The sequence below is a fragment of the Streptomyces asoensis genome (genome assembly GCF_013085465.1).
Lineage (GTDB): Bacteria > Actinomycetota > Actinomycetes > Streptomycetales > Streptomycetaceae > Streptomyces > Streptomyces cacaoi_A.
Genome location: NZ_CP049838.1, coordinates 8,238,896 through 8,352,953 on the forward strand (window position 1 = coordinate 8,238,896; position 114,058 = coordinate 8,352,953).

The following is a 114,058-nucleotide window of genomic DNA, read 5'->3' on the forward strand; positions in this document are numbered from 1 at the left end:
ACGGCGAACACCCCGCTCGGCATGCGCCGGAACTCCTCTTCCCAGAAGCGCAGGTTCCGCGTCCGGACAGCCCGCATGCGCTCCGATCGTTCCAGTCGTGCCTGGTCGACGGGGTGGTGGACCACGGGAGGCAGCTCCGGCCGGTCACCGCGCGCGATCGCGTCGAGGATGGTCCGCAGATCCCGCTCGAGGATGTCCATCGACCAGGCGTCGACGGCGATATGGGCCATCACCAGAGTCAACTGCTTCCGCCCGTCGCTCTGTTGTGTGACGGCGGCCCTGAGGGGCCACTCCTCCTCGATGCGGAACGGTGCCCGCAGGGAGTCGTCCGGCGCCCGGAGCCGTACCCGCTCCGGGCGCCACACGTGCTGTACCGCGTGACCGCGCTCGTCCCTGGCGAAGGTGGTGCGCAGAACCTCGTGACGGGCGACGAGGAGGGCGACAGCCTCCTCGATCCGCCGCTCGCCGACGGAGTCGGGAAGGTCCACGTCGACGCGAGGACCCGGGAACGGCTCCCACCCCTCGCACACGGTGTGCATCCACTCCACCTGGCACAGCCCCGACTGCAAAGGGCCGGAGCGCTCGAGCACGAACATGACGCATCTCCTGATCTCTTCGCCGTCCGGCCCTGACAGGCGATCAGTTGGCCAGCAGCCGGCTCAACCGGCGCCGGGCGAGCATGAATCCGGCCACGGACATGGCCAGCAGATAGCAGACGTGGCCCGCCGTCCCCGGGGTGAGGCGGCCGGCGGACAGGTCCCGCAGCAGTTCGACTCCCTGGTAGAGGGGGGTGAGCCGTACGATCACCTGTCCCCAGCCCGGGTAGGCCTCGATGGGAAAGACCGTTCCCGAGCACATGGTCATCACGAACATCCAGATGCTGACCTGCTCGAAGTCCTCCCACCGGCGCATGAACGTGGTCGCGGCCATGCTGACGGCCGCGAAGGCGAGGCTGATCAGTGCGGCACCGGGCAGCGCCAGAAGAATCCACCACGAGGGTGCCAGGCCGAAGGCCGCCATGGAGACCAGGAACGCCGACGAGTAGATCCCGCCGCACAGCAGCGCCCAGGCGGTCTCGCCCGCGGCCAGTTCACCGACCGTCAGCGGAGTGGCCAGATAGCCCTCGTAGAGCCGCTGGCTGAGTTTGGCGTAGAAGGAGTAGGTGGTCTCGTTGACCACGCCGGAGACCGCTGCCGTGGCCAGCATGGCCGGGGCGACGAACTGCTCGTAGCTCATGATCCGGCCGTCGACGGTGACCTCGCCGATCAGCCGGCCCATGCCCATGCCGAGGGCGAGGAGCAGGATCACCGGCTCCAGAAGCGTGGAGACGAAGTTGGGCCAGGCACGGCGGTTCAGCATCAGCCCCCGCAACACGAAGGTGCTGGAGCGGTGGAACTTCGCGCCCGCTGTCGCGGAGCTCGGCATGGGCGGCAACCTCCAGTTCTGGACGGATGCGGTCAGTCGGCGAGGTGGCGTCGGAACACCAGCAGCGTCAGGGCGAAGCCGGCCGCCGCCCACAGCACAAGGACCGCCAGGTGGCCGGCGAGGGACAGCGGCGCCGGGCCGGAGCCGGTCGTGAACTCGCCGGCGATGCCGCGGCAGAGCTCGACTCCGTGCCACAGGGGAGAGATCCGAACCAGTGGCTGTACGGCGGCCGGAAGGTCTCCGACCGGGAAGAACACCCCGGAGAACATCGACAGCGGCAGTACCACCAGCCGGGACACGGTCATGAGGTTGGCCGAACTGGTGAGCCGGCCGGTGAAGGCGAAGAGGGGTGCCGCCGCCGCCAGCGCCAGCAGCATGGCCACCGGCACCAGCAGCAGGCACAGCCAGCTGTCGAACACACCGAGCAGTGCGGCCACCGCGCAGAAGACCACGGCCGACACGGCCGCCCGGATGGTGATGAAGAGCAGGTGGCCCGCCAGTACCTGACCCAGGCTGAGGGGAGCCGTGAGCATCCGCTGGTAGCGGTTGGTCAGCCGGATCGCGGCGTAGAGGGGGAAGCCCGTCTCCTCCGCGGCCGTCTGGAAGGCGACGACGGCCAGGAGACCGGGCGCCAGGAACCGGACGAAGGTGAGGCCCTCGACCTCCTGTTCCACATAGCCGCCCGCTCCGATCCCGACGACGCCCAGGTACAGCAGCGGCATGAGGAAGCCGGTGAAGATGCCGGCACGCCAGGTCCTGCGGTAGAGCGTGAGGTGGAAACGCGCGACACGCAGTGTTCCGTTCAGCATCGCCGCTACTCCACGAGTGAGCGCCCGGTCAGGCGCAGGAAGACGTCTTCCAGGGTGCACCTGCGCTCGAGTGTCCCGCTCGGCCGCAGGCCTGCGCGGTGGACCGTGGCCACCGTCTCCTCGGCGTTCTTCACGTAGAGAAGCACCCGGCTCCCCAGGACCTCGACCCGCTCCGCCAGCGACCCGAGCGCCGGCAGGTGTGAGGTGTCGAAGCCGTCGTCGTAGCGCAGTTCGACGACCTCGGGCGTCCCATGGGTCCGCAGCAGCTGCCCGGGTGTGCCGATGGCCACGATCCGTCCCCGGTCCACGATCATGATGCGGTCGCTCAGCTGCTCGGCCTCGTCCATGTAGTGGGTGGTGAGCACCACGGTCGCGCCGTTGCGCTTCAGCTCCCGCAGCCGGTCCCACAACAGATGGCGGGCCTGGGGGTCCAGCCCGGTGGTGGGCTCGTCCAGCAGGACGATGTCCGGCTCGTTCACCAGAGCACGGGCGATGGCCAGTCGGCGCATCATCCCGCCCGACAGCGAATCGATGAGGTCTTTCGCCCGGTCGGTGAGCCGGACGAACTCCAGGAGTTCCATGGAGCGATTCCGGGCGGCTCTCCGGCTCATCCCGAAGAGCCGGGCATACGTCGTCAGGTTCTCCAGCACCGTCAGTTCGCGGTCGAGACTGTCCTTCTGCGGTACGACGCCCAACCGTGCCCGGATCGCGGGGCCGTCCTTCACGGGATTCATACCGAGGATGCGCAGGCTTCCACCGCTGGGTGTGGAAGTGCCGCAGAGCATACGCATCGTGGAACTTTTTCCCGCGCCGTTGGGCCCCAGCAGCGAGAAGACCTCGCCGGCCCGGACTTCGAAGTGGATGTCGTCGACCGCCAGGGAATCGCCATAACGCTTCACCAGGCCCTGGGCGGATATCAGTGCGTCCCCGGTCCCCATCACACTCCGCCCCTCATTCCGGATGCCGATCGGAGACTCTAACAGCAGTCATGAGCTCTGTCGTTGTCGAATTTATTCGACGATGGACGTCGGTTTTGACTGCTCTGCGCGGTGGCACAATAGTCCGTTCACTTTCTGGTCAAGTCGCATGTGGGACAGGCGGATTGGGGGATTGCACCCTTGCCGCCCGGGCATGTCGCTGATTAGCATGTCGGCATGTTTTTATCGCGGTTGGGAAGGCCACCCCGCATTGCTATGTTCAATGCGGCGGCGCCTGGCCACATTTATACGAGCCTGGAAGTCATCAGGGAGCTCGTCACCCGTGGCCATCGAGTTACCTATGCCATACCCGAAAAGTACGCGGACCTCGTCCTCTCGGTGGGGGCGGAACCCCGGCCGTACCGCTGCGTATTGGGTATGGACACGGGGGACTGGCTGAACAAGGGGCCGGTCGGCTGTATGGAGGCCGGTCTTGCGGACAGCATGCAGGCCCTCCCGCAGCTCGCCTCCGCCTACGCGGACGACCGGCCGGACCTCGTTCTGTACGACTGGCTCACCCCCTACGCGCGCATCCTCGCCCGCCAGTGGGGTGTGCCCGCCGTGATGCTTGCCCAGATGTCGGACTGGGAACCCACGGAGGAAGAGCGGGCCGAGGCCGCCCGGAACTCCCGGCCCGACCCCCGTCACGAGGCCCATGAACGGCGCTATCGCGACTGGCTGGACCGGCACGGTTTCTCCGACATGGACGTCTACACGTTCGCGAACCGGCCGGACCGCTCCCTCGGGCTCATCCCCCGGTTCCTCCAGCCGCACGCCGACAGGATCGACCCCGCCGTTCACACGTTCGTCGGGGCGTGCCTGGGAGACCGGTCCCACCAAGGGCGGTGGCAGCGTCCGCCAGGGGTCGCCGCGACCGACCGGCTGCTGCTCATCACCCTCGGCACCTCGTACTCGGACGAACCCGGCTTCTTCGACAACTGCGTCGAGGCGTTCGGGAACCTGCCCGGCTGGCACGTGGTGCTGCATGTCTGGCGGGACGCCGACCGGGCCGCTCTGGACAAGGTGCCGGCCAACTTCGAGGTGCACGGCCGGATCCCCCAGCTGGCCATCCTGCGCCAGGCGGACGCCTTCATCAGCCGGGGCGGCATGGGGGCCGTCCTGGAGGCGCTGAGCTGCGAGGTGCCCATGGTCACCATCCCCAGGGGCGCCGACCAGTTCCTCAACTCCCAGACCCTGCGGGAACTCGGCGTCGCCCGCGAGATCGCCGCCGAGGAGGTGACCGGCGAGGCGCTGCGCACGGCGGTGACCGGGCTGGTCGAGGACCCCGAGGTCGCCGATCGCCTGGGCCGGCTCAGGGAGCGGATGGCCCAGGAGGGCGGGGCGCGTCGGGCCGTCGATCTCATCGAGGCCGAACTGCGCTGAAGCGGGACGGCGAGCCGGGAGGCCACGAGTGAGTACGTCATCCCCCGATGTCACCGTCATCCTCCCCTGCGCGGGCTACGGGGTACGCTTCGGCGCTCCGTACTCCAAGGAGTTGCACAGCCTGGCGCCCGGTGTCTGCGTGATCGACCGGAGCCTGGAGGCGGTCGTGGAGCTCGCCAGGTCCGGGCTGAGGGTCCGGCTGGTCGTGGTCTTCAGGACACACAAGCTGGATGTCGTCGGTCATCTCGCGAGCTATGCCCGAGACTTCAGCATGGTCTTCGTGTACCAGGACGATTCCCTGGAGGACAACCTCAGCGGGGCCATACGCACCGCCCTGCCGCTCGCCGAGGGGCGGGTCGCCCTGGTCCTGCCGGACATCACACTGGTGGGCCCCGGCAGTGAGCGGAGCCTGGTGGAGGCGGTGGGCAGGACGGAGCCGTCCGGCTGGTGCGTGGTGGCTTCCAGGGGGCACGACCCGGACGCCCTGCGCGAGCTGGGAGCGCTGAGGCTCGGTGTGCGCGAGACGGGCACCAGGGTGCTCGCGGCGGAGGAGAAACCCCTGTGCCCCGACGGCTTCAACGCCGCGTGGGCCATGGTCGTCGCGAGCCCTCGACAGGCCCACCGGCTCCCGGAGATCGCCCTCAAGGGGGCGGACAGCCCGCTGGTCGGGGCGAGCGCCGTCGAGGTGGCCGGGTTCGTCAACTTCAACACGGCCGGAACGCCGGGATAGGCCGCGCGGGCCGAGATCGGCTCTCCGAAGCGGTGCCCGGCCCGTGACGGCGAGCCCCGGCGACGACGGACTCCGGTCTCCCGGCGGTCACTCCGGCTGCCAGCCCAGGGCCCGGGAGATCCCGCGGGCCGCGATACGTACGGCCGGTGCCAGCACCGGTACCTGCGCGTCGGCGTGCGGGACGACGACCGACACGGCGGCCGTCACCGCACCGCCCGGCCCGCGCACCGGGGCGGCCACCGACAGGGCGTCGTCGGTGACCTGACGGCTGCTCACCGCGACGCCCGCCCGCCGGACTTCGGCCAGTACCCGGCGCAACCGCACCGGATCGGTGATGGTGTGGGCGGTGTAGGAGGCCAACGGCCCGGCGCAGTAGGTCTCTTGGAGCTCGAAGTCGCTGTGCGCCAGCAGCGCGAGCCCCACGCCGGTGACGTGCAACGGCCAACGGGCGCCCACCCGGATGTGCACACCGACCGCCGAACGCCCCGACAGCCACTCGGTGTAGACGACCTCGGACCCGTCCCGCACCGCCAACTGCACGTTCTCGTGCGTGGCTTCGTACAGGTCCTCCAGGAACGGCAGCGCGACCTGTCGCAGTGCCAGGCCGCGCGGCGCCAGTGCCGCGACCTCCCACAGCCGCAGCCCCACGTGGTACACGCCGGACGGATCCCGCTCCAGGGCGCCCCACTCGGTCAGCGCGCTCACCAGCCGGTGCGCGGTGGTGAGGGTCAGGCCGGCGCGGCGACTGATGTCGGTCAGGGACAGCGCGGGGTGCGTGTGGTCGAACGCGGCGAGCACGGCCAGCAGCCGGCCGGGCGCGGAGCGGGCGGTCACGGCGAGGACGCCCTGGTCCATCGGGTACTCCTCACGGCATCAGGCGAGTCCGTCCTCGGCGATCCGCCGCAGCAGGGTGTGCAGCGTCTCGCGTTCGGCCGGGTCGAGGGGGTCCAGCAGTTCGTTCGTCACCCGCAGGCCCGCCTCGTCGGTGCCGCGCAGGAACGCGCGGCCGTCCTCGGTGAGGGCGACGATCCGGCTGCGGCGGTCGTCCGGTGCCGGGCGGCGCTCGGCGAAGCCCAGCTTCTCCAGGTCGTCGACCAGGCCGACGATCGCGCTGGGGTCATAGCCGAGCCGTGCGCTCAGCTCCCGCTGGAGGACGCCCTCGGAGGTGGCGAGGAAGCGCAGCACCGCGTAGTGGCGCAGCCGCACCCCCGACTCCTGGAGGAACGTGTTGAACAGCTGACCCGAGCGCAGTCCCAGGCGGTACAGCAGGTAACCCGTGTCCGCGTGCAGCCCGCGCATCCACGGCTCGTCCGCGTCGATCGGGGCGGCGTTACTTGCGTTGTCCTGGCGGGCGATGGCGGGCTCCCTGGGCTCGGTCCCCTTCCGGGGTGGTTCGACGTACAGATTCCAGCATGACGCACCCGTAGGACGACAACAACTATTGACGACAACAATTATTGCTCTTAGCTTCGATCTCGTAGTCAGCACCCCGCGCACCCCCCGCGCACCCCATGTGAAGGGACACCGTCGTGCCCAGCATCGATCTCACCGGCAAGGTCGCCGTCGTCACCGGCAGCGGCCGGGGCCTCGGCCTCGCCTACGCCCATGCCCTGGCCGCCCGCGGCGCGTCCGTGGTCGTCAACGACGTCGACGAGGCCGTGGCCGAGCAGGCCGTGAAGTCCCTCGTCGAGGCCGGCGGCACGGCGGTCGCCGAGGTGGTCCCGGTCGGTACGACGGAGGCCGCCGACCGGCTGGTGAACCGTGCCGTGGAGGAGTTCGGCCGGCTCGACATCCTGGTCACCAACGCGGGCATCCTGCGCGACAAGGTGCTGTGGAAGATGACCGACGACGACTTCGACGCGGTGATCGCCACCCACCTCAAGGGCACCTTCACCTGCGCCCGAGCCGCCGCCGTACGGATGCGCGAGCAGGGCGAGGGCGGCACGCTGATCCTGGTCGGCTCCCCGGCCGGCCAGCGGGGCAACTTCGGCCAGACGAACTACGCGGCCGCCAAGGCCGGCATCGCCGCCTTCGCCCGCACCTGGTCCATGGAGCTGGGGCGCGCGGGCATCACCGTCAACGTGATCGTCCCGGTCGCCGCGACCGCGATGACCGAGACCATCCCCGCCTTCGCCCCCTACGTCGAGGCCCTGAAGAACGGCGAGCCGTTCCCGGACTTCCTGCGCAAGGGCGAGGGCTTCGGCACCCCCGAGGACTGCGCGGCCCTGGTGCCCTTCCTGGCCTCCGAGGCCGCCCGGGGCATCACCGGCCAGGCCATCGGCGTCGGCGGCGACAAGGTGGCACTCTGGTCGCATCCGCAGGAGATCCGCGCGGCCTACGCCGACGGCGGCTGGACGCCCGAGACCCTGGCCGACGTCTTCCCCACCTCGGTCGGTGCCGAGCTCCAGACGGTCGGCATCCCGGCCCCCAAGTTCCCGGAGGCGTGATGAGCCCCTCCACGACCCCCGCCGCGACCCCCTCCATGAACGTCGACGAACTGGTCGCGATCGACGTCCACACCCACGCCGAGGTGTCCTCCAAGGGCCACTCCTCGCTGGACGACGACCTGCACGACGCCTCCTCCGCCTACTTCAAGGTCGAGGGCAAGCGGAAGCCCACCCTGGAGGAGACGGCCCGCTACTACCGGGAGCGGAAGATGGCCGCCGTGATCTTCACGGTGGACGCCGAGTCGGCGACCGGCACGGCGCCGGTCCCGAACGAGGAGGTCGCCGAGGCCGCCGCCGCCAACGCCGACGTTCTCATCCCGTTCGCCTCCATCGACCCCTTCCGGGGGAAAGCGGGCGTGAAGCAGGCCCGGCGCCTGGTCGAGGAGTACGGGGTGAAGGGCTTCAAGTTCCACCCCAGCATCCAGGGCTTCTTCCCCAACGACCGATCGGTGGCGTACGACCTGTACGAGGTGATCGAGGAGACGGGGACCATCGCCCTGTTCCACACCGGTCAGACGGGCATCGGCGCGGGAGTGCCGGGCGGCGGCGGGATCAGGCTCAAGTACTCCAACCCGCTGCACGTGGACGACGTGGCGGCCGACTTCCCGCACCTCAAGATCATCCTGGCGCATCCGTCGTTTCCCTGGCAGGACGAGGCTCTCGCCGTCGCCACGCACAAGCCGGGCGTGCACATCGACCTGTCCGGCTGGTCGCCGAAGTACTTCCCGCCGCAGCTCGTGCAGTACGCCAACACGCTGCTGAAGGACAAGGTCCTCTTCGGCTCCGACTTCCCCGTCCTCACCCCCGACCGCTGGCTCGCCGACTTCGACAAGCTGACGATCAAGGACGAGGTGAAGCCGAAGATCCTCAAGGAGAACGCCGCCCGTCTGCTCGGGCTGACCACACCGTAAGGGGCGTGGAAGATGCGCAACGAGGGATTGGGGTCGTGGCCCGCACGCCGGGCCCGTAAGACCCCGCACCGCACCGCGCTGGTCCACGGTGAGCAGTCGACGGACTATCGCACACTGTATACACGCACCACGCGCCTGGCCCACGCCCTGCGCGCCCGGGGTGTGCGGCGCGGCGACCGCATCGCCTACCTGGGCCCGAACCACCCCTCCTACCTGGAGACCCTGTTCGCCGCCGGCACCCTCGGCGCGGTGTTCGTCCCCCTCAACACCCGCCTCGCCGGCCCAGAGATCGCCTACCAGCTCGCCGACTCCGGCGCCAAGGCCCTCGTCTACGGCCCTACGCACGCCGGCCTGGTCGCCGGACTGCCCGGGAACACGGACGTCCGGACGTACCTCGAGGTCGGCGCCGAATACGAGGGGGAGCTGGCCGCCGCCTCCGACGAGCCGATCGACACGCCGGTCACCCCCGACGACACCTGCATCATCATGTACACCTCGGGCACGACCGGCCGCCCCAAGGGCGCCATGCTCACGCACGGCAACCTCACCTGGAACGCGGTCAACGTCCTCGTCGACACCGATCTGACCGCCGACGAACGCGCCCTGGTCTCCGCGCCGTTGTTCCACACGGCCGGCCTGAACATGCTCACCCTGCCGGTGCTTCTCAAGGGCGGCTGCTGCGTCCTGGTCGACGCCTTCGACCCGGAGGCCACCTTCGGCCTGATCGAGCGGCATCGGATCACCTTCATGTTCGGGGTGCCGACGATGTTCGAGCAGATCGCCCGGCACCCGCGCTGGGCGGCCGCGGATCTGTCCAGTCTGCGGATCCTGACCTGCGGCGGCTCCCCGGTGTCGACGCCGCTGATCGCCGCCTACCAGGAACGCGGGCTCACCTTCCTCCAGGGCTACGGCATGACCGAGGCGTCCCCCGGCACGCTGTTCCTGGACGCCGAGCACGCGGTCAGCAAGGCGGGCTCGGCCGGCGTCCCGCACTTCTTCAGCGACGTACGCGTGCTGCGCCCCGACCTCACACCCGTCGAGGTCGGCGAGACCGGCGAGGTCGTCGTCCGCGGGCCCCACGTCATGCCCGGCTACTGGGGCCTGCCCGAGGAGACGGCCGCCTCCTTCGCCGACGGCTGGTTCCGCAGCGGGGACGCGGCCCGGGTCGACGAAGACGGTTACGTGCATATCGTCGACCGCATCAAGGACATGATCATCTCCGGTGGGGAGAACATCTACCCCGCCGAGATCGAGGATCTGCTGCTCGCCCACCCCGACATCGTGGAGTGCGCGGTCATCGGCGTGTCCGACGACAAGTGGGGCGAGGTGCCGCGCGCGGTCGTCGTGCCCCGCGAGGGCGCTTCGCTCGACCCCGACGAGGTGCTGGCCTCGCTGTCCGGGCGGCTCGCCAAGTACAAGATCCCCAAGTCGGTGGTGGTGGCGGACGAACTCCCGCGCACCGCCTCCGGAAAGCTCCTGAAGTCCCGGGTGCGCTCCCGGTTCGGCACCGACTCCTGAACAACTCTCCTGTGAACTCTCCTGTGAGGAACGGAATATGAGCATCACCGTCAACGGTCTCGACGAACTGAAGAAGCTGGCCGGCAGCGATCTGGGCACCAGCGAGTGGATCGAGGTCACCCAGGAGCGCATCGACACGTTCGCCGACGCGACCGGGGACCACCAGTGGATCCATGTGGATCCCGAGCGGGCGGCCACCGGGCCCTTCGGAGCGCCGATCGCCCATGGGTACCTGACACTCTCGCTGTTCATCCCGCTCTTCACCGAGCTGCTGGACGTCCAGGGCGTCACGACCAAGGTCAACTACGGGCTGAACAAGGTCCGTTTCCCCTCGCCGGTCAAGGTCGGCTCGCGTATCCGCCTGGTGGCCAAGCTGACCGAGGTCGAGGACGTGCCGGGCGGGGCCCAGATCACCGTCGACGGGGCGATCGAGATCGAGGGGGGCGCGAAGCCTGCGGCGGTGCTTCAGAGCCTGTCGCGTTTCTATGCGTGAGGTGTTCCCCGTAGCGCCGTAGGGCTGACGTCGTGGGGGCTGACGTGTGGGGAACCGCGGGCCGGCTGTGGCCGGTCGCGCGGTTCCCCACGTCCCTGAAAGACCTTCAGCCGACGACGTCCACGAAGATCGGGTTGGAGTAGAACCAGGTGTCGGCCCACGGGTCGCCGTTGCCCGGCTCGTGGGGGATCGGGCCGTGCGGGTCCACGGAAGCGCCAAGGTAACCGGTTCCGTTCCGGTTGCCGTCGCTGCCGCGCAGCCGGAGGTAGCAGGACTCGTCGCCCACCGATACCGGGACGCGCAGGGTGTAGGTCCCCTTGCGGCCGCTCACGTCCGTCGTGCGGACGACCTTCGTGTCGGGAGCCCGCCAGGTGTCGCGGTCGGACACCGCACCGCGCACCGCGCCCCGGATCACGTCCACGTGTGCCAACTGCGGCAGGATTCCCTGGGGGTTGGGGCGGGAGGCACTGGTGACGGTGATCTCCAGTGTGAGCTTCTCGCCCTTGCGTACCCGGAGCCGGCCGCCGAGCGTGACGCCCCGCCCGTTGCTGTGCTCCCGCCGCAGCCGGACCTCCAGGCCGTCGAGCAGATGCCCGTGGTCCAGCCAGACCCGGCCCTCGCGCAGGCCCGTCATCACCGCGCGGTAGCCGTAGCGGGTCACGCCGACGTGGGTGCGGCTGAACTGCCCCGGCCAGAAGTCGCTGCCGGCCTGCGGGGTGTCGGTGTTCACCGGATCGGGCAGCCTGCCGGTGTTGTCGAAGTTCTGTCCGGCGGGCCAGTCGCCGTTCTTCCAGGTGTCGAAGACGGTGCGATGGTTGTCGGAGTTGGTGGTGACCGAGAACAGCCTGCCCTCGGCCAGCATCGAGTCCCACAGGCCGCCGACGGTCGCGGTGGCCCAGTCGAAGCCGCCGTACGTGAGGTAGGCGTCCGCCGGGTAGCCCGCCCAGGACTGGGCGGACGGCTTGTTCTCGTACTCGCCGCGGATGGACGTGGCACCGCGCCAGCCGGGGATCGCCGCGCCCTGGGCGCCCGGCGCCCCCTCCATGCCGATCATGATCTCGGGGGCCGCGTCGCGCCAGCCCCGCATCTCGTGCGGGGAGTCGATGCCGAGGCGCAGCGGGTGGTTGGCGAGGACGAGGACGTCGTCGACGTAGCCGGTGCGGCGCTGCTCGGCCAGCCATCTGACGGCCTTGACGGCGTGCGCCTCGTTGCGGGCGGTGTCGGCCGCGCCGGCGGCGCCCTCGGTGTAGCCCAGCAGCTTGCCGTCGTAGGCGAGCTCGAACCGCGTGAGCAGGTCGACCTCGTGCGGGCCGGGGGCGGCGAACACCGTGCAGTGCTCGGCGGCCGGGATGTACCACTCCAGGCCCTGGAAGATCAGCTGGCGCGGGTTCGCGGCGCGGGCCTTGAGGATCTCCTTGTGCTCCAGTGCGGCGCCGTAGGAGGCGTGTCCGAAGTTGGAGTGCTCGTTGAACACCATCCAGTCGAGGCCGTACCGGGCGGCGGCCCGGGCCTGCTGGGAGAAGGTGTACTTCGCGTCATGGCTGTAGACGGAGTGGACGTGGTGGTCGCCCACCAGGTAGGCGAGGCGCGGGTCCTCACCGCCGTACCCCCGGCCGGTGGTGGCGACGGCCGGGGTGGCCGCACCGCCGAGGGCGAACGCGGCGCCGAAAAGGCCGGCGCGGCGCAGAAGTCCGCGCCGCGACACGCCCTGGGCGTCGAGAGCGGCGGGTGAGACGGACGGATCGGCCCAGGCGGGCAGCTGCTGCTCGGTCACGGTGGTCCTCGGCAAGGGGTTCAGTGGTTCATGAAGGAGGTGACGGGCAGCGCCCGTGAGACGATCCGGACGTCGCCGAGGCGGCCGTGCAGGATCTGGTCGATCTGTCCGCCGTACTCGTAGCCGCCGAGCAGCCACGGCAGCCCGACGGAGGTGACGCCGACGGCCTCCGCCTTCGGGTTGCGCACGGTCGGGCAGCCCTCGACGTACAGCGTGGTGTGCCTGCCGTCGTTGACGACCGCGAGGTGCCACCAGGTCTCCAGCGGGGTCTCCTGACCCCAGTTGGTGGCGATGCCCTCCTGGTTCAGCGGACGCATCGCCCACTGCGGTTCCCGGTCGTTGGACAGGGAGAGGGTGGCGAGCGGTTCGTCGGGGTCGTCGCCGGTCCTGCCCGCGGCGCCGCCCGTTCCGGTTCGGCTGACCAGTCCCGACCAGGCATGGTGCGACGGGTCCCAGTCGGCGGGGAGACGGTAGAACGCCTCGATGGTGTAACCGCTCTTGAAAATCGCCGAGTTGAGCGGGGCGCCGTCGACCGTGCGCAGATAGGCGCCCTTCAGCGGGGACTTGAATCCCCGGAACTCCAGGCTGCCGTGCCCGGGTTGGTCGGGGTGGTGGTCGGACGACCAGGTCAGGGCACCGTCGCCCACCGTGACGAGGGCGAGGTCGTTGCCGCGCCCGGACAGGTCACGGACGGTGCCGCCGACCGCCGCACCGTCGTCGTGGCCGTCGAACCGCCAGTAGGCGACCGTGTCGCGCACCAGCATTTTCGACACGGGACGGGCAGGACGCGCGGGCACCGGATCGAAGCCCGCGAAGCGCTCGGCGAAGTCGATGGCGACCGTGAACCGGTCGGCGTCGCCGCTCAGTTCGATCTCCTGCCGCTCCAGCTCGTTGAGCCCCTTCGCGGCCCGGCCGAGGATCCACGGGGAGACCGTCTCCACGTCGATGACGCTGCGGTCGAGATCGAAGCGGTAGAGGCGGATCATCGCCGCGCCGCCGAAGTACCGGTTCTGATAGTTCGTCAGGTGCAGCTCGACATCATGTCCGGCCGCGTTCTTGCGCGTCGCCCGACCGGCGGGCCAGTAGTGCCCGTTGAGGGTGAGGAAGATCTGGTCGTGGTCCTCGATCAGCCGGTCCCACAGCTGCTGGCCGTACGCCGACAGGGAGTCGTCCTCGGCGACCAGCTCGTGTGTCGTCAGGACGACCGGTGTCCTCGGGTGGCTGGCGAGGACGTCGGCGGCCCAGGCGTAGCCCTTCTCCGACAGTCGCCAGTCCAGCGCCAGTACCATCCACTCCAGGCCGCCCGCCCGGAACAGGTGGAAGGTGTTGTAGCCGTCGGGGGAGGCCCCGCCGAACGTGGACTTCCCCTGGAACCGCCGCGGACCGAAGGCCTCCAGGTACGGGGTCGTGCCGCGCTGGTCGGTCGTCGACGACTGCACGTCGTGGTTGCCGGCCAGCACGCTGTAGCCGACCCCGCGCCGGTCGAGCAGCCCGAACGCCTCGCTGATCGCGGTGACTTCGTCCTTCGCCCCGTTCTGGGTGAGGTCGCCGAGGTGGGACAGGAACACGAGGTTCTCGTGCTTTGCCTGATCGAGGAGGTACCGCAGGGACGCCTCGACCGGCTCCTTGTCGATGCTCGGGCCGTCGAAGAGGTACTGCGTGTCGGGCATGACGGCGAGGGTGAAACGACGGCTCTCAGGGTCCGGGCGCCACTTGGCGGAGGCCGCCTCGGCGGTGGCCGGCAGCGCGAGGCCGGCCGTGGCGGCCGCGCCGAGCAGTGCGGTGGCCCGGAGGAATCCGCGTCTTCCGGCACCGGCCTGCGCGGCTTCGCCCGGTTCGTGGGCATGCGAAGTACACACGTGTGCTCCGTAGGTAAGTCCGTTGCTGGGAACGGGGGTTCAAAGGGCGCGCAGGGTCCAGCTCCAGCGGTGGACGCCCGGTGCGACGAGATAGGAGGGGAAGGTGTCGGGGCCGCACGACGCCGTGCCGAGGCCGCGGTGCGCCGCGTCGAGGTGCACCACGCAGCCGGCGCGCGGGACGAGTTCGTCGTGGTGGGTGACGGCCGTCAGGTCCTCGGCGCGGTAGCGCGTGACGGAGACCTGGCGCGGCTCGTCCAGCGTGACGGCGATGCCCGTGGCGTCCGGCGCTGAGAGCGTGAAGCGCCGTACGCCGTGCCGGCCGCCGCTCTCCTGCGGACGCAGGTACGGAGTGAACAACTCGTCGACCTGGCAGTGGTGATGGCCCACCGGCGCGCCTGCGCTCCGGTCGGGGTACGACTCCCAGGGGCCCTGTCCGAACCAGTCCAGCCCATCAAGTCCCGCCACCGTCTCGAAGACCGAGCCGACGCGCGCCACGTCGTCGAACTCCGCGGGCAGCTCGGCCTGTTCGTCGATCCGGATGCCGCCCTCGACCGGCGTGAACACCTGCCGGTGTCGGACGACGCCGGTGGTGCCGGCGTACTCGGCGAGCACGGTCACCCCGTCGCCCTCCTGGCGCACGGACACCAGCCTGCGCACGAGGGAGTCCAGGCCCCACGTCCGCCAGCGCAGCGCCATGCCGCCCAGCTCGTCATTGTCGGTGGGCGCCCGCCACAGCGACAACGCGGGCGCGGAGGTCAGCAGGGGATGGACGAGGAGTCCGTCGGCGTCGATCTCGACGCGGCCGGTACCCACCGGGTCCTCGACCGGCACCGGTGCCCGCAACCGCACTTGCGGCGTACAGACCCGAGTGCCCCGCGGAGCCCACGGCAGATCCTGTGCCGTCGTCACCCGCAGGGTCAGCCAGGCCTCGCCGCCGTCGTCCGGCAACGCGAACGGCAGCGGCACCACGGCCGTCCCGCCCGGTCGCAGGTCGGGCAGCTCGGCCGACGCGGTGAGCGTCCCGCCGTGGGCGAGCGACAGCTCCCACTCGCCCGCGAGCCACTCCAGGCCCCGGAAGTGCTGGTGGTTGGAGACCGTCACCCCCTCCGGCCGGACGCCGTGGAGCCGTACCGGTGCGGAGAGTTCCCGGTGCTCGTACATCACCGGTTTCGGGGTGCGGTCCGGGAAGACGACGCCGTCCGCGATGAACGCGCCGTCGTGGTCCTTCTCGCCGAAGTCGCCGCCGTACGCCCAGCGGTATCCGGGCGCGGCGACAGCGTTGTCATAGAGCCCGGCGCCCCCACGCCCGACCGGTCTTCCGTCGTTCACACGCTGGAGAATGCCGTGGTCCCAGAACTCCCAGATGAACCCGCCCTGAAGTCCCGGGGTGGCCTCGATGGCAGCCCAGTGGTCGGCCAGCGTGCCGTTGCTGTTGCCCATCGCGTGGGAGTACTCGCACTGGATGAGCGGCTTGGTCTGCTGCCCGGACAGCGCGTGCGCCACGCAGTCCTCCAGGGGTGCGTACATCGGGCAGGCGATGTCGGAGGCGACCTCCGGATCGGCCCAGCCGCGCTTGGCGGCCCCCTCGTACTGCAACGGCCTGCTCGGGTCGTGCCGGCGCACCCAGCCCGCGGCCGCGTCGTGGTTGGCGCCGTAGTCGGACTCGTTGCCCAGCGACCAGATGATGACCGACGGGTGGTTCTTGTCCCGCAGCACCATCCGCGAGACCCGGTCCACGAAGGCGTTCAGATAGCGCGGGTCGTCGGCGATCTCGTGCGCGTGGTCGTGGGACTCGATGTCCGCCTCGTCGACGACGTAGAAACCGATTTCGTCGGCGAGGTCGTACAGCGTGGGGTCGTTCGGATAGTGCGCGGTGCGGACCGCGTTGAAGCCGAAACGCTTCAGCAGTACCAGGTCGGCGCGCATGTCGTCGTACGACACGGTCCGCCCCGTCAGGGGGTGGAAGTCGTGCCGGTTCACCCCCCGGATGAAGACCCGCTCGCCGTTGACCAGCAGATCCCGGCCGACGATCCGCACGTCACGGAAGCCGACCCGGTGGCGGGAGGTGTCGGTGACGGTGCCGTCGGCGCGGTGCAGCCGGACCGTGAGGTCGTACAGCTCGGGCGTCTCGGCCGTCCAGGTACGCACCTCGGGCACCCGCGCGCGCAGCCGGGCCTCGCCGAGGAAGGCGGAGACGCGCTCGTCCTCCGCGTTGGCCAGGTCGAACTCCGTGTCCTGCCCCAGTGGCAGCCCGTCCAGTTCCCCACTGACGTACCAGCCCGCGGGCAGCGCTCCGCCCGAGTCCCGTACCTGGCAGTCGACCCGCAGCTCGCCGTCCCGCGCCGCCCGCACGGTCACGTCGGCCAGCCGCAGCGGGTCGGTGGCGTACAGCAGCACCGAGCGGGTGATCCCGGCATGCCACCACTGGTCCTGGTCCTCGATATGCGAGGCGTCCGACCACTTGACGACCGTCAGCCGCAGCACGGACCGGCCGCCGGGGCGTACGACGCCCGACAGATCGAACTCGGCCGCCAGATGCGAGTCCTTGGAGATGCCGACGGGCCGCCCGTCCACATGCACCAGCAGCACGCTCTCGGCGGCCCCGACCTGGAGCACGATGCGGCGCCCGGCCCACTCGGCGGGGACGTCGATCTCCCGCTCGTACACACCCGTCGGATTGTCGGCGGGCGACAGTGGAGGGAATTCTGTATACGGCATACGGACGTTCAGATACTGCGGAAGGTCGGCTGTGCCCTCGATGGTCTGCATGGTCCATACGCCGGGCACGGATGCCGTCGACCAGGGACCGCCGACCGGCGCGTCCGGAGCGGACAGCAACTGGAACCGCCAGTCGCCGTCCAGGGAGTTTGCTCCGGAGCGCCGGTCGACGGCGTTCATGGGCAGCCGTCCCCACGAGGTCACCTCGGGTGCCTCCCAGGGGCGGAGCGTCAGCAGCGGATCCGTCACTTGATCGCTCCCTTCGCGAGGTCGCCGATCATCTGGCGGGCGCCGATCGCGAAGACGATGAGGAGAGGGACCAGGGCGAGCAGCGCGCCGGTCATGACCATGCCGTAGTCCGTGGTGCCGTGCGTGCCGTTGAGCTGGGACAGCGCGACCTGGAGGGTCACGTTGTCCGGGTTGGTGAGGGCGATCAGGGGCCAGGCGTAGTCGTTCCACTGGCCCATGAAGGTGAAGATGCCGAGGAAGGCCAGGCCGGGCCGGACCACCGGGAGGGCCACGTGCCAGTACTGGCGCAGGAAGTTCGCGCCGTCGATGCGGGAGGCGTCGAGGAGTTCGTCGTGGATCGCGCCCTTCATGTACTGGCGCATCCAGAAGATGCCGAACGCGTTGGCGGCGGCCGGCACGATCAGCGCCGTCATCGAGCCGATCCAGCCGAGCTTCGCCATGATGACGAACTGGGGGATGGCCTGGAGCTGCGCCGGGACCATGAAGATGAACATGAGCAACACGAACAGCAACCGCTTGCCCGGAAATTCGAACTTGGCGAAGACGAAGGCGGCCAGCGAGTCGAAGAACAGGACCAGGAAGGTCACCGATCCCGCCACCAGCAGCGAGTTGAACATCGAGCCGAAGAAGTCGATGTTGTCGAAAAGGCTGCGGACGTTTTCCAGGAAGTGCGTGCCCGGCAGCAGCTTGGGCGGGTAGGAGAAGATCTCCGACGAGGTGTGCGTCGACATGATCACGGCCCAGTAGAACGGGAAGGCCGAGAGCAGGACGCCGACGACGAGGGCTGCGTGCAGCCCGATCCCTCTGCGGCGGGACCCGTCGATCCTCTTGGTGCGCCGTGTTTCTTGGGTGGATGCCATGGTGTGCGGGCCTCCCTATTCTTCGCCCCGGCGCTGCACCAGGCGCCAGTTGATGATCGAGAAGAGGACGACGACGAGGAAGATGCCCCACGCCACGGCGGCGCCGTAGCCGAAGTCGTTGTTGTCGAAGGTCTGCTGGAAGAAGTAGAGGACCATCGTCCGGCCGGCGTGGCCGGGACCGCCCGAGAACGTCGAGTCGTTCGAGGTGTTCTGGAGCAGTACCTGGGGTTCGGAGAAACTCTGGAGACCGGTGACCGTGGACACGACGAGCACGAACAGCAGCACCGGCCGCATCATCGGCAGCGTGATCCGGAAGAAGGTCTGCACCGGCCCCGCGCCGTCCATGCGCGCCGCCTCGTACAGCTCGCTCGGGACGGTCTGGAGGCCGGCGAGGAAGATGATCGCGTTGTAACCGGTCCACTGCCAGGTCATCAGCGTCGCGATGGCGATCTTGATGCCCCACGGGGTGTTCAGCCAGGCGATCTGATCGAAACCGATTGCCTGGAGGAACGCGTTCACCAGACCGAAGTTGGTGGAGAAGACCGAGCCGAAGATGATCGCGATCGCCACGACCGAGGTGACGTTCGGCAGGAAGTAGGCGACGCGGTAAAGGTTCTTGAAACGGACCGCCGAGTTGAGCATCACGGCCGTCACCATCGCCAGGAAGATCATGGGGAAGGTGGCCAGCGCCCAGATGACGATCGTGGTCCCGATCGAGCTCCAGAACTCGGAGTCGCTCAGCAGGTACTGGTACTGCGACAGTCCCGCCCACTCCATCGGGCCGAGGCCGTCCCAGCGGTGGAACGAGAGGTAGAGCGAGAAGCCGACGGGGATCAGGCCGAAGCAGAGGAAGAGCAGGTAGAAGGGGGAGATCGCGGCGTAGAGGTGCCAGTACTTCCTGAAGCCCGTCCGGGGCCGGGTGACGGGGACGTCCGCCACGACCGCCGACGGCTTCTCCAGCGTGCGGAGAGTGGCCATCAGTAGCTCACCCCCAGGTGCTTCGCGATGCGCCGGCATTTGCTCATGGCGTCACTCCAGGCCTGCTTCGGGTCCTTGCCGAGGACGCCGACGTTCTTGATCTCGTCCTTGATGGGCTGCCCGAGGGCGATGTCGAACGGGCTGTTGTAGGCGACCACGATCTTCTGTGCGGCCGGACCGAAGACGTCCATCGTGACCTGGCCGCCGAAGAAGTCGTCGGGCTCGCGCAACTGCTTCAGGCCGTAGGAGGCGGGGGTGGAGGGGAAGAGTCCCGCGTCGACGAAACCCTGCGCCTGGTTGGCCGAGTCGAGCATCCAGCTGATGATCTGGAACGCCCGTTCGGGTTCCCGGCAGGCCTTGGTGACCGACAGGAACGAGCCGCCGTTGTTGGAGGGCCGCACGGGCATGTCCGCGATCCGCCACCTGCCCTCGGTCTTGGGCACACCGTTCTTGAGGTCGCTGATGGCCCAGGAGGCGCCCAGCTGGCTCGGCAGCTTGCCGTCCTCCACCGCCGAGAGCTGGTCCGGAGTGCCGGTGACGAGGTTGGAGACGATTCTGCGCTGCTTGGCCTCGACGGCGAGCGCCCAGGCGTCGCGTATGTGTGCCTGGTCGCCGATGAAGTGGCGGTCCTTGTCGACGTACCGCTTGCTGCCCTGCTGTACCACGTTGTCGTAGACGCTGTTGATGTCGGTGAGCAGGGAGGTTCCCGGGATCCGCTTCCTGAGCCGCTCGCCGGCCGCGAAGAACTTCTCCCAGGTGTTGAGCTCCTTCGACACGTCGGCGGGCTCGTAGGGCAGGCCCGCCTTCCGGAAGACGGCGTACTGGTAGAAGTGCGCCACCGGCCCGCAGTCGATCGGGAAGCCGATCATCGTGCCGTCGTCCGCGATGCCCTGCTGCCACTTCCAGGGCAGGTACTGGGACTCGTACTTGTCCGCGCCGAGTGTGCGCAGGTCCACGAACTGGTCGGCGTTGGGCAGGTAGGACGCCATGTCCTCGCCCTTCAGGCCCGCGATGTCGGGGACGTGGGCGCGGCCGGCCATCGTGGTGATCAGCTTCGACCGGTAGTAGCCGCCGATCTTGATGGCCTGGAGGTCGACCGAGCTGTCGTAGCGGGCCCTGGCGTTCTTGACGACCGTGTCGCCCAGACCTCCGTCCCAGTACCACAGGACCATGTTCCGGCCGGTCGAACCGGTCGGAACGGCACAGCCGGACGCCAGGCCGCCGAGCGCCGTGGCGGCCGAACCGGCCAGGCCCGCACGGAGCAGGCCTCTACGTGAGAGCCGCACAGCTCCCACCGCCTTTCGGATCTGTTCGCGTCTTCGCAGACGGGGTGCAATTCGAGGGGCATGCGTGGGGTTGTCTTCTGGACACGGGCGCGGTCAGGGCCGCGGGGCGGGCGGCGTGACCGGCGCGTACCGCACGGGCGGGCCCACGTCCGCCGGGATGCGGTCGGTGAGGAAGCCGTACGCCCGTTTGAGCTCGGGGTCCCGCAGCGAGCGCCACCAGCGGTCGACGCCGTACCAGCCGGGGGCCGCCAGGGCCCCGCCGTGGTGCTGTACCGAGAGCCCGGCGGCGAGGACGGCGAACCGCAGCCGTTCCACCAGCGGCCAGCCGCCGAGCGAGGCCGCCACGAAGCTCGCGCCGAACACGTCACCGGCTCCCGTCGCGTCCAGGACATCGATGTCAAGGGCGGGGGCCTCCGCGTACTCCCCGGTCGCCTGATCGACCGCGATCGCGCCGTCGGCGCCTCGGGTGACCACCGCCACCGGCACCAGCTCCGCGAGGGTGCCGAGCGCGGCGATCGCGCTGTCGGTGCGGGTGTACGCCATCGCCTCGGTCTCGTTGGGCAGGAAGGCGTGGCACAGGGCGAGCTGGTCGAGCAGGTCCGTGGACCACTGCTGGGTGGGATCCCAGCCGACGTCGGCGTAGATCCGGGTGCCGTTCGCGGCCGCCTTGGCGAGCCAGGCGCGTGGTTCGGCCTCGAGGTGCACGAGGGCCGTGCGCGCCTCGGGCGGGTCGGCCATCAGTACGTCCTGCGAGTACGGCGGCTCCTGGCCGTGAGTGACGAGGGCCCGGTCGTGGCCGTGCGCGAGGGCGACGGTGACGGGTGTGTGCCAGCCGTCCGCCACCCGGGACAGGGCGAGGTCGACGCCCTCCTGGCCGGCCAGGACCTGGTGGCAGTGGGCGCCGTAGAAGTCGTCGCCGAAGACCGTGGCCAGCGAGGTCCTGAGGCCGAAGCGGGACGCGGCCACCGCGAGGTTGGCGATGCCGCCGGGGCCGCAGCCCATGCCGGTCGTCCAGATCTCCTCGCCCGGCGTCGGCGGCCCGCCGAGCCCCGTGAGGACGAGGTCGTAGAAGAGCAGCCCGGTGAGCAGTACCTCGGGCCGGTCGTCGTCCACCGCACATCCTCCTCGTCGGGGGAGCTCGTCCCGTCGGGGGAGCTCGTCAAATCTCTTCAATTCGGTGACCGGAATCGTGCGCCCCTCGGCGACATTGGTCAATACCTCAGCAGAAGTGAGCATAGATTTGATTGAAGATGACGAGTAGTGTTCACGCCGTGCTGGCAGAACGACGACATCAACTCATCCTGCGGGCCCTGCGCTCCGGTGGCCCCGCGGCCGTGACCGATCTCTCCGAGCAGCTGGGTGTGAGCCCCGCCACGATCAGGCGTGACCTGGTGAAACTCGAGGAGGACGGCCTGCTCACCCGGGTGCACGGCGGCGCCGTCGCGGAGGAGGGCGACCAGCCCTTCGCCGAGGTCGCCGAGGTGCGGGTGGGCGAGAAGGACGCCATAGCCGCCCATGCGGCGGCGATGGTCGCCGACGGTCAGTCGGTCCTCCTCGACATCGGCACCACCGCCTACCGCCTGGCCCGGCAGCTGCACGGCCGCCGGCTGACGGTCATCACCAGCAACCTCGTGGTCTACGAGGAGCTCGCCGACGACGAGGGCATCGAGCTGGTGCTGCTCGGCGGCATGGTCCGCCGCGAGTACCGCTCCCTGGTCGGTTTCCTCACCGAGGACAACCTGCGCCAGCTGCATGCCGACTGGCTGTTCCTCGGGACCAGTGGAGTGCGCCCGGGCGGGCAGGTGATGGACACGACGGTCGTCGAGGTACCGGTGAAGCGGGCCATGATCAAGGCCGGTGACAAGGTCGTCCTGCTCGCCGACTCGGCGAAGTTCCCGGGTACGGGCATGGCGAAGGTCTGCGGTCCCGAGGACCTGGACGTGGTGGTGACGAACACGCCGGTCGATCCGGCGACCCGGTCCTCCTTCGAGGAGGCGGGCGTCGAGGTGGTCGTGGCAGGAAAGGTGCAAGCGTGAAACTGACGATTCTGGGCGGCGGCGGGTTCCGGGTGCCGCTCGTGTACGGGGCGCTCCTGACGGACCGCGCCGAGGGCCGGGTCACGGAAGTCGTTCTGCACGATCTGGACGACAGTCGACTGTATGCAGTCGCCCGTGTACTGAATGAGCAGGCGGCCGTCGTCCCCGACGCGCCCCGGGTGACCGCCACCACCGACCTCGACGAGGCCCTGCGCGGCGCCGACTTCATCTTCTCCGCGATCCGCGTCGGCGGCCTCGAAGGCCGCGCGAACGACGAGCGGGTGGCCCTGGCCGAGGGCGTCCTCGGCCAGGAGACGGTCGGCGCCGGAGGCATCGCCTACGGTCTGCGGACGGTCCCCGTCGCCGTCGACATCGCCCGGCGGGTGGCCCGTCTGGCCCCCGACGCCTGGGTCATCAACTTCACCAACCCGGCGGGCCTGGTCACCGAGGCCATGTCCCGTCACCTCGGCGACCGGGTGATCGGCATCTGCGACTCGCCGGTCGGGCTCGGCCGCCGGATCGCCCGCGTGCTCGGCGCGGACCCGAAGGAGGCGTGGATCGACTACGTCGGTCTCAACCACCTCGGCTGGGTCCGCGGACTGCGGGTCGCCGGTCGCGACGAGCTCCCGCGGCTGCTCGCCGACGCCGACCTGCTCGGTTCCTTCGAGGAGGGCAAGCTGTTCGGTGTCGACTGGCTCCAGTCGCTCGGCGCGATCCCCAACGAGTATCTGCACTACTACTACTTCAACCGGGAAGCCGTACGGGCCTACCAGCAGGTCGAGAAGACCCGCGGTGCCTTCCTGGCCGACCAGCAGGCCCGCTTCTACGAGGAGATGAAGCGCCCCGACGCGGCGGCCCTGACCGCCTGGGACCGCACCCGTGCCGAACGCGAGGCCACCTACATGGCCGAGAACCGGGAGACGGCCGGCGCCGGCGAGCGCGAGGCCGACGATCTCTCCGGCGGCTACGAGAAGGTGGCCCTCGCCCTGATGCGGGCCATCGCCCGGGACGAGCGCACCACGCTGATCCTCAACGTCCGCAACCAGGGCACCCTCTCGGTGCTCGACGCGGACGCCGTCATCGAGGTGCCCTGTCTCGTCGACGCCAACGGCGCGCATCCGGTGACCGTGGCCCCGCTGCCCGACCACGCCACCGGGCTGGTCTGCGCGGTGAAGGGCGTCGAGCGCGAGGTGCTGGCCGCCGCCGAGTCCGGCTCCCGCACGACGGCCGTCAAGGCGTTCGCGCTGCATCCGCTGGTCGACTCGGTGAACGTGGCCCGCAAGCTGGTCGAGGGCTACACCGACGTCCATCCCGGGCTGGCGTACCTTAGGTGAGCCCCGGAGGGAAAGCGCTTTCCCCGCGCTTCTCTCCGCCCGGCTCGTCCCGCGGCCCCACGGCCTCCCCGCCCCTCGTGGTCCCTCTCTGGAGATTCCCCATGCATGACGAACGCCGCCGCATCGAGGAGCGCGTCGAGCGCGTCCACAACCAGCGCATCAAGCCCGCGATCTACGCTGCCCGCGTGCCCTTCGAGGTCGAGGCCTGGCAGGCACCGGGGGAGCCCGTCCCCTTCGCGGAGGCCGCGGCCGCCGCCTACGAGCCCTTCGCGATGGACACCCCGTGGGGCCCGCCCTGGGGCACCACCTGGTTCCGGATGCGCGGGGAGGTGCCCGCGGAGTGGGCCGGCAAGCGCGTCGAGGCCGTCATCGACCTCGGCTTCGTGGGCGACTGGCCCGGCAACCAGGCCGAGGCCCTCGTCCACCTCGCCGACGGGACGCCGCTGAAGGCGGTCAACCCGCTCAACCAGTACGTGCCGATCGGCAACCCGGCGACGGGCGGGGAGACCATCGACTACCTGGTCGAGGCGGCCTCCAACCCGGACATCCTGGCGAACGACTTCGCGGGCCCGACCCTGCTGGGCGATGTACTGACGGCAGGCGACCGTCCACTGTATACATTCCGCCGTGCCGACATCGCCGTCCTCGACGAGGAGGTCTGGCACCTCGACCTCGACCTCCAGGTGCTGCGCGAACTCATGGTCCACCTCGGCGAGCACGAGCCGCGCCGGCACGAGATCATGCACGCCCTGGACCGCGCCATGGACGCCCTCGACCTGGACGACGTCTCCGGCAGCGCCGCGGCCGTCCGCGAGGTCCTCGCGCCGGTGCTGGCCAGCCCCGCCCACGCCAGCGCCCACACCATCTCCGGCGTCGGTCACGCGCACATCGACTCCGCCTGGCTGTGGCCGATCCGCGAGACGAAGCGCAAGACCTCCCGCACCTTCTCCAACGTCACCTCGCTCGCCGAGGAGTACGACGACTTCATCTTCGCCTGCTCGCAGGCCCAGCAGTACGAGTGGGTGCGCGACAACTACCCGCAGGTGTGGGCGCGCATCCAGGAGTCGGTGAAGAAGGGGCAGTGGGCGCCGGTCGGCGGCATGTGGGTCGAGTCCGACGGAAACCTGCCCGGCGGCGAGGCGATCGCCCGCCAACTGGTCCACGGCAAGCGGTTCTTCATCGAGCACTTCGGCATCGAGACCAAGGGCGTCTGGCTGCCGGACTCCTTCGGCTACAACGCCGCCTACCCGCAGCTCGCCAAGCTCGCCGGGAACGACTGGTTCCTCACCCAGAAGATCTCCTGGAACCAGACGAACAAGTTCCCCCACCACACCTTCTGGTGGGAGGGCATCGACGGCACCCGCATCTTCACGCACTTCCCGCCCGTCGACACCTACAACGCGCGGTTCAGCGGCGAGGAGATGGACCGCGCGGTGCGCAACTACTCGGAGAAGGGCGCCGGTACGCGTTCCCTCGCCCCCTTCGGCTGGGGCGACGGCGGTGGCGGCCCCACCCGCGAGATCATGGAGCGGGCGCGCCGGCTGGCCGACCTGGAAGGCTCGCCGAAGGTCGTCGTCGAGCACCCCGACGCGTTCTTCGCGAAGGCCCGCGAGGAGTACCCGGACGCGCCCGTCTGGGTCGGCGAGCTCTACCTGGAGCTGCACCGGGCCACGTACACCACCCAGGCCCGCACCAAGCAGGGCAACCGGCGCAGTGAACACAAGCTGCGCGAGGCGGAGTTGTGGGCGACGACGGCCGCACTGCACGCGCCGGGCTACGCCTACCCGTACGAGAAGCTCGACCGGCTCTGGAAGACGGTGCTGCTCCACCAGTTCCACGACATCCTGCCGGGCTCCTCGATCGCCTGGGTGCACCGCGAGGCGGAGGCCGAGTACGCGCGGGTCGCCGAGGAGCTGGAGGTGCTGACGGCCGAGGCGGTCGCGGCGCTGGGCGGCGGACCGGACGAGCGGCAGCCGGGCGGCTCGCTCCGGGTGTTCAACACCAGCCCGTACGGCCGTGCCGAGGTGGTCCGCACGCCCGAGGGCGCGCCGGCGTACGTCGAGGTGCCCGCCGGCGGCAGCGCGCCGCTGGCCGACGCGCGCCCCGCGCAGCCGGTGACGGTCTCCGGGTGTGTCCTCGACAACGGGCTGGTTCGTGTACAGGTCGCGGAAGACGGCACACTGTCTTCTGTCTACGATCTGCGGGCCGACCGTGAGGTCCTCGCCGACCAGGGCAACCTGCTCCGCCTGCACACCGACCTCCCGAACTACTGGGACGCCTGGGACATCGACAAGCACTACCAGAACCGGTACACCGACCTGCTGGAGCCGGACGCGGTGACGGTCGTCGAGGAGGACCCGCTCGTCGGCGCGATCCGGGTCACGCGCTCCTTCGGCAAGGGCTCGACGATCACCCAGACCATCACGCTCCGTGCCGGCAGCCCCCGCGTCGACTTCGAGACCGACATCGACTGGCACGAGGCGGAGAAGATCCTCAAGGCGGCCTTCCCGGTGGACATCCGGGCGCCGCACTCCTCCGCCGAGATCCAGTTCGGCCACATCCAGCGCCCCACCCACACCAACACCAGCTGGGAGGCGGCCCGCTTCGAGGTCTCCGGCCACCGCTGGGTGCACATCGGCGAGCCCGGCTACGGCGTCGCGGTCATCAACGACTCCACCTACGGCCACGACGTCTCCCGCACGGTCCGCGAGGACGGCGGTACGACCACCACCGTCCGCCTCAGCCTGGTCCGCGCCCCGCGGGTCCCTGACCCCGAGGCGGACCAGGGACGGCACCGCTTCAGCTACGCGCTGCTCCCCGGCGCGAGCATCGAGGACGCGGTCGCCGAGGGCTACTCCCTCAACCTCCCGCTGCGCGTGGCCGACGCGGCGGACGCCACCCCCGAGCCCGTCGTCTCGGTGGACGGCGAGGGAGTCACCGTCGAGGCGGTGAAGCTCGCCGACGACGAGTCCGGGGATGTCGTCGTCCGGCTCTACGAGTCCCGCGGGGGCCGCTCCACCGGCACCCTGCGCACGGGCTTCCCGCTCGCGGGCGCCCAGGTGACCGACCTGCTCGAGCGGCCGCTGGAGCCCGCGGTCGTCGGCGAGGACGGCGCGGTGGCCGTCGTACTGCGGCCGTTCCAGATTCTGACGCTCCGTCTGGAACGCGCCGTCACCGGCCGCTAGCGGCGGCCCCGGGGCGGGCGCGACTCGGTGCGCGCCCGCCCCTGCCCTGAAGTGCCCTGCTCTGCGGAGGAGTTCAGCTGTGCCCATGCAACCCTGGTTCACCGACGCCAAGTTGGGGATCTTCGTCCACTGGGGCATCTACGCCGTCGACGGCGTCCAGGAGTCCTGGTCGTTCTACGACGACATCGTGCCCCACGACCGGTACATGTCCCAGCTCGATCGCTTCACCGGCGCCCACTACGATCCGCGGGCCTGGGCCGACCTGTTCGCCCGCGCCGGCGCCGGTTACGCCGTCCTCACCAGCCGCCACCACGACGGCGTCGCCCTGTGGGACACGGCGTACGGGGATCTGAATCTGGGCCGCGACCATCTCACCGGCTACGCCGACGCCCTGCGCGAGAAGGGCCTCAAGGTCGGTCTGTACTACTCGCACTCCGACTGGAACCACCCGGACTACGCCAGCACCCGCAAGCCGGGCCGCCCGCCGGAGATGGAGGACAACCGCTACTCCGAGTGCTCCGCCGAGGACGAGGACCTCGAGGCCTGGGAGCGGTTCCTCGCCTACCGGGACGGTCAGATCCGCGAGTTGGCCTCCCGCTACCGGCCCGACCTGATGTGGTTCGACGGCGAGTGGGACCGCAGCGAGGAGCAGTGGCGCATCAAGGAACTCGCCGCGCTGATCCGCTCCTACTCCCCGGACGTCGTCTTCAACGCCCGCATGCTCAGCGAGGGCGACTACGCCACCCCCGAACAGGGCGCCCCCATCGAACCCCCCGCCGGGCCGTGGGAGTTGTGCCTCACCATCAACGACTCGTGGGGCTACCAGCACCACGACCACAACCACAAGTCGCTCACCCAGCTGGTCCGCTACTTCGCCGAGACCATCGGTGGCGGCGGCAATCTGCTGCTCGACGTCGGCCCGATGGAGGACGGCACCATCCCGCAGCCCCAGGTCGAGCGCCTCGAAGGCCTGGGGGAGTGGATCCGCAAGCATGCGGAGGCCGTGTACGGGACGGTGCGGGGGCTCCCGGCCGGACACCACTACGGGCCCAGCACCCTCTCCGCCGACCGCCGCACCCTCTACCTCACCCTGTTCGACATCCCGCGTTCCGAGATCGGCGTCCGGGGACTGGTCACGCCGGTCCGCAAGGTCACCGTCCTCGGCACCGGAACGGAACTCGCCCACCGTGTCGTCGGTGGACTGCACGAGGCGGTCGGTGTGCTGTGGATCGACCCGCCGGCCGGCTCCGACCTGGACCCGCACGCCACGGTCCTCGCCCTGGAACTGGACGGCGAACTGGAGTTGTACCGGGGGTCGGGACGCTTCTGAGGCACCCCGCCGGCCGCGCCTGGCCCGGGTCGCGTGAGCCGGGGGCCGTCGAGTCGGCCGTACGACCGGCGGGGCACAGCGATTCGGGCCGGTCGGTCGCTCCCCGTGACAGCGGCCGACCGACCCGATCCCCCGTACCGCCGGGAATCCCCCGTCGATTCCCGGACTTCCCCCGTTGATCCCTGTGCTTCCCCCTGGAGCCCCGTGCTTCCCCGGTTGCTCCCCCGTGGGGCCCTTCACTCTTAAGAGCGAGCCCCCCGGATCCTGATACACCCTTCGCCGAAAAAGTCCCCCGGTCGCCGAAAAAGCCCCCGGACCGTGGTCCGGGGGACTTTCGCTCGCGTCGGGGATGCTCAGCCGGTGAAGCCGGCCGTGATCGAGGTGAACTGCCAGGTGCTCTGGCTGATGCCGGAGCAGTTGCTCACCACGCCACCGCCCGGGCAGGGCCGGTCGCGGTTGACGGCCCAGTAGGCGAGCCGGGCGATGTGGTGGGAGTTGGCCCAGTCGCGGATCGAAGTCCAGATCGCCGGAGTCGTGTTCTCCTGCTGGTCCGACAGGCCGTTCATGCCGGAGATCCCGATGTGGGCGTAGGCGGTGGCGTCGTCCCAGCCGAAGGTGGACTTCAGCTTGTTCTTCAGCCCCTCCGTGGCGTTCACGGTGTTGCCGTACATGTCCGAACCGCCGCCGAAGTCGAACGGCATGATGGTGAAGACGTCGATGTCGGCGGCGAGCGACTTGGCCTGCTCGATGAGACGGTTGCCGTAGTAGGTCGGCCCGGTCGTCGACGTCCCGAAGGTGACGATGGTCTTCAGACCGGGGTTGTTGGCCTTGACCGTCTTCAGGGCGGTGAGGATCCGCGCCTGCACGGCCTCGTTCTCGAACTCGTCGGTGTTCTCGATGTCCATGTCGATCGCCTTGAGGGAGTAGGCGTCGATCACCTTCTGGAGCGCGGCCGCCAGCGCGCTCGCCGAGGAGCAGTTGGCGCCGAGCTTGCTGCCCTGCCAGCCGCCGAACGAGGGCACGATGTCACCGCCCGCCGAGCGGACCTGGTTGATGACGCTCTGGTCGACCCCGCCGGTCAGCGGCCGGTTGCTGTCCCACATCGGGCTGCACCCGCCGCCGTCCAGCATGAACGCCATCGTGAACCACTTGATGCCGGTCGAGCTCATCACCGTGGACACGCTCGGCGGGTCGCCCCAGCCCTCGAACAGGTAGGGCGCGGCCTGCTTGAACCCGGTCCCGCCACCGCCGCCCGCGTTCGTCGTGACACTCACGGAGTTGGAGGCCCCGGAGGTGTTCCCGGCCGCGTCCCGTGCCCTCACGGTGAAGGTGTACCCGGTGCTCGCGGACAGCCCGCTGACCGTGGCGGACGTACCGGAGACGGTGAGCACCTTGGCGGACCCGCTGTACACGTCGTAACCCGTGACGCCGACGTTGTCGGTGGCGGCGTTCCAGGACAGCGACACGCTGGAGGACGTCCTGCCGGTCGAGGTCAGCCCGCCCGGCGCGGTCGGCGCCTGGGTGTCCGAGCCGCCTCCGCCGCCCGGCCCGTCCAGGCTGACGTCGTCGGCGTAGTAGGTGCCCTGGGCGTACCAGCCGTGGACGTAGATCGTGGCGCTGGTCTGCGAGGCCCCGGTGGTGAAGGACACCGACAGCCGGCTGTACGCCGACGGCGACGACGTCCAGGTGGAGGCGCCGCCGTCGACGCCGAGGTAGACGTAGGAGCCGCGTACCCAGCCGGTGAGCGCGTACGTGGTGTTCGGCTGGACCGGGACGGTCTGGCTGCACTTGGCGATGTCACTCGAACTCACCGCCCCCGCGAGGGCCTTGGAGCCGCTGTGGGTGGGCGAGGAGACGACGGAGCCGAGGTTGCCGGTGCAGGACCAGGGCGAGAGGGCGCCCGACTCGAGACCGGGGTTGGTCAGGATGTTGGCCGCCTGAGCGGTGCCCGGCAGGGCCACGGCCCCGGCGAGGGCGAGACCGGCGGTGCCGAGCAGGGCGAGGAATCGACGCCATGGGCGTCCGAGGGGTCTGGTGCGCACGCGATCTCCCTGAAGGAATGGGGGTGTTCGGGAGTGCAGGGGAGTGCAAGGGGTGCGCAACAAAGTTGGTATGGACCAATCCGCCTGTCAAGGTGAGAGACGGAATTGGTCCATACCGGTGAGGGAAATGTCCTTCCTGGTCTTTCCTAGAGCGGCAGCGCCTGCGCGGCGCCCGCCGTGGTCACCTCGACGGAGCCGGCGGGCGCGGGCACGGCCGACAGCAGCGGCTCGGCGGCCTCCTCCACCCGCTGGTGCGGCAGCGTGACCGCGCGCAGCGGACGCGGCCCCGACACCACCGTGTAGTCCTGCCCCAGGAACGGCGGCACGATCTCGCCCGGGTCCTCACCGAGCGCCAACTGCACCGCTGCCCAAGGGGCGTTGACACCGCACAGCGACAGCTGGTGAAGTCCGCCGGCCGGGCGGGTGTTGACGTCCATCAGGACCGGCCGGTCGCCGAACATCCGGAACTGGATGTTGGACAGGTAGTGCAGCCCGAAGCCCTCGGCGATGAGGCGGGCCGGCTCCAGCCACTGCTCGTGCAGGGTGAACCCCCGGCGGCGGCCGTTCTTCGTCCGGCCGATGGCCATCCGCAGGATGTTGTCCGGGCCGGTGAGGCAGTCCACGGACACCTCCGGCTGCTCCAGGCGCGGCATGACCAGCCAGTCGATCTGCTCTTCGCCCTGCTCCTCGGCCCGCGTCAGCGCCTCGACCACCATGTCGAGTTGGACGTACGGGCTCGGGAAGCCGCTGAGGTGCATCAGCGAGAAGGGGGTACGGGTGATCACCCGGAAGCCCACCCCGCCCGCGCCGGACGCCGGCTTGAAGCACGCCCGGTGCCCGGCCCCCTCCAACTCCTCGACGGCGGCCACGAGTTCGTCAGCCGTCCGGACCCGGAACCACGGCGGCACGGGCACGCCGATCGCCTGCACGGCCTCGTACGCGATCACCTTGTCGTGGAAGACGGCGACGGCCTCCGGCGGCGGCGCCAGCAGGGCCGTGCCGACCGCGTCGAAGTCGGCCCGGTGCGCCACGACGGCCGCCTGGTGCAGCCGGGGCACGAACACGTCGATGCTGCGGCGCTTGCACTGCGCGAGGGCGTACTCGACGTACGCGGCCGGGGAGAGGCCCTCCGGCTCCAGCTCGGCGGTGTCGGCGGCGGCCAGTACGGGGGAGTCGGCGTCACCGTGCGTGGCGTGGATCTCGACCGCGCGATCGCTGGGATTTCGTCGCAGCTGATCCGTGAAGAACACGTTCTCCGCGTACGTGCGGTTGAGCCAGACGCGTACGCGAGAGACCATGCAGGCCGCCTTTCACGGTTCGCGGGCAGGGCAAAGCGGGCCCGGCCCGGGCAGGGGGATTGGTGGGTCACCAAACCGCCCTGCGGAAGGGACGTCCATGGCGGTGGTGTTGGGGCGATCATACGGGTTCCCGGGGGTGCGGCGTGCAACGCCCGTGTTACGGATTTTCCGATCTTGTTCACGTGCGGCGCGTGTTCGGGTAGAAGCGCGCTACGGCGCAGGTGGGGCGGTGTCCGAGCCCGGCGGGAGACCCGGTCCGACCTTGTACCGCAGACGTGAATGTGTTCTCGTGGTGGCACTGGTGTATTCGTGAGAATGCGGAGAGTGGGCTTGTGAGCGGGGGCGGAAGGTGACGTCTACGGCCGGTGGCGCCGGACAACTGCTGGCCATCAGCGATCTGCACATCGGATATCCGGAGAACCGCGCCCTGGTCGAGGCCATGGCCCCGGAGTCGGACGAGGACTGGCTGCTCGTCGCCGGCGACGTCTCGGAGAACGTGGCCGACATCCGCTGGGCGCTCAAGACCCTCGCCGGCCGTTTCCGCAGGGTCGTCTGGGTCCCCGGCAACCACGAGCTGTGGACCCATCCCACGGACCCGGTCACCCTGCGCGGAGTCGCCCGCTACGAGCACCTCGTCGAGGTCTGCCGCGACCTGGGTGTCACCACACCCGAGGACCCCTACCCGGTCTGGGAGGGCCCCGGCGGCCCGGTCGTGGTCGCGCCGCTGTTCCTGTTGTACGACTACTCGTTCCTCCCGGCCGGCTGCGCCACCAAGGAGGAGGGCCTGGCGTACGCGGAGGGCACCGGCATCGTGTGCAACGACGAGTACCTGCTGCACCCCGACCCGTATCCGACCCGCGAGGCCTGGTGCCGGGCCCGCGTCGCCGAGACCGAACGGCGGCTCGCCGAGATCCCCGACGACCTGCCCGTCGTCCCCGTCAACCACTACCCCCTGCACCGGCACCCGATGGACGTGCTGTGGCACCCCGAGTTCGCCATGTGGTGCGGCACCGGGCTCACGGCGGACTGGCACCGCAGATTCCGGATCGAGACCATGGTCTACGGCCATCTCCACATCCCGCGGACCACCTGGCACGAGGGCGTCCGCTTCGAGGAGGTGTCGGTGGGCTACCCCCGGGAATGGCGCAAGCGGGCGCAGCCGCCGGGCCGGCTGCGCCGCATCCTGCCCAGGGAGGCCGGGGCCGAGTGATCGAGGAACTGTTGCCGGAGTCGGTGGTGGCGGTGGAGGCCTTCGGCGAGGAGGGCGTCCGCGAGTTCGGGAACGCGCCCCTGTACCCGCAGGAGGAGGCGCTGGTGGCACGGGCGGTCGCCAAGCGCCGCCGCGAGTTCACCGTCGTACGCTCCTGTGCCCGGCGCGCCATGGAGAAGCTCGGCGTGCCCGCCCAGCCCGTGCTGCCCGGCGAGCGCGGCGCCCCGCAGTGGCCGGACGGCCTGACGGGCAGCATGACCCACTGCGAGGGCTACTGCGCGGCCGCCCTGGTCCGGGCCGCCGACCTGGCCTCCCTCGGCATCGACGCCGAACCCCACGAGCCCCTTCCCGAGGGCGTCCTGCCCGCCGTCGCCCTGCCCGCCGAGGTGGAGCGGCTCGGCAGGCTGGCCGCGGAGCGTCCCGAGGTGCACTGGGACCGGCTGCTGTTCAGTGCCAAGGAATCCGTCTACAAGGCGTGGTTCCCCCTCACCCGCAAGTGGCTGGACTTCAGCGAGGCGGACATCGACCTCACCCCCGCCACCGCCACCGGTCCTGCCGGGGGCTCGGACGGCGTCTTCCGCGCCCGGCTGCTCGTCCCCGGACCGGTCGTCGGCGGCCACCGGCTCGGGCACTTCGACGGCCGCTGGAGCGTCCGGCGGGGGCTGGTGGCCACGGCCGTCACCGTGCACCACGGCTGAGGCGGCGACCGCACCGCCCGGGGATCACTGGCCCGGGCACCAGTGGTGCAGCAGCCGGAAGAACTCCTCCTCGTTGCCCGCCAGGCCCGCGGCGGCCAGGGCCTGTTCCGCCTCGGCCAGGACGGCGGGCGGGACCACCGGGGGCAGCCGGTCCTGCGGCGGACCGGGGGCGCCGACGCCCTCGCCGTCCCCCTCGTCGCCGAAGGCGGCACGTACGGTGTGCAGCAGCCTCAGGTAGGCCTGTACGGCGGTGCGCTCGCGGTCGGTCAGTACAGCAGTGGGCATCGGTCGGCTCTCCCCGTGTCGGCGTCGTGTCCCCCGCGCCCGACGGCGCGTACGCCCCCGTGCGGCGGCGCATCCCCCAGCTTGCCGCCCACCACTGACAATCCGGCCTGACCCGACCTCGGTTCGCCCGCTTAGCGGAGGCGAAACCTCCTTGAAATCCCCTGGCCGAAAGGGGTTCTACGCTGAGGTGAAGGGCTTTCGGCGGACCGCCGGCGGCCAGGGGAACAGGAGGCGAGCGGGTGGTCGATGTCCCGCAGTGGCGCCCGGCGCGCGGCACCCGTCTGCGCACGGTGGGCGACGGAGAACTGGAGCTGCGTCACCGGGTCGTGCACGGCTACCGTCGTGCCTTCCGCATGGCCGGCGAGGGCCCGGCGCTGGTCCTCATCCACGGCATCGGCGACTCCTCGCAGACCTGGGCCGAACTGATCCCCGACCTCGCCCGCACCCACACCGTCATCGCCCCCGACCTCCTCGGCCACGGCGCCTCCGACAAGCCCCGTGCCGACTACTCGGTGGCCGCGTACGCCAACGGTCTGCGCGATCTGCTGAGTACGCTCGGCATCGAGTCGGCGACCCTGGTCGGGCACTCGCTGGGCGGGGGAGTGGCGATGCAGTTCGCCTACCAGTTCCCCGAGCGCACCGAACGGCTGATCCTCGTCAGCGCGGGCGGAGTCGGCCGCGAGGTCAACCCCGCCCTGCGGCTGGTCTCGCTGCCGGGCGCCCATCTGGCGCTGTCCGCGCTCCGGTTGCCGGGAGCGCGCTTCCAGGTCGGCCTCGCCGTCGGTCTGATGAAGCTGCTGGACACCGATCTCGGCCAGGACGCCCCCGATCTGCTCCACCTCGTCGACGCCCTGCCGGACGAGACCGCGCGCAACGCCTTCATCCGCACCCTGCGCGCCGTCGTCGACTGGCGCGGCCAGGTCGTGACCATGCTCGACCGCTGCTATCTGACGGCCGGCATGCCGACGATGCTGCTGTGGGGCGACCGGGACAGCGTGGTGCCCGTGCGGCACGCGTACGGCGCCCACGAGGCGATGCCCGGCAGCCGGCTGGAGATCTTCGAGGGGGCCGGACACTTTCCGTTCCACAGCGACCCCGCCCGGTTCCGCGCGCTCGTCGAGGAGTTCACGCGTACCACCGCCCCGGCCGACTGGAGCCGCGACCACTGGCGCCGGCTCCTGCGCGAGGGCGGGCCCGGCACGGGGGCGACGGGTGCGCAGGACGGCACGGAACGGGACCTGCGCGGGGCGAGCGAGCGCAGCGCGACCTGACGGCCGTACGAACAGGCCCGGAAGGCGGTGGTCGGCCGGGAACGCGGTCCTACGGCCCCAGATAGCCCAGCGACGCCTCGATGCGGCCGGCCAGGTGGTCCCGCTGGCCCCGTTCCCGCGGCGACGAACCCGGCAGCCAGGTCCGGCACTTGCTGGCCAGCAGCAGGCCGAAGCTCTCGGCCTCCCTCTCGTCGGTCAGGTCGAAACGGGTGCGCGCGGCGACGCTGCGCACCGTCGCCTGGAGATCCGCCCCGTCGCTGAGTAAACGGGCCGCGACCGCGGCGCCCTCGACGTGGTGGCCGCAGTGGCCCGCCTTCATGTGCCACAGCTCGTGGCCCAGGATCACCAACTGGTGCTCAGGCGCGGTGCGTTCCTCGATGACGACGAGGTCCTGGTCGGCCATGTCGAGCCACAGCCCGCTGGCCGTGTCTGCCGGGAAGGAGGCCATGCGGAAGTGCACGGGGCGGCCGCGCCGTCTGCTCATCCCGTCGCACAGGGCGGTGTACAGGTCGGCCGGCACGGCGGGCGCCGGCAGGGTCAGTTCCGCGACCAACTCGCCGCTGAGACGGCGCATTTCCCTGGCGATGCTCACAGTTCTCCCCCGGATCACGACTCGGGCCGCTTCACGCTCTCCAGAAGCATGTCCAGCCACTCGGCGACCTTGTCGCGGTGCTGGTCGGTGGGCAGCTGGGCGGCCCGCCACGCGATCCCGCGCACGCCGTGGTCCTGGAGCAGCCGCTCCAGGGGGTCCTCGGCGGCCGCGGCCGCCTCCCGCGCGGCGAGCTTCTGGAGCAGCTCCTGCTCGATGTGCTGGAGGGCTCCCGCGAGCGCCTCCGGGTCCTCGGCCGTGAGGAAGCCGGCGTGCACCCGGAAGAAGCGCTGGAGGGCGTCGCAGTGCTCCATCGTGGGCCGTCGGTCGCCGTTGATGAGGGCGCCCGCCTGCTGGCGCGACATGCCGGCGCCGTCGGCGATCTCCTGCTGGGTGTGCTTACGGCCGTTCGGCTTGAGCCGGGTGCGGCGCAGCAGGTCCAGGCGCTGGAGGAAGCGGGCCTGCACATCGGGCTCACCGGCGGGCCGGCCGCTCAGCAGGGCCTTGACCACCGACTCCGGGACACCGGAGGCGACGGACAGCCGCCCGGTGCCGAAGACCTCCGCGTGCGGCACGCCGAGCCGGTCGGCGAGCGCGGCGACACGGGCGACGACGGCCGACATCAGCACCGTCGCCGCGGCGCCCGGAACCTCGAAGCCATCCTCCGACACCGACAGGTCTCCTAGGTCTCTCACGTCCCTCTCACAGGCACACGATCACCAAAACGGACGGTCGCCGTGAACTGCGTGGAGAGTAGCCGGTCTTTCGAACTCACATCCAGGTCTCGCCACAACTGTGGCCAATTTCAGCCGTCAACCAGCACGGAATGCCACGATAGTTGACACCGCTCGCGTCGGGGCAGCAGGATCGGGGCGCCGCGTGAAGGCCGCATAGGCAAGAGGGGTGACCTCCCGATGGCATATCAGGCAGGAGGGCAGCGGTCCGCACCGCGGCCCGTCCCCGAGAGTCTCGAGGCCCAGGCGTACCTGCACGACTACGCCACATACCTGGAGGCCGTCCCTTTCCCGTCCGTCGTCCTCGACCACCGCTGGGACGTCGTTCTCTCCAACGACGCTTTCGCGTCACTTTTCCGGGAGGTGGGCCCGCATCCGACGGCCCTGCCCGGCGACAACTTCCTCCGTTTCGTCCTCTTCCATCCCGACGCCCCCTCGGTCCTCGGTGACCACGAGGCCGGCTGGTGCCTGCCGATGCTCGCCCGGTTCGCCGCGGCCGTGGAGCGGCACGGTCACGACCACGGGCTCCAGGCGATCCGCCGCGACATCGCCCAGGATCCGATCATGGAGGCCGCCTACCGCCACGGGCTGCCGCACTGGATCCGCGCGGTCGGCGAGGAGGCCGTCGAGCACGACGGGGCGGTCCGGCCCCTTCTGCATCCCGACCCGCGCTGGGGCGCCACGGAGTGCCGCATCGTCGGCGACACCCCCAGGACTCTGCACGACATGGGATACACCCGGCTGACGATGGTGCTGCGGTCCACCCGCCCGGCCCCCGTGCCCCGCAGGACACGCGGCGCGCGCCGTACCGCGAGCCACCTCAGCGTGGTCCCGGCCCCCGAGGCCTGACCGGGCACCGTCGGCGTTCAGGTCGCCGACGGCGCCCTGGTCGGCACCGCGCGCACGTTCAGTGCGGTGGAACAACGTCCGACTTCGTGAGGCGGTCCACGGGAGTGCCGCGCTTCGCCGCCTGGATCTGCTCGTACACATGGGTCCGCAGTTCCGCGAAGCGCGGGGCCACCCGCGTGTGCAACTGGTCGCGCTCCGCCGGGAGATCGACCTTCAGCTGTTCCCGGACGACCGTCGGCGAGGCGGACAGGACGACGACCCGCTCGCCGAGGTAGACGGCCTCGTCGATGTCGTGCGTGACGAACAGGATGGTGATCCCGCGCTCCCGCCAGAGTCCCCGGACCAGGTCCTCCAGGTCGGCGCGGGTCTGCGCGTCCACGGCGGCGAACGGCTCGTCCATCAGCAGGACCCGGGGCTCGTAGGCGAGCGCCCGGGCGATCGCCACCCGCTGCTGCATCCCGCCCGACAGCTGCCACGGGTACGCGGAGAGCGCGTCCTCCAGGCCGACCGAGCGCAGGGCGTCCGCGACCAGCTCCCGCCGTCGGCCTTTGGGCAACCCCTTCTGCTTCAGCGGCAGTTCGACGTTCTCGCCGACCCGCATCCACGGGAAGAGGCTCCGCCCGTACTCCTGGAAGACGAACGCCATGTCCGGCGGCGGCCCGGTCACCCTGCGTCCCTCCAGGAGCACTTCGCCGGAGGTCGGTGTGAGCAGCCCGGCCATGCACTTCAGCAGGGTCGTCTTGCCGCAGCCCGACGGGCCGACGAGACACACGAGTTCACCCGCCTCGACGGTGAAGGTGAGGTCGCGCACCGCCTCGACCCGGCGCCCGGACCCCTCGTAGACCTTCCGCAGGCCGGACACTGCAAGACGCGGGTGCATGGAACGCCCTTTCGCGAGGGTCACGGGGACCGCCGGGTGGATGCGCGCAGACCGTGGTACCAGCCGAGCACCCGACGCTCGACGACCTGGAAGAGCACCGACAGGACGAAGCCCAGGAGACCGAGCACCAGGATCGCGGTCCACATGTCGGGGATGGCGAAACCCCGTTGGAACTGCACGATGGTGAAGCCGAGCCCGTTGCTCGCGGCGAACATCTCGCTGATGACCATCAGGATGATGCCGATCGACAGCGCCTGGCGCAGTCCCGCGAAGATCTGCGGGCTCGCCGACGGCAGCACCACGCTGCGCAACCGGGCGACACCCGAGATGCCGTACGCCCGCGCCGTCTCCGCCATCACCGGGTCCACCGCCCGTACGCCCTCAACCGTGTTGAGCAGGACCGGCCACACACATCCGCTCGCGATCACGACGACCTTCATGGTGTCGCCGATGCCCGCGAACAGCATGATGACCGGCACCAGGACGGGCGGCGGCACCGCCCGCAGGAACTCCAGGACCGGCTCGCACACCGCCCGCACCCGGCGGTAGGAGCCGATGACGGTGCCGAGCGCGATCCCGACGACGGCCGCCGTCGCGTAACCGCCGAGGAGCCGCAGCACGCTCGGCCGCACATCCGCGCGCAGCCGCTCTCCCGTCCACACGTCGGGGAAGGCCTCCAGGATCGTCCGCAGCGGCGGCCAGTACACGTTCGTACTGCCGTCGGACGCCACCCACCACGCGGTGACCAGCACGGCCGGCAGAGCGAGCGTGAAGAGCAGCCGCAGCAGGACACGCCGCCAGACTCCCGACCCCGCTCGGACAGGGGATGTGCCGGTCACAGCGCCACCTCCCCGCGCACCGACTGGTGCCAGGCCAGCGCGCGCCGCTCCACCGTCCGGGCGCCCACGTTGATCAGCAGCCCCAGCACCCCGGTGACCACGATCAGGGCGTACATCTCGGGCACCGCCTGCGAGGTCTGCGCGACCGCGATCCGCGCGCCCAACCCCGGTGCCCCGATGACCAGTTCGGCGGTGATGACGAGGATCAGCGCGACGGCCGCGGCGAGCCGCACGCCGGTCATGACGTACGGCAGCGCGGTCGGCCACAGCACATGCCGGACCCGCGCCCAGGTGCCGAGCCCGTAGGAGCGCGCGGTCTCCTCGGCGACCGGGTCGACGTCCTGCACGCCGTACAGGACCTGGATCAGGATCTGCCAGAAGGAGGCGTAGACGACCAGCAGCAGGACCGAGCGCAGTTCGGTGCCGTACAGCAGCACGGCGAGGGGGATCAGGGCGACCGACGGGATCGGGCGCAGGAACTCGATGGTCGAGGCCGTCGCCTCGCGCAGGTGCGGGACGACCGAGACGATCACGCCGACCACGATCCCGGCGCCCACCGCGATCGCCAGACCGAGGGCCCAGCCGGTGAGGGTGTCGCCGAGCGCCGTCCAGAAGGCGGAGTCGGCGAGTTCGTCGCCCAGCGCGTCGGCGATGCGGCTGGTCGGCGGGAAGTAGGCCTCCTTGACCAGCCCGAGCCGCGGCACCGCCTCGCCCAGGGCGAGGAAGGCCGCGAGTCCGGCCGTACCGAGTGCGAGGTTCGCGCCTCTCACGGCAGCAGCTTCTCCAGGTCCGGGGTCGACTTGAAGAGCTTGTCCTGCTCGCCCAGCTTCTCCAGCGCCTCGATCGACGAACGGTCGGCCTCGGCGGGCCACTTGGGCAGCGTCACCTGTGCCAGCACCGACGTCGGGATCTTGGTGTAGGTGGTGACGATCCCGCGGACCTCGTCCGGGTGCGCGTCGGCGTAGGCGAGGGACTCCGCGGTGGCCTCCTGGAACTTCTTCACCACGTCCGGGTTCTTCTGCGCGTACTGCGTGGAGGTGAAGTACATGGCGACGGTGAGGTTCGGCGCCACGTCCACCAGCGGCGAGGCGATCTCCACACCGCCCTGGCTCTTGACGGTCGCCAGGGCCGGTTCGACGACCATCGCCGCGTCGATCTGCCCGCTGTCCAGGGCGGCGGGCATCTGGTCGAAGGCAAGCTCGACGAACTTCACCCGGTCCGGGTCGCCGCCCGCCTTGCGCACCGACTCGCGCACCGCGGTCTCGTTGATGTTCTTCAGGGTGTTGATGGCGACCTTCTTGCCCTCGAGGTCCTTCGCGGACGTGAGCGGGCTGCCCTTCTTCACCGTGATCGCGCCGAAGTCCTTGCCCTGCACGCCCGTTGAGGCGATACCGTTCGAAACGGCCTGCACGGGCACGCTGTTGGACTGCGCGACCATCAGGGAGGTCATGTTGCTGAAGCCGAACTGGAACTGGCCGCTGACGACTCCGGGCACGATCGCCGCGCCGCCCTGCGCGGTGGTGATCGACAGCTTCAGGCCGTGCTTCTCGTAGAAGCCCTGCTTCACGCCCAGATAGACGGGCGCCACGTCGACGATGGGGATGAGTCCGAGTTTGACGGTCGTGGTGCCTGTGGACGACGAACTCCCGGTGGACGTACCGGAGTCGTCGGACGAGCCACAGGCCGCCGTGACGAGCAGGAAGGTGCCGGCCGCGAGACCGGCGAGCAGACGACGCAAGGCTCCTCCTGTGCAGACAACGGTGTTCCGACAGGCTGTGCGCACACCGCACAGTAGTGCTCAACTGGCGTGCAGGGAACGTAGAGCCCGCCGTCCGACGGGGTCAATGGTTTTGGCTGACGAAATTGTTGACAGTCGGGCGCCGGCGGCCCGCCCCTCGGATCACAGGTCCAGGACGAGTTTCCTTCCCCGGCAGCGGGACACGCAGATCATCATCGTCTCCCCGGCCTCCCGCTCCTGCGGACCGAGCACGGAGTCCCGGTGCTCCGGCGTGCCCTCGAGCACGTCGGTCTCACAGGTGCCGCAGGTGCCCTCCGTGCAGGAGTAGAGGACTTCGACCCCCGCCGCGCGCACGGTGTCCAGCACGGACACGCCCGCCGCGACGGTCAGCGTCCGGCCGCTCTGCGCGAGCTCGACCTCGAACTCGCCGTCCTCACCCGCCGGTTGCTTCCTCGCCTGGAACCGCTCGACCTGGAGCGCGCCGGCCGGACAGCGCTCCTCCACGGCGTCCAGCAGCGGACCCGGGCCGCAGCAGTAGACGAGGGTGCCCTCGGGCAGCGCGTCGAGCACGGAACCGAGGTCGAGCAGACCCGTCTCGTCCTGCGGGGCGACGGTGACCCGGTCGCCGTACCGCGCCAACTCCCCGGCGAACGCCATGGATTCGCGGGTGCGGCCGCCGTAGAGAAGGGTCCACTCGGCGCCCGCCGCCTCGGCCGCCGCCAGCATCGGCAGGATGGGGGTGATCCCGATGCCGCCCGCGACGAAGCGGTAGCGGGCCGCCGGGCGCAGCGCGAAGTGGTTGCGCGGACCGCGCACCCGTACCTTGTCGCCCGGCCTCAACTGCTCGTGCACATACGCGGATCCGCCCCGCCCGGCCGGCTCGCGCAGCACCGCGATCCGCCACGCGGAACGGTCGGCCGGATCGCCGCACAGCGAGTACTGGCGCTCCAGCTCCGGGCCGAGGACGAGGTCCACATGGGCGCCCGGCTCCCAGGCCGGAAGCGGTTCGCCCAGCGGGTGGCGCAGGGTGAGGGCGAGCACCCCGTCGGCGGCGAACTCGCGCCCCGCGACGACCAGTTCGGCTTCGTACACGCTCATGAGTCGCTTCCTCGCGGCTGGTGTCCTTCGGGGTGGCCGAGCATCCACTCCCACATCTCGATCGGATCCTGCGAGGTGTGCTCGGCGCCGCAGTGACAGGTGCCGTGCAGCACGTCGGTGCCCGGCAGCCAGTCGATGCGGTAGATCTCGCCGGTGGGACCGGTGCTCACAGGGCCTTCTCCACGGGCTTGTCGCCCTCCTCCACCAGCCGGGCGAGGATACGGCGCGCGGCCAGGCCGCCGGTGTCGATGTTGATGCTCAGCTCCTGGTAGCCGGCGCGTTCCGAACCGAGCGTCCGCTGAAGGAGGTTGAGCGCGTCGACGTCCTGCATGACCACCGTGTGGTTGTTGCCGCGCAGGAACGCGGTGACCTCGTCGTCGTCCGTCGCCCAGTCCCGCGAGACCATCCAGAAGTCGTACACCTTGCCGTCGGCGGACGGCGTGATCGCGTAGGTGATCTCGGTGTGGAAGCCGTTCGGGTCGCTGCCGTCCGCCTCGGGCAGGACGCCCACCGGCGCGATACGGCTGTGCAGCAGGTACAGACAGGGCGCGTGGTACTCGATGTCCTGCCAGCGGGTGATCCGGCCCTCGATGCCGGTCGAACGGGCGTAGAACGGCGGGCACTCGGCGTCGTCCATGTGCCGGCTCACCCGCACGATCCCCGCGCCCTCGTCGACCTCGGTGGTGATCGGCGTCTCGGCGACCTCGGGGGTGCCGATGTAGCCGCCGTGCAGATACGTCTCGTGGGAGAGGTCGAGGAGGTTGTCGACGAGCAGCCCGTAGTCCGCGTCGATGGGCTCCATGCCCTGGACGGTGGTCCAGCCGGGGGCGTCGAGGTGCCGGGCGCGCGGGATGGTCTGCGGGTCGGCGAGCGCCGGGTCGCCGATCCACACCCACACCAGGGAGTCCTGCTCGACGACCGGGTAGGCGGTGACCCGGGCGGTGCGCGGGATGCGTTTCTGCCCCGGCACGTACACACAGGCGCCGGTCGTGTCGTAGGTGAAGCCGTGGTAGCCGCACACGATGCGGTCGCCGTCCAGCCGGCTCTCCGAGAGCGGGAAGCGGCGGTGCACACAGCGGTCGTGCAGCGCGACGGGCGTCCCGTCCTCCTCGGTCCGATAGAAGACGAGCGGCTCACCCAGAATCGTCCGGCCGAGCAACTCCTCGCGCCCTACCTCGGTGCTGTAGGCGGCGACATACCACTGGTTCCTGGCAAAAGCAGTCATGTGCGGCATGAGCGGGTCCCGTCATCCTCGACGTCGTGTCGGAAACACCATGACGATGTCGCCTTCACCCCGGCAATAGGACTTCCGTGGGACGGAAACCCTCTGGTCAGCCGCTTGCCGCCTGCCACGTGGTATTCAGTTCACTTCACCTCGCCGGCCGAGACCGGAACAGGTGCCTTTCCGGCTCCACGCTCGCGGGGTCGAATCGGGGTCGAATCGAGCATGCTGACCCTTCCACGGGTCGACGCGCCCTCGTGCTCGTGTGTGCGGCCTCCTTCGGAGGCAGGCGTCTCCACCGCTGCTGGGCCGGAGGGGAAGTAGTGCCCGTGACAGTCGCCACCCGTGATCCACCTCGGGAATCCGGGTCTTCCGGAGCCCAGTTCCGGAGCGTCTGAACTGCCAGCTCCGATTGGCGGAGCTGTTGTTCCCGTCGTTCGCGGACGTCGCTGTGCTGTCGGTGGACGTGAGCATCGCGACAGTGCGTGTCGACACGGAAGGCACTGCGTTGTTCTGCGGTTGAACGTCCGCCGGTTCGCTGGGGAACGGATCGGGACATCTTCGAAGTCCCGTACGGCATCGAGGGCAGCGACGTCGGCGACCGATGGTTCGCCCGCCAAGAGCTCACCCCGCACTCCCCGTTCGGCTGGGGGGCTCTCGTACACGACCTTCGCGTTCGGCGGTCTCACCGTCACCGCCGACGGCGCGGCCCTGCGGGTGCAAGGAGTCGTCACGGACACTGGACCCGCGCCGGGGCGGCCGTGCCGCAGGTCTACGTCGGCCGCGCTGGCCAGGACGGCGTCGTCCCGCGTCTGGCCGCGTTCGACCGGGTGCACCTCGAAGCCGGCCGGAGCCGCTCGGTTGAGCTACACCTGGAACCCCGCGCACTCGCCCGATGGGACGACATAAGGGCGCCTTCCGCATCGCGGGCGGCGACTACGAGGTCGCAGTTCGCCACCATGCAGCACGCGGCCGCCGGCCACGGCTGGACGCCCTTCGTGTCCATGCAGGACCAGTACGGCCTGCTGGCGCGGGAGGAGGAGCGGGAGATGTTCGGCCTGCTCGCCCACTTGGGCGTCGGCTCCATCCCCTGGAGTCCCCTGGCCGGCGGCCGCGTCGCCCGCCCGTGGGGCCAGGGCACCACCGCACGGGCCAAGGCGGCTCCCGACACCGACTACGCCGGCCGCCCCCTGTTCGTCGACACCGACGAAGCCATCGTCGACGCCGTCCAGAAGATCGCCGACGCGCGCGGTGTTCCGATGGCCCAGGTCGCGCTGGCGTGGGTACTGAGGAACCCCGTCGTGTCCGCGCCCATCGTCGGCGCCACCAAGATCCACCACCTCACCGACGCCGTCGCCGCACTCGACCTCACGCCCACCGCGGACGAGATCGCCGCACTGGAAGATTCCTGCACCCCACGCCTGCCGACCTTCTTCTGATCGGTCGGCCAAAGGGCCCGGCGCTTCTCCCTGCGGGCCCTCCAGAACGTCCGGTACTGGTCCGGCGAGGGCTTGTTGCGCGTCGCTGCCTCGGCCGGGGTGAAGCGGGGCAGGATGTCCTCGGTCAGGGCCGGCAATGCCTGGCCGAAGCGCCGCCACCACATCTCGGGGTCCGTCGCCTCCCGGCGGGCGGCCAGTTCGTCCGGCAGGGCCGGCTGGGCGGGCAGGTGCTCGCGGGTGGACAGGACGCTGCGGCAGGCGAAGCACAGCAGGAACGAGGCCACGCACCGGCCCCGGGTGTATGGGCTGGGGTGGTGGTCCGTGCAGCTGGTGAAGGAGGGCGTCTCACCAGCCACTGTCACCGCCCTGTCCGGCGCGGGCCGGCCGAAAGGGGGGCCTGCCACTACCCCGCACACGGATGCCCCGCTGTCGACGTCCCGCACCCGCCGACGGCCATGCTCCGGCGCTCAAACCGCCCAGTCTGACAGGGCCGCGTCGCGTGGGACGGGTGGGAGAGGCACAACGCGGCCTGCCACACGGCTAGGAGCTGTCCGGTCGATCATGTGACTTGGAGTGTCATGAGCTATGATTATCGTCGTGATGACGATAAAAGACAGTGCGAACGCGGCCGAGGTCCGGGCGGCGCTGGGTCTGGGCGAGGAACACCGCGAGTGGACGGAGGCGCTGGAGCGCACCCCCGTCGGCGCCGCTGTGGCCGAAATCCCCACAGGGCAGCAACTGGCCTCCCTGCTCACGCAGTTGAAGGTGCCGGCCGAGGACCAGGCGGAGGTGGCCGAGGCGGCGGAGAAGGCCACCGAGCCCGGCACGCCCTGGTTCTGGCTCCTGGAACGCACGGTCGCGGCCCTGCGCGCCGGGATGGGCCTGGACACCCCCATGCCGTCGCGCCCCCTTCTCACCGGCCACGGCCCGACCGGCCGATGGCTCACGGTGCTGGCCTGCCTTGCCGCTGTACCGGATGTCCGCGCCCTGCACGCGACGATGGAGGTGCCGGACGAGGTCTCGTGGGCGAGCCTGGGGATCCTCGGGGAGAAGGTGGCCGTGCGGCGAAGGACGCTGGAGGCAGAGGGAGCTGAGGTCGAGCCTCCCTTCCCGTTCGACGACTACGTCCTGCCGGTGTTCCAGGGCCGCCGCTACCGCCTCGACGGCCTCGACTGCCGAGCGTCGAACGTCTCCATCGAGGTACGGCTGCCCTACGGCACCGAGCCGTTCGCGATTCCCGCCGACAGGGCCTGGGCTCACGAGATCCACTACTTCTTCTGCCGCCTCCCGCGGCGGTACGCGGACGGGGTTCGCTTCGGCTACGACGCCATCCCCTGCTACGTCGGCAGCTGGGTCAACGACCCTGCTGTGGCAGATTTCTTCCCCCAGGACCACGAGATCCGCCGCTTCACCAGCAAGTACCAGTACATCAACCACAACGGCCCCGGCCCGGCAGACAAGACGGGCCTCACACCCGGCGACCGGGATGCACTGGAACACGCCTTCGGGCAATCGCCTGCGGATCGCCCTACAGCCCTCTGCCTGACCCCCACCACCCCCGTGCAGCGAGCAGTCCTGGAACACCTGCAAGCCGGCAACCACTGGTCTTTGGACTACAGCGGGCAAGCCATCTGGGACTACTCGCCGTCTCCCCGCAGGACGGCATGAGCTGAGCGGCAGTCGGGGCGGAGCGCACCGACCGCGCAGGACGCAGTGTCAGCGGCTCTCTCCCCTTCGTATCCCCGGGTGACCATTGGCGGGCCGCCCTGCCCACGCACGCCACCAGCGGGCGACTCAGGCGCTCCGGGGCCGCCGTGCGCTCGTCTTCTTCGCCGCGCTCAGCTGGTCACAGCCACTCGTTGAGGACTGCGACCAGCACGGTCGCCAGCGGACCGCGAGCTTGTCATACCGCATGGCTACAGCCCGGTGGCGCTTGAGGCGGTTGCGGACGCGGTAGATCCGCGGAACGTGCCACCCTTCCTTCGACGTCTTGATGAGGACATGCTGAGTGGAGGGGGGCAGAATGATCGAGACCGTGTTGCGCAGTGAGGACTTACCGGTCACTGATCGGTTCGAGTGGTGGCGGGAGCTGACGTCACACACGCTCATGCCCACGGAGATCACCAGCGACCATGCCGATGACTTCCGGGCCTGCATCCGGCAGCTGGATCTTGGAGCCGTTCAGGTGTCGGTGCTGTCCTCCGTCATTGCGCTCGCGTCGCACGCCGGCGTTGGTGCGTCGGTCCGACCCTGAGCTGTACCACCTGGCCCTGACGCTGAGCGGTCGGCAGAGCATCTCCCACGGCAGGCGTGACGCGTTGGTGGGGGTCGGAGACCTGTTGTTGTACGACACGTCGCATCCGTGTGACGCCTCGGCCTTCCCGGATGACGGCGGCGCGGTCGAGGGGATCGTCGTGAACGTGCCCCGTGCGGCGATTCCTTTCTCCGCGGCGAAGGTGGACCGCCTCTTCGGATTGCCACTGCCGGGCAGTACCGGCATGGGGGCCCTCCTGTCACAGTTCTTGACCCGACTGGAACCCGAGTCCGACTCCTGCCGGGCGCAGGACGCCATACGTCTGGGCGGCGTCACGGCGGACCTGATCACCGCGTTCCTCGCGCACCACGCGGACACCGAAGACGGCGTTCCACCCGAGAGTCGCCAGCAGGCGCTGACGGCCGGCATTCACTCCTTCATCGAACGCAACCTGGGCGACCCCGAGTTGTCGCCCGCCGCAGTCGCCGCCTGTCACCACATCTCCGTGCGGTATCTGCACCGGCTGTTCCAGCCGCAGGGTGTCACCGTAAGCGCGTGGATCCGGCAGCGGCGCCTGGAGCGCTGCCGCCGGGACCTCGCCGATCTCCGACTGTCCGACAAGTCCATCGGCTTCCTGACCGCACGCTGGGGCTTTGTCCATGCCTCCGAATTCACCCGCGCATTCCGCAGGGCATACGGAATCCCGCCGAGCGCCTACCGGCAAGAGGCGCTCCACGGCGAACAGTGCACCGACCGCCAACAACGCGCACCCAGCGGACCGGACGATCTCGAGCCCAGATAGCAGAAAAGTACCGTTGACCTGGCAGGCCTGCATGAATTCGATTGTGCGGTCCTGCGTTTTGCGGGTGGTTGGTTCGGAAAAATCGGGGCGCCTGTGGGGCGTTTGGGCGGGGCTGCGGGAGCTGGGGCACCCCTCTGGGGAGAGGACTGGCGGGGCAATGATCTGGACGGCGTTTTCGACGGAGCACCTGTCGGGGACCGAGCGTTTCGACTACTGGTACTCGATCGTCTCCCAGGCCCACTTCCGCACCACGATGGCCAGCGATCACCTGGATGACTTCCTCGCCAGCTCCCATGCGCTGCACCTTGGCGACATCCAGACCTTCGCGCAAAGCTACCCGCCCATGCATGCGCGCCGGACCCCGGCGATGATCCGGCAGAGCGATCCGGAGGTGTTCCAGCTGTGGCTCACCGTCCGTGGGGAGGCCGGGTTCAGCCAATCGGGTCGGCACGTCGACGTCGGCGAGGGCGATCTGGTGCTCTACGACTCCTCTCGGCCCTGCCAGGCCTGGACCGCCGCCCATGACCACCCGGAGGTCTCCTCGCTGATCGTGCAGATACCCCGGGCCAGACTGCCCCTGCATTCCAACAGCCTCGACCGGCTCACCCTGACCCGCATTCAGGGGCAGACGGGCATCGGCGCGCTGTTCCGCCACTACCTCACCGATCTGATGAACCACGCGCCGCAGTACGAGGAGTGCGACGCGCTCCGCCTCGCCAACGTCACCCTGGACCTGCTGAGCGCCATGCTCGCCCAGGCCGCCCGGACCGAGGACCTCCTGCCGCCCGAAACGCAGCAAACCGTCCTGCGCACCCGGGTCGACGCGTTCATCCAGCAACACCTCGCGGATCCTGGCCTCACACCGGCTGCCATCGCAGCCGCCCACCAGATCTCCGTCCGCTACCTCCACCGGCTCTACCAGGGCCAGGTGACGACGATCGCCGACGGCATACGCCGCAGCAGACTGCAACGCATCCACCGCGACCTGGCGGACCCCCGCCTCAACGCCCGGTCCATCAGCGCGATCGCCGCACGCTGGGGCTTGCTGGAACCGACATCCTTCAGCCGCGCCTTCAAGACGCTGTACGGCATCACACCGCGTGACCACCGGCAGCAGAGCCAGCACCGCGGAATGCCGACAGTGCGCTGAGTGCCAACAGCCGGTCACGGAATGCCAACAACCCTATGAACATGTCAAGCAACATGTGCATTCACCGCTCCCCGTTCACTCACGGGGAGACAGTCACGGATCTCAGGGGATGACCATGACACGACGCTTTTCGTTCAGCGGGGCCCGTAGGAAGCTGGCGGTCGCGGCTGCCGCCGCCGGTATCGTGGTGGCCTTCTCCGGCCAGGCGCAGGCGGCCACTTACTACCAGCAGACGTCCGACGGCTGTGCGTCCGTGTACGGCGACTACAACTGGTGGCAGGTCGGAACGGCCGGCGGTTACGAGGTCTTCGACACGAGCTGGGACTTCACGATCTGGGACAACTGCTCCGACAACAAGGGCGCAGGGCTCTACACCACGTACTACAAGTGGGAGAACGGATCCTGGAACTGGCACAGCTACACCAAGCTCGGTTCGGACAGCAACGGTGCCAACGACACTCCCGGCTACGCCAAATCGCAGGGGTACAGCGTCCGCGACGTGCGGCTGTGGGTCTGCTTCGTCGGTGACGCGTCGTCGTGTGTGATGGTTTGACAGGTTAGAGGAGCGGGCTACGGCCAGGGCGTGTTCGCGCAGCGGGACGTCCTGCCGTTCCCGCGTCGCGGCGACGTGGTTGAGGAGACCGGGCGATGGCGCGGTCGCCGTCGCCCGCGTCGCTGGTGAGAGCCGGTCAGCGGCGTAGGCGATGTCGGCGGCGGGGGTCGAGCGGACGTATGGACGGCTGATGTTTTCTGGTCAGACAGTTACAGTCAGGACCCCGCTCACAGGGGCTGTGTCGTGACACGGGCTTCCTCCCTGGCCGGCCCGGGAAGCAGACCCTCTGCATGAAGCCGGACTGCGCCGATGTACTCGACGAGGCCCGCTGCCCGCTGCCACGCCGCGTGTTGTGCCTCGAGGGCACGCGGTACTCAACTCCTGGCCTGCTGCCGCCCCGAACCGCAGCGGCAAACCGCCGCCCGCAGGACTGCCGGACACTCTGCCCGGTCGCCCGGATCCGGTCATTCGGATGGAAGATTGCCAAGACGCTCGGCCATGCTCAGCTCGAACTCCTTGTCCTTACCGAAGCCGGCGGTGTTCAGCTTCGTGAGCATGGCCTGCGCTTCGGGCCAGGTGTCCACCCCGGCGAGCACATGGTTCGAGACCCAGAGATCCCCTTCCGAGGGGACGCCGGCGCGCGCGTTGACCAGCTTCTTGCCGGTCTCCAGCGCACGCTTCTCGAAACGGCTCACGCGCTCGGCGAAGGCGTCGACGTACGCGTCGAGTTCACCGTCGGGAACAGATCGGTTGACCCAGCCGTATCGCTCGGCGATGTCCGCGTCGAAGTCGTCCGCGCCGAGGACGATCTCGAGGGTCCTGGAGCGTCCCACGAGGGCGGCGAGCCATTCGACGCCGCCGCCGCCCGGGATGGAGGAGCCGGCGACCTCAATCAATGAGAACACCGCCCGTTCCCTCGATGCGAAGCGCATGTCGCAGGCAAGGGCGAATTCGAACCCTTGCGCCCGGGCGCGGCCGCGCACCTTTGCCACGCTGAGCACGGAGGACTGTGCGAGTCGGGTCACGAAGGTCGGCCAGTGGTCGAACGACGCGCCACCCGGTTGGTCCGCTGCCCCATGACCGCGCTCAACGTCGTGGTGGTTGACGAAGAAGTCCTCGTCTCCGCTCTCGAAAACGACGATCTTGAGATCGGTGTCGTGCTCGATCTCGTCCATCAGGACGTTCAGTTCCGCGAACATCTCCGGGTCGAAGAGGTTGAACGGGGGGTTGTGAATGACGATCCGCCAGTAGGCAGGCGATTGGCGGATGACGCTGAGTCGATCGGTGACGGTCATGGTGTGTACTCCGTTCAGAGGATTGTTGCGGGCAGGACGAGGCGAGCAGGCCGACAGAATGGGAGTGCCTGGGGGGAGGCAGCGGAGGCCGCTGCCTTCCGGGGCTGATCGGGCTGGTGTCCTGGGGGGGGGCAGGACGAGCGGATGCGGTCTTGCGGGCGGCCCCGGCGGCTGTATGCGCGCGTCCGACGTCATCCGGACGCTGGGTGCAGGTGGCGGGCGCGGAGCGTCGCGAACGGGCACCGAGTGCAGGACGGATTCATGTCCTGCGTCTGCCGGGGAGGCCGGCTGGAGTGCCGATTCAGGCGGCGGCCTTCGACAGTGCCTCGAACTCGTCGTCGGTGAGCTCGACGCTCGCGCCGGCGAGGTTGTCCTCCAGGTGCGCGACGCTCGACGTGCCCGGGATGGGGAGCATGACGGGGGAGCGCTTGAGGAGCCAGGCGAGGGCGAGTTGCGACGGTGAGGCGTCGTGCTGCTGGGCGAGTTCGGTGAGCGGGCTGCCTTCGCCGGTGAGCTGTCCGGTGGCGAGCGGGAACCAGGGGATGAAGCCGATGCCCTGCTCGGTCGACCAGTCGAGCAGTTCTTCCGAGGAGCGGTCGGTGAGGTTGTAGAGGTTCTGCACGGAGACGATCGGCGCGATCGCCTGCGCCGCCTTGACCTCGGCCACGGTGACCTCGCTGAGGCCGATGTGTCGGATCTTGCCTTCGTCCTGGAGCTTCTTGAGTTCGCCGATCTGGTCCTCGAGCGGGGTGCCGGGGTCGATGCGGTGGAGCTGGAACAGGTCGATGCGGTCCACCCCGAGGCGGCGCAGGCTCATCTCGGCCTGCTGGCGGAGGTAGGCGGGGCGGCCGACGGGCGTCCAGAGATCGGGACCCTGGCGGGTGAGGCCGGCCTTCGTCGCGATGACGATGTCGTCGCCGTAGGGGTGCAGGGCTTCGCGCAGGAGGGGCTCGGTGACATCGGGGCCGTAGCTGTCGGCGGTGTCGAAGAAGTTCACGCCGAGCTCGACGGCCCGCTTGAGCACACGGACGGCTTCGTCGTGGTCCTTCGGCTCGCCCCAGACGCCCCTGCCGGTCAGCTGCATCGTGCCGTAGCCGAGGCGGTTGATCTCGAGGTCGCCGCCGAGGCGGAAGGTGCCGGAGGCGGCTGCGGGGCGGGTGTCGGTCGTCTTGCTCATGGGGGTGGTCCCTTCGGATCGGATATCCGGACAGGTCGCGTACCCGTTCGTGGCCGGGGCACGATGACCTGACCGTGTGGCATGACCCCACGATGCAAGGTTGACATTTATGTCAGGGTCAAGCCGGGTCGGGGTGACCCGCCTCTCGGCAGGGCACGTGCGGCTCCCGTTTGTCCTTCTATCAGTGTCAACGTTTGACCCTGGGGTCACGACGACAGCACGGCACCCCGACCACGCGGTCCAGCTTCCCCGGCCTCCCATGACGCCGCGACCGTGAGCGGGGCCGGGTGAACCAGACGTGAAGGACCTGGCCCGCCTGTACGCCGCGTTCGCCCGCGACAAGGCCAACGGCACCACCGAGGCGACCACGTTCGCCGACGCCGTACGTCAGCACCACCTCATCGACCGGATCCAGCGGTCGTCCGAGGAGTTCTCGGCATGAGAGACGGGTGGCACCGCATCGACCGGACGGGCTGATCGCGATCGGCCGGGTCCGTTCCGACGACTGGCTGGCTGGATGGCTACGCGGCGCCGGTGGTGCTCCGTGCCGACGTCGCTTCGCTGACGGCGCCGATGTAGCTGTCGATGGCGTCCCGGTTCCGGGTGAGGCAGTCGATGCGGTGTGTCATCCGGTCGCGCTCGACGGCGAGGAGTTCGAGCAGTTCCGGTTCGGCGTCATCGACGACGATCTTCAGAGGGCTGCCGAGGCACGGCAGCATCTGCTTGATGATCCGGGTGGGAATGCCGCTGTCGATCAGCCCGCGGATCTGGGTGACCCGGCCCACCAGGTAGTCGTCGTACTCGCGGTATCCGTTGGGCAGCCGCCGCGGTTCGATCAGCCCCTGCGCCTCGTAGTAGCGCAGTGACCGCGCGGGGGTGTCCGTCAGCTTCGCCAGCTCTCCGATGCGCATGTGGCCGTCCTCACTTCCCGTCTGCGGCTCCGGGTTTGACCTTGACATCAATGTCAACCATGCACCGTAAGGTTATGACTCGAGTACAACAGGCGCCCGCCCCCACTGGCCAGTCGCGTCGCCTTCCGCTCAGCGGGCTGCTCGCCCTGGCGGCCGGCGGCTTCATCACCATCATGCTGGAGACGATGCCCGCGGGAATCCTGCCGGCGATCAGCGGCGACCTCGGGATATCCGAGTCGGCCGCGGGCCAGACAGTGACCGTCTTCGCGATCGGATCCATCGTCGGCGCCATCCCGCTGATCAGCGCGACGATGGGGTGGCCGCGCAGGCGGCTCCTGCTCCTGGCGCTGGCCGGATATGCCGTGACCAGCGTCGTCACCGGCCTGTCCGGCAGCTTCGTCCTCACCCTCGCGGCCCGGTTCGTCGCCGGACTGTTCGCGGGCGTGCTGTGGGCGATCATCGCGCCCTACGCCCGGCGCATGGCGGCACCGCACCAGCAGGGCAAGGCCCTGACCATCGCACTGGCGGGCACCCCGATCGCGCTCGCGATCGGCACCCCCCTCGGAACGCTCCTGGCCGGCCTGATCGGATGGCGCGCCACCTTCGGAGTGATGACGCTGCTCGCCGCTCTGGTGACCGTCTGGGTGCTCGCGGCCGTGCCGCACTTCCCCGGACAGGCCAAGGGGGAGCGCACGCCCGTCGGCCGGGTCTTCGCGATCCCCGGCGTGGTCCCGGTCCTCGCCGTCGTCTTCCTGTATGTGATGGCGCACAACGTGCTCTACACCTACATCGCCTCCTTCCTCGCCCCCGTCGGCCTGGACGGCAGCGTCAGCGCCGTGCTGCTCGTCTTCGGCGTCGCCTCTCTGGCCGGCATCTGGATCACAGGCGTCCTCATCGACCGCCACCTGCGGCTTCTCATGATCGGCAGTACCGGGCTCTTCGCGCTGGCGGTGCTCGCACTCGGCCTGCTGGCCTCCCTTCCCGCCGTCGTCCTCCTCAGCGCCGCGCTGTGGGGACTCGCCTTCGGCGGAGCCGCGAGCCTGCTACAGACCGCCGCCTCCAACGCGGCCGGTGACGCCGTGGACGCCGTCCAGCCGGTCATCGTGACGGTCTGGAACATCGGCATCGCCGGTGGCGGTGTCGTGGGCGGACTCCTCCTCGGCGGCTCCGGAGCCGCGTCCCTGGCCTGGGGAACCCTCGTGCTCCTGGCCGTCGCGCTCGTCATCACCGTCACCGGACGGCGCCACGCCTTCCCCGCCCACCGCGGCTGACCCGAGGCCACGCCGCGCACGCAGCCCACCACAGACCCGAAGGAGACTCCGCAATGTCCGCATCCACGCGTTACTGGGAACTCGACGTTTCCTCTGACTGCCCCCGCTCGCCTCTGTGACCCGTCCTAGCAGGTCACAGCCTCATCGCCCCCACACAAGCGCAGGTCAGAAAGGTGCGCTAGCTGGTCGCATCGTCGGGGCGGGCGTCACGGGGGCGCAATACGGCTTCCGTCTCGCGGAGGGGGCTTGGTGAACAGCCTGGTCAGGACGTGGGTTCTTCGCCGTCGAACTCAGCACCGCGTGGCCTGAGCACTCGTGGGGCTGCGTCGCACGGTCGACGTTGCTCATGCGGGGCACAACCCTTTGTCGACGTCGCGAGTCTCCGCCGGTGATCACGTTGTTGTGATCGCACCGACGAGGAGACCATCATCACCGCCATACGAAAGACCTTGACCGCCACCGCAGTTGTCGGCGCCGTCCTGGCGGGTTCGGCCGCCTGCGGCACCGTGGAGCAGCTCACCGCCGGTAAGAAGCTCGACGAGGCCTTCGAGAAGCTCGCGAGCGAGAAGTCGATCTCCTTCGAACTCGATCTCGACACGGACCCCCAGAGTCTGAAGGCGCTGGACGCCTCGACGGATCCGGAGCCCGGTGAGGAGCTGCCCGACGAGGTCGCCGACCTGTTCAGTGGCGCCAAGATCAGTGTCACCGTGCAGTCGAAGAAGCCGATCGGGGAGTCCGGAGAGAAGGACTACGTCGGGATGGCGCTGAAGATCAGCACCAAGGACGGCGACCTCACCGAGTACCGGGTCGTCGGCGACTACACCTATGTCCGCTCCGACGTGAACGCCCTCGGCAAGGCAATGGGCTTCCCTGTGCCGTCGATGAAGGACCTGCCCCCGGAGGCGAGCGGGCTCAAGAAGGTGCTTGACGGTGAGTGGGTGAAGGTCAACACCAAGGAGATGGAGCAGACCGCGGCCGAGATGGGAGCGGAGCCCGGTGCGACGCCCGCGCCGGAGCCCACCCTCGACGCCAAGGCGCAGAAGCAACTGCTGGAGGCGCTGCGCGAGACCATCGCCCGCGAGGTCGACTTCAAGACCGCCGGTGGCAAGGACGGTTCCGAGCACATCACCGCCACCGCTCCGTTCCGTACGCTGGTCACGAAGTTCCTCGGCGAGATCCGTCCGCTCGCGAAGAACTTGCCGCCGGGCATGGAACTGCCCACGGACGAGGACCTCAAGGACGCCCCGAACGCCAAGGTCACGGCGGACTTCACGCTCAAGAACGGCGAGCTGACCCAGGTCTCCGTCGACCTTGCCAAGCTGGCCGAGAACGCCAAGGTGAAGAAGCTGGGCCTGGTGGTGCGGATGAGCGAGGGCCAGAAGCCCACGGCCCCGGCCGGCGCCACCGAACTGAACATGGACGAGATCCTGGGCGGGTTCGGCGCCGCGATGATGGATGAGGAGGGCTTCACCGAGGACGCGGCATAGCCGCGCCAGGCCACGCCGCGCCAGGCCACGCCAGGCCACACACGCACGGCGGCGAGCATGCCCAAGTTGCCTTCGTGGTGATCCGGTCGTGGGCCCGACACCCCGCCACCTCGACACGGCAGTATCGGGGCAGGGCCGGTGCCGGGAGTTCTCGCGCTCGCTGACCCGCGTGCGTGGTCGTCGACGCCGACGGCCCGGCTCCGGAACCACCCCACCCTGGTGCCGGCGGCCGAGGGCCGAATGGCTGGCACGGATGCGACAAGGCCGGTTCGTCTGCCACACCATCGAGGAGAAGAAGGCCGCAGGGGCGACACCGGGGCGTGCTGCGCACCGCGGCCACCACCAGGTGACCGACACCCTCCGGAGGCGGATGTGACAGTGAACCGGCTGGGCCTGGTCGTGCACGGCGGACGTCCGGAAGCCGTGGCGGCGGCCGGTCTCGTCCGTGGGTGGTGCGCGGAACACGCCGTGCGATGCGCGGACATCGACGTGTGGCACGACGGCGGGCGGCGCGGCGCCCTTGAGGAGGTCGAGGCCGCGGGCCACCCCGACCTGGTGGTGACCCTGGGTGGCGACGGCACCTTCCTGCGCGGCGCCCGCCTGGCCGCCGAGAACGACGCCCTGGTCCTGGGGGTCGACCTGGGCCGGGTGGGCTTTCTGACGGAGGTGTCGGCGTCCGCGGTGCGCTCGGCGCTGGACGCGGTGCGGGAGGGCCGGTTCGAGGTCGACAGCCGCATGCTGCTCGCCCTGCGCGCCTCACGTCGGCTGGAGGTGCCGGCGGGCATGGAATCGCTCATCGAGTACGGCCGGGGGCCGCTCCTGCCGCCTCCGCAGGTGCGGCCCGACTGCGAGGTCGACAAGGACTGGGGCATCCCGCTGGACGTCACCGCGCTCAATGACATCGTGGTGGAGAAGCTGGTCAGGGACCGCCAGGTGTCGGTCGGGGTCTATGTCTCCGGGCGGCTCCTGGCCTCCTACTCGGCCGACGCGCTGCTCGTCGCCACGCCGACCGGCTCGACCGCCTACAGCTTCGCCGCCGGCGGGCCCGTCGTCTCGCCCCGGGCGCAGGCCCTCGTCTTCACGCCGGTCGCCCCGCACATGGCCTTCGACCGCTCGGTCGTCACAGCCCCCGACGAGCCGGTCGGTCTGCGCCTGCTGGAACGTTCGGGGCCGGCCGCGGTCAGCATCGACGGCCAGCTGCGCGGTGTGCTCGAACCGGGGGACTGGATCGGCGTGTACGCCGCCCCGCGCCGCCTGCGGGCCGTCCGGCTGGGCCCGATGGACTTCTACGGCCGACTGCGCGAGCGGATGAACCTGACCGACGCCCCGGCCGCGGTGGCGGACGGTTCCCCCGCCCCGCTGTGGTCGTTCACGACGCCACCACCCGGAGACCTCGCCCATCTGACCTTGCTGACGGCCCCGGGCGGTACCTGACCGGGGCCGGTCGTCATTCGGATCCTGATCCGGGCCCGGCCGGTTGTTCGGTGGCGGGAAGGGAATTCCAGCCGGCCTCGGGATCGAGTGGCAGTTCCGGGCGGTCGCGCTTGAACGCCTCGGCCTGTTCCTCGAGCTTCGGCAGGGCGTGGTCGGGCGCGCCGAAGCCGCGGAACAGGGTCGCGCAGTATTCACGGGACAGGAACGCCGCGTCCCACTGCCCGTCCGTGCGCACCCATTGATACGTGTGGTTGTGCAGATTGAGGAACTGGAGGGTGGCCAGCCGCGGCGGCATCGCGCGGAAGGTGCCCTGGTCGACGGCCTCCGCGAGCAGCCCCGAGATCACCTGTTCGAAGTCGGAACGCTGGCCCAGCAGGGTCTTCAGCTCCGCGCCGCTCAGACTGCGGTAGTCGTGCTCGTAGACCCAGATGTGGTCGAGTCTGCGGAAGATGATCGTGAGCAGCGATTCGGACAGCAGGCGCAGCCGCAGCAGGGGATCCGTGTCGAGGTCCGCGATCTGGCGGGCGCGGGAGAGCAGCGGCCCCATCACCCGCGCCTGGATCTCGACGAGCAGGTTCTCCTTGGAGCCGATGTAGTAGTACAGGGCTCCCTTGGCGAGGCCGACCGCCCGGCCCAGGTCGTTGATGGACGTCGCCGCGTACCCCTGCTGGGCGAACAGCGACGCCGCGATGTCGATGATCTTCTGGCGTCTGACCTCGAAACCCGGTCCATGGCCCGGCGGTCGTGGCATCGCTTCTCTCCCCGCTTGACGTGACGACGTCGATCAAGGGCGACCCCCGGGACCACGTCGGACGGCTTTTTCGGCAGATCCGGGGGAAGCGGGCTCCGGGGCATCGCACGGTTTGCTAGACCAGACGGTACGTCAAAGGGACGGACCCGGGTGCCGCGGTCACGGCTCCCCGGCGGCGCGACCGGGTCCGGGCGGTTCCGGACGCCGTCGGCCGGGAGACACTCGTCCTGTGACGAGCTGTCTCCAGTGAGGAGTGACGCATGACCACGGTAGGTATCGCCACCGGCGCGGGTCGCGGGACGGGAGAGGCGTGCGCGAGGCGTCTTGCCGACATGGTGGACGTGCTGTTGCTCGCCGACCGGAACGAGGCGGCGGCGGCCGCGGTCGCGAAGGACCTGGCAGGCCGGGGCGTGAGGGCTGTCGTCGAGCCGTTCGAAGCGGACGTCACCGACAGGGAGGGCCTTGCCCGGCTGGCCGAGCGGGTCGGGGAGCTCGGCACGCTCCGGGCGGTCGCGCACGCCGACGGCGTCGAGGCGGGGGAGGCCGGCTGGCGCCGGATCCTCGAGGTCGACTTCGTCGGGACGGCGCTGGTCGCCGAGGCGCTCCGTCCGTTGGCCACCGCCGGTACGGCGTTCGTGTACTGCGCCTCGGTGTCCCCGCTGATCGCTCACATCGACCCCGACCCGGTGGTCGCGGCCGTCCTGGACGATCCGCTCCAGGAGGGATTCCTCGACGGGATCCGCGAGGCGATCGGCCCGGCCGTCGAGGATCCCGCGTGGGCGTACCCGTGGGCCACCTACGGTGTGCACCGCTTCGCCCGCGCCGAGGCGGTGCGGCTCGGGCCGGTGGGCGCGCGCGTGTGCTCCCTGTCGCCCGGTGCCATCGACACCCCGGGGACCCGGCTGGAGGCGGCGCGGCACGAGTCGGTACGGCAGCTCATCGGGCGCACGCCGCTGGGCCGCACCGGCCGGTACGACGAGGTCGCCGCCGTCGCCGCGTTCCTGGTGTCGGACGAGGCGAGCTTCGTCAACGGCGTCGACATCGTCGTCGACGGCGGTCTGTGCGCGGCGGTGCAGGACGAGTGACGCCGGGCGGCGCGCCACCGCGGCTCAGGAGGACGTCGCCTTGAGGTTTCCGAGGTAGGCCGGGCGCTCTGCCGTGCGGTGGGTCAGGCGGCGGGCCCGGATCTGGGCCGGCAGGGCGTCGGGCGGGAGCGCCTCGCGGCTTGCGGCGGTCGTCGGTCTCGTCGGCTCGCCCGCTCTGCCGTGCCGTGGGTCAGGGGGGCGGGCGCGGGCCCGGATCTGGGCCGGCAGGGCGTCGGGCGGGAGCGCCTCGCGGCTTGCGGCGGTCGTCGGTCTCGTCGGCTCGCCCGCTCTGCCGTGCCGTGGGTCAGGGGGGCGGGCGCGGGCCCGGATCTGGGCCGGCAGGGCGTCGGGCGGGAGCGCCTCGCGGCTCGCGGCCGTCGTCGGTCTCGTCGGTCTCCGCGATCTCGTCGATCAGCCCCCATCGCAGGGCGGTGGTGGCGTCGAGTCGGGCGCCGCTCAGCATCATCCACGCCGCCCGCCACCGGCCGATCCGCCGGGGCACGCTCACCGTGCCGCCGGCGCCGGGCACCAGACCCATCGCGACCTCGGGCAGCTGGAAGAACGCCCCCGGTGAGGAGACCAGACGCCCCGCGAAGGCCGCCATCTCCAGACCCGCGCCCACCGCCGCGCCCTGAACGCGGACCGTCACCCGGTCCCGCATCCGGTCGATCAGCCGCCAGGGCGCCCGGTCCAGCCGTACCAGACAGGCCGCGACCAGGTCCGTGGCCGTCCCGAACTCGGACAGGTCGCCGCCACTGGAGAACACCGTCCCGGCACCGGCCAGTTCGACCCGGTCGACCGTGCCGTCGAGCAGGGCGAGTTCCAGGGCCTCGAACAGCTCCTCGCGCATCCGGAAGCTGAACGCGTTGCGCCGGCGCGGGCGGTCGAGCAGGACGGACAGCCGGTCGTTCTCCCGCCGGACGCGGACCAGTGGGCCCTCCTCCGGAGCAGCCCCGGGTGTACCGCGGTCGGCGAGCCAGGACGCGAACTCCGTTCCGCCGAGAAGCATCGAGTAGGCCGCCGCCTCGGCCGCCAGGCCCTGGAGGGTGCCGAGGCGCGGCGTCTGTCGCAGCAACTGCCCCAGCACCAGGCTCGCCCGCGGGTGACGTCCGACGAGCCGGGCGAGCTCGTCGAACGCGACCAGCGGATCGTGGACGGTCACCAACTCCCGTGCCTCGGCGCCGACCTGGGGTGCCGCCAGGGTCAGCGTCAAAGCCTCCAGCAGCGGTCGCAGCCGGTCCGGTGGCTGCCGGGTCGCGATGCCGAAGGTCAGCGGCAAGGAGTCGGCCAACCGGGCGGCCTCGGCCTCGACCCGGCTCGCGGCCACGTCGTGCCAGTCGTCGAGCACCAGGCACCGCACGGGATTTCCCACCCGTCCGTCGGAACGGAGCATCAGCCCTTCGTCGCCGTGCAGCGGGTCGTCGCTGTGCGTCGGGCTCATCGGCCCGGTCCGAGGGACACCGTGAGCTGTGCGCCGACGTTCCGCGCTGCCTCCTCCGGACCGGTTCACGTCAGGCCGCGCCGCATGGCGTCGGCGACGAGTTCGCCGATGAGGACGGCGGTGGCCGCCGGGCCCCGCAGCGGGGGCGCGGGCAGGATCGACGTGTCCGCGACCCGCAGACCGCCGACACCGTGCACCCTTCCGTAGCGGTCGACGGCGGCCCCGGGATCGTCGGCGGGGCCCAGCGGAACCGTGCCGCACGTGTGGTGGGCCGTGCCGAGATGGCCGAGGACCCACCGGTCGAGCAGGCGGTCGTCGTCCAGCACCGGCGCCCCCGGCTCCACGAGCCCGCCGGAGACCTCCCCGAAGGCACGCGTGGCGGCCAACTCCGCGGTGACACGGACCGCTTCGCGCATGCGTTGCCGGTCCCGCGCGGTCGACAGATAGCCGTAGTCGAGGCTCGGAGGCGTCGCGGGATCGGCGGAACGGGTCCGCATCCGGCCGCTCAGCCGCGGGGTCTGGACGGAGACGAGGAACGCGAGGGGTGCGCCGGGACCGGGAACGGGCACCCGTCCGCCCGTCAGCCCGGCCATGGGCACGAGGGACTGGAGTATCTCCAGGTCACCCGGGTGGTCCCCGTCCGGCGAGGACAGATGCAGGGCCCCGCCGAGCCATGAGTCGGCGGGCGCCGGCAGCGGCCGTCGGGGCGTCCACTCCAGGGCCACCTGGGGATGGTCGCCGAACCGGGCTCCGACGGCGGGGGCGTCCCGGACGACGGGGACACCGAGGGCCTCCAGGTCCCGACGCGGCCCGATGCCCGACAGATGCAGCAGGTGAGGGGAGCGGAACGCCCCCGCACAGAGCACGACTTCGCCGCAGTCGACCGTTCTGCGGCGCCCGTGCCGCTCGACCTCCACGCCGGTCGCGCGGCCGCGCGTGACGACGACCCGCAGGACCGCACTGCCCCCTTCCACCAGGAGGTTGGGCCGGCCGGACGCGCCCAGCAGGTAGCCGATGCCGGTGTTGACGCGCACCCCGTCCACGGCGTTGGACGGCACCGGACCGAATCCCGGCGGGTCCTGGGCGTTCTTGTCCGGCTCCTCGGGAAAGCCCAGCCGGTGAGCGGCCGCCCGGAACGCGACGGCGGCGGGGTGGCCGAGCTTCGCACGGCGCACGGGTACCGGCCCGTGGTCGCCGTGCAGCGGGCCGGCGCCATGGTCGAGGTCGCTCTCCAGGGCGCGGAGCAGGGGCAGCACCCGGTCGTAGGACCAGGCCGCGCCTCCCACGGCCGACCAGCGGTCGAAGTCGTCCTGCCGGGCGCGGACGAAGTACCCGCCGTTGACGGTGGTCGAGCCGCCGAGGCAGCGCCCCCGGACGACCGTGTACGGACGCGTCGGAGTGAGGTGCACGGCGTACGCCTGGACGGCCGGGTGGCCGGGCTGCGCGCCGGGGACGAGTCGCGCGTCCAGCAACTCGGGTGCGAACGCACCCGGTTGACGCGGTACCGGGCCCGCCTCCAGCAGCAGGACGGTGCGGTCGGGGTCCTCGCTGAGCCGCGCCGCGAGGGCGGCGCCGCTGCCACCGGCGCCCACCACGATGACGTCCGGGTGGCGGACGCGGCGGTACCCGTGCTCGGCCCGCTCCGGTCGCTCGGGCCGCTCGGTCCTCTTCATGGGCACGTGATTCAAAGCGCGCCGGCCGGCCCGCGCGGCGGTGCGTCCCGGTGGCCGGGACCGGCCCGGGTGCCGGGCGTTCCGGTGACCTAGCGTCGGCGCGTACGCGAGTCGGCGGCGCGGACCTCCCCGGTTGCGGCGCGCGCCTCTTCAGTTCCGACACCGGGCGCCCTGGGCGCCCAGGGAGAGCCGCATGAACGAGCTCCGCTCCGCCCAGTCCGAAGAGACCGTCACCGAGGCCGAGGCCTTCACCGAGGATGTGATCGAGGCCGAGGATCTCCTGGAGGAGATCTCCATCGACGGTATGTGCGGCGTCTACTAGGCGCCGCCGGATGCCAGGGATGGACCTCGACCGTGCCTGGGACCTGCATCCGCAGGTCTCGGTGCGGCCCGAACCCTTCGGCGCGCTGCTCTACCACTTCGGAACCCGCAGACTCTCGTTCCTCAAGGACCGCCGGCTCCTGGCCGTCGTCCAGGGCCTCGCCCACGCGCCCACGGCCCGTGCCGCCTGCCGGGCCGCGGGCCTCGGAGAGGACGAGCTGCCCCGCTACGGCCGGGCCCTCGCCGTCCTCGTCCGGTCGTCGATGGTCGTCGGAAGGACCTCATGACCACCACGTCCCGGCTGGTCGACCTGTTCGAGCACGGGCTCGACGCACCGATCTGCCTCACCTGGGAACTCACCTACGCGTGCAACCTGTCCTGCACCCACTGCCTGTCCAGTTCCGGCCGACGCGACCCCCGCGAGCTGAGCACCGCGCAGGCCAAGGCCGTCATCGACGAACTGGAGGCCATGCAGGTCTTCTACGTCAACATCGGCGGCGGCGAGCCCACCGTCCGCGCCGACTTCTGGGAGCTTCTGGACTACGCCACGGCACACCACGTGGGAGTGAAGTTCTCCACCAACGGCGTCCGCATCACTCCCGGAGCGGCCGAGCGACTAGCCCGCAACGACTACGTGGATGTCCAGATCTCGCTCGACGGCGCGACCGCCGACGTCAACGACGCGGTGCGCGGACCCGGTTCGTACACGACGGCGCTGCGGGCCATGGAGAACCTCGCCGCCGCCGGACTGCGCGAGTTCAAGATCTCGGTGGTCTGCACCCGGCACAACATCCCGCAGCTGGACGCCTTCAAGGCGCTGGCCGACCGGTTCGGCGCCCAACTGCGCCTGACCCGGCTGCGTCCCTCCGGACGCGGCGCCGACGTCTGGGACGACCTGCATCCGACGGCCGCGCAGCAACGCGAGCTGTACGACTGGCTGTCGGCGCACGGCGAGCGGGTGCTGACGGGGGACTCCTTCTTCCATCTCTCCGCGTACGGCGAGGCGTTGCCCGGTCTCAACCTGTGCGGCGCCGGACGCGTCGTCTGCCTGATCGACCCGGTCGGCGACGTGTACGCCTGCCCGTTCGCCATCCACGAGGAGTTCCTCGCCGGAAACGTGACCGGGCCGGGCGGCTTCCCGGGGGTGTGGCGCGACTCCGAGCTGCTGCGGCGGCTGCGTACCCCGCAGCACGGCGGAGCCTGTGCCTCCTGCGCCTTCTACGACACGTGCAAGGGCGGCTGCATGGCCGCGAAGTTCTTCACCGGGCTTCCGCTGGACGGGCCCGACCCCGAGTGCGTGCGGGGGCACGGTGAGGCGCTGCTGGCCCAGCGCGACGGGACCCCGGTGCCCAGGCCGTCCGGCGACCACTCCCGCAGGGCCGTGCCGCTCGTCCTCACCCGCCGGCCGCCGGTCGGCCACTGCGACGAGAGCCCGCTGGCCGGGCCGGCTCCGACGCCGACCGGAAAGGACGCGGCACATGCCTAGGAACCCCTGGTTCGAGACGGTGGCCGAAGCACAGCGCAGGGCCCGAAAGCGGCTGCCGAGGCCGGTCTACGGCGCGCTCGTCGCGGGCTCGGAGCGCGGTCGCACGATCGACGCCAATCCGGCGGCCTTCGCCGAACTGGGCTTCGCCCCACGGGTCGTCGGCCACCACGCCGGACGCGACCTGACCACGACCGTGCTGGGTGTGCCCACCGCGCTGCCCGTGCTCATCTCGCCGACCGGAGTGCAGGCCGTCCACCCGGACGGGGAGGTGGCCGTGGCCCGGGCCGCCGCGAGCCGGGGCGTCATCATGGGGCTGAGCTCGTTCGCGAGCAAGCCCGTCGAGGAGGTGGCCGGCGCCCAGCCGGACCTCTTCTTCCAGCTCTACTGGAGCGGAACGCGCGAGACGATGACGCAGCGCATGGACCGGGCCAGGGCCGCCGGCGCGAAGGCGCTCATCGTCACCCTCGACTGGTCCTTCTCGCACGGCCGGGACTGGGGCAGCCCCGCCGTCCCGGAGAAGCTCGACCTCCGGACCATGCTGCGGTTCGCCCCCGCGGTACTGCCCCGGCCCGGGTGGCTGTGGCGGTACGCCAGGTCCGGCCGGCTCCCCGAACTCACCGTGCCCAACCTGCGCGCCCCCGGCGCCGAGGCGCCCGGCTTCTTCGCGGCCTACGGCGAGTGGATGCAGACCACGCCCCCGACCTGGGAGGACGTCAAGTGGCTGGGCGAGGAGTGGGGCGGCCCCCTGCTCCTCAAGGGCGTGACCAGGGTCGACGACGCCAAGCGGGCCGTCGACGCGGGGGTGACGGCCCTGTCCGTCTCCAACCACGGCGGCAACAACCTGGACACCACCCCCGCCACGATCCGTATCCTCCCCTCCATCGCCGAAGCCGTCGGCGACGAGGTCGAAGTCCTCCTCGACGGCGGCGTCCGCCGGGGCGGCGACGTGGCGAAGGCGCTCGCCCTCGGGGCCCGTGCCGTCCTGATCGGCCGAGCCTGTCTCTGGGGCCTCGCGGCGAACGGACAGGCCGGTGTCGAGAACGTGCTGGACATCCTGCGCGGCGGGCTCGACTCGGCGGTGCTGGGCCTCGGGCACTCCTCCGTCCACGAGCTGGGACCCGAGGACCTGGTGATACCTCCGGGCTTCCCGCTCGCCCTGGGCGGCGGAGGCCTACCGGTGGCGCCCTCGGCGGCCCCGGCCGACGTCGAGTCACCGGTCGCCTGAGCATGGCGGGGGACGCCATGGCGCGAGTCCTGGCCGACACCGCCTGGCCGGCCGTGCCGCCCGGCGTGCTCGTCCTGGTTCCGGTCGGGTCCACCGAGCAGCACGGACCGCATCTGCCCCTCGACACCGACACCGTCGTCGCCCACGCCGTCGCCCGGCGGACGGCCGACGCCCTCGCCCCGGGACCGCACGGCCCACCGCTGGTCGCACCGCCGCTCGGCTACGGCGCCAGCGGCGAACACGCGGACTTTCCGGGGACCGTCTCGATCGGGCACGACGCGCTGCGCGTGGTCATCGTGGAACTGGCGCGCTCGCTGTCCCGGTGGGCGGGCCGCGTCGTCTTCGTCAACGGCCACGGCGGCAACACCGCCACCCTCGACACCGCCCTCGGCCTGCTGCGGGCCGAGGGCCACGACGCCGGATGGACCGGCTGTGAGGTGCCGGGCGGCGACGCGCACGCCGGCCGCGCGGAGACCTCCGTGCTGCTGCACCTGGCTCCGGAGCGGGTACGACTCGACGCCGCCGTCGCCGGTGACACCCGGCCGCTGGCGGTGCTGCTGCCGGAGTTGACGTCCCGCGGTGTCCGCGCCGTCTCGCCCTCCGGTGTGCTCGGCGATCCCGCCGGGGCCTCCGCCGAGGAGGGCCGCCGGGCGGCGGAGTCGATGGTGGCCACGACGGTCCGCCGGATCACCGCGTGGACCTGCGACGCCAGGGGCCGCCTCACCGATCCGGCACATCCGAAGGCCGTACGCCGGTGACGCTTCCCGTCGGCTTCAGGGTCGAACTCGACCGGCACACCCGGGTGATCGACGGCGGCCGGGCCCTGCTCGGCGGGTTCCCGACCCGGTTGCTGAGGCTGACCCCGAGGGCCCGGCGGCTGTTCGTCGGCCGGTCGCTCACCGTACGGGACGCGGCGAGCGCGCTCCTCGCGGACCGGTTGACCGACACCGGCATGGCCCATCCCGTCGCCCACTCGCTCCCGGCGCCTGCCGACCCCCGGTACACGGTCGTCGTACCCGTCCGCGACCGCCCACGCCAACTGGACCGGCTGCTGCGGAGCATCGGCACGGACACCTCGGTGATCGTCGTCGACGACGCCTCGCGGCGCCCGGCCGCCGTGGCGGCGGTCGCCGCCTGCCACGGCGCCCGGCTGGTCGTCCTGGCCGCCAACGCCGGACCGGCCGGCGCGCGCAACGCCGGGCTCCGTCTCGTCACCACCCCGTACGTGGTCTTCGCCGACTCCGACATCGTGCTGGCCCCCGAGACCGTGCCCACCCTGCTGAGGCACTTCGCGGACCCCCTGGTCGCCATGGCCGTACCGCGCATCACCGGCCTGCCGGCCCCCGCCAGGAGCTGGATCGAACGGTACGAGAACGCCCGGTCCTCGCTCGATCTCGGCGCGCACCCGGCCCTGGTCCGGCCCGGCACCCCCGTCTCCTGGGCGTCCTCGGCCTGCCTCGTGGCGCGGGTGGACGCGCTGGCGGAGGGCTTCGACGAGCGCCTGCGGGTCGGGGAGGACGTCGACCTGTGCTGGCGGCTGATCGCGGCCGGCCGGCGCGTGCGCTACGAACCCGCCGTCCGGGCCGCCCACGAGCATCGCGTGCGCCTGGGGGACTGGCTCCAGCGCAAGGCCGTGTACGGAACCGGGGCACAGCCGCTCGCCCGGCGGCACCCCGCCTACATCGCACCCGCCGTGTTCGCCCCGTGGGGGACGGCGTTCGCCGCCGCGCTGCTCGTCCAGCGGCGCTGGTCGGTGCCGGCCGCGGGGGCCGTCCTCGGTGTCGTCACCCTGCGCATCGCCCGCAGGCTCGACGGCACCCGGCACCCGTACCGGCTGGCCGCGCGGCTCACCGTCAACGGCGCGCTCGGCACCCTGGCGCAGACCTCCGCCCTGCTGACCCGCCACTGGTGGCCGCTCACGGCCGTCGGCTGCACGGCCTCCCGCCGGCTGCGCAGGGCCGCGGCGGTGGCCGCGGTGGCCGATATCGCACTCGAGTACCGGCGCGACGGCACTCCGCTCGACCCGCTCCGCTACGGCCTCGCCCGCCGCCTCGACGACCTCGCCTACGGGGCCGGCGTGTGGTTCTCGGCCCTGGAGGGCCGCTCCACCACTGCGCTGCGGCCCCGCGTCACGCGCTGAATCGGCACAGTCCCGGTCAGCGGAAAGCGCGCAGCGGGTGCCGGTCCCGGGCCCCGACACTGTGGCCATCCCACCGCCGGCGACGCGCGGCGGATGCGAGGGACCAGTCACCAGGAGGTGTGCGGCGTGACGCATGAAGTGATCGGTCGTGTCGAGGAGTTGGGCGCCGAACTGGCTGCACTCGCCGACGAGAACGAGTCACTCGGCAGGCTGAGCGACCGGACCGTCGAACTGCTCCGCTCCGCGGGGGTCGTACGGCTGCTCCAGCCCAAGGAGTTCGGCGGATTCGGCGCCCACCCCCGGGACTTCGCCGAAGCGGTGATGGCCGTCGCCCGGCACGACGGGGCCGCCGGCTGGGTGTGCGGCGTCGTCGGCGTCCACCCGTGGGAGCTGGCCCAGATGGATCCGCGGCTCACCCACGAGGTGTGGGACGACGACCCGGACACCTGGATCGCCTCGCCCTACATGCCCAACGGCATCGCCGAGCCGGTGGACGGCGGCTACGTCCTCAGCGGACGCTGGCCGTTCTCCTCGGGCAGCGACCACTGCGGCTGGGACTTCCTCGGCGCGCTCCTCGGGGACGGCAAGGGCAGGCCGGCCGGGCCCATCACGGTGCTGCACGTCGTGCTGCCCCGCTCGGACTACGAGATCATCGACGGTACCTGGGACGTGATCGGACTGTCGGGCACCGGCAGCAAGGACGTCGTCGTCGACAAGGCGTTCATTCCCGAACACCGCGTCATCAGGCAGGAAGCGGTCCAGGACGGAGCTGCCGCGGAGGCGGTCGGGCTGACCGACACGCTGTACAGGCTGCCCTTCAGCTCGATGTTCCCGCTCGGGATCACCGCGGCGGTCATCGGCATCTGCGAGGGCGCGCTCGACATCCACCTGGCCCAGCAGCGCGACCGGGTCGCCGTGACCGGCGTCCAGGTCCGCGACGACCCGTACGTCCTCTACGCCGCCGGGGAGGCCGCGGCGGAGATCGCCGCCTCGCGGGTGCAACTCATCGACGGCATCAGCCGGTTGTACGACCAGGTCGAGGCCGGCCGGCCGATCACCCTGGAGGACCGGGCGAACGTCCGGCGCAACCAGGTCCGCTGTGCCTGGCGGGCCGTCTCCGCCCTGGACGAGATCTTCGCGCGGTCCGGCGGGAACGCGATCCGGCGGGGCAATCCGATCCAGCGGTTCTGGCGGGACGCGCACGTCGGACTCCAGCACATGATCCATGTGCCCGGCACCGCCTACCACGCCAACACCCTGGCCCGGATGGGACTTGAGCTGCCCGAGTCGATGCGCATCCTGATATGAGCGACGGGGCGGCCCACTCCCGGACGGCGAACGCGGACCCGGACACGAACACCGAAGCGGACGCGAACACGGACGTGGACACGAAGTCCGACGCGATCGACGGGCGGCGGTTCCGCGACGTCCTGGGCAACTTCCCCACCAGCGTGGTCGCGATCACCACCACGGACGCCGAGGGACGGCCGCACGGGATGATCGTCGGCACCTTCACCTCCGTGTCCCTGGACCCGCCCCTGGTGTCCTTCCTGGCGGACCGCTCCTCCACGACCCTGCGGACGATCAGGGCCGCGGGCCGCTTCTGCGCCAACGCTCTCGCGGGCGACCAGGAACGGCTGTCCCGGAAGCTGGCCGCCGGTCCGGCGCGCGAGCGGTTCGCGGACACGGCCTGGCAGGCGTCACCCCTGGGCGACCCCGTGCTGGACGGGGTCGTCGCCTGGGTCGACTGCACGGTGGTGCAGACCGTCGAGATCGGGGATCACCTGCTGGTCGTCGGACGGGTCCGCGACCTGCGCGTCGAGTCGATGAAGACCCCGCTGCTGTTCTTCCGGGGCGGATACGGCGACTACCTGTCGAGCGCGGCGCTGCTGCTCGACAGGCTCGTCGGATGGGACGAGATAGGCCGGTAGACAGAAGGAGCCGCAGATGCAGAAAGCCCACTACATAAGACTCGAACGCGTGTCGGTGTGGTGCGGGGTCGTCCTGATGGTGGGATTCCTCGCCGCCTTCGCCATCGGCCACATCACCCCGCCGATGAGCCCGACGGAGAGCCCCGAGGACATCGTCACGTTCCTCAAGGACCACCGCACGGGGATCCTCACCTGTGTCGCGCTGATGGTGCTGCTCGTCCCGTTCGAGTACCCCTACGTCGTCGTGACGAGCCTCCAGCTGCGCCGGGTCGAGGGCGGCTGGGGCCTGCTCTCCATGATCCAGCTCACCACGGGTGTGGTCGCCCCGCTGGGGTTCTTCTTCCCGCTCGCGATCCTCGCCGCCGCGGCCTACCGGCCGGGGCTCCACTCCGCCGACGTCCTGTCGGCGATGACCGACATGTTCTGGCTCATGTTCGTGGGCAACGCCTGCATCTTCGTGCTCCAGGTCTGGTCGATCGGGTACGCGTCGTTCATCGACCACCGTGCCGAGCCGATCTTCCCGCGCTGGTACGGCTGGCTCAGCATGCTGCTGGGGGTGCTCCTCATCCCGGGCGCCTTCGTCTTCCTCAACCAGACCGGGCCGCTGGCCTGGAACGGGCTGCTCGCCTACGCGCTCCCCTCCGTCGCGTACTTCATCTGGAAGATCGCGACGCCGTGGGTGCTGCTCCAGGCGGTCAGGTCCGAGGAGAAGGAGATCGCCGAGACGGCCGAGGCCCGGCCGGTGACCGTCTAGGACGGACGCGACGTCGTCGGCCGTGCCCCGCGATCACTCTCGCGGGGCACGGCCGACTACGCGTCACGGGGCTAGACCGAGAGCGCGAAACCGCCCGTGACGCGCAGCGTCTCCCCGGTGACGAAGGACGCCTTCGACGAGACCAGATGGAGCAGCGCGTCGACGATGTCCTGCTCCCGGCCCTCCCGGTGGAGGATCTGCTCCCCGAGGACGCGGTCCGCCTCGGCGGGGGACAGTTCGGCCCGTACCGTGTCGGTGAGGATCAGGCCCGGCGCGATCGCGTTGACCCTGATGCCGTCCGCGGCGAACTCGCGCGCGAAGGACACCGTCAGGCCCCGCACGGCGAGCTTGGACACGCCGTAGACGCTGCGGTTCGCGTAGGCCGCCGACGACGAGATGTTGACGATGGAGGCGCCGGCGCGGCCCTTCATCGCCTCCCGGGCCGCGAGGGAGCAGATGACGACGCCCATGACGTTGACGTCGAGCACCCGCCGTACCTTGGCGAGGCCCAGCTCGGTGAACGGCCTGTTGTAGGCGGCGTGCAGGCCGGCGTTGTTGACCAGGATGTCGAGTCCGCCGTGGCGTTCGGCGACCGCGCCGACGACCGCGCCGACCGCGCCCTCGTCGGCCACGTCACAGGCGACTCCCGTCACGCGGCCGCCCCGTGCGGTGAGTTCCGCCGCCGCCTCGGCCGCGGCGGCGCCGTCGATGTCGGCGAGCACGACCTGCGCGCCGAGCGCCGAGAGCGCCGCGCCGAACGCCTTGCCGAAGCCCCGGCCACCTCCCGTGACGAGGGCCACCTTGCCCTGGTGTGCGGTGTCTTCCGGCGTCAGAACCTTGTTGTCCGGCATCAGAACCTCACTTCGGGCCGAACCGCTGGCCCGCGTCCAGACGCAGGCACTGGCCGTTCAGCATGGGGTTGTCGACGATCGCCAGGGCGAGCTTGGCGTACTCCTCGGGGCGGCCCGGGCGCCGGGGGAACGCGGCGTCCCGCACCAGCGCGGCCAGCGTCTCGGCGGGGATCCGCTCGGTGGCGCCGGTCTCGAACAGGCTGGGCGCGATGGCGACGACGCGGATGCCGAGCGAGCCGAGGTCGCGGGCCATGGTGAGGCTCATCGCGGCGATCGCCGCCTTGGCGGCCGAGTAGGCGACCTGGCCGATCTGCCCCTCGAAGGCGGCGATCGACGACGTGTTGACGATGACGCCGCGTTCGCCGGTGGTCTCCGGGTCCTCGGGCTCGTTGCGGCTCATGTGCGCGGCGGCCAGCCGACTGATGTTGAAGGTGGCGACGGCGTTCAGGTCGAGCACCCGGCGGAAGGTCTCCAGGTCGTGCGGACCGTCCTTGCCGAGCGTGCGCCGTACGCTGCCGCCGCCGGCGGTGGTGACCGACACATGCAGCCCGCCGAGGGCCGTCACGGCGGCGTCCAGCGCGCTCCCGGTCGCCTCGAAGTCGGTCACGTCGACAGGGTGGAAGCTCCCGCCGAGCGCGGCGGCGACCTCCTCGCCCGCCGATGCCGGGCGGTCCAGCACGGCGACGTCGGCGCCGCGGGCCGCGAGCAGCTCGGCGGTGGCCCGGCCCATGCCGGAGGCGCCGCCGAACACCACGGCCTTCTTGCCCTTGATCTCCATCGGGAACCCTTCGGATCGTCGGCTCAGGCGGACGCGGGCGACCGCCGCAGGAGGGTGCACAGCCGGTCGCGGTGCACGGCGGCGTCGCCGTACAGCACGCTGTCGGCCCTGGCCCGGCGCAGGTGGAGGTGCAGGTCGTGCTCCCAGGTGAAGCCGATGCCGCCGTGCAGCTGGAGTGCCCGGGCCGCGACCTCGCCGGTCCCGGCCGCGGTGTACGAGGCGGCGGCGCAGGCCGCTCGGGCGGCGTCGTCGGCACCCGCGTCGGCGGCCATCGCCGCGTAGGACGTGGCGGCGCGGGTGCCGTGCACCAGCAGCGCCATGTCGGCGCACGCGTGCTTGACGGCCTGGAACGTCCCGATCGGCCGGCCGAACTGCACGCGCGCCTTGGTGTGTTCGACGGTGAGCTCCAGCATCCGCTCCATCACCCCGAGGGCGTCGGCGCACCGCAGCACCGACGCCTCGTCGAGCAGCCGCTGGATCTCCGTCGGTCCGCCGACGAGACGGTGTGCGGACGGCACCCGTACGCCCTCGAGCCGGACCTCGTGGAACGATCGGGTCAGGTCCAGGGTTTGCTGCCGTCGGACGGCGACGCCGGGGGCCGACCGGTCCACGAGGAACGACGCGGGGACCCCGTCGTGGCGTGCGGTGACGAGAAGCCAGCGGGCGCCGCCCGCGTCCTGCACCGCCGTCTTGACCCCGTCGAGGACGATCGCGTCCCGGTCGGCGCGGGCGGTGGCGCGGATCCCGTCGAGGGACCACGGGGCCCGTGGTTCGGCGAAGGCCCAGGTGGCCCAGCCCGATCCCGCGGCGAGCGCGGGCAGTACCGCGGCCCGCAGCTCGGGCGGCCCCGCGGCGGCCAGGGCCCGGCCGACGATCGCGGTGGGCGCGAACGGACCCCGCCCGAGCGCGCGCCCCATCTCCTGGGCGACGAGCGCGAGTTCCACCAGGCCCTGGCCGGCGCCGCCGTACTCCTCGGGCAGGCCCAGGCCGGGCCAGCCGAGGCCGGCCGTCAGCCGCCACACCTCGGGATCGACGTCTTCGTCGCGATCCGTCCAGGCCCGTACGTGTTCGATCGGGGCCCGGTCCGACAGCAGCTCGCGTGAGGCCGCGCGCAGCATGCCCTGCTCCTCGCTGAGCTCGAAGTCCACCAAGGTAAGGTATCCTCTATTGCTCGCTTGGTCGAGACGCCTGGCTGATTTGGCAGGTGGTTCGGCCGTCATTCTCAATTTAAGTACTCTGAATCAAGGACTGGTCGCGGTCGGGTGCTCAGCGGGCGGCCCAGCTGACCGTCTTGGTCTGGAGATACTCGTCCAGTCCGAACTCGCCCCACTCCCGGCCGAGTCCGCTCTGCTTGTATCCGCCGAACGCGGCTCGCGGGTTCACCCCGGCGCTGCCGCCGTTGATCGTCACACCGCCGGCCCGGATGCGGGACGCGATCTCGTACGCGGCCGCGGTGTCGGCGCTCCAGACGGCGCCCGCGAGGCCGTACGGGCTGTCGTTCGCGATCCGCACCGCCTCCTCGTCCGTGGCGAACGGGATGACGACGCCGACCGGTCCGAAGAACTCCGTACGCGCGACGGTCATGTCGTTGCCGACGTCGGCGAAGAGGGTCGGTTCCACGAACCAGCCCCGGTCGAGGCCGGCCGGACGTCCGCCGCCGTGGACGAGGCGCGCCCCCTCCTCCTCGCCGACCCGGATCAACTTCTCGACCCTGTCCCGCTGCGCTTCGCTGATCAGCGGCCCCATGGTGGTGGCCGGGTCGGCCGGATCGCCGACCCTGACCTCGGCGAGGGCGGAACTCAGCCGGGCGACGAACTCGTCGTGCACGGACTCGTGCACGAGCGTGCGGGTCAGCAGGGAACAGCCCTGTCCGGCGTGGGTGGTGATACCGGAGAGCGCGGAGCGGACCGCGCCGCCGAGGTCGCCGTCGGCGCGGACGAGGTTGGCCGACTTGCCGCCGAGTTCGAGGACGACCTTCTTCAGGGAGGCGGCGGCCTGGGTGTAGACCATGCGTCCGACGGTGTCCGACCCGGTGAAGCTCACGAGGTCCACCATGGGGTGGGTGGTCAGCTCGCGGCCTGCCTCGACATCGCCGGTGACGATGTTCAGCACGCCCGGCGGCAGTCCGGCGGCGTCCGCGAAGTCGCCGATCAGCAGGGACTCCAGGGGAGTGGCGGGCGCCGGTTTCAGTACGGCGGTGCAGCCCGCCGCGAGCGCCGGGATCACCTTCATCATGCTGAGGAAGAACGGGAAGTTGTAGGCGGAGATCAGGGCGCACACGCCGAACGCCTCGCGGCGCAGCACCCCTTGGGAGATGCCGACGCCCGGCGCGATCGTCGCGTCCATCGGGCGCTCCCAGGCGAAGGCCGGGATCACCCGCTCGGCCATGTCGCGCAGATGCGTCACCGGGACCCGGGTCTGAAGGGTCTCGGCCAGGGCGCGGACCGAGCCCGCCTCGGCCATGTTGACGGCCACGAGTTCGGGCAGTCTGCGTTCCATCTCGTCGGCCATGCGCAGCAGGACGGCGGCCCGTTCCGCGGGCCTCAGTCGCGGCCAGGGGCCCTCGTCGAAGGCGCGCCGGGCCGCTTCGACGGCTTCGCGTACGTCCGCGGGCGACGAGCCCGGGACCTCCGCGACCGTCTCCTCCGTCGCCGGGTTGCGGACGAGTATCGGGGTGTCAGACCGGCCCTCGGTCCGGCGCCCGTCGATGTAGAGCCGCGAAGAGAACGAGTACGCCGTCGCCATGTGTCGTCTCCTGATCGCCTACGGACGCATTCATTTGAGTGTACTGAATTATGGCTACGGCAGAAGAGGGAGAGTGTCATCGGCTTTGCGTCAGCGTTCTGTCAGGTTTCGGCGCTGTGGGCGGTCGATGATTCCGTATGCTGAATCATTGACTGGACCGGTCGGTACAGCTAACTTCGGCACCATCCGCGGGGTGGGTTCAGCAGCGAACGACGAGGTTCGAAAGAGGTACCGCCTGTGTTCAAGGAATTTGTCGTGTCCGGTGATTCGCACATCATCGAGCCGGTCGATCTCTTCAAGACCCGGCTGCCCAAGCAGCTCAGGGAACGGGCCCTCTGGGAAGAGGAATTCACGCTCGACGAGCCGATCGTCGACGGCGGGCACACCGAGTTCAAGAAACTGCACACCATCGGCTACGACGGCTGGACCATCTCCAAGTACCGGCAGTTCGGCGGGCAGACCCCGGACGGCGAGCCGCAGCACATCATCCGGGACATGGACCTCGACGGCGTCGACGCCTCGGTGATGTTCCCCAACCTCTCCCTGTTCGTGCTGTTCACCGACGACCACGAGCTGTCGATGGCGCACGCGCGCGTCTGGAACGACTACATCGCCGAGCGATTCCTCCAGTACAAGAACCGGCTCCGCCCGACAGCGGCGATCCCCGTCACGGACATTCCCGAGGCCATCGCCGAGATCGAGCGGTGCGCGCGCCTCGGGCTGGGCGCGATCCTGATCCCGGAGACCCCGCCCGTGCCGTACGCGTCGCGGACGTACGACCCGTTGTGGGCGGCCGCCCAGGCGAACGGGATGCCGGTGTTCATCCACGTCGCCACCGGCGGGGTGAAGACGAAGGAGAGCACCTCGGAGACGGCGCTGACCGTCCGGAGCATGATGACGGCCGTCAACATGGGCAAGGGACAGTTGACCGACGACATGGTGTCGGGCCGGCTCCAGAATTCCGCCGCCGGTTTCTCCAGCCCGCAGCGCATCATCGCCGACCTCGTCGGCGGCGGCGTCTGTGAGCGGTTCCCCGGACTGCACTTCAACCTGATCGAGTTCAGCGCCGGCTGGCTGGTCTCCTACATGGGCTTCATGGACAAGTCCTTCCGGACGGGCATCGGCCAGGACCCGGACTGGTGGCTCGGCTTCTGGGACGACAGCCGCTCGCCGAAGGAACAGCCCGCCATGGGGCGGCTGTTCACCATCAACGGAAAGTGGCCCTACCCGCTCAAGCCCAGCGAGTACATACGGCGCCAGATCCACGTCCAGTTCGCGGACGACCCGACCGCCGTCAAGGCCCGCCACATCACCGGCGTCTCGACGGTCATGTGGGGCAACGACTACCCCCATGCCGAGGGCACCTTCCGCAGCAGCGCCGAGTGCATCGCGGACAACTTCGACGACACCGTCTCCGACGAGGACCGCGCGGCCATCCTGGGCGGCACCCTCGCCGGCGTCGTGCGCTTCGACACCAGCAGGAAGCTCGCCCCCGTCACCGAGGACGCCTGACCGCGACCGGGCCGCGCACCGGTTCCGGAGCGAGACCGCTCAGGGGCCGGTGCGTCGCGCGGAGTCAGGCCGGATCCGGTACGGCGCCCACCAGGGCCAGGGCGGCCCGGGCGTACGCGGCCCGGCGCCCGCGGCCCACCATGAAACTCGGCGGTGCGAAGTAGCCGACGTCGCGGGGGAGCGAACCGGCGCGGCGCGCGAGGGCGTCCTTCGCGTCGGCGGTCGTCCCGCAGACGGCGATCCCGGTGAGCATCTCGTCGGTCACCGCCCGCGCCATGCCGGCGGTGTCCCCGGCCCGGAACGCCGCCCTCACCCGGGCGACCGGCTCCTCCCAGCCGTGATGGGCGACGAACGGGTCGTACGTCCTGACGGTGAGGTAGAAGGCGATCATCCGCCGGGCGTCGGCGACGGCGCGTTCGGGTGCGGCGTCGTCGACCGCCGTGATGATCCAGCCGTGTTCCAGCGGACGTGTGCCGGCCCGGCCCCCGTCGGCCCGGTCCCCGTCGGCCGCGCCGGCGGCGACCGAGGGGCGTACGACCTCGTTCCACCAGGAGCCGGTGAACAGCCCGTGCCCGACGACTCCGTCGGCGACCCGGCCCGCGGTGGCGGCCATACGGGTGTTGAACGCGGCGAGCAGCACGGGGATGTCCAGCCGGCCGAGCACCGGGGCGCGGACGTCGGCGTCGAGTGCGTAGAACTCGCCGGAGTAGCGGACCCGGTCGCCGTTCTCCGCGTGCAGCCAGGCCCGTACGGCACCGACGGTCTCGGCGATCCTGGCCACCGGACGTTCGGCGGGCACGCCCAGCCAGTCCCGGTTGATCCGGAACGCCGCGCTGCCCAGGCCGAGGAACAGCCGGCCCGGCGCCTGGGCGTGCAACTGGCGCAGGGCGGTGGCGTGCGCGTAGGGGGTGCGGGCGAACGCGTAGGCGATGGCGGGGCCCGCCAGGGCGTGTTCGGTGTTCGCCACGACATCGGCCACGGTGAGATAGGCGTCGTGGTCGGCGAACTCCCCGGCGCAGAAGGCGCCGACGCCCGCCTGCTCCGCCTCCCGTCCGACGTCCCGGCCGGGCCAGGGCATGCCGAACCGCATGAGAGCCTCCCGTTGGATGCCTGAAGCTGGATACCTCTAAAAAGTACACTTATTTAGGAGAGGCTAGGGGAGGGTCAGCGCAGTGTCCACCGCCCCCGGGGAACCGCGGAGCGGTCGACCCCGGCCTTCCCGGCCGGGTTTCCGATCTGGGTGTACGACAGGCCGGTGCGCAGTGCCTGGGTGCGGGTCGAGTCGAGGGACTCCCAGATCGCCCGCACGGTGCCCTGGATCGCGGCGGGCGGTTTGGCGGCGATGAGGCGCGCGATCTCGTCGGCCCGGTCCCACAGTTCCTCGCCCGGCAGCACCTCGCTGACCAGGCCGATCTGGAGGGCACGGGCGGCCGACACGCGCTCGTCCAGGCCGAGCAGGGCGATGCGCAGCGCCTCGCCGAGCGGGATGCGCCGGGCGAGGCCGATCGGTTCCAGGGCCGCGGTGAGTCCGTAGCTGACATGCGGGTCGAAGAACGTGGCGTCCTGTGAACAGATCATGATGTCGGCCTCGTTGAGCCAGTAGAAGGCGCCGCCGGCGGCCATCCCGTGCACGGCGCACACCAGGGGTTTCCACACCTGGTTCAGCTTCGGTGAGAGGTACTCCCCGGGATCGGTCTGCGACCAGACGTTGGCGTGGCGGTCGATCCCCTCCTTGACGTCCATGCCCGTGCAGAACGCCCGGTCACCGGCGCCGCGCAACACGACGACCCGTATGTCGTCGTCGGTCCTGACGGTGTGCCAGAGGGCGGCGAAGTCCTCCAGCATCTGCTGGTTGAAGCCGTTCATGACCTCGGGCCGGTTGAGGGTGACCGTGGCGACGTGGCCGGCCACCTCGAACAGGACGGTCTTGAGTTCCATCCGACAGCTCCGTTCTCGACGCGATCGAGGAAAGTAGTATACTTTTCTCTGGTTGCTCGATGCCACTGATCGGTACCACGAGAGCCGCGGAGGACACTGCGATGAGGCCACGCGTGGGGCAGATGCTCGCCAGTACGGTCGATCCGACGGCGGTGATCGTCGTGCGGTGCCCGGACGAGGAGCTGGAGATCACGTGCGGCGGCGCCGCCATGGTGGAGGGGACCGGGCCCGGATCCGCCGCCACCGCCACGGCCGACCCCGAACTGATGGGGGGTTCGCTGCTGGGCAAGCGGTACGCCGCCGAGGACCTCGGCGTCGAACTCCTCTGCACGAAGCCCGGACCGGGCACGCTCGCGGTGAACGGCGTCGCGCTGCCGGTGAAGAGCGCCAAGCCGCTCCCGGCCTCGGACTGAGGGCGGGGCGGCCCCATGAACATATCGATGCTGTCGGACATGGCCGCCGAGGGGTTCGGCGACCGGGTCGTCATCGGGCGCGCGGACGACGGGCTGACCGCCCGGCGGTTGCGCGAACTGGCCGTGGGCGGGGCGCACTTGGTGCGCGCGGCCGACGCCGACGCGATCGTGTACCTCGCGGCGAACGGTCCGGCCCTCCCGGTCGCCCTGTTCGCGGCGGCCCGCGCCGGAGTCCCCCTGGTGCCGGTCAACTACCGCTTGGGCGAAGCCCAGCTCGACGCCCTGCTGGCCAACCACCCCCGCGCGCTGGGCATCGCCGACCCGGAGCACGGCGAGGCGCTGCGACGCGCCGGGCTGCCGGCGCACAGCCCGGCCGAGTGGCTCGCCCGGGCCGCGCGGAACCCCGGCCGCCCCGCCGCCGCCGACGATCCGCCCCAGCCCGTATCACCCCAGCCCGTATCACCCCATTCCGCCTCGCCGCAGCCCGCCTCGCCTCAGTCCGCACCGCCCGCCGTCCTCATCTACACGAGCGGGACGACCTCCGCGCCCAAGGGGGTGCTGTTGCGCCACCACCACCTGGTGTCGTACGTGCTGGGCACGGTGGAGTTCGCCGGAGCCGACCCCGACGCGGCGGCACTGGTGAGCGTCCCGCCGTACCACATCGCCGCCGTGTCCAGTGTGCTGACGAACCTGTACGCGGGGCGCCGGACCCTGACCCTGGAGCAGTTCACGCCGGACGGCTGGCTCGGCCTGGTACGGGAGCAGCGGATCACCCACGCGATGGTGGTACCGACGATGCTCGCCCGCATCATGGACACCCGCGGTCTCGACCGGTCGGTGCCCTCGCTGCGCGCCCTCGCCTACGGCGGAGCCCGGATGCCGGTGCGGGTCGTCGAGACCGCGCTGCGCGTCTGGCCGCACGTGGACTTCGTCAACGCCTACGGGCTCACGGAGACCTCGTCCACGATCACGGTCCTGGGGCCGCGGGAGCACCGGACGGCCGTGGCGAGCGACGACCCGGTGGTGCGGGCCCGGCTGGGCTCGGCCGGGCTGCCGGTGCCGGGTGTCGAACTGGAGGTCCGCGACGCGTCCGGCGCGGTCGCGGCCCCCGGCGGGACCGGGCAGATCTGGGTGCGTGGCGAGCAGGTGTCGGGCGAGTACGCGGGGCAGGGCACCGCGGTCGACGAGCGGGGCTTCTTCCACACCCGTGACCAGGGCCGTGTCGACCGGGACGGCTATCTCCACATCGAGGGCAGGGCCGACGACACGATCATCCGCGGTGCGGAGAACATCGCGCCCGCCGAGATCGAGGACGTCCTGCTGGACCACCCGGACGTGCTCGACGCGGTCGTCGTCGGCGTCCCGGACGAGGAGTGGGGCCAGCGGATCGAGGCGGTGGTCGTCCTGCGCGACGGGGTGGCGACCGACGCGGACGCCCTGCGCGCACAGGTGCGCGGCATGCTGCGCGGCTCGAAGACGCCGGACCGCATCACCCGCTGGCCCGAACTGCCGCGCACCGCGACCGGCAAGCTCGTACGCCGCGACATCGTCGAGGCGCTGGCCGCCGACCGCCGAACACCGCCGGGCGGCCGTCGGCCGACAGGGACGAGACCATGACCGTCATCGCCAACAGTGCCGATGCGAGCGCGGAGTTGGCGCGGCGCACGGCTGTCGCGGTCCGTGACTGGGCGCCCGGGGCCACCGTGGAGTCGGTCGAGCCGCTCACCGGCGGCACGTCCAGCCTCACGTACGTGGCCACGCTTGCGGGTGTTCCTGCCGGATACGAACGCGTCGTCCTCAAAGTGGCCCCGCCCGGCCTCGAACCGGTCCGCAACCGGGACGTACTGCGCCAGGCGCGGCTGATGCAGCTGCTGGCGGGTGTGCCCGGGGTGCGGGTGCCGAAGGTGCTGTTCTCCGACCGGGGGAAGCCGACGGCTCGCCAGCCCTTCGTGGCCATGGAGCTCGTGCCCGGTCAGTGCGTGGAGCCGGTGCTCGTGCCCCGGGGAACCGTTCCCGCGACGCAGGTACGCGCCCGCGCCCTCGACGCGGCCCGGATGCTCGCGCACCTGCACCGGGTGGACCCCAAGCGGACCGCCCTGGCCGTGGAGCCCGTCGTCACCCCCGGCGCCGAGATCGACCGCTGGACCCGGGCGTTCACGACCGTGCCCGAGGATCTGCGCACCGGCTACGAGGCGGTCGGGGAGCGGCTGCGCGCCACGACGCCCGCCGCGATGATGCCGGTGTTCACCCACGGCGACTACCGGCTCGGCAACACCCTGTGCGACGCGGACGCGGTCAACGCCGTCATCGACTGGGAGATCTGGTCACTCGGCGATCCCCGGGTCGACATCACCTGGCTGACCTTCTTCACCGACGAGGCCCGCCACCCGGCGTCCCCCTCGCGGGAGCCGACCGGGATGCCGGGGAAGGCGGAGCTGATCGACGCCTACCAGGAGGCGCGGGGCGGGCCGCTGCCGGACCTGTCCTGGTTCGAGGCACTGACCAAGTACAAGGAGTCGGCCGCGACCGCCCTGTTGATCAAGCGCGGCCGGAAGGCGGGACAGCTGACCGACATGCACCGGCGCATGCAGCCGGCACTGCCGGTCCTTCTGGCCGAGGCGATGGAACTGCTCGGCCGAGCGGACTGAGCCGCCAGGGACGCCGCGCCCCACCCCCCCAGGGGCGCGAGAAACTGCGCGACCGGCCCCACCGGCCCGCGGCCGAAGAACCGGCCCGCAGCAAAACGAACCGCAGAGCCGTTGGAGCGATCAGTACAGCCCGCCGTCCACCCGGATCAGTGACCCCGTGGTGTAGCTGGAGGCGTCGCTCGCCAGGTACAGCGCCGTGCCGATGATCTCCTCCGGCCGACCGGGCCGGCCGATCGCGCTGCGCGTGCTCCGGCGCTTCTCCTCGGACCAGGCCTGGGAGATGTCGGTCAGGAAGGGCCCGGCCGAGAGGGTGTTGACGCGCACCTTCGGGCCGTACTCCAGAGCGAAGACGGTGGTCAGCGCGTTGAGCGCGGCCTTGGCGCCGGCGTAGGGGCCGAACCTCGGCTGGGGGAACAGCGCTCCCGAGGAGGAGACGTTGATGATCGAGCCGCCGTCGCCCTCGGACATCCGGCGCCCGATCAGCGAGGTGAGCCGGAAAGGGCCCTTGAAGTTGACCCCGATCACCTTGTCGAACAGTTCCTCGCCGGTCTCCTCCGAAGAGGGCGCCAGCGGTGACATACCGGCGTTGTTGACGAGGACGTCGACCTTCCCGAACTCCTCGTAGGCGGTGTCGGCCAGCCGGCCGAGGTCGTCCCAGTGGCCCACGTGCGCGGCGACCGGCAGCGCGCGCCGGCCGAGGTCGCGGACCTCCGCCGCGACCGTCTCGCAGGCGGGGAGTTTGCGGCTGGCGATCACCACGTCGGCGCCCGCGGCGGCGAACGCGCGCACCATCTCCCGCCCCAGGCCCCGGCTGCCGCCGGTGACGAGCGCGACCTTGCCGGACAGGTCGAACAGACGGGCCGTGTCGAGGGAGTCGGCGTCGAGGGAGTCGGCGTCGCTCATCCGTCCACCCGGCCGCTGAGACTGTCGTCGCCGATGATGTGCGCGTACCGCTTGCGGGCGGCCTCCCGCTTCGGCGGAAGGTGTTCGCTGGGGAACAGCCCCTCGGCCGGCCGGTGGCCCTTCAGCAGCTGCTTGGCGATGGTGGTGCGGTGCACCTCGGTCGGGCCGTCGGCGAGCGCGAGGTTCGGCACGGCCATCCACCACTTCGCGAGCGGGAGTTCGTCGGTGGTGCCGAGCGACCCGTGCAGATGCACCGCCCGCTGGACGATGTCGTGCAGCACCTTGGCCGTCTGGACCTTGCACATGGCGATCTGGGTGCGGGCGGCGCCGTGCGGCCGGTTGTCGATGATCCAGGCGGTGTGCAGGACGAGCAGCCGGAACTGGTGCAGCTCCACCCAGGAGTCCGCGATCAACTGCTGGACCGCCTGCTTCTCGGCGAGCAGGGTCCCCTGGGTGCGGCGGGACAGCGCCCGCTCGCACATCATGTCGAAGGCGCGCGCGCACTTGCCCACCGTGCGCATCGCGTGGTGCACACGGCCGCCGCCGAGGCGGGCCTGGGCGACCTTGAATCCCTCGCCGGGGCCGCCGAGCATGGCGTCGAGCGGGACACGGACCTGGTGGTAGCGGAGATAGGCGTGGATGCCCTCGTCGAGGGAGCCGCGCTCGTCCATCGTGCCGACGTTCCGCTTGATCTCGATGCCGGGTGTCTCGGCCGGCACGATGAACATCGACATCCGGGCGTGCGGCGGCGCGTCCGGGTCGGTGACGGCCATGACGATGAGGAAGGCCGCGTACCGGGCGTTGGAGGAGAACCACTTCTCCCCGTCGATCACCCACTCCTCGCCGTCCCGCCGGGCGTGGCAGACGAACTCCTTGGGGTCGGCGCCCGCCTGTGGTTCGGTCATCGAGAAGGTGGAGACGATCTCCCCGTCGAGCAGCGGCCGCAGATAGCGGGCCTTCTGCTCCTCGGTGCCGAACAGGGCGAGGATCTCGGCGTTGCCGGTGTCCGGGGCGGCGGTGCCGAACACCGTCGGGGCCCAGTAGGAGCGGCCGAGGATCTCGTTGAGGAGGGCGAGCCGCACCTGGCCGTAGCCGGGGCCGCCCAGTTCGGGGCCCAGGTGACAGGCCCACAGGCCCTGTTCCCGGACCCGCTGTTGTAGCGGCCTCAGGATCGCGCGGGCCTTCTCGTTGCGGGTGTCGTACGGGTCGCCGCCGTGCGGGAACAGAAGGTCCAGCGGCTCGACCTCCTCACGCACGAAGGCCGCCGCCCAGTCCAGCCGGGCCTGGAAGTCAGGGTCGATCGTGAAATCCAGCATGGCGAAAACAGTATACTTTTTGTCGCCCTCGGTCCATACTCTGGGGCAGACTTGGCGCATTGGGTATGCGCAATTGCGATGAGCCGCAGAGGAGTTGGTCCGATGCAGAGGCCGATGGAGGGCGTGCGGGTGCTCGAAGTCGCGCAGTTCACCTTCGTCCCGGCGGCGGGTGCCGTGCTCGCCGACTGGGGCGCCGACGTGATCAAGATCGAGCACGCCGAGCGCGGCGACGCCCAGCGCGGTCTTGTCCGGGTACTCGGTTACGAGGCCGCCAGCGAGGGGTCGTCGTTCTTCCCGATCATGGAGGGGCCCAACCGCGGGAAACGCAGCGTCGGCCTCGCTCTGGAGAAGCCGTCCGCGCGTCGCGTGCTGGAGGAACTGATCCGCACCAGCGACGTGTTCCTCACGAACTTCCTGCCCGAGGCACGGGCGAAGCTGCGGATCGACGTGGCGGACGTGCGGGCGATCAACCCCGACATCGTCTACGTCCGCGGCAGCGGCTTCGGTACCCGGGGGGACGAGGCCGGCAAGGGCGGCTACGACAGCACGGCCTTCTGGGCCCGCGGCGGAAGCGCCGCCGGTGTCACCCCGCCCGGCGCGGACCGGATGACCAGGATGCCCGCGGGCGCCTACGGCGACTCGATGGGCGGTATGACGCTGGCCGGAGGCATCGCCGCCGCCCTCTACTCCCGGGCCACGACCGGTGAACCGTCCGTCGTGGACGTGTCGTTGGTCGGAGTCGGCGCCTGGGCGACCCAGTTCACGGTCAACCTCGCGCTGATGACCGGCGGCCCGCTTCCGGTGAACACCCCGCCCCGGCACGGCTCGGCCACCAACCCGCTGATCGGGGCCTATCGCACCGCGGACGGCCGCTGGATCGAACTGTCGATGCTTCAGCCCGGCCGGTACTGGGCGGAGTTCTGCAAGCTGGCCGGACGCGAGGAACTGAGCGGCGACGAACGCTTCGACAGCACCGAGAAGTTGATGGCCAACGCGGCCGAGGCCGCCGGGATCGTCGCCGACATCGTCGCGGCCCGCCCCTTCGCGGAGTGGGCCGGGATCCTCTCCCGCGGGGAGGGCCAGTGGGCGGCCGTGCAGAACGCCTGGGAGGTCGGCCAGGATCCCGCGCTGCGCGCCAACGGTCTGATCGCGCCCGTGGTGGACGCCGACGGGGTCGACCGTGAACTGGTCGCGAGCCCGGTCCAGTTCGACGAGACGCCGGCCGGCCTCACCCGGGCACCCCAGTTCGCGGAGCACACCGACGAGGTCCTGCGCTCGCTCGGCCTCACGGAGGACGAGCTGATCGCGCTCAAGATCGACGGTGCGGCGACATGACGGACGGACCGGACGCACGACGAGAGGAGCCGTGATGCGTACGACGCCCGAACCCGACGGAACCCACGACGGCCTGCCCGCCTACCACTTCGACAACCGGCTCGGCGGCCCGGTCCTCAGCCACCAGGAGCGCTGGGACGAACTGGCCGGCACCCACTCCGGGTTCCGCAGCACCGTCGCCCGCGGCTACTGGGTCGTCACGGACGGCCCGGAGGTGCAGAGGGCACTCCAGGACTGGCGGACCTTCTCCAACAGGTCGGTCACCGCGCTCGAGGCGGACCCGAAGTTCCTGTGGATCCCCGAGATGCTGGACCCGCCCCTGCACAACGTGTGGCGACGGCTGCTCGGCCGCTACTTCTCGCCGGCCACCGTCGCCGCCCGGGAACCGGAGATCCGCCAGGTCGCGGCGGAGCTGATCGACGCCCTGAAGGGCCGCGACGGCGCCGACGTGCTCGACGAGTTCGCGCGCCGCTTCCCGACCCTGATCTTCATGCGCATGATGGGCCTGCCGGAGGAGGATCTGCCCGTCTTCCTCGCCTGGACCCACGAGCTGCTGCACCTGTCCCACGCCGAGGACCCGGACGGCGCCCGGCAGCTGACCGCCATGCGGGAGGTGTCCGCGTACTTCGAGCAGCAGATCGCCCTGCGCCGCGCGGCGCCGCGCGACGACCTGCTCTCGCACGCCATGACCTGGACGATCGACGGCGAGCCGATCGGCGACCGGGACATGCACGCCTTCTGCGTCCTGATGTTCCAGGCGGGCTTCGACACGGTCCCGATCTCGATCGGCTGGGCGCTGTACCACTTCGCCACGCATCCGGAGCAGCGGGCGGAGATCCTCGCCGACCCGTCGCTCGTCCCCACCGCGGTGGAGGAGATACTCCGCGTCTACTCGTTCGTCGTCCCGGCCCGCAAGGCGACGAAGGACGTCGAGATCGGCGGCTGTCCGGTCAGGGCGGGCGAGATGGTGATGCTCCCGCTGGCGGTCACCAACCGCGATCCGGAGCGCTACGACCACCCGCTGGAGGTGGACCTGCACCGCAGGGACACCCACCACATCGCGTTCGGCTCGGGCCCGCACCGCTGCCTGGGCTCGCACCTCGCCCGCCTCGAACTCAACGTGGCGGTCGAGGAATGGCACCGGCGCATCCCCGGCTACCGGATCGCACCCGGCCAGGAGCTCTGGCAGCACGGGAACATGTACGGCATCAAGTCGCTCCGGCTCCAGTGGTGAGGGGCCGGCCATGACTCCTCCCCTCCGAGCGACGGACCTGTACCACACCGGCATCGTCGTCCCGGACGTCGACGCCTGGAAGGACCGGATGGGCGAGGTCGCCGGACACCGGTGGACCGCGACCATGTCCGCGGAGCTGCCGGTCCGGCTGGCGGACGGCGACCGGGTGCTGAACCTCCGCTACGCGTACTCGCTGGACGCCCCGCACATCGAACTCGTCCAGGAGATCCCCGGGACACCGTGGACGGCGTCCGAGCACCTCGCGACGCACCACCTCGGCTACTTCTGCGACGACCTCACGACGGCGTCGCACCGGCTGGCGGAGTCGGGCTTCGCCCTGGAGGCCTGCGCGGTGATCGACGGGACACCCTCGGTCTTCGCCTACCACCTGGCCCCCTCCGGGCTCCGGATCGAGATCGTGGACCGCGCCCGGATCCCCGACTTCTCCGCCTACCTGCGGTCGAAGACGCCCCAGTGACAGCCCAGGACGGGAAGACGTGGCACCGACCTTCACCTCCACCTCCCACCCCACCTCCGACCCCACCTCCCTCCTCACCTTCACCGAGGAGCACGAAGAGCTCCGTTCGACCCTGCGCCGCTTCCTCGCGGACAAGGCGCCGAGCGAGGCGGTACGCCGGGCGATGGGGTCCGCGCAGGGCCACGATCCGGCGCTCTGGCGGCAGATGGCGGGCCAACTGGGCCTGCACGGACTGGCGTTGCCGCAGGAGTACGGCGGCTTCGGCGGTGGCCCCGTGGAGCTGGGGATCGTCCTCGAGGAACTCGGCCGGGTCCTGCTGCCCTCGCCGTACTTCGCCACCGTGGCCCTCGCCGGACAGGCCCTCGCCGTGTCAGGCGACGACTCGGCGAAGGCACGCTGGCTGCCCGCGATCGCCGACGGCTCGCTGACCGGCACGCTGGCGCTGGCCGAGGAGAGCGGATCGTGGAACGTCGCGGACGTGGCGGCCGAGGCCGTGCACGGCGACGACGCCTGGCGGGTCTTCGGCACGAAGATGTTCGTCGTCGACGGGCACAGCGCCGACCTGGTCCTGGTCGTGGCCCGCGCGGACCCGGGCCCCGCGCTGTTCGCCGTCGACGGTGCCGCGCCCGGAGTGACCCGCACCCGCCTGGAGACGCTCGACCCGACGCGACGCCTGGCGCGGATCGACCTCGACGGGGCCCCGGCGCTGCGGGTCGGCCCGCCGGGCGACGCCACCGGGTATCTGCGCAGAGTGCTCGACCTCGCGGCCGTGGCACTGGCCGCCGAGCAGGTCGGCGGGGCGCGGGCCTGTCTGGACGCGGCGGTGGAGTACGCCGGGACGCGGGTGCAGTTCGGCCGCCCCATCGGGTCGTTCCAGGCGGTCAAGCACAAGTGCGCCGACATGCTGCTCAAGGTCGAGGCCGCGCGGTCGGCGGCGTACCACGCGCTGTCCGTGGCCGCCGGGACACCGGGCGGGCCGCCGCTGCCGGCGACGGCCGGGCGACCGGACGGACTGTCCGTGTCCGCCGCGATCGCCGCCGCCTACTGCGCGGACGCCTTCACCCACGCGGCCAAGGAGAACATCCAGATCCACGGCGGCATCGGCTACACGTGGGAGCACGACGCACACCTCCACCTGAAGCGCGCGAAGTCGTCCGAGCAGCTCTTCGGCGGCCCCGCCATGCACCGCAGACGGCTGGCCGACCTGGTCGGCATCTCCGTGACCACGGCGACGGAAGGCTGATCACGTGGGAATTCGCGACCGCCTGACCCGGCTGCTGGCCGAGGCCGCCGCCGACGCCGAGGCGATCGAGTACGACGGCGGGTGGTGGACCTGGGGGCAGGTCCAGCGGACCGCGCGGGGTCTCGTCGAGGCACTCGACGCGATGGGCGCGCAGGCGGGCACCCGCGTCGGCGTCGTCCTGGAGAACCGGCCCGAGCACATCGCCGTGGTCGCCGCGGTGATCGCCTCCGGGCGGTGCCTGGTGATGCTGAGCCCGCTCCAGCCCGCCGTGCGGCTCGCGGCCGACATCGCCCGCTGCGGGCCGCCCGTGGTCGTCTCCGGCGCCGGACCGCTGGCCCGCGAGGGCGTCCTCGGAGCGGTGACCGCTCGGGGAACGGCCCTGGAGCTGGGCACGGACGGCACCCTGCGGGCCGTGGGCGGCACGGCACCCGCCGGGCCGCTCGCCGACCCCGGTGTCGCCGTGGAGATGCTCACCTCCGGCACCACCGGGCCGCCCAAACGCGTCCCGCTGCGCATCGGCCAGCTCGACCAGGCGCTGGTCTCCGGCGGGCAGACCCCGAAGCCCGAGCGGCTGCTGTCGCGGTCGGCGTCGCTCGTGGCCACCCCGCTCGTGCACATCGGCGGGCTGTGGCGGGCGCTCGCCTGTCTCGCGACCGGGCGCCGCATGCTGCTGATGCCCAGGTTCGCCGTCGAGCCCTGGGTGAGCGCCGTGGAACGACACGGGCTGAGGGCGGCGAGTCTGGTGCCGGCCGCCGTGCGGGCCGTACTGGACGCCGGGGTGCCCAAGGAGCGGCTGGCGAGCCTCCAGGTCGTCACCTCCGGCACGGCGCCCTGCCCGGCCGAACTCGCCGACGCGTTCCTCCGCACCTACGGCATCCCCGTCCTGATGACCTACGGAGCCACCGAGTTCGCCGGCGCGGTGGCCGGCTGGACGCTGCCGTTGCACGAACGGTGGTGGCGGCGGAAGGCGGGCAGCGCCGGGCGCGCCTTCGACGGGGTCGAGCTGCGGGTGACGGGCGAGGACGGAGCCGAACTTCCGGTCGGCGGGACGGGACGCCTGGAGGTCCGGACCGAGCAGAGCACCCGGGGCGGCCGGACGTGGGTGCGCACCAGCGATCTCGCCCGGATCGACGCGGACCGGTTCGTCTGGATCGAGGGACGCGCGGACGACGCCATCATCCGCGGCGGCTTCAAGGTGCAGCCCGAGACGGTCAGACGCGCGCTGGAGACGCACCCGGCGGTACGGGAAGCGGCGGTGGCGGGACTGCCGGACGCGAGGCTGGGCGAGGTGCCGGTCGCGGCCGTCGAGGTCGAGCCGGCCCGGCCCGCCCCGGACGCCGCCGAACTCGTCGCCCACTGCCGCGGCCGGCTCACCCCGTACGAGGTGCCGGCGCACATCGTCGTCCTCGACGCACTGCCCCGTACCCCGTCGAGCAAGGTGAGCCGCGTGGAGCTGCTGGATCTCGTCCGGGCCGGACTCACCAGGGAGGACCAGGAATGACGACCGCCGACGAACGCTTCGGCGTGCTGACCGACGAGGCGGTCGAGCGCTCCCGCCGCCGCCTCGGCGTTCCCCAGCCCCAGCGCAACCCCCCGCACCACTACGAGGTGACCCGGGACGGCGTACGCCACTTCGCGTACGGCTACGGCGACGACAACCCCCTCTACGGCGACCCGGAGTACGCGGCCACGACCCGCTGGGGCTCGCTCGTCGCACCGCCCACCTTCCTGTACACGATGGGGGAGGACGCCGCCCCGGCGCCGGACCCGGAGACCAGGGCGCTGCTGAAGGGCGACCCGTTCGCCGGACTCGGCTCCTACCAGGCGGTGATGGAGTTCGAGTGGTGGCGTCCCCTGCGACTCGGCGACCGGTGCCGGGTGTTGCAGACCCAGGTGGGCGTGCACCTCAAACCCAGCAGCTTCGGCGGGCGCACCGCACACGTGGTCCGCGACTACCTCTACGCCGACGGGCGAGGCGGGATGCACGCCCTGCGGCGGGGCACCTGGATCAACGCCGAGCGGCACACCTCGAAGTCGAGGGCCAAGGAGCGACTCGTCCAGGAGCCCTACACCCCGGCGCAACTCGCCGAGATCGACGCGGCGTACGCGGCCGAGAGCCGACGCGGCGCCCGTCCCCGCCACTGGGAGGACGTCGAGATCGGCGAGGAGCTCCAGCCGCGGGTGAAGGGGCCGCTGACCACCACCGACGTGGTCGTCTGGCATCTGGGCTGGGGCATGCAGCTCACCCCGCCCGGCGCGTTCGGGATCGCCGCCAGGGTCCGGCGCAAGGCGCCCGGCCTCTATCCGCCGAACCCGCTGAACGTCCCCGACACCGTGCAGCGCCTGCACTGGGAGCCGGAGCGGGCACGGGAGCTGGGCCTGCCGGGCCCCTACGACTACGGCGCCATGCGCGAGACCTGGCTGTGTCATCTGCTCACCGACTGGATGGGCGACGACGGCTGGCTGTGGCAACTGCGCTGCGAGCACCGGAAGTTCAACTACCTGGGCGACACCACCTGGGTGCGCGGCACGGTCGTCGACAAACGGCGGGTGGACGGGCGGGCCGAGGTGCACGTCGACGTGCGGTGCGAGAACCAGCGGGGCGAGATCACCACCCCCGGCACGGCCGTCGTCCTGCTGCCGACCCGCGACCGCGCCGTCCGACTCCCGGCGCCGCCCGCCGCCGACATGGACGGCATGGTCGCCCACGAACTGGCCCGATTCGCCGTCACCGGCGATCAACCGCACGATTCCAGGAGGTAGGCGTGTCCGACGAGGTACTGGTGGAGCGCCGAGGCGCGGTCCAGGTCATCACGATCAACCGCCCGGCGAAGAAGAACGCGTTGGACGCCGGAGTGGCCGCCGGAGTGGCGGCCGCGGTGGACGAGCTCGACGAGTCGGACGAGTTGCGGGTCGGCGTGCTCACCGGGGCGGGCGGCACGTTCTCGGCGGGGATGGACCTCAAGGCGTGGCTGCGGGGCGAGACGCCCGCGATCGAGGGCCGCGGCCTGTGCGGGATCAGCATGACGCCGCCGCGCAAGCCGCTGATCGCCGCGGTGGAGGGCTGGGCCCTGGCCGGCGGCTTCGAACTGCTGCTGGCCTGCGACCTGGTGGTCGCCGCCCGCACCGCCCGGCTCGGCGTACCGGAGGTGACCCGGTCGCTGGTCGCGCGGGCGGGCGCCGCTCTCCATCTGCCGCGCCGGATCCCGTACGCCATCGCCCTGGAACTGCTGCTCACGGGTGCCCCGATCGACGCCGAGCGAGCCGCCGCGCACGGCCTGGTCAACCGGCTCACCGACGAGGGCGGCGCGCTCGACGGCGCTCTCGAACTCGCCGCGGCCATCGCCGCGAACGGCCCGTTGGCGGTCGCGGCGACGAAGCGGATCGCACGCTCCACCGCCGACTGGACGCTGGACGAGGCCTGGGGCAGACAGTTCGACATCGCGGAGCCGGTGTTCCGGTCGCAGGACGCCCGCGAAGGGGCGGCGGCCTTCGCGGAGAAGCGGGCGCCGGTCTGGAAGGGACGCTGACCATGACGACAGGACCGCTCGCCGGCTGCCGGGTCGTCGAACTCGGCGGCATCGGACCGGGGCCGTTCGCCGGGATGCTCCTGGCCGACCTGGGCGCCGAGGTCGTGCGCGTGGACCGGCCCGAGCGGGCCGGCGAACCGGACGCGGGCGGACCGGCGGACGTGCTGGGCCGCGGGAAGCGGTCCGTCGTCCTCGACCTGAAGGACCCGGCCGCGACCGCCGCGCTGCTGCGACTCGTCGAGCGTGCGGACGTGTTGATCGAGGGGTTCCGTCCCGGCGTCACCGAACGCCTGGGCGTCGGACCGCACGACTGCCTGGCCCGCAACCCCCGGCTGGTCTACGGCCGGATGACCGGCTGGGGACAGGAAGGACCGCTCGCCGCGTCGGCCGGACACGACATCACCTACATCGCGCTGACGGGCGCGCTCGGCGCCATCGGGGAGGCGGGCGGCCCGCCGCGGATCCCGCTGAACCTCGTCGGCGACTTCGGGGGCGGTGGCTGCTACCTCGTGATCGGCGTCCTCGCCGCCCTGCACGCCGCCGACCGCACCGGCCGCGGCCAGGTCGTCGACGCGGCCGTCGTCGACGGCACCGCACACCTCCTCGCCAGCACGTTCGCCAAGCTCGGGCGCGGCGAGTGGAGCGACGAACGGGGCGTCAACCGGTTCGACGGCGGCTGGCCGTTCTACGCCGTGTACGGGACCAAGGACGGCCGCCACATCGCCGTCGGCGCGCTGGAGCGCCCGTTCTACCGAAGCCTGGTCGCACTGCTCGACCTGGAGGTGGACCCGGACCGGCAGCACGACCGGTCGACCTGGCCGCGGTTGCGCCGGCTGCTGACGCGACGCTTCGCGGAGCGCACCCGGGACGAGTGGGCGGAGCTGTTCGAGGGCACCGACGCCTGCGTGGCCCCCGTCCTGAGCCTCACCGAGGCGGCCGCCCACCCTCATCTCGCCGCGCGCGGAAGCCTCTTCGCCCGCGACGGCGTGGTCCAGCCCGCCGCCGCGCCCCGGTTCTCGGCGACCCCGTCGAGCGCGGGCCGCGCGGCACCGGCGGTCGGCGCCGACACCCAAGCCGTGTTCCGGGACTGGGGAGTCGACCCCGCCGTGCAGTTCTCCGACTGACCCGAAGGAGCTTCCATGCGAGACGCCGTCATCGTCGACGCCGTACGCACCCCCATCGGCAAGCGGGGCGGCTCGCTCGCCCCGGTGCACGCGGCGGACCTGTCGGCCCGGGTGCTGAACGCCCTCGTCGAGCGCACCGGGGTGGACCCCGGCACGGTGGACGACGTGGTCTGGGGCTGTGTGACCCAGATCGGCGACCAGTCCAGCAACGTCGGCCGGTCCGCGGTGCTCGCCGCCGGCTGGCCCGAACACGTCCCGGCCGTCACGGTCAACCGGGCCTGCGGCTCCAGCCAGCAGGCCGTCGACCAGGCCGCCCACGCCGTCATGGCCGGCCAGTACGACCTCGTGGTCGCGGGCGGTGTGGAGACGATGAGCCGGGTGCCGCTCGGCTCGCACCGCACCACGGGACAGCCGTACGGGCCCGGGGTCCTCGCCCGGTACGACGGGTTCGAGTTCCACCAGGGCATCGGCGCCGAACTGATCGCCGAACGCTGGGGGCTGACCCGCGCCCGGCTCGACGAGTTCGCCGCCGGGTCGCACGCGAAGGCCGCCGCGGCGATCGACGCGGGCGTCTTCGACGACCACATCGTGCCGGTCGAGACCGACGGCATCAAGTTCACCGTGGACGAGGGGCTGCGGCGGGGGACGTCGGTCGAGACGCTGGCGCGGCTCAAGCCGTCGTTCAAGGAGGACGGCGTGATCCACGCCGGGAACTCCTCCCAGATCTCCGACGGCGCGGCGGCCCTGCTCGTCACCACCCCGGAACGGGCCCGTGAACTCGGTCTCGCCCCGATCGCCCGCTACCACACCGGAGCGGTCAGCGGCGCGGACCCGATCACCATGCTGCTCGGCCCGATCCCCGCCACCGAGAAGGTGCTGCGCCGCTCCGGGCTGAGCCTCGCCGACATCGGCGTGTACGAGGTCAACGAGGCGTTCGCACCGGTGCCGTTGGCCTGGCTGGCCGAGACCGGCGCAGACCCCGGCCGGCTCAATCCGCTGGGCGGGGCGATCGCGGTCGGCCACCCGCTCGGCGGGTCCGGCGCCATCCTGATGACCCGGCTGCTGGCCCGGATGCGGCGCGAGAACCTCCGCTACGGGCTCCAGACCATGTGCGAGGGCGGCGGCACCGCGAACGCCACCATCATCGAGCTGCTGCGATGACCGAACGTCCGCTGCCCCAACCGACGCTCGCCAGCGCCGGGTTCTGGCGCTCCGGGGCCGACGGTGTGCTGCGTGTCGCCCACTGCGCGGACTGCGGGCGGTACTTCCATCCGCCGCTGCCGTTGTGCCCCTCCTGCCGCGGCCGCGCCGTGGCACTCGCCCCCGTCTCGGGCAGGGCGGTGGTCGTCGGGTTCAGCGTCAACCACCAGACCTGGCTGCCGAAGTTCCCGCCGCCGTACGTCGTCGCCGTGGTCGCCCTCGCCGAGGACGACCGGGCGCGCCTGACGACCAACGTCGTCGGCTGCGCGACGGACGAGGTGTACGTCGGCATGCCGGTCAGGGTGCGCTTCGAACAGCAAGAGGACGTGTACGTACCGCTGTTCGAGCCCGATCCGTCGGCCGACGGTCCGGGTCCGCTGCCCGAGCCACGCGACATCCGTGCCTCGGTGCGCCCCATGGCCTCTCCCCGGAAGTACGAGGACCGGGTGGCGCTGACCGGCGTGGGACAGTCACGTGTGGGCCGACGCCTGATGGTCGACCCCCTCTCCCTGACGGTCGACGCGTGCCTGGCCGCACTCGAGGACGCGGGCCTCGGCCCGGACGAGATCGACGGGCTCTCCACCTATCCCGGACCGAGCCCCGACGGCATGAGCGAAGGCGGCGTCACCGCCCTGACCGAGGCCTTGCAGCTGCGCCCCACCTGGGTCAACGGCGCCCGTGAAGTGCCGGGCCAGATCGGCTCGATCACCGCCGGCATGCTCGCGGTCGCCGCCGGGCTGTGCCGGCACGTGCTGTGCTTCCGCACGGTGTGGGAGTCCTCGCACGGCGCGCTGCTGCGGTCCGGGCAGTGGCAGGCCGGCGGCGGACGCGCCACGGGCATGTTCGAGTTCCGGGCGCCCTTCGGCGCCATGTCCGCCGCCCAGTGGATCGGCTGCAACGCCTCGCACTACATGCACCGGTACGGCGTCGGCCGCGAGGCCCTCGGCGCGATCGCCGTCACCGCGCGGGCGAACGCGGCCCGCAACCCCGAGGCCCTGCACCGCGACCCGATGACGCTCGACGACTACTACGGCGCCCGCGTTATCACGACCCCGTTCGGCCTCTACGACTGCGACGTCCCCTGCGACGGCGCGGTGGCCGTCGTCGTCTCGGCGATCGAGACGGCGTACGACCGTCCCCGGCCGCCCGTCCTGGTCGAGTCCGTCGGCACGGCCGTACTGGAACGGCTCAGCTGGGACCAGGACACCCTGACCCACCTGCCGCAGTCGCACGGCCCCTCCGCGCACCTGTGGAGCCGCACCGGCCTCACCCCCGCCGACGTCGACGTCGCCCTGCTCTACGACGGGTTCACCTTCAACGCCCTGTCCTGGATCGAGGGCCTCGGCTTCTGCGGACCGGGTGAGGCGACCGACTTCATCGCCGGGGGCCGGACCATCGCCCCCGACGGCGACCTCCCGCTCAACCCGCACGGCGGCCAGCTCTCGGCGGGCCGGCTGCACGGCTACGGCTTCGTCCACGAGGCCATGAGACAGCTGCGCGGCGACGCGCCCGGGCGACAGGTCGGGGGTGCCCGGGTGGCGGTGGTCACGGCGGGCGGGGGAGTGCCGTCGGGGGCGATGCTGCTGAGGAAGGCGGAGTAGGAAAGGCGGATCGGGTGGCGCGGACGGCTGCCTTCTCCGGGTCGTGCAGTTCCAGCAGGCCGGGCGGCGGCGCGAACGGGCACGCGCCGGATCGGGGGGAGGGGAACTCCGGCAGGTCCGCCGCGACGTCGCTTCCGGCCCCGTTCTCGGTCATGGTTCAACCCTGGCGACGGGACTCCCGCGGCAGCCCCAGCCCCCGTTCGGCGACCTGGGTCCGCAGCACCTCGTTCGCCCCGCCCGCGATCGTGTACGCGCGCGAGTACAGATGCGCGTCCTGCCACCAGCCGTCCGCCACCGTCTCCGGGTCGTCCTCGGTGAGCAGCCCGTCCGTGCCCTGGAGGCGCAGCCCGAAGTCGGCCAGGTCGTGATGGAGCTCGCTGAAGAAGATCTTGCCCAGCAGGGCGTCCTGCGGCCGTTCCGTGCCGTGCAGCATCCTCGACTGCGCCAGAGAGGTCATCGCGGCGTTCACCCGCACCCGCGCGGCGAGCTCCCCGAGCGACTGCCGGGTGGCCGAGTCGTCGAGCGCGGGCCGGCCGTCCACCGGTGTCTCCTCCGCGAGCCGCAGGAGGTCGTCCAGGACGGCGGACAGCTCGGCGCCGCGCGCGGCCACGCCGGAACGTTCACGGCCCAGGCTGCTCATCGCCACCCGCCAGCCGTCGTTCACCCGGCCGATCACCCGGGCGGCCGGGATCCGGACGCCGTCGAGGAAGACCTCGTTGAAGTCGGTGGTCCCGGTGATCTCGCGCAAGGGCCGCACGGTGACGCCGGGGCTGCGCATGTCCAGGGCGAAGGCCGTGATGCCCCGATGTCTCGGGGCGTCCGCGTCGGTGCGCGCGAGCAGGTAACCCATGTCCGCGTGCTGGCCGTTCGTCGTCCACACCTTCTGGCCGTCGACGACGAACACCGCCTCGTCGCCCTCGCCCTCGCGGCGGGCCCGGGTGCGCAGCGCCGCCAGGTCGCTGCCCGCCTCCGGCTCGCTGAACAGCTGGCACCACACGTCCTCGCAGGTGCGGATGCGGGGCAGGAAGCGCGCCCGCTGCGCGGCGGTGCCGAAGTCGAGCAGGGCCGCCGAGGCGAGCGAGGCCGCGCCCACGGGCGGCCAGGTGCGGGCGCGGGCGATCTCCTCGGCGACGACGGACGGTTCGAGGGGATGGGCGTCGGGCCGGCCGCCGTACTCGGCGGGCCAGTCGATGCCGAGAAGGCCCGCCTCGTACAGCTTCGCGGTCCACTCCCGGATCGCCGGCATCAGGGCCGGCTCGGGCGCGCGCACCCCGGAGTGCGCCTTGGTGCCGGGCGCGTGTTCCGCCACGAAGGCGCGCACTTTTCTCCGGAACGCCTCGAGTCCGGGTGTGGGTTCCAGTCGCATCGCCGCCGACTCCTTGGTCCTCATGCGGGTCCTCATACAGGTCCTCATGCAAGCGATCTCGAAATGAGGGTACTCTAACCGGGTCATCGAGGCGGTTGCCAGCGTCCGGCCGCGGAATCAGTAGCCCGATCTCGCTGCTGGGCGTCCGGCTCGCGCGTACTCCGCCCTGGTGGCCAATAGACTGGGGATCCGCAATGTCCCCTCAGAGGAGTTGGCCCATGGCGACTGCCGTCGACCGCGAGCCCGCCGACGGCGAGACCGGTCTCCCGGTCGGCAAGCTGGCCGCGCAGACCGCGCAGCGCATCGAGGCGACCGTGATCCGCCAGGGCTGGCCCGTCGGTGAGTCGCTGGGCTCCGAGGTGGACCTGCGGGAGCGGCTCGGGGTCAGCCGCGCGGTGCTGCGCGAGGCGGTACGGCTGGTCGAGCACCACCAGGTCGCCAGGATGCGGCGCGGGCCGGGCGGCGGTCTGATCGTCTGCGCGCCCGACGCGGGACCGGCGACCCGGGCCATGGTGATCTACCTGGAGTACGTCGGCACCAGCGTCACGGACCTGCTCCGGGCCCGTCAGCTCCTCGAACCGATCGCCGCCGGACTCGCCGCCGACCGCATCACCGAAGAGGGCATCGCCACGCTCCGGGCCACGCTCGACTCCGAACGCGGCCACTGGGACGACCCGTCGGTCCATTCGCAGGACCCGCTGCACCCGGTGCTCGGCAGGCTCTCGGGAAACCCGGTGCTGCACCTGTTCATCGACGTGCTCACCCGCCTGACCGCCCGGTACGCGCACACCTCCCGACGCATCTCCAAGGCGGAGATGCACGCGGCGAAGGAGACCTCGCACCGTGAGCACCGGGCCGTCGTCGACGCCGTCGTCGCCGACGACGGCGCCCGCGCGCAGACCGAACTCACCGCGCATCTGGAGTCGGTGGCCGCCTGGATCGAGAAGCACCGCGTCCGCCGCGGGCAGCGGATCTCGGGCAACGTGGTCGAGCCCGAGCTGGTCGAAGGGCCACGGGCCAAGCTCGCGGAAGTGGTGGCCGCCCGGATCCACGACGACATCGCCGCGCGGGGCTGGCAGATCGGCATGGTCCTCGGCTCGGAGGCGGATCTGCTGGCCCGCTACGAGATCAGCCGGGCCGTCCTGCGGGAGGCCGTACGGCTGCTGGAGTACCACCAGGTCGCCCGGATGCGCCGCGGCCCCGGCGGCGGACTCATCGTCACCGCGCCCGAGCCGCAGGCCAGCATCGACACGATGGCGCTTTTCCTCGAGTACCAGGGCGTCACGGCCGACGACCTGCGGATCGTCCGCAACGCCATCGAGCTCGGCATCGTCGCCCGGGTGACCGCCCGGCACGCCGAGGGTGACACGGAGGTCGCCGAGCGCCTCGCGAAGGCCGTCCGCCGGCCTACCGAGGGCCCGGCCGGCGATCTCCGCAAGGCCGATCTGTTCCACTCCGAACTGGCGGCCCTGGCCGACAATCCTGTGCTCTCGCTCTTCCTCGCCATCATCACCGAGCTGTTCCGCCGGCACGCCTCCGGCCATGACCGGCCGCTGCCTGGAGACACCGCGGCCGACGAGGTCCAGCATGTCCACCAGCGCATCCTCGACGCGATCGTCCAGGGCGACGCGGGGGTCGCCCGCCACCGGATGCGCCGTCACCTGGATGCTCTGATCCCCTGGTGGCACTGATTTAGTGACACTGATTCCAGGCGCCCCATGTCCTCGACTGGAGACATGGGGCGTACTGCTGTGCCGGGAGGGCTAATTACGTATACTGAATAGGGTCGACGGTCGAAGGAGATCCGATGCGCCGGACCCTGTTCGAGCAGGACCACGAGGACTTCCGTCTCCTGGTCCGTGACTACCTCGCCCGCGAAGTGCTCCCGGTGTACGAGGACTGGCGGCGCGCCGCACTCGTCCCCCGCGAGCTGTTCACCTCGATGGGCAAGCTCGGCATCCTCGGCACGGCCGTCCCCGAGGAGCACGGCGGGGGCGGCCGGGACGACTACCGCTTCAACGTCGTCATCCAGGAGGAGTGCGCCCGGGCCGGCGTCACCCTGGGCGGCCTGCGTACCCATCTCGACGTGGTCGTCCCGTACTTCACGGGCCTCGCCGACGCCGAGCAGCGGGCCCGCTGGTTCCCGGGGCTGGCCTCGGGCGAGCTGTACACCGCGATCGCGATGAGCGAACCGGGCACGGGCTCCGACCTCGCCGGCGTCACGACCCGGGCGGTGCGCGACGGCGACCACTACACACTCGACGGCGCCAAGACCTTCATCACCGGCGGCCACCACGCCGACCTGGTGATCGTCGTGGCCCGCACCGCCACCGACCCGGACGACCGGCGCGCCGGACTGTCCCTGCTCGTGGTGGAGAAGGGCATGCCCGGGTTCACGGTCGGGCGCCGGCTGGAGAAGATCGGCCTCGCGGTCCAGGACACCGTGGAGCTGTTCTTCGACGGCGTCCGGGTCCCCGCCGCGAACCTGCTGGGCGAGGAGGGCGCCGCCTTCACCCACCTCGGCCGCAACCTGGCCCAGGAACGGCTGGCCATCGCGGTCGGCGCCGTCGCCCAGACCCGCGCCGCGATCGACCTGACCCTCGGCTACGTCCGCGACCGGACGGTGTTCGGCAGGCCGGTCGCCCACTTCCAGAACACGAAGTTCGAACTCGCCGCCATGTCAGCCGAGTTGGAGGCGTCCCAAGCACTGCTCGACGCGGCGGTCACGGCGCTCCTCGCCGGTGAACTGAGCCCCGCCGACGCGGCCAGGACCAAGCTGTTCTGCACCGAGACACAGGGCCGTACGGTCGACCGCTGCCTCCAACTGCACGGCGGCTACGGCTACATCCTCGAGTCCCCGATCGCCCGGCTGTACGCCGACGCCCGGGTGACCCGTATCTACGGCGGCACCAGCGAGGTCCTGAAGACCATCATCAGCAAGTCCCTGGGCCTGTGAGGAGTTTGATGTGAACATCGACGGTTCATCGGCACTGGTCACCGGCGGCGCCTCCGGCCTCGGACTGGCCACCGCGCGCCGCGTCATCGACCGGGGCGGCCGTGTCGTCCTGGCCGACATCTCCGAGGAGCAGGGCGTGAAGGCGGTCGCCGACCTCGGCGACGCGGCCCGCTTCGTCCGCGCGGACGTCACCGACGAGGACTCGGTCACCGCCGCCCTCGACGCGGCGCGCGAGCTCGGCCCGCTGCGCTTCGTCGTGCACTGCGCCGGACGCGGCGGCGACCGCGCCAGGATCATCGACCGCGACCGCACCCCGGGCGAACTCGCCACGTTCGCCGAGGTCGTACGGGTCAACCTGATCGGCAGCTACAACGTGCTGCGCCTGGCCGCCGCCCGGCTCTCCGGCAACGACGTCGTCGACGGCGACCGCGGAGCCGTCGTCCTGACCGCCTCCGTCGCCGCCTTCGACGGCCAGATCGGCCAGACCTCCTACACCGCCGCCAAGGCGGGCGTGCACGGCATGACCCTGGTCGCCGCCCGTGACCTGGCGAGCTGGCAGATCCGGGTGAACACCATCGCGCCGGGGATCATGGACACCCCCATGCTCGGCCGGCTGCGCGCCGACATCCGTGACGGACTCGCCGCGACCGTGCCGCACCCCGGGCGTCTCGGCGACCCCGACGACTTCGCCCGCCTTGCCGTGGAGCTGCTGGAGAACCCCTACCTCAACGGCCAGACGGTGCGGCTCGACGGCGCCCTCCGCATGGCTCCGCGCTGAACGGGCGGGGGACTCCGATGAGTTCGGCCGACGACTTCCGGGCCGGTCTGCGCGCCTTCCTGACCGACCACCACCCCGGCCGGCGCCCGAAGGACCCCGTCGCTCGGCTGGCCTGGCAGAAGGCCTGGCTGGCCACGCTGTTCGACGCCGGGTACGCGGGCCCGGGCTGGCCGCGCGAGTACGGCGGGATGGACCTGGACTTCGCCCGTCAGGTGATCTACCAGGAGGAGTACGCCGGAGCCCGGGTCCCGGGCCCCCTCGGCACCGGCCTGGGCATCGCGGCGCCGACCCTGATCGCCTACGGCACACCCGAGCAGAAGGAACGCTTCCTGCGCCCCATGCTGCGCGGCGACTCCGTATGGGCGCAGGGCTACTCCGAGCCCGAGGCGGGCTCGGACCTGTCGGCGCTGCGCACGACGGCCCGTCGCGAGGGGGACGAGTACGTCGTCAACGGGCAGAAGGTGTGGAACAGTTCGGCCGACATCGCCGACGTCCTCTTCACGCTCGTGCGCACCGGGCCCCCCGACTCCCGCCAGGACGGCATCAGTTACCTGCTGATCGACGCCCACGCCCCGGGAGTGGGAGTGCGCCCGCTGCGGGACCTGACCGGGGACGCGCACTTCTGCGAGATCTTCCTCGACGACGTACGCGTACCCGTCGCCGACCGGGTCGGCCCCGAGAACGGCGGCTGGCCGCTGGTCCGCACGAGCCTCGGTCATGAGCGCGCGGCCGGAGCGATGAACCAGGCGGCCCTGTACCGGCGCGTGCTCGACGAACTGGTCGAGCTGGCGCACGAACGGGGTGCGACCGCCGACCCCCTGGTGCGCGACCGGCTCGCGGACTTCGAGATCCGGGTGACGATCATGCGGCTGACCGGGATGCGGACCATCGCCGACATCATGGCGAAGGGCGAGCCGGGACCGGCCTCCTCGACGGCACGGCTGTTCATCGTGACCTTCGAGCAGGAACTGCACGAGTTCGCCCTGGAGTTGCTGGGCCCGTACGGGATCCTCGGCCGCCACGATCCGCACGCCGTCCAGCGCGGACGCTGGGTGTGGGGCTTCCTGCGGACCCGGGCCTCGACGATCGGGGCGGGCACCGCCGAGATCCAGCGCAACACCATCGCCGAACAGGTCCTCGGCCTGCCCCGGGACCCGGTGACACCGACCACCGGGAGGGCACGATGAGAGCCGCGCGCTGTACGCACCACGGGCCCCCGGACGGTCTGGAGGTCGTGGAGCTGGACGACCTGGAACCCGGCCCGGGCGAGGTACTGGTCCGGGTGCACGCCGCCGCCGTCAACTTCCCGGACGTGCTGCTCGTGGCCGACCGCTACCAGGTGTCCGCGCCGACGCCGTTCACGCCGGGCAGCGAGTTCGCCGGTGTCGTGGCGGCGCTGGGGCCCGGGGTGTCCGGTCCTCCGGTGGGCGCACCGGTGGCCGGAGCGGTGCTGACGGGGGCGTTCGCCGAGCAGGTCGTGGTGCCCGTCGAGGGTCTGCGCCCCGTCCCCGACGGGCTCGACATGGTCCATGCCGCCGCCTTCCACGTGACCTACGCGACCGCCTACCACTGCCTGGTCACGGTCGGGCGGGGCACGGCGGGGGAGTGGGCGGCGGTGCTCGGGGCGGCGGGCGGGGTCGGCACCGCGGCCGTCGACATCGCGACCCGGCTCGGGATCCGCGTCGTCGCGGCGGCATCGAGCCGGGAGCGGCTCGCGGTCGCCCGCACGCTCGGGGCCGAGGCCGGTGTGGACTACGTCCGGGAGGACCTGAAGACGCGGATCCGTGAGCTGACCGGCGGCGACGGCGTCCACCTCGTGGTCGACCCGGTGGGCGGCGACCACGCCGAGGCCGCCCTGCGCGCGCTGCGGCGGGGCGGCCGGTTCGTGACCGTGGGCTACGCCGACGGAAGGATCCCCCGGATCCCTCTGAACCTGGTGCTGCTCAAGGACGCGGTGGTGCGGGGTTTCGAGATCCGCATGCTGCGGCGGTACGCCCCGGACGCGGTGGCCGCCGGGGACCGGGAGCTCGCCCGGCTGGTCCGGGACGGGATGCGCCCGCTCGTCTCCCGCGTCCACCCCCTCGCCGAGGTGGCCTCCGCCCTGACCGACGTGGCGGAACGGCGCACCACCGGCAAGGTGGTCATCGACCTGACCGGGAGCGCTTGAACTTCCGTCAGAATGTGGGCAGTTGGGGACGCCGCTTGACGTACCCGCCGGCGTCGACGCGCAGCTGCATCCCGGTGACGTAGCGGGACTCGTCGGAGACCAGGAAGAGCACGGTGTCGGCGATGTCCTCCGGCTCGACGTAGGGGATGCCGAACCCGGTCGTCGCGGGGAAGGAGGGCAGTGCGTCCTCGCGGCCGGGGTTCTCCAGGTCGGGCCGGAACGACCGGTACATGAGGTCGCTGTTGAGCATGTCGGTGTTGACGTTCGTGGGATGCAGCGCGTTGACCCGGATCCGCCGCGAGGCCAGCACGGTCGCCAGGTCGTGCACGAACGCGGCCACCTGGCGCTTGGCGAACGAATAGCCCAGCCCGCCGGGCCCGTTGGCCGGGTTGTCGGTGGTCGCCGGGATCAGCGCGGCGATCGACCCGGTCGCGACGATCGAGGCGCCGTCCGGAAGATGGGGCAGGGCCGCGTCGACGGCGTGCACCACCCCGTGGAAGTCGACGGTGACGGCGTCGAGGAAGGCCTGCGCGGTCCGCCCGGGGCCCAGCGGGCAGATCCCGGCCTGGGCGACCACGGCGTCGAGCCGCCCCAGCTCGGCCACCCCGTCGGCCACGGCCGCCTTGAGCGCCGCCGGATCACGTACGTCCGCCTTGCGGGCGACGATGCGCCGGCCGAGCTTCTCGACCTCCCGCACCGTCTCCTCCAGGTCCTCCTCGGTGGCCAGCGGATAGCCGTTGGTGGCGATGTCCGCGCAGAGGTCCACGGCGATGATGTCGGCTCCCTCCGCGGCGAGCCGGACCGCCTGGGCCCGGCCCTGGCCGCGTGCGGCCCCGGTGATGAACACGGCCTTGTCCTGCACTCGACCCATGGGGTCTCCTTCCCTCGAAAAAAGAGTAGCCTGAATATCGGCACAGGGGGTCGGGGCGGAGCCTGATGATCTCGACTCTCCATGTGTTGTTGCTGACTGCTTCCGCTGAGCGGGACTGTTTCAGTGCACACAATCTGCCCGGTGCTAGAGAGTCCCCGAGACCGAGGGAGCACAAGGATGCCGCTGCGGCCATGGATGAAGTTGCTGTCGACCGACGACCATCTGATCGAGCCCCCACACCTGTGGTCCGACCGGCTGCCGGCGCGGCTGCGGGAGGCGGGGCCGCGCATCGTGGAGCGGCCCCGGGGAGCGGGCCAGGCGCCCGCCGAGGTGTGGGTCTACGAGGACCGGGTCCACCCGTACATCGGCCTGAACGCCGTCGCGGGAAAGAAACCGGAGGAGTTCGGCCTCGAACCGACCCGCTACGACGAGATGATCCCGGGCTGCTACGACCCCGCGGCCAGGATCCGCGACATGGATCTGGACGGGGTGTGGGGCGCCCTGTGCTTCCCGTCGTTCCCGGGGTTCTCCGGCCATGTCTTCCTGGACGGCAAGGACCGTGAACTGGCGCTGCTGTGTGTGCGGGCGTGGAACGACTTCGTCCTCGACGAGTGGTGCGCCACCGCGCCGGGGCGGCTCATCCCCCTGGTCATCATGCCGATGTGGGACGTGCAGGCCTGTGTCGCGGAGATCCACCGGACAGCGGCCAAGGGGGCGAAGGCGATCTCCTTCCCGGAGAACCCGGCCCCGCGCGGCCTGCCCTCCTTCCACACCGACCACTGGGACCCGATGTTCTCGGCGGCCGAGGAGACCGACATGCCCCTGTGCCTGCACTTCGGCACCTCGGGCAAGCCGCCGAGGACGGCCGAGGAGGCGCCGTTCGCCGTGACGATCGCACTGTTCGGCTGCAACGCCATGTTCGCCACCGCCGACCTGCTGTTCTCCCCGGTGCTGCACAAGCACCCCAAGCTGAAGATCGGCCTGTCCGAGGGCGGCATCGGCTGGATCCCGTATCTGCTCGAGCGCAGTGACGGCACCTGGGAGCGGCACCGCTTCTACCAGAACGTCAACCAGAGCGTGCGGCCCTCGGAGCTGTTCCACAAGCACTTCCACGGCTGTTTCATCGACGACCGGTTCGGCGTCGAGGTACGCCACCACGTAGGCATCGACAAGATCACCTGGGAGTGCGACTACCCGCACTCCGACTCCTACTGGCCCAAGTCCCGCGCCTACGCGGCGGAGGTACTGGCCGACGTCCCGGACGACGAGGTGCACAAGATCGTGGAGCTCAACACCCGCCGCCTCTACAACCTCCCCGCATGAGCCGGCGCCCGGAGTCCGAGCGGTCCGACTGGACCGACCTGGACCTGCTCACCCGCGAGGAGGCGCACGGCCGGCTCCTGGCGGAGATCGCCGAGACGGACGTACGCCTGGCCGGACTCGGTGCGTCCGACGAGGCCGAGCGCGAACTCCTCCGGTCCCGGCTGCGCGCCCTGCGCGCGGCCGCCGATGACCTGACCGACCACGCGAAGAAGGACTGAGGCCGCCATGGGGCGTGTGCAGGGCAAGGTCGCACTCATCACGGGAGCGGCGCGGGGGCAGGGCCGCTCCCACGCCGTGCGGCTGGCCGAGGAGGGCGCGGACGTCGTCGTCACCGACGTCTGCCACGACATCAGCGACGAACTGCCGTACCGGCTCGCGTCGAAGGACCAGCTGGAGGAGACGGCGCAGCTGGTCAGGGCGACGGGCCGACGGTGCGTCGCGCTGCGGGCCGACGTCCGCTCGATCGCCGAGGTGCGGGCGGCCGTCGACGCGGCGAGGGCGGAGTTCGGGCGGCTCGACGTGGTCGTCGCCAACGCCGGTGTCATGAGTTCGGGCTCCGCCTGGGAGCTGTCCGAGGAGGTCTGGGACGTCGTCGTCGACGTCAACCTCAAGGGCGCCTGGAACACGGCGCGGGCCGCGATCCCCTGGATGATCGAGGCGGGGGAGGGCGGCTCGATCGTCATGATCAGCTCTGCCGCCGGCATCCGCGGCCATGTGCCGTACGCCCACTACGTGGCCGCCAAGCACGGTGTGGTCGGCCTGATGAAGGCCCTGTCGAACGAACTCGCCCCGCATCGCATCCGGGTGAACACCGTCCACCCCACCGGCGTCAGTGACACGGGCATCACCGTCGGGGTGCCCGTGGAGGAACTCGCCGCGCGCGAACCGCTGTTCGCCCTCGCGGCGATGAACCCCCTCGCCCCGTACGTGGAGCCGCGGGACGTGTCCAACGCCGTTCTGTTCCTCGCCTCCGACGAGGCGCGGTACGTCACGGGCCTCCAGTTCACCGTCGACGCGGGGTCGACCAACAAGCCGTAGAACGGGGTGGGTTGCATGAAGATCACCGTCGACACGTCGTCGTGCTCCGGGCACGCCCGCTGCTGGGCGGCGGCACCCGGACTGTTCCGCCTGGACGACGACGGCTACGCGCTGCCCCTCGACGCGGAGGTGCCCGACGACCTCCTCCAGGCCGCCCGGGACGGGGAGTCGGCCTGCCCGGAACGGGCGATCACCGTCGAGTGACACGACAGAGCCCCACGGCCGTGACGGGCCGTGGGGCTCAGCCGTGTCCGCCCGCTCAGCCGGCCGGCTGCGGCGGCGGGGTGAAGCGATGGCCCCAGAACGCGCCGTCCGTGATCTCGTACACGGGGACGGGCTCCGGCACCTTCAGGCCGTTCCAGCCGAACTCGACGGCGTAGTTCTCCGGCGACCACACGTAGAACGACACCATGTGGTCGTTGGTGTGCTTGCCCAGCGAGTGCATCATCGGCACCTCGTACTCGGCGGCCCGGTCGAGGGCGCGCCCGACGTCGTCCAGGGTCGCGCCCTCCACCATGAAGTGCAGCAGCCGCCCGGGACCCGGCATCGGCGTGACACCGAGCGTGTGGTGGCGGGCGTTGCAGCCCATGAACCACGTGGTGCCGGCCGGTGAGCGCATCGTGTTCCGCTCGACGAAGCCGAGGACACCGACATAGAACTCGAACGTGGTCCGGGCGTCCTCGGCGGAGACGATCGCGTGCCCGAAGCCCATGTCGCCGGTGACGAACTTCGAGACCAGCGGGGTGTGCACGGGCACATGGTCGAGGACCGTGCCGTAGTACAGCTCGACCGGGTTGCCGCCCGGGTCGTCGAACCTGACGAAGCCGGTGACCCTGCGCTCCGCCGCCTCGGCCTCGGTGCCGGCCGTCACCTTGATCCCCGCCTTCTCGACGTCCGCGGCCAGCCGCGCCAGCTCCCGCTCGTCGAGGACCTCGAAGCCCAGCGCCGTCATCGCGCTCCGGGCCCCCGCGGAGACCACGATCCGGGCCGGGTGGTCGTCCATCCTGAAGGACAGCGACTCGGCGTCGCCGCCCTCGACGGGCATCAGGCCGAGGAAGTCGGCCCCGAAGGCCTTCCACTTGCCGAGGTCGTCGGACTCCAGACGCAGGTACCCGAGTGAGCGAACACCCATCAGGCCCTCCCCTCACATTTGGTCAGGTCCGGGGTGGCCCGTCGGGCTCCCGGTATCGGTATGTCCGCGACGCTAGACAGCCCGGGACGCCCGTGGCCGGGAGCGTCCCACTGATCGGGAGACGCACGGCGTTCGGCTTCCCCCGGGTGCGACGGTGACCGCCATGACACTCAGCCACGAGGACACCCTGCGCGAACTGCACACCGACGACGGCACCCTGCGCTATCACGAGGCGGGCGACGGACCGCCGCTGCTTCTGCTGCACGGGTCGGGGCCGGGCGTCACCGGCTGGCGCAACTACCGGGCCAACCTGCCCGTGCTCGCCCGCCACTTCCGCTGCCTCGCGCTGGAGTTCCCGGGCTTCGGGGTGAGCGACCCGACCACCGAGAACCCGATGGCGGCCGGCCCCAAGGCCGTCCTGCGCTTCCTCGACGGCCTCGGTCTCGACCGCGTCGACGTCATCGGGAACTCCATGGGCGGCTTCGTCGCCGTGGGGCTCGCGGTCGCCCACAAGGACCTGTTCCGCAGGATCGTCACCATCGGCGGGGTGGGCCGCAACATCCTGTCGCCGGCGCCCAGCGAAGGGCTCAACCTGCTGGTGGAGTTCGCCGAGAACCCCACCCGGGACAACCTCGTCCAGTGGCTGCGGGCCATGGTCCACGACCCGGCCCTGCTCACCGAGGAGCTGATCGAGGAACGGTGGGCGAGCGCCACCGAACCGGCGACCCTGGAGGCGTCCCGCCGGATCTACGGCAGGCAGGCGATGGCCGCCGTCCTGGCCGCCCAGGCCCAGTCGGACCAGCCCATCTGGGCCGCACTCCACAAGGTCACCGCGCCCACCCTGCTGACCTGGGGCCGGGACGACCGGGTGACACCGCTGGAGAACGCGCTGCTGCCGCTGCGCACCATCCCCAGGGCCGAACTGCACGTGCTGCCGGACTGCGGGCACTGGGCGATGATCGAGCAGAAGGCGGCCTGGGAGAGCGCGGTACTGGCCTTCCTGACCCGCCCGGAGGCCGGTTGAGAACGCCCGTGCGGTCACCCGCCGCCCCCACCTCCGCCCGCCAGGCCGCCCGCCGGGTCAGGATCCTGCGTGCCGCTTCGGACCTCGGCGCGCGCGACGGGCTCGTCGACGTGCAGATGCACGACGTCGCCAGGGAAGCGGGCGTCGCGATCGCCACGCTGTACCGCTACTTCCCGTCCAAACCCTTTCTGTTCCTGGCCGTCCTGGAATGGCACATCGAGCAGTTCCTCGGGGGCCGCGACGGCGGCGCGCCCGTCACGGCGGACGCCGATCCGGTGGCCGAGGTCGCGGAGACCCTCGTCGCGCTGACCGGCAGGCTGCTCGGCAACCGGCTCCTGGCCTCGGCGGTCGCGCTGTCGTCGTTCACGGAGTACGCGAGCGCGGTCCCGAGCCGGATCGACATCGTCGAGAGGGCGCTGGGGCAGCGGCTCCTGCGCCTGATCGAGGACCGCGCGGACGCCCGCAGCAGGGTGCGCCTGCTCGTCTACACCTGGTGGGGCCTGTTCGTGGCCATGCTGACCGAGGAGATCTCCACCGAGCGGGGGGAAGCGGACCTGCGACTGGCCGCCCGGCTGATCGCGGCCGTGTAGCGCACAGCACGGTGCCCGGGACACCCGCCGTGTCCCGGGCACCCGCGTCATGTCAGTCCGTCGCCCCGGCCATGTCCAGTACCGCGAGGTATCCGAACGCGAGGCTGGAACCGATCGGAGTGCCCGCACCCGGGTACACCCGCCCCGACATCGCGGCCGCGGTGTTCCCGGTCGCGTACAGGCCGTCGATCGGCCGGCCGTCGGGCCGCAGCACCCGCGCGTGGGTGTCGATCCTCAGCCCGCCCTTCGTGCCGATGTCGGACGGCACGATGGTCGCCGCGTAGAACGGCGGTGCGTCGATGGGCAGGAGCAGCGGGTTCGGCCACTCCGGCGAGGGCTTCGCGGGGAAGTGCTGCCGGGGGTCGGCCGGGAAGGGGACGATGTGGTGGAACATCCGGTCCCACGGCGTCTCACCGCGCCGGAACCTCTCGTCGACACCGGTCCGCGCGTACCCGTTGAACTCCTCGACCGTCTGCTTCAGCCCCTCGAACGGGACGTCGATCAGACGCGCCAGCTCCTCCAGGGTGTCGGCCTTCTTCAACGCCCCCGAGGCCAGCCACTGTTCGGGCCCCGGGGTGACAGGCGGGAAGCCGATGCCGTCCCGGTCCAGCTGCCGCTGGTCGAACACCCAGTGGGCCGGGATGTGACGCACGCCGGTGGTGGCGTGCAGCCGGACGATCTCGTGCCCGGCCTGGTCGTACGGCCGGGTCTCGTTGACGAAGCGCTCGCCCGCGCCGTTGACCCAGATCCCGCCCCGGGTGCCCGTGTGGAAGAACGGCAGACCGTCCGGCTGAACGAGCCCCGGCACCAACCAGGCCTCGTCCAGCAGGTCGGTGTCCGCACCCACCGCGACGCCCGCCCGCAGGGCGTCACCGGTGTTGGCCGGGGCGCCCTCGGACCACTCCCCGGTGAGCGGGGACTGATGCTTCTCGCGGAGCTCACGGTCGCGCTCGAAGCCGCCGGCCGCGAGCAGCACGCCCCGCCCGGCCCGGATCCGGACCCGCTCACCGTCGCTGACGACCTCCACACCGGTGACCCTGCCGTCCTCGACGACCAGGCTCTCCAGCGCCGTGTTCAGCCGCAGTTCGCCGTTGCCGGTCTCCAGGAACGCCGACAGCGCCCGGCCGACCAGCGCCCGGCCGCCGACCAGGACCGGGCCCTCGTCGAAGCCGAACCGCTCGGTGGGAAGACAGTCGCGGACCAGCGCCCTGCGCTCGCCGAGCTCGGTGACCTCGAGCGGCGGCGGGAACACGGTGTGCCCCGTGGGCGACGCCCCCGGGCTCGCCGCGTAGTAGTCCGGCACCGGCCCGTGGACGAAGGACCGGAACCAGGGGTTCTGCTCGAGCTCGTCGATCAGCCGGACCCCGGCCGTCAGATACGCGTCCTGGAGCGGCTCCCGGGCCGGGTCGTCGACGACACTGCGCAGATACGCCCGTGCCTCCTCGACGTCGTCCCCCAGCCCGGCCCGGCTCAGCGGGGCGGACCCCGGGAACCACAGACCCGCGCCGGAGTACGCCACGGTGCCGCCGACCCGGTCGGTCTTCTCGACGACGAGCGTGCGCAGGCCGCGCGACGCCGCCACGTACGCCCCGACCAGACCTCCGCCCGACCCCACGACGATCACGTCGTAGGCATCCTCGTTGATGCTCATCCGAACCTCCTCATGAGTGCCGACGTTCTTGGTGGGGGGCGGGGTCCCGGCGCGTGCCGCGGTTCACGGGGCCGGGACAGGGCGCACTCCCGGGTGGCCACGGCGAAGGTAACGAGGCGGCGTGGGCCCGCCGTCGCGGCATCTCGCTGACCGAGACCCGCCCGGTGCCCGGTCCGCGAGTCCCGGTGAGCGGAACGCCCCGGGCCTGCGTCCGGCGCGGCGGCCCAGGCTGGAGGCCGGCACGACTTGAGGAGGGCAATGACAGACGTCCGGGAACCGACGGCCGTCGCGCACCGTGAGACCGCGGTGGCCGAGGCGGCCGCACGACTCACCCGCGCAGCCCATGACCGCCGGCCCTGTGCGCCGGTGCGGGAGCTGCTCGGCGCGACCGACATCGGCCTCGCATACGCCGTCCAGCGACGCGTCGTCGGCGGCCGGATCGCCGCCGGGGCACGGGTCGTCGGCCGCAAGATCGGGCTGACGTCCGCGTCGGTGCAGCGCCAAGTAGGGGTCGACCGGCCCGACTTCGGCGTCCTCCTGGACGACATGGACGTCTCCGCCCTGCCGGCCGTCCCCGGCCACCGCCTGCTCCAGCCCCGGGTCGAGGCGGAGATCGCGTTCGTGCTCGCCGCCGACCTGGACGACGACGACCTCGATGTCGAGCGGGTCCGGTCGGCGGTCGGACACGCCGTGGCCGCGCTGGAGATCGTGGACAGCCGGGTGGCCGACTGGGACATCGCGATCACCGACACGATCGCCGACAACGCGTCCAGCGGCCTCTTCGTGCTCGGCCGGCAGCGGGTCGCTCCCGGGGAGTTCACCCCCCGGGACGTGACCATGCGGCTGTACGCCGACGGCGAGCTCGCCTCCGAGGGCGACGGCGCGGCCTGCCTGGGCGATCCCCTCGCCGCGCTGCTGTGGCTGGCGCGCACGGCCCGGGAGTTCGGCGATCCGCTGCGCGCCGGACAGGTCGTGCTCTCGGGCGCCCTGGGTCCGCTCGTCCCCACCCCGCCCGGCGTCACCGTACGGGCCGAGCTGTCGGGCCTGGGCTCGGTGACGGCGACCTTCGCGTCGGAGGATCCCGAGGCACCCCAGGCACCCCAGGCACCCCAGGCCCCCGAGGAACTCGAGGAACACGGATGACCAAGACCAAGGTGGCCGTTGTCGGTTCCGGCAACATCGGCACCGACCTGATGATCAAGGTGCTGCGCCTGTCCGACACCCTGGAGATGGCCGCGATGGTCGGCATCGACCCGGACTCGGACGGCCTGGCGCGCGCCGCGCGGCTGAAGGTCCCCGTCACGCACGAGGGCGTGGACGGCCTGATCCGCATGGACGGCTTCGAGGACATCGAGATCGTCTTCGACGCCACGTCGGCGAAGGCCCATGTCGAGAACGCCGGGAAGCTCGCCCCGTACGGCAAGCGGCTCGTCGACCTCACCCCCGCCGCGATCGGTCCCTTCGTGGTGCCCCCGGTGAACCTCGACGAACACCTGGAGAGCGCCGCGAGATCCGGCATCGCCGTCGACAACGTCAACATGGTCACCTGCGGCGGCCAGGCGACCATCCCGATCGTGCACGCGGTCAGCCGGGTCACACCGGTGCCCTACGCCGAGATCGTCGCCTCGATCGCCTCCAGGTCGGCCGGGCCCGGCACCCGGGCCAACATCGACGAGTTCACCGCGACCACGGCCGGCGCCATCGAGCAGGTGGGCGGTGCCCGCCGGGGCAAGGCGATCATCGTCCTGAACCCGGCGGAACCGCCGCTGATCATGCGGGACACGGTGTACTGCCTGATCGGCGAGGCGGACCACGACGCGATCCGGACCTCCGTCGAGGAGATGGTGGCCGAGGTCGCCGCATATGTGCCGGGCTACCGGCTCAAGCAGCAGGTCCAGTTCACGCCGGTGCCCGCCGGCGACCCGGTGCACACCCTGCTGCCCGACGGCGACCGCTCCGCGGCGACCACGAAGGTCTCCGTGTTCCTCGAGGTGGAGGGTGCCGCCCACTACCTGCCCGGCTACGCGGGCAACCTCGACATCATGACCTCGGCCGCTCTGCGCGTCGCCGAGCGCATCGCCCGGCGACCGACCACCGAGGTGACCGAGTGACCCCCACCCGCAGGCTCTACGTGCAGGACGTCACCCTCCGGGACGGGATGCACGCCATCCGGCACAGGATCACGCCCGAGTTCGTCTCCCGGATCTCCGCCGCCCTCGACCGGGCGGGGGTGGACGCGATCGAGGTCGCCCACGGCGACGGACTGGCCGGCGGCAGCCTCAACTACGGGCCGGGCAGCAACACCGACTGGGAGTGGATCGAGGCGGCCGCGGACGCCATCGACCGCGCGGTCCTCACCTCCCTGCTCCTGCCCGGCATCGGCACCGTCGCCGAACTGAAGCGGGCCTACGCCCTCGGGGTCCGCTCGGTGCGCATCGCCACCCACTGCACGGAGGCGGACGTGGCGGCCCAGCACATCGGCACCGCACGGGAACTCGGCATGGACGTCTCGGGCTTCCTGATGATGAGCCACATGACGTCCCCGGAGACCCTCGCGGGGCAGGCCCGGCTGATGGAGTCCTACGGCGCGCACTGCGTGTACGTCACCGACTCCGGCGGCCGGCTGACCATGGACGGGGTGCGCGACCGCATCCGCGCCTACCGGGACGTGCTCGATCCGGACACCCAGATCGGTATCCACGCGCACGAGAACCTCTCCCTGTCGGTGGCGAACTCCGTGGTGGCGGTGGAGGAGGGGGTGACCCGGGTCGACGCCTCGCTCGCGGGCCAGGGCGCGGGCGCCGGGAACTGCCCTATCGAGCCGTTCGTCGCCGTCGCGAACCTCTACGGCTGGAAGCACGACTGCGACCTGTACGCCCTCCAGGACGCCGCCGAGGACCTGGTCCGTCCGCTCCAGGACAGGCCGGTGCGCGTCGACCGGGAGACCCTCACGCTGGGCTATGCCGGTGCCTACTCCAGCTTCCTGCGCCACGCCGAGGCCGCGGCGCGGCAGTACGGCCTCGACGCCCGCACCATCCTGGCGGAGGTCGGCAGGCGCGGTCTCGTCGGCGGGCAGGAGGACATGATCGTGGACATCGCCCTCGACCTCACCCACGGCTGACGTCGGCAGGACGTACCGCTCCCCGGAATGGATCTCCCGGGGAGCGGTACGTTTTTGCGTCCACAGATGAATGGACCGATCGTCCCAATAAATCGGTGCACGACTCTTTCTCTGTGACCCGGGGCATTGATACCTTGACGCCGGCGCCGAACTAGAATTGATTTCAGTTTGATCAGAGAGGCACCGACGATGACGTCTGCCCTTCGCCTGAGCTCGCGATCCTCCGAGGTCGACGGGCCCGCGTCGCCTCCGTCGATGATGGAGCGCGTGACGCTGATCATGGACCTGTTCGATCGTCCGCAGACCCATCTGACGCTCGAATCGGTCTCCCGCAGGACCCATCTGCCCCGCTCGACCACGCATCGGATACTCGACCAGCTGGTCCGGCTGGACTGGCTGCGCCACACGGTGGCCGGATACACGCTGGGCAGCCGTGCGCTGGGCCTCGGCGGCCGGGAGATCGGGCACAGCGCACTGCGCGCCGCCGCCGCACCCCATCTTCTGGACCTGGCCGTGCGGACCAGGATGGTCGTCCATCTCGCGGTGCTCGACGGACCGGAGATCTACTACCTGGACAAGGTGGGGGGCCGGGCCGCGGTGGACATTCCGTCCAAGGTGGGTGGCCGCGCGATCGCCCACTGCACCGGGCTCGGCAAGGCCATGCTCGCCTGGCTGAGCCCGGAGGAGATCGACACGCGGTACGCGCAGCTGATCGAGCGCCGTACCCAGCACAGCATCGGTCATCTCGGCCAACTCCACCGCGAGCTGGGCCTGGTGCGCCGGCGGGGCGGACTGGCGATCGACCGGGGAGAGTGTTTCCCGGAGCTCGGCTGTGTCGGCCTCGCGCTGCGCGGTCCGGCCGGACCGGTCGGGGCGATATCGGTGGTCGGCGACGGCCGCTCGTCGCTGGAGCTCGTCGCCCCGCTGGTGGTCGGCGCGGTGCGGGCCGTCTCCGAGGAACTCTTCGGCCTGCCGGAGTCGTACCGCCGGGACGTGTCGGACGTCCTCGGATAGCACGCGGCCGCCCCGGCGAGGCCCGGGGCGGCTCTCCTCGGTCCCGGCCGCGTCAGCCGGCCGCCCGCACGGCGGTCACCACGCCGTCCAGCCGCCGTCCACCGTGACGGTCGTACCCGTGACGAAGCGGGAGGCGTCCGAGGCGAGGAACACCGCCGCGCCGCCCAGTTCCCCGGCCTCGCCCACCCGGCCGAGCGGAGTGCCCCGTACGATCCGCTCGCCCCAGCGGCTGTCCAGCAGGCCCGAGCTGAGGTCCGTACGGAAGTAGCCGGGCGCGAGGGCGTTGACGCGCACTCCGCGGTCCGCCCACTCGACGGCGAGCGCCCTGGTGAGGGCCTCGACTCCGCCCTTGCTCGCGGCGTACGCGGCGATCCGCTCGAAGCCCGTGCTCGCGTGCACCGACGTCACGTTGACGATCGAACCGGAGCCCTGCTCCAGCATGACCTTGCCGGCCTCGCGGCAACAGGTGAAGGTGCCCTGGAGGTTGATGTCGAGCACCCGCCGCCAGTCCTCGTCGGTGACGAACTCGCTGCGGGTGAAGTG

Annotated in this window: 107 protein-coding genes and 1 pseudogene (2 of these 108 cut by a window edge); 64 read left to right on the top strand and 44 right to left on the bottom strand. The window is 71.2% G+C overall.

Annotated elements, in window-relative coordinates; genetic code table 11:
* The 4 genes in view from G9272_RS36745 to G9272_RS36760 are tightly spaced (at most 43 nt apart) and all read right to left on the bottom strand, a layout consistent with a single transcriptional unit that may run on beyond the window.
* Positions 1-596: the 5' portion of a condensation domain-containing protein gene (locus G9272_RS36745; protein ID WP_171400526.1), read on the bottom strand. The gene continues 1,237 nt to the left of window position 1, outside the view; the window shows 596 of its 1,833 coding nt (coding positions 1-596); its start codon is at positions 594-596; its stop codon lies off the left edge, out of view.
* A 43-nt stretch (positions 597-639) separates the two neighbouring features.
* Positions 640-1,425, bottom strand: a complete 786-nt coding sequence (locus G9272_RS36750) for an ABC transporter permease (RefSeq protein WP_171400527.1) — start codon at positions 1,423-1,425, stop codon at positions 640-642.
* A 32-nt stretch (positions 1,426-1,457) separates the two neighbouring features.
* Positions 1,458-2,234: an ABC transporter permease gene (locus G9272_RS36755; RefSeq protein ID WP_171400528.1), complete on the bottom strand. Its 777-nt coding sequence runs from the start codon at positions 2,232-2,234 to the stop codon at positions 1,458-1,460.
* A 5-nt stretch (positions 2,235-2,239) separates the two neighbouring features.
* Positions 2,240-3,172 (bottom strand): ABC transporter ATP-binding protein, encoded by a 933-nt coding sequence (locus tag G9272_RS36760; protein ID WP_171400529.1) that lies wholly within the window; start codon positions 3,170-3,172, stop codon positions 2,240-2,242.
* A 216-nt stretch (positions 3,173-3,388) separates the two neighbouring features.
* On the opposite strand from G9272_RS36760, the gene G9272_RS36765 reads away from it, so the two are divergent.
* The gene (locus tag G9272_RS36765) at positions 3,389-4,594 is read left to right on the top strand and encodes a macrolide family glycosyltransferase (protein WP_171400530.1); all 1,206 of its coding nucleotides are present in this window, start codon (positions 3,389-3,391) and stop codon (positions 4,592-4,594) included.
* Between the two features lie 28 nt (positions 4,595-4,622).
* Positions 4,623-5,324, top strand: a complete 702-nt coding sequence (locus G9272_RS36770; RefSeq protein WP_171400531.1) for a hypothetical protein — start codon at positions 4,623-4,625, stop codon at positions 5,322-5,324.
* Positions 5,325-5,411: 87 nt separating this feature from the next.
* Here G9272_RS36770 and G9272_RS36775 read toward each other — a convergent pair whose 3' ends face one another.
* Together G9272_RS36775 and G9272_RS36780 are read right to left on the bottom strand one after the other, a co-directional pair.
* Positions 5,412-6,179 carry an IclR family transcriptional regulator gene (locus tag G9272_RS36775; RefSeq protein WP_253268059.1) on the bottom strand — a complete coding sequence of 256 codons (768 nt, stop codon included), beginning with the start codon at positions 6,177-6,179 and terminating at the stop codon, positions 5,412-5,414.
* Positions 6,180-6,197: 18 nt separating this feature from the next.
* On the bottom strand, positions 6,198-6,623 hold the full coding sequence (locus G9272_RS36780) for a MarR family winged helix-turn-helix transcriptional regulator (RefSeq protein ID WP_171400532.1): 426 nt from the start codon (positions 6,621-6,623) through the stop codon (positions 6,198-6,200).
* 230 nt (positions 6,624-6,853) lie between these two features.
* Between G9272_RS36780 and G9272_RS36785 the strand changes: the two genes are divergently transcribed.
* From G9272_RS36785 to G9272_RS36800, 4 genes are read left to right on the top strand one after another with little or no spacing between them, the layout of a single operon-like run.
* The gene (locus G9272_RS36785; RefSeq protein WP_171400534.1) at positions 6,854-7,771 is read left to right on the top strand and encodes an SDR family NAD(P)-dependent oxidoreductase; all 918 of its coding nucleotides are present in this window, start codon (positions 6,854-6,856) and stop codon (positions 7,769-7,771) included.
* Between the two features lie 35 nt (positions 7,772-7,806).
* Complete coding sequence (locus G9272_RS36790; protein ID WP_171402335.1) at positions 7,807-8,682, top strand: amidohydrolase family protein; 876 nt, start codon at positions 7,807-7,809, stop codon at positions 8,680-8,682.
* Positions 8,683-8,694: 12 nt separating this feature from the next.
* The gene (locus G9272_RS36795) at positions 8,695-10,200 is read left to right on the top strand and encodes an acyl-CoA synthetase (protein WP_171400536.1); all 1,506 of its coding nucleotides are present in this window, start codon (positions 8,695-8,697) and stop codon (positions 10,198-10,200) included.
* Positions 10,201-10,237: 37 nt separating this feature from the next.
* Complete coding sequence (locus tag G9272_RS36800) at positions 10,238-10,693, top strand: MaoC family dehydratase (protein ID WP_171400537.1); 456 nt, start codon at positions 10,238-10,240, stop codon at positions 10,691-10,693.
* 106 nt (positions 10,694-10,799) lie between these two features.
* Here the strand turns inward: G9272_RS36800 and G9272_RS36805 are convergent, their stop codons facing one another.
* The 7 genes from G9272_RS36805 to G9272_RS36835 form a co-directional block, all read right to left on the bottom strand.
* The gene (locus G9272_RS36805) at positions 10,800-12,467 is read right to left on the bottom strand and encodes a PHP domain-containing protein (protein WP_171400538.1); all 1,668 of its coding nucleotides are present in this window, start codon (positions 12,465-12,467) and stop codon (positions 10,800-10,802) included.
* A 20-nt stretch (positions 12,468-12,487) separates the two neighbouring features.
* On the bottom strand, positions 12,488-14,326 hold the full coding sequence (locus G9272_RS36810; RefSeq protein ID WP_171400539.1) for a LamG-like jellyroll fold domain-containing protein: 1,839 nt from the start codon (positions 14,324-14,326) through the stop codon (positions 12,488-12,490).
* Between the two features lie 39 nt (positions 14,327-14,365).
* On the bottom strand, positions 14,366-17,293 hold the full coding sequence (locus tag G9272_RS36815; RefSeq protein WP_171400540.1) for a glycoside hydrolase family 2 TIM barrel-domain containing protein: 2,928 nt from the start codon (positions 17,291-17,293) through the stop codon (positions 14,366-14,368).
* Positions 17,290-18,153, bottom strand: coding sequence for a carbohydrate ABC transporter permease (locus G9272_RS36820; RefSeq protein ID WP_171400541.1), 864 nt, complete (start codon positions 18,151-18,153; stop codon positions 17,290-17,292). Before G9272_RS36820 ends, G9272_RS36815 begins: the two co-directional genes overlap by 4 nt.
* A 15-nt stretch (positions 18,154-18,168) precedes the next feature.
* The gene (locus tag G9272_RS36825; RefSeq protein WP_171400542.1) at positions 18,169-19,131 is read right to left on the bottom strand and encodes a carbohydrate ABC transporter permease; all 963 of its coding nucleotides are present in this window, start codon (positions 19,129-19,131) and stop codon (positions 18,169-18,171) included.
* Complete coding sequence (locus tag G9272_RS36830) at positions 19,131-20,417, bottom strand: ABC transporter substrate-binding protein (RefSeq protein ID WP_171400543.1); 1,287 nt, start codon at positions 20,415-20,417, stop codon at positions 19,131-19,133. Before G9272_RS36830 ends, G9272_RS36825 begins: the two co-directional genes overlap by 1 nt.
* Before the next feature lie 93 nt (positions 20,418-20,510).
* Positions 20,511-21,530, bottom strand: coding sequence for a carbohydrate kinase family protein (locus G9272_RS36835; RefSeq protein ID WP_171400544.1), 1,020 nt, complete (start codon positions 21,528-21,530; stop codon positions 20,511-20,513).
* 158 nt (positions 21,531-21,688) lie between these two features.
* Here G9272_RS36835 and G9272_RS36840 point away from each other — a divergent pair, with 158 nt between their 5' ends.
* The 4 genes from G9272_RS36840 (at position 21,689) to G9272_RS36855 (ending at position 28,302) form a co-directional block, all read left to right on the top strand.
* Positions 21,689-22,453: a DeoR/GlpR family DNA-binding transcription regulator gene (locus tag G9272_RS36840; protein ID WP_020129352.1), complete on the top strand. Its 765-nt coding sequence runs from the start codon at positions 21,689-21,691 to the stop codon at positions 22,451-22,453.
* Complete coding sequence (locus tag G9272_RS36845) at positions 22,450-23,787, top strand: 6-phospho-beta-glucosidase (protein WP_171400545.1); 1,338 nt, start codon at positions 22,450-22,452, stop codon at positions 23,785-23,787. The genes G9272_RS36840 and G9272_RS36845 overlap by 4 nt, the downstream gene beginning before the upstream one ends.
* Before the next feature lie 101 nt (positions 23,788-23,888).
* Positions 23,889-26,972, top strand: a complete 3,084-nt coding sequence (locus G9272_RS36850; protein ID WP_171400546.1) for an alpha-mannosidase — start codon at positions 23,889-23,891, stop codon at positions 26,970-26,972.
* Positions 26,973-27,051: 79 nt separating this feature from the next.
* On the top strand, positions 27,052-28,302 hold the full coding sequence (locus G9272_RS36855) for an alpha-L-fucosidase (protein ID WP_171400547.1): 1,251 nt from the start codon (positions 27,052-27,054) through the stop codon (positions 28,300-28,302).
* Positions 28,303-28,655: 353 nt separating this feature from the next.
* Here G9272_RS36855 and G9272_RS36860 read toward each other — a convergent pair whose 3' ends face one another.
* Both G9272_RS36860 and G9272_RS36865 read right to left on the bottom strand, forming a co-directional pair.
* Positions 28,656-30,344, bottom strand: a complete 1,689-nt coding sequence (locus G9272_RS36860; protein WP_171400548.1) for a fibronectin type III domain-containing protein — start codon at positions 30,342-30,344, stop codon at positions 28,656-28,658.
* Positions 30,345-30,490: 146 nt separating this feature from the next.
* Entirely contained in the window at positions 30,491-31,642 is a 1,152-nt protein-coding gene (locus G9272_RS36865; RefSeq protein ID WP_171400549.1) for an ATP-grasp domain-containing protein, read from the bottom strand.
* A 349-nt stretch (positions 31,643-31,991) separates the two neighbouring features.
* Here G9272_RS36865 and G9272_RS36870 point away from each other — a divergent pair, with 349 nt between their 5' ends.
* Both G9272_RS36870 and G9272_RS36875 read left to right on the top strand, forming a co-directional pair.
* The gene (locus tag G9272_RS36870) at positions 31,992-32,852 is read left to right on the top strand and encodes a metallophosphoesterase family protein (RefSeq protein WP_171400550.1); all 861 of its coding nucleotides are present in this window, start codon (positions 31,992-31,994) and stop codon (positions 32,850-32,852) included.
* Positions 32,849-33,550: a 4'-phosphopantetheinyl transferase family protein gene (locus G9272_RS36875; RefSeq protein ID WP_171400551.1), complete on the top strand. Its 702-nt coding sequence runs from the start codon at positions 32,849-32,851 to the stop codon at positions 33,548-33,550. The genes G9272_RS36870 and G9272_RS36875 overlap by 4 nt, the downstream gene beginning before the upstream one ends.
* Before the next feature lie 24 nt (positions 33,551-33,574).
* Here G9272_RS36875 and G9272_RS36880 read toward each other — a convergent pair whose 3' ends face one another.
* Positions 33,575-33,835 carry a hypothetical protein gene (locus G9272_RS36880; RefSeq protein WP_171400552.1) on the bottom strand — a complete coding sequence of 87 codons (261 nt, stop codon included), beginning with the start codon at positions 33,833-33,835 and terminating at the stop codon, positions 33,575-33,577.
* 239 nt (positions 33,836-34,074) lie between these two features.
* On the opposite strand from G9272_RS36880, the gene G9272_RS36885 reads away from it, so the two are divergent.
* Positions 34,075-35,106, top strand: a complete 1,032-nt coding sequence (locus tag G9272_RS36885; protein WP_171400553.1) for an alpha/beta fold hydrolase — start codon at positions 34,075-34,077, stop codon at positions 35,104-35,106.
* A gap of 49 nt (positions 35,107-35,155) precedes the next feature.
* On the opposite strand, the gene G9272_RS36890 is transcribed toward G9272_RS36885, so the two are convergent.
* Both G9272_RS36890 and G9272_RS36895 read right to left on the bottom strand, forming a co-directional pair.
* Positions 35,156-35,680: a toxin-antitoxin system, toxin component gene (locus tag G9272_RS36890; protein WP_171402336.1), complete on the bottom strand. Its 525-nt coding sequence runs from the start codon at positions 35,678-35,680 to the stop codon at positions 35,156-35,158.
* A gap of 32 nt (positions 35,681-35,712) precedes the next feature.
* The gene (locus G9272_RS36895) at positions 35,713-36,318 is read right to left on the bottom strand and encodes a helix-turn-helix domain-containing protein (protein ID WP_171402337.1); all 606 of its coding nucleotides are present in this window, start codon (positions 36,316-36,318) and stop codon (positions 35,713-35,715) included.
* 291 nt (positions 36,319-36,609) lie between these two features.
* Here G9272_RS36895 and G9272_RS36900 point away from each other — a divergent pair, with 291 nt between their 5' ends.
* A complete protein-coding gene (locus tag G9272_RS36900) occupies positions 36,610-37,278 on the top strand; it encodes an MmyB family transcriptional regulator (RefSeq protein WP_171400554.1) in 669 nt (222 codons plus the stop codon).
* A gap of 58 nt (positions 37,279-37,336) precedes the next feature.
* On the opposite strand, the gene G9272_RS36905 is transcribed toward G9272_RS36900, so the two are convergent.
* The 7 genes from G9272_RS36905 to G9272_RS36935 form a co-directional block, all read right to left on the bottom strand.
* Positions 37,337-38,158, bottom strand: coding sequence for an ABC transporter ATP-binding protein (locus G9272_RS36905; RefSeq protein WP_171400555.1), 822 nt, complete (start codon positions 38,156-38,158; stop codon positions 37,337-37,339).
* Between the two features lie 20 nt (positions 38,159-38,178).
* Complete coding sequence (locus tag G9272_RS36910) at positions 38,179-38,997, bottom strand: ABC transporter permease (RefSeq protein WP_171400556.1); 819 nt, start codon at positions 38,995-38,997, stop codon at positions 38,179-38,181.
* On the bottom strand, positions 38,994-39,767 hold the full coding sequence (locus tag G9272_RS36915) for an ABC transporter permease (protein WP_171400557.1): 774 nt from the start codon (positions 39,765-39,767) through the stop codon (positions 38,994-38,996). Before G9272_RS36915 ends, G9272_RS36910 begins: the two co-directional genes overlap by 4 nt.
* Entirely contained in the window at positions 39,764-40,735 is a 972-nt protein-coding gene (locus G9272_RS36920; RefSeq protein ID WP_171400558.1) for an ABC transporter substrate-binding protein, read from the bottom strand. The genes G9272_RS36915 and G9272_RS36920 overlap by 4 nt, the downstream gene beginning before the upstream one ends.
* A gap of 162 nt (positions 40,736-40,897) precedes the next feature.
* Positions 40,898-41,833 carry a PDR/VanB family oxidoreductase gene (locus G9272_RS36925; protein WP_171400559.1) on the bottom strand — a complete coding sequence of 312 codons (936 nt, stop codon included), beginning with the start codon at positions 41,831-41,833 and terminating at the stop codon, positions 40,898-40,900.
* Complete coding sequence (locus tag G9272_RS36930) at positions 41,830-42,003, bottom strand: hypothetical protein (RefSeq protein WP_171400560.1); 174 nt, start codon at positions 42,001-42,003, stop codon at positions 41,830-41,832. The genes G9272_RS36925 and G9272_RS36930 overlap by 4 nt, the downstream gene beginning before the upstream one ends.
* A complete protein-coding gene (locus tag G9272_RS36935) occupies positions 42,000-43,067 on the bottom strand; it encodes an aromatic ring-hydroxylating dioxygenase subunit alpha (protein WP_171400561.1) in 1,068 nt (355 codons plus the stop codon). Before G9272_RS36935 ends, G9272_RS36930 begins: the two co-directional genes overlap by 4 nt.
* Before the next feature lie 749 nt (positions 43,068-43,816).
* On the opposite strand from G9272_RS36935, the pseudogene G9272_RS46260 reads away from it, so the two are divergent.
* The 7 genes and pseudogenes from G9272_RS46260 to G9272_RS36965 form a co-directional block, all read left to right on the top strand.
* Positions 43,817-43,948, top strand: a pseudogene (locus G9272_RS46260) (fibronectin type III-like domain-contianing protein); the annotation flags it as partial.
* A gap of 66 nt (positions 43,949-44,014) precedes the next feature.
* Entirely contained in the window at positions 44,015-44,494 is a 480-nt protein-coding gene (locus tag G9272_RS36940) for an aldo/keto reductase (protein ID WP_367398585.1), read from the top strand.
* 600 nt (positions 44,495-45,094) lie between these two features.
* Positions 45,095-46,162 carry an acyltransferase domain-containing protein gene (locus G9272_RS36945; protein ID WP_253268268.1) on the top strand — a complete coding sequence of 356 codons (1,068 nt, stop codon included), beginning with the start codon at positions 45,095-45,097 and terminating at the stop codon, positions 46,160-46,162.
* A 355-nt stretch (positions 46,163-46,517) separates the two neighbouring features.
* Positions 46,518-46,748 carry a hypothetical protein gene (locus G9272_RS36950; protein WP_171400564.1) on the top strand — a complete coding sequence of 77 codons (231 nt, stop codon included), beginning with the start codon at positions 46,518-46,520 and terminating at the stop codon, positions 46,746-46,748.
* Positions 46,729-47,550, top strand: a complete 822-nt coding sequence (locus G9272_RS36955) for a helix-turn-helix domain-containing protein (RefSeq protein ID WP_216377847.1) — start codon at positions 46,729-46,731, stop codon at positions 47,548-47,550. The genes G9272_RS36950 and G9272_RS36955 overlap by 20 nt, the downstream gene beginning before the upstream one ends.
* Before the next feature lie 157 nt (positions 47,551-47,707).
* Complete coding sequence (locus G9272_RS36960; RefSeq protein WP_216377848.1) at positions 47,708-48,700, top strand: helix-turn-helix domain-containing protein; 993 nt, start codon at positions 47,708-47,710, stop codon at positions 48,698-48,700.
* A 115-nt stretch (positions 48,701-48,815) separates the two neighbouring features.
* On the top strand, positions 48,816-49,253 hold the full coding sequence (locus G9272_RS36965; protein WP_253268060.1) for a Tat pathway signal protein: 438 nt from the start codon (positions 48,816-48,818) through the stop codon (positions 49,251-49,253).
* A 464-nt stretch (positions 49,254-49,717) separates the two neighbouring features.
* On the opposite strand, the gene G9272_RS36970 is transcribed toward G9272_RS36965, so the two are convergent.
* Together G9272_RS36970 and G9272_RS36975 are read right to left on the bottom strand one after the other, a co-directional pair.
* Positions 49,718-50,548, bottom strand: coding sequence for an enoyl-CoA hydratase/isomerase family protein (locus G9272_RS36970; protein WP_171400566.1), 831 nt, complete (start codon positions 50,546-50,548; stop codon positions 49,718-49,720).
* A 301-nt stretch (positions 50,549-50,849) separates the two neighbouring features.
* Entirely contained in the window at positions 50,850-51,725 is an 876-nt protein-coding gene (locus G9272_RS36975; RefSeq protein WP_171400567.1) for an aldo/keto reductase, read from the bottom strand.
* Positions 51,726-52,023: 298 nt separating this feature from the next.
* Between G9272_RS36975 and G9272_RS36980 the strand changes: the two genes are divergently transcribed.
* Complete coding sequence (locus tag G9272_RS36980) at positions 52,024-52,167, top strand: hypothetical protein (RefSeq protein WP_171400568.1); 144 nt, start codon at positions 52,024-52,026, stop codon at positions 52,165-52,167.
* A gap of 79 nt (positions 52,168-52,246) precedes the next feature.
* On the opposite strand, the gene G9272_RS36985 is transcribed toward G9272_RS36980, so the two are convergent.
* The gene (locus G9272_RS36985) at positions 52,247-52,636 is read right to left on the bottom strand and encodes a MerR family transcriptional regulator (protein WP_171400569.1); all 390 of its coding nucleotides are present in this window, start codon (positions 52,634-52,636) and stop codon (positions 52,247-52,249) included.
* Positions 52,637-52,710: 74 nt separating this feature from the next.
* On the opposite strand from G9272_RS36985, the gene G9272_RS36990 reads away from it, so the two are divergent.
* The 3 genes from G9272_RS36990 (at position 52,711) to G9272_RS37000 (ending at position 56,828) form a co-directional block, all read left to right on the top strand.
* Positions 52,711-53,907 carry an MFS transporter gene (locus G9272_RS36990; protein ID WP_216377849.1) on the top strand — a complete coding sequence of 399 codons (1,197 nt, stop codon included), beginning with the start codon at positions 52,711-52,713 and terminating at the stop codon, positions 53,905-53,907.
* A 449-nt stretch (positions 53,908-54,356) separates the two neighbouring features.
* Positions 54,357-55,394 (top strand): hypothetical protein, encoded by a 1,038-nt coding sequence (locus tag G9272_RS36995; RefSeq protein WP_253268061.1) that lies wholly within the window; start codon positions 54,357-54,359, stop codon positions 55,392-55,394.
* A 372-nt stretch (positions 55,395-55,766) separates the two neighbouring features.
* Positions 55,767-56,828 (top strand): NAD(+)/NADH kinase, encoded by a 1,062-nt coding sequence (locus tag G9272_RS37000; protein WP_171400571.1) that lies wholly within the window; start codon positions 55,767-55,769, stop codon positions 56,826-56,828.
* A 13-nt stretch (positions 56,829-56,841) separates the two neighbouring features.
* Here G9272_RS37000 and G9272_RS37005 read toward each other — a convergent pair whose 3' ends face one another.
* The gene (locus tag G9272_RS37005; protein ID WP_171400572.1) at positions 56,842-57,579 is read right to left on the bottom strand and encodes a TetR/AcrR family transcriptional regulator; all 738 of its coding nucleotides are present in this window, start codon (positions 57,577-57,579) and stop codon (positions 56,842-56,844) included.
* Between the two features lie 260 nt (positions 57,580-57,839).
* On the opposite strand from G9272_RS37005, the gene G9272_RS37010 reads away from it, so the two are divergent.
* Complete coding sequence (locus G9272_RS37010) at positions 57,840-58,664, top strand: SDR family oxidoreductase (protein ID WP_171400573.1); 825 nt, start codon at positions 57,840-57,842, stop codon at positions 58,662-58,664.
* 304 nt (positions 58,665-58,968) lie between these two features.
* Here G9272_RS37010 and G9272_RS37015 read toward each other — a convergent pair whose 3' ends face one another.
* Together G9272_RS37015 and mftG are read right to left on the bottom strand one after the other, a co-directional pair.
* Positions 58,969-60,105 (bottom strand): enoyl-CoA hydratase/isomerase family protein, encoded by a 1,137-nt coding sequence (locus tag G9272_RS37015; protein WP_171400574.1) that lies wholly within the window; start codon positions 60,103-60,105, stop codon positions 58,969-58,971.
* 65 nt (positions 60,106-60,170) lie between these two features.
* Positions 60,171-61,778, bottom strand: coding sequence for a mycofactocin dehydrogenase MftG (mftG, locus tag G9272_RS37020; RefSeq protein WP_171400575.1), 1,608 nt, complete (start codon positions 61,776-61,778; stop codon positions 60,171-60,173).
* A 193-nt stretch (positions 61,779-61,971) separates the two neighbouring features.
* Here mftG and mftA point away from each other — a divergent pair, with 193 nt between their 5' ends.
* From mftA to G9272_RS37065, 9 genes are all read left to right on the top strand, one after another.
* Entirely contained in the window at positions 61,972-62,100 is a 129-nt protein-coding gene (gene mftA, locus G9272_RS37025; protein WP_171400576.1) for a mycofactocin precursor MftA, read from the top strand.
* Between the two features lie 19 nt (positions 62,101-62,119).
* A complete protein-coding gene (mftB, locus tag G9272_RS37030; protein ID WP_171402341.1) occupies positions 62,120-62,386 on the top strand; it encodes a mycofactocin biosynthesis chaperone MftB in 267 nt (88 codons plus the stop codon).
* Positions 62,383-63,585 carry a mycofactocin radical SAM maturase gene (gene mftC / locus G9272_RS37035; protein WP_171400577.1) on the top strand — a complete coding sequence of 401 codons (1,203 nt, stop codon included), beginning with the start codon at positions 62,383-62,385 and terminating at the stop codon, positions 63,583-63,585. Before mftB ends, mftC begins: the two co-directional genes overlap by 4 nt.
* On the top strand, positions 63,578-64,810 hold the full coding sequence (gene mftD / locus G9272_RS37040; protein ID WP_171400578.1) for a pre-mycofactocin synthase MftD: 1,233 nt from the start codon (positions 63,578-63,580) through the stop codon (positions 64,808-64,810). The genes mftC and mftD overlap by 8 nt, the downstream gene beginning before the upstream one ends.
* Positions 64,811-64,827: 17 nt before the next feature.
* Complete coding sequence (gene mftE, locus G9272_RS37045) at positions 64,828-65,568, top strand: mycofactocin biosynthesis peptidyl-dipeptidase MftE (protein ID WP_171400579.1); 741 nt, start codon at positions 64,828-64,830, stop codon at positions 65,566-65,568.
* Positions 65,565-66,950 (top strand): mycofactocin biosynthesis glycosyltransferase MftF, encoded by a 1,386-nt coding sequence (gene mftF / locus G9272_RS37050; protein WP_171400580.1) that lies wholly within the window; start codon positions 65,565-65,567, stop codon positions 66,948-66,950. The genes mftE and mftF overlap by 4 nt, the downstream gene beginning before the upstream one ends.
* 126 nt (positions 66,951-67,076) lie before the next feature.
* The gene (locus tag G9272_RS37055; protein ID WP_171400581.1) at positions 67,077-68,258 is read left to right on the top strand and encodes an acyl-CoA dehydrogenase family protein; all 1,182 of its coding nucleotides are present in this window, start codon (positions 67,077-67,079) and stop codon (positions 68,256-68,258) included.
* The gene (locus G9272_RS37060; protein ID WP_171400582.1) at positions 68,255-68,881 is read left to right on the top strand and encodes a flavin reductase family protein; all 627 of its coding nucleotides are present in this window, start codon (positions 68,255-68,257) and stop codon (positions 68,879-68,881) included. The genes G9272_RS37055 and G9272_RS37060 overlap by 4 nt, the downstream gene beginning before the upstream one ends.
* Before the next feature lie 16 nt (positions 68,882-68,897).
* The gene (locus G9272_RS37065; protein ID WP_171400583.1) at positions 68,898-69,635 is read left to right on the top strand and encodes a hypothetical protein; all 738 of its coding nucleotides are present in this window, start codon (positions 68,898-68,900) and stop codon (positions 69,633-69,635) included.
* A gap of 71 nt (positions 69,636-69,706) precedes the next feature.
* On the opposite strand, the gene G9272_RS37070 is transcribed toward G9272_RS37065, so the two are convergent.
* The 4 genes from G9272_RS37070 to G9272_RS37085 form a co-directional block, all read right to left on the bottom strand.
* Positions 69,707-70,486, bottom strand: coding sequence for an SDR family NAD(P)-dependent oxidoreductase (locus G9272_RS37070; RefSeq protein WP_171400584.1), 780 nt, complete (start codon positions 70,484-70,486; stop codon positions 69,707-69,709).
* A 7-nt stretch (positions 70,487-70,493) separates the two neighbouring features.
* The gene (locus tag G9272_RS37075) at positions 70,494-71,264 is read right to left on the bottom strand and encodes an SDR family NAD(P)-dependent oxidoreductase (protein ID WP_171400585.1); all 771 of its coding nucleotides are present in this window, start codon (positions 71,262-71,264) and stop codon (positions 70,494-70,496) included.
* A 23-nt stretch (positions 71,265-71,287) separates the two neighbouring features.
* The gene (locus G9272_RS37080; protein WP_171400586.1) at positions 71,288-72,412 is read right to left on the bottom strand and encodes an acyl-CoA dehydrogenase family protein; all 1,125 of its coding nucleotides are present in this window, start codon (positions 72,410-72,412) and stop codon (positions 71,288-71,290) included.
* A gap of 118 nt (positions 72,413-72,530) precedes the next feature.
* Entirely contained in the window at positions 72,531-74,009 is a 1,479-nt protein-coding gene (locus G9272_RS37085; RefSeq protein WP_171400587.1) for an aldehyde dehydrogenase family protein, read from the bottom strand.
* A 255-nt stretch (positions 74,010-74,264) separates the two neighbouring features.
* Between G9272_RS37085 and G9272_RS37090 the strand changes: the two genes are divergently transcribed.
* Entirely contained in the window at positions 74,265-75,521 is a 1,257-nt protein-coding gene (locus G9272_RS37090; protein ID WP_216377850.1) for an amidohydrolase family protein, read from the top strand.
* A 64-nt stretch (positions 75,522-75,585) separates the two neighbouring features.
* Here G9272_RS37090 and G9272_RS37095 read toward each other — a convergent pair whose 3' ends face one another.
* Positions 75,586-76,611: an LLM class flavin-dependent oxidoreductase gene (locus tag G9272_RS37095; protein ID WP_171400589.1), complete on the bottom strand. Its 1,026-nt coding sequence runs from the start codon at positions 76,609-76,611 to the stop codon at positions 75,586-75,588.
* A 74-nt stretch (positions 76,612-76,685) separates the two neighbouring features.
* The gene (locus G9272_RS37100) at positions 76,686-77,459 is read right to left on the bottom strand and encodes an enoyl-CoA hydratase/isomerase family protein (protein WP_171400590.1); all 774 of its coding nucleotides are present in this window, start codon (positions 77,457-77,459) and stop codon (positions 76,686-76,688) included.
* A 101-nt stretch (positions 77,460-77,560) separates the two neighbouring features.
* Here G9272_RS37100 and G9272_RS37105 point away from each other — a divergent pair, with 101 nt between their 5' ends.
* From G9272_RS37105 to G9272_RS37115, 3 genes are read left to right on the top strand one after another with little or no spacing between them, the layout of a single operon-like run.
* Positions 77,561-77,872 carry a hypothetical protein gene (locus G9272_RS37105; RefSeq protein WP_171400591.1) on the top strand — a complete coding sequence of 104 codons (312 nt, stop codon included), beginning with the start codon at positions 77,561-77,563 and terminating at the stop codon, positions 77,870-77,872.
* A gap of 15 nt (positions 77,873-77,887) precedes the next feature.
* On the top strand, positions 77,888-79,489 hold the full coding sequence (locus G9272_RS37110; protein WP_171400592.1) for a class I adenylate-forming enzyme family protein: 1,602 nt from the start codon (positions 77,888-77,890) through the stop codon (positions 79,487-79,489).
* Positions 79,486-80,520, top strand: coding sequence for a phosphotransferase family protein (locus tag G9272_RS37115; RefSeq protein WP_171400593.1), 1,035 nt, complete (start codon positions 79,486-79,488; stop codon positions 80,518-80,520). The genes G9272_RS37110 and G9272_RS37115 overlap by 4 nt, the downstream gene beginning before the upstream one ends.
* Before the next feature lie 120 nt (positions 80,521-80,640).
* On the opposite strand, the gene G9272_RS37120 is transcribed toward G9272_RS37115, so the two are convergent.
* Together G9272_RS37120 and G9272_RS37125 are read right to left on the bottom strand one after the other, a co-directional pair.
* A complete protein-coding gene (locus tag G9272_RS37120) occupies positions 80,641-81,423 on the bottom strand; it encodes an SDR family NAD(P)-dependent oxidoreductase (RefSeq protein ID WP_171400594.1) in 783 nt (260 codons plus the stop codon).
* On the bottom strand, positions 81,420-82,739 hold the full coding sequence (locus G9272_RS37125; protein ID WP_171400595.1) for an acyl-CoA dehydrogenase family protein: 1,320 nt from the start codon (positions 82,737-82,739) through the stop codon (positions 81,420-81,422). The genes G9272_RS37120 and G9272_RS37125 overlap by 4 nt, the downstream gene beginning before the upstream one ends.
* 102 nt (positions 82,740-82,841) lie before the next feature.
* Here G9272_RS37125 and G9272_RS37130 point away from each other — a divergent pair, with 102 nt between their 5' ends.
* From G9272_RS37130 to G9272_RS37175, 10 genes are read left to right on the top strand one after another with little or no spacing between them, the layout of a single operon-like run.
* A complete protein-coding gene (locus G9272_RS37130; protein WP_171400596.1) occupies positions 82,842-84,074 on the top strand; it encodes a CaiB/BaiF CoA transferase family protein in 1,233 nt (410 codons plus the stop codon).
* A gap of 34 nt (positions 84,075-84,108) precedes the next feature.
* Positions 84,109-85,308 carry a cytochrome P450 gene (locus G9272_RS37135; protein WP_171400597.1) on the top strand — a complete coding sequence of 400 codons (1,200 nt, stop codon included), beginning with the start codon at positions 84,109-84,111 and terminating at the stop codon, positions 85,306-85,308.
* 10 nt (positions 85,309-85,318) lie between these two features.
* Complete coding sequence (locus G9272_RS37140; RefSeq protein ID WP_171400598.1) at positions 85,319-85,786, top strand: VOC family protein; 468 nt, start codon at positions 85,319-85,321, stop codon at positions 85,784-85,786.
* 19 nt (positions 85,787-85,805) lie between these two features.
* Positions 85,806-87,029 (top strand): acyl-CoA dehydrogenase family protein, encoded by a 1,224-nt coding sequence (locus tag G9272_RS37145; protein ID WP_171400599.1) that lies wholly within the window; start codon positions 85,806-85,808, stop codon positions 87,027-87,029.
* Between the two features lie 4 nt (positions 87,030-87,033).
* Positions 87,034-88,530: a class I adenylate-forming enzyme family protein gene (locus G9272_RS37150; protein WP_171400600.1), complete on the top strand. Its 1,497-nt coding sequence runs from the start codon at positions 87,034-87,036 to the stop codon at positions 88,528-88,530.
* Entirely contained in the window at positions 88,527-89,792 is a 1,266-nt protein-coding gene (locus tag G9272_RS37155) for an FAS1-like dehydratase domain-containing protein (RefSeq protein ID WP_171400601.1), read from the top strand. The genes G9272_RS37150 and G9272_RS37155 overlap by 4 nt, the downstream gene beginning before the upstream one ends.
* A 2-nt stretch (positions 89,793-89,794) precedes the next feature.
* Positions 89,795-90,559 (top strand): crotonase/enoyl-CoA hydratase family protein, encoded by a 765-nt coding sequence (locus tag G9272_RS37160; protein WP_171400602.1) that lies wholly within the window; start codon positions 89,795-89,797, stop codon positions 90,557-90,559.
* A 2-nt stretch (positions 90,560-90,561) separates the two neighbouring features.
* A complete protein-coding gene (locus G9272_RS37165; RefSeq protein WP_171400603.1) occupies positions 90,562-91,683 on the top strand; it encodes a CaiB/BaiF CoA transferase family protein in 1,122 nt (373 codons plus the stop codon).
* Positions 91,684-91,698: 15 nt separating this feature from the next.
* Entirely contained in the window at positions 91,699-92,844 is a 1,146-nt protein-coding gene (locus G9272_RS37170) for a thiolase family protein (protein WP_171400604.1), read from the top strand.
* A complete protein-coding gene (locus G9272_RS37175) occupies positions 92,841-94,484 on the top strand; it encodes a thiolase C-terminal domain-containing protein (protein WP_171400605.1) in 1,644 nt (547 codons plus the stop codon). Before G9272_RS37170 ends, G9272_RS37175 begins: the two co-directional genes overlap by 4 nt.
* 157 nt (positions 94,485-94,641) lie before the next feature.
* On the opposite strand, the gene G9272_RS37180 is transcribed toward G9272_RS37175, so the two are convergent.
* A complete protein-coding gene (locus G9272_RS37180; RefSeq protein WP_171402342.1) occupies positions 94,642-95,850 on the bottom strand; it encodes an acyl-CoA dehydrogenase family protein in 1,209 nt (402 codons plus the stop codon).
* A 218-nt stretch (positions 95,851-96,068) separates the two neighbouring features.
* Between G9272_RS37180 and G9272_RS37185 the strand changes: the two genes are divergently transcribed.
* The 5 genes from G9272_RS37185 to G9272_RS37205 all read left to right on the top strand — a co-directional run bounded on the left by G9272_RS37185 (position 96,069) and on the right by G9272_RS37205 (position 101,751).
* Positions 96,069-97,541 (top strand): FadR/GntR family transcriptional regulator, encoded by a 1,473-nt coding sequence (locus G9272_RS37185; protein WP_171400606.1) that lies wholly within the window; start codon positions 96,069-96,071, stop codon positions 97,539-97,541.
* A gap of 116 nt (positions 97,542-97,657) precedes the next feature.
* Positions 97,658-98,806 (top strand): acyl-CoA dehydrogenase family protein, encoded by a 1,149-nt coding sequence (locus G9272_RS37190; RefSeq protein ID WP_171400607.1) that lies wholly within the window; start codon positions 97,658-97,660, stop codon positions 98,804-98,806.
* A 10-nt stretch (positions 98,807-98,816) separates the two neighbouring features.
* A complete protein-coding gene (locus G9272_RS37195) occupies positions 98,817-99,584 on the top strand; it encodes an SDR family NAD(P)-dependent oxidoreductase (RefSeq protein ID WP_171400608.1) in 768 nt (255 codons plus the stop codon).
* 17 nt (positions 99,585-99,601) lie between these two features.
* Positions 99,602-100,771, top strand: coding sequence for an acyl-CoA dehydrogenase family protein (locus G9272_RS37200; RefSeq protein WP_171400609.1), 1,170 nt, complete (start codon positions 99,602-99,604; stop codon positions 100,769-100,771).
* Positions 100,768-101,751: an NADPH:quinone oxidoreductase family protein gene (locus G9272_RS37205; protein WP_171400610.1), complete on the top strand. Its 984-nt coding sequence runs from the start codon at positions 100,768-100,770 to the stop codon at positions 101,749-101,751. Before G9272_RS37200 ends, G9272_RS37205 begins: the two co-directional genes overlap by 4 nt.
* A 7-nt stretch (positions 101,752-101,758) precedes the next feature.
* On the opposite strand, the gene G9272_RS37210 is transcribed toward G9272_RS37205, so the two are convergent.
* Positions 101,759-102,622 carry a mycofactocin-coupled SDR family oxidoreductase gene (locus G9272_RS37210; protein WP_171400611.1) on the bottom strand — a complete coding sequence of 288 codons (864 nt, stop codon included), beginning with the start codon at positions 102,620-102,622 and terminating at the stop codon, positions 101,759-101,761.
* Positions 102,623-102,799: 177 nt separating this feature from the next.
* Here G9272_RS37210 and G9272_RS37215 point away from each other — a divergent pair, with 177 nt between their 5' ends.
* The 4 genes from G9272_RS37215 to G9272_RS37230 are packed head-to-tail and all read left to right on the top strand — an operon-like array spanning position 102,800 to position 105,187.
* A complete protein-coding gene (locus G9272_RS37215; protein WP_171400612.1) occupies positions 102,800-103,945 on the top strand; it encodes an amidohydrolase family protein in 1,146 nt (381 codons plus the stop codon).
* A complete protein-coding gene (locus G9272_RS37220) occupies positions 103,942-104,163 on the top strand; it encodes a hypothetical protein (RefSeq protein WP_171400613.1) in 222 nt (73 codons plus the stop codon). Before G9272_RS37215 ends, G9272_RS37220 begins: the two co-directional genes overlap by 4 nt.
* 7 nt (positions 104,164-104,170) lie before the next feature.
* Positions 104,171-104,983 carry a mycofactocin-coupled SDR family oxidoreductase gene (locus G9272_RS37225; RefSeq protein ID WP_171400614.1) on the top strand — a complete coding sequence of 271 codons (813 nt, stop codon included), beginning with the start codon at positions 104,171-104,173 and terminating at the stop codon, positions 104,981-104,983.
* Positions 104,984-104,998: 15 nt separating this feature from the next.
* Positions 104,999-105,187 carry a ferredoxin gene (locus G9272_RS37230; protein ID WP_171400615.1) on the top strand — a complete coding sequence of 63 codons (189 nt, stop codon included), beginning with the start codon at positions 104,999-105,001 and terminating at the stop codon, positions 105,185-105,187.
* 55 nt (positions 105,188-105,242) lie between these two features.
* Here G9272_RS37230 and G9272_RS37235 read toward each other — a convergent pair whose 3' ends face one another.
* Positions 105,243-106,115, bottom strand: a complete 873-nt coding sequence (locus G9272_RS37235; protein ID WP_171400616.1) for a VOC family protein — start codon at positions 106,113-106,115, stop codon at positions 105,243-105,245.
* A 163-nt stretch (positions 106,116-106,278) separates the two neighbouring features.
* Here G9272_RS37235 and G9272_RS37240 point away from each other — a divergent pair, with 163 nt between their 5' ends.
* Entirely contained in the window at positions 106,279-107,139 is an 861-nt protein-coding gene (locus tag G9272_RS37240; RefSeq protein ID WP_171400617.1) for an alpha/beta fold hydrolase, read from the top strand.
* A gap of 8 nt (positions 107,140-107,147) precedes the next feature.
* The gene (locus G9272_RS37245; RefSeq protein ID WP_171400618.1) at positions 107,148-107,729 is read left to right on the top strand and encodes a TetR/AcrR family transcriptional regulator; all 582 of its coding nucleotides are present in this window, start codon (positions 107,148-107,150) and stop codon (positions 107,727-107,729) included.
* A gap of 52 nt (positions 107,730-107,781) precedes the next feature.
* Here the strand turns inward: G9272_RS37245 and G9272_RS37250 are convergent, their stop codons facing one another.
* Positions 107,782-109,380, bottom strand: a complete 1,599-nt coding sequence (locus G9272_RS37250; protein WP_171400619.1) for an FAD-binding protein — start codon at positions 109,378-109,380, stop codon at positions 107,782-107,784.
* Between the two features lie 258 nt (positions 109,381-109,638).
* Between G9272_RS37250 and G9272_RS37255 the strand changes: the two genes are divergently transcribed.
* From G9272_RS37255 to G9272_RS37270, 4 genes are all read left to right on the top strand, one after another.
* On the top strand, positions 109,639-110,523 hold the full coding sequence (locus tag G9272_RS37255; RefSeq protein ID WP_171400620.1) for a 2-keto-4-pentenoate hydratase: 885 nt from the start codon (positions 109,639-109,641) through the stop codon (positions 110,521-110,523).
* Entirely contained in the window at positions 110,520-111,491 is a 972-nt protein-coding gene (locus tag G9272_RS37260; protein ID WP_171400621.1) for an acetaldehyde dehydrogenase (acetylating), read from the top strand. The genes G9272_RS37255 and G9272_RS37260 overlap by 4 nt, the downstream gene beginning before the upstream one ends.
* Positions 111,488-112,501, top strand: coding sequence for a 4-hydroxy-2-oxovalerate aldolase (gene dmpG, locus G9272_RS37265; protein WP_171400622.1), 1,014 nt, complete (start codon positions 111,488-111,490; stop codon positions 112,499-112,501). The genes G9272_RS37260 and dmpG overlap by 4 nt, the downstream gene beginning before the upstream one ends.
* A 255-nt stretch (positions 112,502-112,756) precedes the next feature.
* Positions 112,757-113,515 (top strand): IclR family transcriptional regulator, encoded by a 759-nt coding sequence (locus G9272_RS37270; protein ID WP_171400623.1) that lies wholly within the window; start codon positions 112,757-112,759, stop codon positions 113,513-113,515.
* A gap of 75 nt (positions 113,516-113,590) precedes the next feature.
* On the opposite strand, the gene G9272_RS37275 is transcribed toward G9272_RS37270, so the two are convergent.
* A protein-coding gene (locus G9272_RS37275; protein WP_171400624.1) for an SDR family NAD(P)-dependent oxidoreductase crosses the window boundary here: on the bottom strand, positions 113,591-114,058 show its 3' portion. It continues 303 nt past the right edge of the window; 468 of the gene's 771 nt are visible here — the last part of the coding sequence; its start codon lies beyond the right edge, outside the window — the gene reads right to left on this strand; it ends in the stop codon at positions 113,591-113,593.

Bases quoted from the DNA above. Each gene is read 5' to 3' on its own strand.
- mftB (WP_171402341.1), top strand. From the start codon at position 62,120: ATGGACCTCGACCGTGCCTGGGACCTGCATCCGCAGGTCTCGGTGCGG.
- G9272_RS37235 (WP_171400616.1), bottom strand. From the start codon at position 106,115: ATGGGTGTTCGCTCACTCGGGTACCTGCGTCTGGAGTCCGACGACCTC.
- G9272_RS37205 (WP_171400610.1), top strand. From the start codon at position 100,768: ATGAGAGCCGCGCGCTGTACGCACCACGGGCCCCCGGACGGTCTGGAG.
- G9272_RS37210 (WP_171400611.1), bottom strand. From the start codon at position 102,622: ATGGGTCGAGTGCAGGACAAGGCCGTGTTCATCACCGGGGCCGCACGC.
- mftA (WP_171400576.1), top strand. From the start codon at position 61,972: ATGAACGAGCTCCGCTCCGCCCAGTCCGAAGAGACCGTCACCGAGGCC.
- G9272_RS36945 (WP_253268268.1), top strand. From the start codon at position 45,095: ATGACGATAAAAGACAGTGCGAACGCGGCCGAGGTCCGGGCGGCGCTG.
- G9272_RS36795 (WP_171400536.1), top strand. From the start codon at position 8,695: ATGCGCAACGAGGGATTGGGGTCGTGGCCCGCACGCCGGGCCCGTAAG.
- G9272_RS37140 (WP_171400598.1), top strand. From the start codon at position 85,319: ATGACTCCTCCCCTCCGAGCGACGGACCTGTACCACACCGGCATCGTC.
- G9272_RS37110 (WP_171400592.1), top strand. From the start codon at position 77,888: ATGAACATATCGATGCTGTCGGACATGGCCGCCGAGGGGTTCGGCGAC.
- G9272_RS36975 (WP_171400567.1), bottom strand. From the start codon at position 51,725: ATGAGCAAGACGACCGACACCCGCCCCGCAGCCGCCTCCGGCACCTTC.
- G9272_RS37185 (WP_171400606.1), top strand. From the start codon at position 96,069: ATGGCGACTGCCGTCGACCGCGAGCCCGCCGACGGCGAGACCGGTCTC.
- G9272_RS37125 (WP_171400595.1), bottom strand. From the start codon at position 82,739: ATGCTGGATTTCACGATCGACCCTGACTTCCAGGCCCGGCTGGACTGG.
- G9272_RS36925 (WP_171400559.1), bottom strand. From the start codon at position 41,833: ATGAGCGTGTACGAAGCCGAACTGGTCGTCGCGGGGCGCGAGTTCGCC.
- G9272_RS36760 (WP_171400529.1), bottom strand. From the start codon at position 3,172: ATGGGGACCGGGGACGCACTGATATCCGCCCAGGGCCTGGTGAAGCGT.
- G9272_RS37100 (WP_171400590.1), bottom strand. From the start codon at position 77,459: ATGGAACTCAAGACCGTCCTGTTCGAGGTGGCCGGCCACGTCGCCACG.
- G9272_RS37015 (WP_171400574.1), bottom strand. From the start codon at position 60,105: ATGAGCCCGACGCACAGCGACGACCCGCTGCACGGCGACGAAGGGCTG.
- G9272_RS36935 (WP_171400561.1), bottom strand. From the start codon at position 43,067: ATGCCGCACATGACTGCTTTTGCCAGGAACCAGTGGTATGTCGCCGCC.
- G9272_RS36950 (WP_171400564.1), top strand. From the start codon at position 46,518: ATGATCGAGACCGTGTTGCGCAGTGAGGACTTACCGGTCACTGATCGG.
- G9272_RS36905 (WP_171400555.1), bottom strand. From the start codon at position 38,158: ATGCACCCGCGTCTTGCAGTGTCCGGCCTGCGGAAGGTCTACGAGGGG.
- G9272_RS36750 (WP_171400527.1), bottom strand. From the start codon at position 1,425: ATGCCGAGCTCCGCGACAGCGGGCGCGAAGTTCCACCGCTCCAGCACC.
- G9272_RS36865 (WP_171400549.1), bottom strand. From the start codon at position 31,642: ATGGTCTCTCGCGTACGCGTCTGGCTCAACCGCACGTACGCGGAGAAC.
- G9272_RS36825 (WP_171400542.1), bottom strand. From the start codon at position 19,131: ATGGCCACTCTCCGCACGCTGGAGAAGCCGTCGGCGGTCGTGGCGGAC.
- G9272_RS36790 (WP_171402335.1), top strand. From the start codon at position 7,807: ATGAACGTCGACGAACTGGTCGCGATCGACGTCCACACCCACGCCGAG.
- G9272_RS37070 (WP_171400584.1), bottom strand. From the start codon at position 70,486: ATGCCGGACAACAAGGTTCTGACGCCGGAAGACACCGCACACCAGGGC.
- G9272_RS36940 (WP_367398585.1), top strand. From the start codon at position 44,015: ATGCAGCACGCGGCCGCCGGCCACGGCTGGACGCCCTTCGTGTCCATG.
- G9272_RS37220 (WP_171400613.1), top strand. From the start codon at position 103,942: ATGAGCCGGCGCCCGGAGTCCGAGCGGTCCGACTGGACCGACCTGGAC.
- G9272_RS36985 (WP_171400569.1), bottom strand. From the start codon at position 52,636: ATGCGCATCGGAGAGCTGGCGAAGCTGACGGACACCCCCGCGCGGTCA.
- G9272_RS37175 (WP_171400605.1), top strand. From the start codon at position 92,841: ATGACCGAACGTCCGCTGCCCCAACCGACGCTCGCCAGCGCCGGGTTC.
- G9272_RS37200 (WP_171400609.1), top strand. From the start codon at position 99,602: ATGAGTTCGGCCGACGACTTCCGGGCCGGTCTGCGCGCCTTCCTGACC.
- G9272_RS37085 (WP_171400587.1), bottom strand. From the start codon at position 74,009: ATGGCGACGGCGTACTCGTTCTCTTCGCGGCTCTACATCGACGGGCGC.
- G9272_RS37010 (WP_171400573.1), top strand. From the start codon at position 57,840: ATGACCACGGTAGGTATCGCCACCGGCGCGGGTCGCGGGACGGGAGAG.
- mftD (WP_171400578.1), top strand. From the start codon at position 63,578: ATGCCTAGGAACCCCTGGTTCGAGACGGTGGCCGAAGCACAGCGCAGG.
- mftE (WP_171400579.1), top strand. From the start codon at position 64,828: ATGGCGCGAGTCCTGGCCGACACCGCCTGGCCGGCCGTGCCGCCCGGC.
- G9272_RS37180 (WP_171402342.1), bottom strand. From the start codon at position 95,850: ATGCGACTGGAACCCACACCCGGACTCGAGGCGTTCCGGAGAAAAGTG.
- G9272_RS37215 (WP_171400612.1), top strand. From the start codon at position 102,800: ATGCCGCTGCGGCCATGGATGAAGTTGCTGTCGACCGACGACCATCTG.
- G9272_RS36820 (WP_171400541.1), bottom strand. From the start codon at position 18,153: ATGGCATCCACCCAAGAAACACGGCGCACCAAGAGGATCGACGGGTCC.
- mftG (WP_171400575.1), bottom strand. From the start codon at position 61,778: ATGAAGAGGACCGAGCGGCCCGAGCGACCGGAGCGGGCCGAGCACGGG.
- G9272_RS36850 (WP_171400546.1), top strand. From the start codon at position 23,889: ATGCATGACGAACGCCGCCGCATCGAGGAGCGCGTCGAGCGCGTCCAC.
- G9272_RS37190 (WP_171400607.1), top strand. From the start codon at position 97,658: ATGCGCCGGACCCTGTTCGAGCAGGACCACGAGGACTTCCGTCTCCTG.
- G9272_RS37250 (WP_171400619.1), bottom strand. From the start codon at position 109,380: ATGAGCATCAACGAGGATGCCTACGACGTGATCGTCGTGGGGTCGGGC.
- G9272_RS37095 (WP_171400589.1), bottom strand. From the start codon at position 76,611: ATGCGGTTCGGCATGCCCTGGCCCGGCCGGGACGTCGGACGGGAGGCG.
- G9272_RS37105 (WP_171400591.1), top strand. From the start codon at position 77,561: ATGAGGCCACGCGTGGGGCAGATGCTCGCCAGTACGGTCGATCCGACG.
- G9272_RS36965 (WP_253268060.1), top strand. From the start codon at position 48,816: ATGACACGACGCTTTTCGTTCAGCGGGGCCCGTAGGAAGCTGGCGGTC.
- G9272_RS37170 (WP_171400604.1), top strand. From the start codon at position 91,699: ATGCGAGACGCCGTCATCGTCGACGCCGTACGCACCCCCATCGGCAAG.
- G9272_RS37005 (WP_171400572.1), bottom strand. From the start codon at position 57,579: ATGCCACGACCGCCGGGCCATGGACCGGGTTTCGAGGTCAGACGCCAG.
- G9272_RS37165 (WP_171400603.1), top strand. From the start codon at position 90,562: ATGACGACAGGACCGCTCGCCGGCTGCCGGGTCGTCGAACTCGGCGGC.
- G9272_RS36970 (WP_171400566.1), bottom strand. From the start codon at position 50,548: ATGACCGTCACCGATCGACTCAGCGTCATCCGCCAATCGCCTGCCTAC.
- G9272_RS37120 (WP_171400594.1), bottom strand. From the start codon at position 81,423: ATGAGCGACGCCGACTCCCTCGACGCCGACTCCCTCGACACGGCCCGT.
- G9272_RS36880 (WP_171400552.1), bottom strand. From the start codon at position 33,835: ATGCCCACTGCTGTACTGACCGACCGCGAGCGCACCGCCGTACAGGCC.
- G9272_RS36990 (WP_216377849.1), top strand. From the start codon at position 52,711: ATGACTCGAGTACAACAGGCGCCCGCCCCCACTGGCCAGTCGCGTCGC.
- G9272_RS36800 (WP_171400537.1), top strand. From the start codon at position 10,238: ATGAGCATCACCGTCAACGGTCTCGACGAACTGAAGAAGCTGGCCGGC.
- G9272_RS37075 (WP_171400585.1), bottom strand. From the start codon at position 71,264: ATGGAGATCAAGGGCAAGAAGGCCGTGGTGTTCGGCGGCGCCTCCGGC.
- G9272_RS37230 (WP_171400615.1), top strand. From the start codon at position 104,999: ATGAAGATCACCGTCGACACGTCGTCGTGCTCCGGGCACGCCCGCTGC.
- G9272_RS37270 (WP_171400623.1), top strand. From the start codon at position 112,757: ATGATGGAGCGCGTGACGCTGATCATGGACCTGTTCGATCGTCCGCAG.
- G9272_RS37240 (WP_171400617.1), top strand. From the start codon at position 106,279: ATGACACTCAGCCACGAGGACACCCTGCGCGAACTGCACACCGACGAC.
- G9272_RS37255 (WP_171400620.1), top strand. From the start codon at position 109,639: ATGACAGACGTCCGGGAACCGACGGCCGTCGCGCACCGTGAGACCGCG.
- G9272_RS36895 (WP_171402337.1), bottom strand. From the start codon at position 36,318: ATGTCGGCCGTCGTCGCCCGTGTCGCCGCGCTCGCCGACCGGCTCGGC.
- G9272_RS37065 (WP_171400583.1), top strand. From the start codon at position 68,898: ATGCAGAAAGCCCACTACATAAGACTCGAACGCGTGTCGGTGTGGTGC.
- G9272_RS36755 (WP_171400528.1), bottom strand. From the start codon at position 2,234: ATGCTGAACGGAACACTGCGTGTCGCGCGTTTCCACCTCACGCTCTAC.
- G9272_RS36960 (WP_216377848.1), top strand. From the start codon at position 47,708: ATGATCTGGACGGCGTTTTCGACGGAGCACCTGTCGGGGACCGAGCGT.
- G9272_RS36775 (WP_253268059.1), bottom strand. From the start codon at position 6,179: ATGGACCAGGGCGTCCTCGCCGTGACCGCCCGCTCCGCGCCCGGCCGG.
- G9272_RS37060 (WP_171400582.1), top strand. From the start codon at position 68,255: ATGAGCGACGGGGCGGCCCACTCCCGGACGGCGAACGCGGACCCGGAC.
- G9272_RS36890 (WP_171402336.1), bottom strand. From the start codon at position 35,680: ATGCGCCGTCTCAGCGGCGAGTTGGTCGCGGAACTGACCCTGCCGGCG.
- mftC (WP_171400577.1), top strand. From the start codon at position 62,383: ATGACCACCACGTCCCGGCTGGTCGACCTGTTCGAGCACGGGCTCGAC.
- G9272_RS37155 (WP_171400601.1), top strand. From the start codon at position 88,527: ATGACGACCGCCGACGAACGCTTCGGCGTGCTGACCGACGAGGCGGTC.
- G9272_RS37135 (WP_171400597.1), top strand. From the start codon at position 84,109: ATGCGTACGACGCCCGAACCCGACGGAACCCACGACGGCCTGCCCGCC.
- G9272_RS37225 (WP_171400614.1), top strand. From the start codon at position 104,171: ATGGGGCGTGTGCAGGGCAAGGTCGCACTCATCACGGGAGCGGCGCGG.
- G9272_RS36900 (WP_171400554.1), top strand. From the start codon at position 36,610: ATGGCATATCAGGCAGGAGGGCAGCGGTCCGCACCGCGGCCCGTCCCC.
- G9272_RS36780 (WP_171400532.1), bottom strand. From the start codon at position 6,623: ATGCGCGGGCTGCACGCGGACACGGGTTACCTGCTGTACCGCCTGGGA.
- G9272_RS37260 (WP_171400621.1), top strand. From the start codon at position 110,520: ATGACCAAGACCAAGGTGGCCGTTGTCGGTTCCGGCAACATCGGCACC.
- G9272_RS37115 (WP_171400593.1), top strand. From the start codon at position 79,486: ATGACCGTCATCGCCAACAGTGCCGATGCGAGCGCGGAGTTGGCGCGG.
- G9272_RS36765 (WP_171400530.1), top strand. From the start codon at position 3,389: ATGTTTTTATCGCGGTTGGGAAGGCCACCCCGCATTGCTATGTTCAAT.
- G9272_RS37130 (WP_171400596.1), top strand. From the start codon at position 82,842: ATGCAGAGGCCGATGGAGGGCGTGCGGGTGCTCGAAGTCGCGCAGTTC.